The 104,270-nt window shown below is 67.6% G+C and carries 93 protein-coding genes, 1 tRNA gene, 1 rRNA gene, 3 pseudogenes and 1 riboswitch; of the genes and pseudogenes, 54 read left to right on the top strand and 44 right to left on the bottom strand.

The features are described from left to right. Window positions 1–168: 168 nt before the first annotated feature. The 18 genes from rrf (at window position 169) to BPODLACK_RS19130 (ending at window position 18,753) form a co-directional block, all read left to right on the top strand. A 5S ribosomal RNA gene (gene rrf, locus BPODLACK_RS19215) occupies window positions 169–285 on the top strand. A gap of 129 nt (window positions 286–414) precedes the next feature. After that, the gene (locus tag BPODLACK_RS19210) at window positions 415–2,676 is read left to right on the top strand and encodes an HAD-IIA family hydrolase (RefSeq protein ID WP_191834937.1); all 2,262 of its coding nucleotides are present in this window, start codon (window positions 415–417) and stop codon (window positions 2,674–2,676) included. Between the two features lie 11 nt (window positions 2,677–2,687). Beyond that, window positions 2,688–3,020: a hypothetical protein gene (locus BPODLACK_RS19205; protein WP_024498690.1), complete on the top strand. Its 333-nt coding sequence runs from the start codon at window positions 2,688–2,690 to the stop codon at window positions 3,018–3,020. Window positions 3,021–3,045: 25 nt separating this feature from the next. Beyond that, window positions 3,046–3,906 carry a TlyA family RNA methyltransferase gene (locus tag BPODLACK_RS19200; protein ID WP_024498691.1) on the top strand — a complete coding sequence of 287 codons (861 nt, stop codon included), beginning with the start codon at window positions 3,046–3,048 and terminating at the stop codon, window positions 3,904–3,906. 79 nt (window positions 3,907–3,985) lie between these two features. Continuing rightward, window positions 3,986–5,005 (top strand): NAD kinase, encoded by a 1,020-nt coding sequence (locus tag BPODLACK_RS19195; RefSeq protein WP_159405986.1) that lies wholly within the window; start codon window positions 3,986–3,988, stop codon window positions 5,003–5,005. 2 nt (window positions 5,006–5,007) lie between these two features. Continuing rightward, window positions 5,008–6,762, top strand: a complete 1,755-nt coding sequence (gene recN, locus BPODLACK_RS19190; protein ID WP_159405985.1) for a DNA repair protein RecN — start codon at window positions 5,008–5,010, stop codon at window positions 6,760–6,762. A gap of 101 nt (window positions 6,763–6,863) precedes the next feature. After that, on the top strand, window positions 6,864–8,051 hold the full coding sequence (gene steA / locus BPODLACK_RS19185; RefSeq protein ID WP_159405984.1) for a putative cytokinetic ring protein SteA: 1,188 nt from the start codon (window positions 6,864–6,866) through the stop codon (window positions 8,049–8,051). 3 nt (window positions 8,052–8,054) lie between these two features. Further along, on the top strand, window positions 8,055–8,990 hold the full coding sequence (locus tag BPODLACK_RS19180) for a copper transporter (RefSeq protein ID WP_024498695.1): 936 nt from the start codon (window positions 8,055–8,057) through the stop codon (window positions 8,988–8,990). 151 nt (window positions 8,991–9,141) lie between these two features. Beyond that, window positions 9,142–10,926 (top strand): CTP synthase, encoded by a 1,785-nt coding sequence (locus tag BPODLACK_RS19175; protein WP_159405983.1) that lies wholly within the window; start codon window positions 9,142–9,144, stop codon window positions 10,924–10,926. Window positions 10,927–10,931: 5 nt separating this feature from the next. After that, the gene (locus tag BPODLACK_RS19170; protein ID WP_159405982.1) at window positions 10,932–11,555 is read left to right on the top strand and encodes an NUDIX domain-containing protein; all 624 of its coding nucleotides are present in this window, start codon (window positions 10,932–10,934) and stop codon (window positions 11,553–11,555) included. 22 nt (window positions 11,556–11,577) lie between these two features. Beyond that, a complete protein-coding gene (xerD, locus tag BPODLACK_RS19165; RefSeq protein ID WP_006435437.1) occupies window positions 11,578–12,495 on the top strand; it encodes a site-specific tyrosine recombinase XerD in 918 nt (305 codons plus the stop codon). A 170-nt stretch (window positions 12,496–12,665) separates the two neighbouring features. Further along, entirely contained in the window at window positions 12,666–13,607 is a 942-nt protein-coding gene (locus BPODLACK_RS19160; protein WP_024498698.1) for a ParA family protein, read from the top strand. Continuing rightward, window positions 13,604–14,506: a segregation and condensation protein A gene (locus BPODLACK_RS19155; RefSeq protein ID WP_159405981.1), complete on the top strand. Its 903-nt coding sequence runs from the start codon at window positions 13,604–13,606 to the stop codon at window positions 14,504–14,506. The genes BPODLACK_RS19160 and BPODLACK_RS19155 overlap by 4 nt, the downstream gene beginning before the upstream one ends. Continuing rightward, window positions 14,503–15,294, top strand: a complete 792-nt coding sequence (gene scpB / locus BPODLACK_RS19150; protein ID WP_191834938.1) for an SMC-Scp complex subunit ScpB — start codon at window positions 14,503–14,505, stop codon at window positions 15,292–15,294. Before BPODLACK_RS19155 ends, scpB begins: the two co-directional genes overlap by 4 nt. Window positions 15,295–15,331: 37 nt before the next feature. Further along, on the top strand, window positions 15,332–16,267 hold the full coding sequence (locus tag BPODLACK_RS19145) for a pseudouridine synthase (protein WP_006435441.1): 936 nt from the start codon (window positions 15,332–15,334) through the stop codon (window positions 16,265–16,267). Then, window positions 16,264–16,959 carry a (d)CMP kinase gene (gene cmk / locus BPODLACK_RS19140; RefSeq protein WP_159405980.1) on the top strand — a complete coding sequence of 232 codons (696 nt, stop codon included), beginning with the start codon at window positions 16,264–16,266 and terminating at the stop codon, window positions 16,957–16,959. Before BPODLACK_RS19145 ends, cmk begins: the two co-directional genes overlap by 4 nt. Beyond that, entirely contained in the window at window positions 16,956–18,395 is a 1,440-nt protein-coding gene (gene der / locus BPODLACK_RS19135; protein ID WP_024498702.1) for a ribosome biogenesis GTPase Der, read from the top strand. Before cmk ends, der begins: the two co-directional genes overlap by 4 nt. A 284-nt stretch (window positions 18,396–18,679) precedes the next feature. Next, a tRNA-Pro gene (locus BPODLACK_RS19130) sits at window positions 18,680–18,753 on the top strand. Between the two features lie 149 nt (window positions 18,754–18,902). On the opposite strand, the gene BPODLACK_RS19125 is transcribed toward BPODLACK_RS19130, so the two are convergent. The 7 genes from BPODLACK_RS19125 to BPODLACK_RS19095 all read right to left on the bottom strand — a co-directional run bounded on the left by BPODLACK_RS19125 (window position 18,903) and on the right by BPODLACK_RS19095 (window position 25,686). Beyond that, window positions 18,903–19,850, bottom strand: coding sequence for a diiron oxygenase (locus tag BPODLACK_RS19125; protein WP_159405979.1), 948 nt, complete (start codon window positions 19,848–19,850; stop codon window positions 18,903–18,905). Then, window positions 19,847–20,728 (bottom strand): prephenate dehydrogenase/arogenate dehydrogenase family protein, encoded by an 882-nt coding sequence (locus BPODLACK_RS19120; protein WP_159405978.1) that lies wholly within the window; start codon window positions 20,726–20,728, stop codon window positions 19,847–19,849. The genes BPODLACK_RS19125 and BPODLACK_RS19120 overlap by 4 nt, the downstream gene beginning before the upstream one ends. Then, window positions 20,725–22,845 (bottom strand): aminodeoxychorismate synthase component I, encoded by a 2,121-nt coding sequence (gene pabB, locus BPODLACK_RS19115; protein ID WP_159405977.1) that lies wholly within the window; start codon window positions 22,843–22,845, stop codon window positions 20,725–20,727. Before pabB ends, BPODLACK_RS19120 begins: the two co-directional genes overlap by 4 nt. Before the next feature lies 1 nt (window position 22,846). Beyond that, the gene (locus tag BPODLACK_RS19110) at window positions 22,847–23,275 is read right to left on the bottom strand and encodes a chorismate mutase family protein (RefSeq protein WP_024498706.1); all 429 of its coding nucleotides are present in this window, start codon (window positions 23,273–23,275) and stop codon (window positions 22,847–22,849) included. 312 nt (window positions 23,276–23,587) lie between these two features. Beyond that, window positions 23,588–24,676 (bottom strand): ATP-binding protein, encoded by a 1,089-nt coding sequence (locus BPODLACK_RS19105; protein WP_024498707.1) that lies wholly within the window; start codon window positions 24,674–24,676, stop codon window positions 23,588–23,590. Window positions 24,677–24,808: 132 nt separating this feature from the next. Continuing rightward, a complete protein-coding gene (locus BPODLACK_RS19100) occupies window positions 24,809–25,111 on the bottom strand; it encodes a hypothetical protein (RefSeq protein ID WP_024498708.1) in 303 nt (100 codons plus the stop codon). Next, on the bottom strand, window positions 25,108–25,686 hold the full coding sequence (locus BPODLACK_RS19095; protein WP_159405988.1) for a recombinase family protein: 579 nt from the start codon (window positions 25,684–25,686) through the stop codon (window positions 25,108–25,110). Before BPODLACK_RS19095 ends, BPODLACK_RS19100 begins: the two co-directional genes overlap by 4 nt. A gap of 370 nt (window positions 25,687–26,056) precedes the next feature. On the opposite strand from BPODLACK_RS19095, the gene BPODLACK_RS19090 reads away from it, so the two are divergent. Continuing rightward, window positions 26,057–27,475 (top strand): LLM class flavin-dependent oxidoreductase, encoded by a 1,419-nt coding sequence (locus BPODLACK_RS19090; protein ID WP_268895973.1) that lies wholly within the window; start codon window positions 26,057–26,059, stop codon window positions 27,473–27,475. A gap of 308 nt (window positions 27,476–27,783) precedes the next feature. On the opposite strand, the gene BPODLACK_RS19085 is transcribed toward BPODLACK_RS19090, so the two are convergent. Both BPODLACK_RS19085 and BPODLACK_RS19080 read right to left on the bottom strand, forming a co-directional pair. Beyond that, window positions 27,784–28,983, bottom strand: a complete 1,200-nt coding sequence (locus tag BPODLACK_RS19085) for an acyl-CoA dehydrogenase (protein ID WP_159405976.1) — start codon at window positions 28,981–28,983, stop codon at window positions 27,784–27,786. Then, complete coding sequence (locus tag BPODLACK_RS19080; protein ID WP_159405975.1) at window positions 28,980–30,362, bottom strand: LLM class flavin-dependent oxidoreductase; 1,383 nt, start codon at window positions 30,360–30,362, stop codon at window positions 28,980–28,982. Before BPODLACK_RS19080 ends, BPODLACK_RS19085 begins: the two co-directional genes overlap by 4 nt. 213 nt (window positions 30,363–30,575) lie before the next feature. Here BPODLACK_RS19080 and BPODLACK_RS19075 point away from each other — a divergent pair, with 213 nt between their 5' ends. The 6 genes from BPODLACK_RS19075 to BPODLACK_RS19050 all read left to right on the top strand — a co-directional run bounded on the left by BPODLACK_RS19075 (window position 30,576) and on the right by BPODLACK_RS19050 (window position 37,624). Further along, on the top strand, window positions 30,576–32,243 hold the full coding sequence (locus tag BPODLACK_RS19075) for an ABC transporter substrate-binding protein (RefSeq protein ID WP_159405974.1): 1,668 nt from the start codon (window positions 30,576–30,578) through the stop codon (window positions 32,241–32,243). Beyond that, entirely contained in the window at window positions 32,240–33,262 is a 1,023-nt protein-coding gene (locus BPODLACK_RS19070; protein ID WP_159405973.1) for an ABC transporter permease, read from the top strand. Before BPODLACK_RS19075 ends, BPODLACK_RS19070 begins: the two co-directional genes overlap by 4 nt. Then, on the top strand, window positions 33,259–34,143 hold the full coding sequence (locus BPODLACK_RS19065) for an ABC transporter permease (protein WP_024497436.1): 885 nt from the start codon (window positions 33,259–33,261) through the stop codon (window positions 34,141–34,143). Before BPODLACK_RS19070 ends, BPODLACK_RS19065 begins: the two co-directional genes overlap by 4 nt. Further along, window positions 34,140–35,858 carry a dipeptide ABC transporter ATP-binding protein gene (locus BPODLACK_RS19060; protein ID WP_159405972.1) on the top strand — a complete coding sequence of 573 codons (1,719 nt, stop codon included), beginning with the start codon at window positions 34,140–34,142 and terminating at the stop codon, window positions 35,856–35,858. Before BPODLACK_RS19065 ends, BPODLACK_RS19060 begins: the two co-directional genes overlap by 4 nt. A 254-nt stretch (window positions 35,859–36,112) precedes the next feature. Further along, complete coding sequence (locus BPODLACK_RS19055; protein ID WP_159405971.1) at window positions 36,113–36,487, top strand: hypothetical protein; 375 nt, start codon at window positions 36,113–36,115, stop codon at window positions 36,485–36,487. Between the two features lie 714 nt (window positions 36,488–37,201). Further along, window positions 37,202–37,624, top strand: a complete 423-nt coding sequence (locus tag BPODLACK_RS19050; protein ID WP_024497439.1) for a nitroreductase family deazaflavin-dependent oxidoreductase — start codon at window positions 37,202–37,204, stop codon at window positions 37,622–37,624. Window positions 37,625–37,740: 116 nt separating this feature from the next. Here BPODLACK_RS19050 and BPODLACK_RS19045 read toward each other — a convergent pair whose 3' ends face one another. The 4 genes and pseudogenes from BPODLACK_RS19045 to BPODLACK_RS19030 form a co-directional block, all read right to left on the bottom strand. Further along, on the bottom strand, window positions 37,741–38,814 hold the full coding sequence (locus BPODLACK_RS19045) for a cation diffusion facilitator family transporter (protein WP_024497440.1): 1,074 nt from the start codon (window positions 38,812–38,814) through the stop codon (window positions 37,741–37,743). A gap of 3 nt (window positions 38,815–38,817) precedes the next feature. Then, entirely contained in the window at window positions 38,818–39,216 is a 399-nt protein-coding gene (locus tag BPODLACK_RS19040) for an ArsR/SmtB family transcription factor (RefSeq protein WP_024497441.1), read from the bottom strand. Between the two features lie 25 nt (window positions 39,217–39,241). Continuing rightward, on the bottom strand, window positions 39,242–40,294 hold the full coding sequence (locus BPODLACK_RS19035; RefSeq protein WP_024497442.1) for a fused (3R)-hydroxyacyl-ACP dehydratase subunits HadA/HadB: 1,053 nt from the start codon (window positions 40,292–40,294) through the stop codon (window positions 39,242–39,244). A gap of 81 nt (window positions 40,295–40,375) precedes the next feature. Next, window positions 40,376–41,453 (bottom strand): annotated as a pseudogene (locus BPODLACK_RS19030) (oxygenase MpaB family protein). 139 nt (window positions 41,454–41,592) lie between these two features. On the opposite strand from BPODLACK_RS19030, the gene BPODLACK_RS19025 reads away from it, so the two are divergent. After that, entirely contained in the window at window positions 41,593–42,234 is a 642-nt protein-coding gene (locus BPODLACK_RS19025; protein ID WP_159405969.1) for an MBL fold metallo-hydrolase, read from the top strand. 5 nt (window positions 42,235–42,239) lie between these two features. Here the strand turns inward: BPODLACK_RS19025 and poxB are convergent, their stop codons facing one another. Then, window positions 42,240–43,976: a ubiquinone-dependent pyruvate dehydrogenase gene (poxB, locus tag BPODLACK_RS19020; protein WP_159405968.1), complete on the bottom strand. Its 1,737-nt coding sequence runs from the start codon at window positions 43,974–43,976 to the stop codon at window positions 42,240–42,242. A 196-nt stretch (window positions 43,977–44,172) separates the two neighbouring features. On the opposite strand from poxB, the pseudogene BPODLACK_RS23625 reads away from it, so the two are divergent. Both BPODLACK_RS23625 and BPODLACK_RS19010 read left to right on the top strand, forming a co-directional pair. Beyond that, window positions 44,173–44,482, top strand: a pseudogene (locus BPODLACK_RS23625) (LLM class flavin-dependent oxidoreductase); the annotation flags it as partial. Between the two features lie 116 nt (window positions 44,483–44,598). Next, complete coding sequence (locus tag BPODLACK_RS19010; RefSeq protein ID WP_024497447.1) at window positions 44,599–45,018, top strand: DUF7715 family protein; 420 nt, start codon at window positions 44,599–44,601, stop codon at window positions 45,016–45,018. A gap of 84 nt (window positions 45,019–45,102) precedes the next feature. On the opposite strand, the gene BPODLACK_RS19005 is transcribed toward BPODLACK_RS19010, so the two are convergent. Beyond that, complete coding sequence (locus BPODLACK_RS19005) at window positions 45,103–45,957, bottom strand: SDR family NAD(P)-dependent oxidoreductase (protein ID WP_159405967.1); 855 nt, start codon at window positions 45,955–45,957, stop codon at window positions 45,103–45,105. A 167-nt stretch (window positions 45,958–46,124) separates the two neighbouring features. Between BPODLACK_RS19005 and BPODLACK_RS19000 the strand changes: the two genes are divergently transcribed. Continuing rightward, complete coding sequence (locus BPODLACK_RS19000) at window positions 46,125–47,006, top strand: helix-turn-helix domain-containing protein (RefSeq protein WP_159405966.1); 882 nt, start codon at window positions 46,125–46,127, stop codon at window positions 47,004–47,006. Here the strand turns inward: BPODLACK_RS19000 and BPODLACK_RS18995 are convergent. Further along, window positions 46,964–47,587 (bottom strand): maleylpyruvate isomerase family mycothiol-dependent enzyme, encoded by a 624-nt coding sequence (locus tag BPODLACK_RS18995; protein ID WP_024497450.1) that lies wholly within the window; start codon window positions 47,585–47,587, stop codon window positions 46,964–46,966. The two genes, BPODLACK_RS19000 and BPODLACK_RS18995, sit on opposite strands and share 43 nt — an antisense overlap. Before the next feature lie 72 nt (window positions 47,588–47,659). Here BPODLACK_RS18995 and BPODLACK_RS18990 point away from each other — a divergent pair, with 72 nt between their 5' ends. Then, window positions 47,660–48,097, top strand: a complete 438-nt coding sequence (locus BPODLACK_RS18990; RefSeq protein ID WP_159405965.1) for a MarR family winged helix-turn-helix transcriptional regulator — start codon at window positions 47,660–47,662, stop codon at window positions 48,095–48,097. On the opposite strand, the gene BPODLACK_RS18985 is transcribed toward BPODLACK_RS18990, so the two are convergent. From BPODLACK_RS18985 to BPODLACK_RS18935, 11 genes are all read right to left on the bottom strand, one after another. Further along, on the bottom strand, window positions 48,088–48,714 hold the full coding sequence (locus BPODLACK_RS18985) for a GyrI-like domain-containing protein (RefSeq protein WP_024497452.1): 627 nt from the start codon (window positions 48,712–48,714) through the stop codon (window positions 48,088–48,090). The two genes, BPODLACK_RS18990 and BPODLACK_RS18985, sit on opposite strands and share 10 nt — an antisense overlap. A gap of 22 nt (window positions 48,715–48,736) precedes the next feature. Continuing rightward, window positions 48,737–49,540, bottom strand: a complete 804-nt coding sequence (locus BPODLACK_RS18980) for an ABC transporter permease (protein ID WP_159405964.1) — start codon at window positions 49,538–49,540, stop codon at window positions 48,737–48,739. Further along, window positions 49,537–50,523 carry a daunorubicin resistance protein DrrA family ABC transporter ATP-binding protein gene (locus BPODLACK_RS18975; protein ID WP_024497454.1) on the bottom strand — a complete coding sequence of 329 codons (987 nt, stop codon included), beginning with the start codon at window positions 50,521–50,523 and terminating at the stop codon, window positions 49,537–49,539. The genes BPODLACK_RS18980 and BPODLACK_RS18975 overlap by 4 nt, the downstream gene beginning before the upstream one ends. Next, entirely contained in the window at window positions 50,520–51,032 is a 513-nt protein-coding gene (locus BPODLACK_RS18970; RefSeq protein ID WP_024497455.1) for a GbsR/MarR family transcriptional regulator, read from the bottom strand. Before BPODLACK_RS18970 ends, BPODLACK_RS18975 begins: the two co-directional genes overlap by 4 nt. 429 nt (window positions 51,033–51,461) lie before the next feature. Beyond that, window positions 51,462–51,947 carry a PPOX class F420-dependent oxidoreductase gene (locus tag BPODLACK_RS18965; protein ID WP_024497456.1) on the bottom strand — a complete coding sequence of 162 codons (486 nt, stop codon included), beginning with the start codon at window positions 51,945–51,947 and terminating at the stop codon, window positions 51,462–51,464. A 22-nt stretch (window positions 51,948–51,969) separates the two neighbouring features. Beyond that, window positions 51,970–53,145, bottom strand: coding sequence for a serine hydrolase domain-containing protein (locus tag BPODLACK_RS18960; RefSeq protein ID WP_024497457.1), 1,176 nt, complete (start codon window positions 53,143–53,145; stop codon window positions 51,970–51,972). Between the two features lie 81 nt (window positions 53,146–53,226). Further along, window positions 53,227–54,531 carry a polysaccharide pyruvyl transferase family protein gene (locus BPODLACK_RS18955; protein ID WP_024497458.1) on the bottom strand — a complete coding sequence of 435 codons (1,305 nt, stop codon included), beginning with the start codon at window positions 54,529–54,531 and terminating at the stop codon, window positions 53,227–53,229. Between the two features lie 63 nt (window positions 54,532–54,594). After that, window positions 54,595–56,226, bottom strand: a complete 1,632-nt coding sequence (locus BPODLACK_RS18950; RefSeq protein WP_024497459.1) for an FAD-dependent monooxygenase — start codon at window positions 56,224–56,226, stop codon at window positions 54,595–54,597. A gap of 151 nt (window positions 56,227–56,377) precedes the next feature. After that, a complete protein-coding gene (locus BPODLACK_RS18945) occupies window positions 56,378–56,773 on the bottom strand; it encodes a hypothetical protein (protein WP_024497460.1) in 396 nt (131 codons plus the stop codon). Window positions 56,774–56,834: 61 nt separating this feature from the next. Further along, on the bottom strand, window positions 56,835–58,262 hold the full coding sequence (locus tag BPODLACK_RS18940) for an FAD-binding oxidoreductase (protein WP_024497461.1): 1,428 nt from the start codon (window positions 58,260–58,262) through the stop codon (window positions 56,835–56,837). 123 nt (window positions 58,263–58,385) lie between these two features. Then, window positions 58,386–61,607, bottom strand: coding sequence for a BTAD domain-containing putative transcriptional regulator (locus tag BPODLACK_RS18935; RefSeq protein WP_159405963.1), 3,222 nt, complete (start codon window positions 61,605–61,607; stop codon window positions 58,386–58,388). A 76-nt stretch (window positions 61,608–61,683) separates the two neighbouring features. On the opposite strand from BPODLACK_RS18935, the gene BPODLACK_RS18930 reads away from it, so the two are divergent. Beyond that, the gene (locus tag BPODLACK_RS18930) at window positions 61,684–62,247 is read left to right on the top strand and encodes a mismatch-specific DNA-glycosylase (protein ID WP_024497463.1); all 564 of its coding nucleotides are present in this window, start codon (window positions 61,684–61,686) and stop codon (window positions 62,245–62,247) included. 63 nt (window positions 62,248–62,310) lie between these two features. On the opposite strand, the gene BPODLACK_RS18925 is transcribed toward BPODLACK_RS18930, so the two are convergent. The 4 genes from BPODLACK_RS18925 to BPODLACK_RS18910 are packed head-to-tail and all read right to left on the bottom strand — an operon-like array spanning window position 62,311 to window position 64,851. Then, window positions 62,311–62,607, bottom strand: a complete 297-nt coding sequence (locus tag BPODLACK_RS18925; protein WP_024497464.1) for a DUF503 domain-containing protein — start codon at window positions 62,605–62,607, stop codon at window positions 62,311–62,313. Window positions 62,608–62,617: 10 nt separating this feature from the next. Further along, on the bottom strand, window positions 62,618–63,448 hold the full coding sequence (gene ppk2, locus BPODLACK_RS18920; protein ID WP_024497465.1) for a polyphosphate kinase 2: 831 nt from the start codon (window positions 63,446–63,448) through the stop codon (window positions 62,618–62,620). Window positions 63,449–63,475: 27 nt separating this feature from the next. Continuing rightward, complete coding sequence (locus tag BPODLACK_RS18915; protein WP_024497466.1) at window positions 63,476–64,459, bottom strand: malate dehydrogenase; 984 nt, start codon at window positions 64,457–64,459, stop codon at window positions 63,476–63,478. Then, window positions 64,456–64,851, bottom strand: coding sequence for an META domain-containing protein (locus BPODLACK_RS18910; RefSeq protein ID WP_024497467.1), 396 nt, complete (start codon window positions 64,849–64,851; stop codon window positions 64,456–64,458). Before BPODLACK_RS18910 ends, BPODLACK_RS18915 begins: the two co-directional genes overlap by 4 nt. A 149-nt stretch (window positions 64,852–65,000) precedes the next feature. Here BPODLACK_RS18910 and BPODLACK_RS18905 point away from each other — a divergent pair, with 149 nt between their 5' ends. Further along, a complete protein-coding gene (locus tag BPODLACK_RS18905) occupies window positions 65,001–66,236 on the top strand; it encodes a hypothetical protein (RefSeq protein WP_024497468.1) in 1,236 nt (411 codons plus the stop codon). Between the two features lie 3 nt (window positions 66,237–66,239). On the opposite strand, the gene BPODLACK_RS18900 is transcribed toward BPODLACK_RS18905, so the two are convergent. Further along, window positions 66,240–67,778 (bottom strand): hypothetical protein, encoded by a 1,539-nt coding sequence (locus tag BPODLACK_RS18900; protein WP_024497469.1) that lies wholly within the window; start codon window positions 67,776–67,778, stop codon window positions 66,240–66,242. A gap of 181 nt (window positions 67,779–67,959) precedes the next feature. On the opposite strand from BPODLACK_RS18900, the gene secA2 reads away from it, so the two are divergent. The 8 genes from secA2 (at window position 67,960) to gcvP (ending at window position 77,681) form a co-directional block, all read left to right on the top strand. After that, the gene (gene secA2, locus BPODLACK_RS18895) at window positions 67,960–70,299 is read left to right on the top strand and encodes an accessory Sec system translocase SecA2 (protein ID WP_159405962.1); all 2,340 of its coding nucleotides are present in this window, start codon (window positions 67,960–67,962) and stop codon (window positions 70,297–70,299) included. Continuing rightward, complete coding sequence (locus BPODLACK_RS18890; protein ID WP_024497471.1) at window positions 70,296–70,925, top strand: CDP-alcohol phosphatidyltransferase family protein; 630 nt, start codon at window positions 70,296–70,298, stop codon at window positions 70,923–70,925. The genes secA2 and BPODLACK_RS18890 overlap by 4 nt, the downstream gene beginning before the upstream one ends. A 20-nt stretch (window positions 70,926–70,945) precedes the next feature. Next, window positions 70,946–71,350 carry a glycine cleavage system protein GcvH gene (gene gcvH, locus BPODLACK_RS18885; protein WP_024497472.1) on the top strand — a complete coding sequence of 135 codons (405 nt, stop codon included), beginning with the start codon at window positions 70,946–70,948 and terminating at the stop codon, window positions 71,348–71,350. 349 nt (window positions 71,351–71,699) lie between these two features. Further along, window positions 71,700–72,152: a glycogen accumulation regulator GarA gene (gene garA / locus BPODLACK_RS18880; protein ID WP_005199386.1), complete on the top strand. Its 453-nt coding sequence runs from the start codon at window positions 71,700–71,702 to the stop codon at window positions 72,150–72,152. A 42-nt stretch (window positions 72,153–72,194) separates the two neighbouring features. Then, a complete protein-coding gene (gene ftsR / locus BPODLACK_RS18875) occupies window positions 72,195–72,881 on the top strand; it encodes a transcriptional regulator FtsR (RefSeq protein ID WP_024497474.1) in 687 nt (228 codons plus the stop codon). Between the two features lie 157 nt (window positions 72,882–73,038). Next, window positions 73,039–73,551, top strand: coding sequence for a bifunctional nuclease family protein (locus BPODLACK_RS18870; RefSeq protein ID WP_159405961.1), 513 nt, complete (start codon window positions 73,039–73,041; stop codon window positions 73,549–73,551). 253 nt (window positions 73,552–73,804) lie between these two features. Next, window positions 73,805–74,446 carry a MerR family transcriptional regulator gene (locus tag BPODLACK_RS18865; RefSeq protein ID WP_006435497.1) on the top strand — a complete coding sequence of 214 codons (642 nt, stop codon included), beginning with the start codon at window positions 73,805–73,807 and terminating at the stop codon, window positions 74,444–74,446. 99 nt (window positions 74,447–74,545) lie between these two features. After that, a riboswitch (glycine riboswitch) is annotated at window positions 74,546–74,641 on the top strand. Between the two features lie 169 nt (window positions 74,642–74,810). Further along, window positions 74,811–77,681, top strand: a complete 2,871-nt coding sequence (gcvP, locus tag BPODLACK_RS18860) for an aminomethyl-transferring glycine dehydrogenase (protein WP_159405960.1) — start codon at window positions 74,811–74,813, stop codon at window positions 77,679–77,681. A gap of 198 nt (window positions 77,682–77,879) precedes the next feature. On the opposite strand, the gene BPODLACK_RS18855 is transcribed toward gcvP, so the two are convergent. The 9 genes from BPODLACK_RS18855 to BPODLACK_RS18815 all read right to left on the bottom strand — a co-directional run bounded on the left by BPODLACK_RS18855 (window position 77,880) and on the right by BPODLACK_RS18815 (window position 89,320). After that, entirely contained in the window at window positions 77,880–79,112 is a 1,233-nt protein-coding gene (locus BPODLACK_RS18855) for a hypothetical protein (protein ID WP_159405959.1), read from the bottom strand. Between the two features lie 133 nt (window positions 79,113–79,245). Next, window positions 79,246–81,438, bottom strand: a complete 2,193-nt coding sequence (locus tag BPODLACK_RS18850) for a malate synthase G (protein ID WP_159405958.1) — start codon at window positions 81,436–81,438, stop codon at window positions 79,246–79,248. Window positions 81,439–81,512: 74 nt separating this feature from the next. After that, complete coding sequence (locus BPODLACK_RS18845; RefSeq protein WP_159405957.1) at window positions 81,513–82,421, bottom strand: 3-methyladenine DNA glycosylase; 909 nt, start codon at window positions 82,419–82,421, stop codon at window positions 81,513–81,515. Then, window positions 82,418–83,491: a hemolysin family protein gene (locus BPODLACK_RS18840; RefSeq protein WP_159405956.1), complete on the bottom strand. Its 1,074-nt coding sequence runs from the start codon at window positions 83,489–83,491 to the stop codon at window positions 82,418–82,420. The genes BPODLACK_RS18845 and BPODLACK_RS18840 overlap by 4 nt, the downstream gene beginning before the upstream one ends. Further along, the gene (locus BPODLACK_RS18835; RefSeq protein ID WP_159405955.1) at window positions 83,484–84,905 is read right to left on the bottom strand and encodes a hemolysin family protein; all 1,422 of its coding nucleotides are present in this window, start codon (window positions 84,903–84,905) and stop codon (window positions 83,484–83,486) included. The genes BPODLACK_RS18840 and BPODLACK_RS18835 overlap by 8 nt, the downstream gene beginning before the upstream one ends. Before the next feature lies 1 nt (window position 84,906). Beyond that, entirely contained in the window at window positions 84,907–86,340 is a 1,434-nt protein-coding gene (locus BPODLACK_RS18830) for a GuaB1 family IMP dehydrogenase-related protein (RefSeq protein ID WP_024497482.1), read from the bottom strand. 16 nt (window positions 86,341–86,356) lie between these two features. Beyond that, a complete protein-coding gene (gndA, locus tag BPODLACK_RS18825; RefSeq protein ID WP_024497483.1) occupies window positions 86,357–87,814 on the bottom strand; it encodes an NADP-dependent phosphogluconate dehydrogenase in 1,458 nt (485 codons plus the stop codon). Between the two features lie 109 nt (window positions 87,815–87,923). Continuing rightward, a complete protein-coding gene (locus BPODLACK_RS18820; RefSeq protein WP_159405954.1) occupies window positions 87,924–88,874 on the bottom strand; it encodes a M56 family metallopeptidase in 951 nt (316 codons plus the stop codon). Window positions 88,875–88,921: 47 nt separating this feature from the next. After that, window positions 88,922–89,320: a BlaI/MecI/CopY family transcriptional regulator gene (locus tag BPODLACK_RS18815; RefSeq protein WP_024497485.1), complete on the bottom strand. Its 399-nt coding sequence runs from the start codon at window positions 89,318–89,320 to the stop codon at window positions 88,922–88,924. Between the two features lie 319 nt (window positions 89,321–89,639). Here BPODLACK_RS18815 and BPODLACK_RS18810 point away from each other — a divergent pair, with 319 nt between their 5' ends. The 6 genes from BPODLACK_RS18810 (at window position 89,640) to ureG (ending at window position 94,109) form a co-directional block, all read left to right on the top strand. Continuing rightward, complete coding sequence (locus BPODLACK_RS18810; RefSeq protein WP_006435508.1) at window positions 89,640–90,062, top strand: PaaI family thioesterase; 423 nt, start codon at window positions 89,640–89,642, stop codon at window positions 90,060–90,062. 173 nt (window positions 90,063–90,235) lie between these two features. Next, window positions 90,236–90,538 carry an urease subunit gamma gene (locus BPODLACK_RS18805; protein ID WP_006435509.1) on the top strand — a complete coding sequence of 101 codons (303 nt, stop codon included), beginning with the start codon at window positions 90,236–90,238 and terminating at the stop codon, window positions 90,536–90,538. A gap of 44 nt (window positions 90,539–90,582) precedes the next feature. After that, window positions 90,583–90,975 carry an urease subunit beta gene (locus tag BPODLACK_RS18800; RefSeq protein ID WP_024497487.1) on the top strand — a complete coding sequence of 131 codons (393 nt, stop codon included), beginning with the start codon at window positions 90,583–90,585 and terminating at the stop codon, window positions 90,973–90,975. 1 nt (window position 90,976) lies between these two features. Further along, window positions 90,977–92,695: an urease subunit alpha gene (locus BPODLACK_RS18795; RefSeq protein ID WP_159405953.1), complete on the top strand. Its 1,719-nt coding sequence runs from the start codon at window positions 90,977–90,979 to the stop codon at window positions 92,693–92,695. Next, on the top strand, window positions 92,695–93,369 hold the full coding sequence (locus BPODLACK_RS18790; protein ID WP_159405952.1) for an urease accessory protein UreF: 675 nt from the start codon (window positions 92,695–92,697) through the stop codon (window positions 93,367–93,369). Before BPODLACK_RS18795 ends, BPODLACK_RS18790 begins: the two co-directional genes overlap by 1 nt. A 53-nt stretch (window positions 93,370–93,422) precedes the next feature. Next, window positions 93,423–94,109, top strand: coding sequence for an urease accessory protein UreG (ureG, locus tag BPODLACK_RS18785; RefSeq protein ID WP_006435513.1), 687 nt, complete (start codon window positions 93,423–93,425; stop codon window positions 94,107–94,109). Here the strand turns inward: ureG and BPODLACK_RS18780 are convergent. Beyond that, window positions 94,106–95,125 (bottom strand): IS481 family transposase, encoded by a 1,020-nt coding sequence (locus tag BPODLACK_RS18780; protein WP_159405951.1) that lies wholly within the window; start codon window positions 95,123–95,125, stop codon window positions 94,106–94,108. The genes ureG and BPODLACK_RS18780 overlap by 4 nt on opposite strands. A gap of 321 nt (window positions 95,126–95,446) precedes the next feature. Between BPODLACK_RS18780 and BPODLACK_RS18775 the strand changes: the two genes are divergently transcribed. The 8 genes from BPODLACK_RS18775 to BPODLACK_RS18740 all read left to right on the top strand — a co-directional run bounded on the left by BPODLACK_RS18775 (window position 95,447) and on the right by BPODLACK_RS18740 (window position 102,679). Further along, window positions 95,447–96,475: a DMT family transporter gene (locus tag BPODLACK_RS18775; protein ID WP_096274776.1), complete on the top strand. Its 1,029-nt coding sequence runs from the start codon at window positions 95,447–95,449 to the stop codon at window positions 96,473–96,475. A 31-nt stretch (window positions 96,476–96,506) separates the two neighbouring features. Further along, the gene (locus BPODLACK_RS18770; protein WP_096274775.1) at window positions 96,507–97,103 is read left to right on the top strand and encodes a TetR/AcrR family transcriptional regulator; all 597 of its coding nucleotides are present in this window, start codon (window positions 96,507–96,509) and stop codon (window positions 97,101–97,103) included. A gap of 455 nt (window positions 97,104–97,558) precedes the next feature. Further along, complete coding sequence (locus BPODLACK_RS18765) at window positions 97,559–98,176, top strand: flavin reductase family protein (RefSeq protein WP_159405950.1); 618 nt, start codon at window positions 97,559–97,561, stop codon at window positions 98,174–98,176. Between the two features lie 201 nt (window positions 98,177–98,377). Then, on the top strand, window positions 98,378–99,259 hold the full coding sequence (locus tag BPODLACK_RS18760; RefSeq protein WP_159405949.1) for an LLM class flavin-dependent oxidoreductase: 882 nt from the start codon (window positions 98,378–98,380) through the stop codon (window positions 99,257–99,259). Window positions 99,260–99,341: 82 nt separating this feature from the next. Further along, on the top strand, window positions 99,342–99,680 hold the full coding sequence (locus tag BPODLACK_RS18755; RefSeq protein WP_096274772.1) for a cupin domain-containing protein: 339 nt from the start codon (window positions 99,342–99,344) through the stop codon (window positions 99,678–99,680). Between the two features lie 128 nt (window positions 99,681–99,808). Continuing rightward, window positions 99,809–100,597 carry an SDR family NAD(P)-dependent oxidoreductase gene (locus tag BPODLACK_RS18750; protein ID WP_159405948.1) on the top strand — a complete coding sequence of 263 codons (789 nt, stop codon included), beginning with the start codon at window positions 99,809–99,811 and terminating at the stop codon, window positions 100,595–100,597. Between the two features lie 48 nt (window positions 100,598–100,645). Then, complete coding sequence (locus BPODLACK_RS18745; RefSeq protein WP_096274770.1) at window positions 100,646–101,926, top strand: ethanolamine utilization protein EutH; 1,281 nt, start codon at window positions 100,646–100,648, stop codon at window positions 101,924–101,926. 108 nt (window positions 101,927–102,034) lie between these two features. After that, window positions 102,035–102,679, top strand: a complete 645-nt coding sequence (locus BPODLACK_RS18740; protein WP_159405947.1) for a 3,4-dihydroxy-2-butanone-4-phosphate synthase — start codon at window positions 102,035–102,037, stop codon at window positions 102,677–102,679. 54 nt (window positions 102,680–102,733) lie between these two features. On the opposite strand, the pseudogene BPODLACK_RS18735 reads toward BPODLACK_RS18740, so the two are convergent. Both BPODLACK_RS18735 and BPODLACK_RS18730 read right to left on the bottom strand, forming a co-directional pair. After that, window positions 102,734–103,231 (bottom strand): annotated as a pseudogene (locus BPODLACK_RS18735) (PucR family transcriptional regulator); the annotation flags it as partial. Window positions 103,232–103,240: 9 nt separating this feature from the next. Further along, window positions 103,241–104,270, bottom strand: a 1,030-nt coding sequence (locus BPODLACK_RS18730; protein ID WP_159405946.1) for an IS30 family transposase, incomplete at its 5' end; no start/stop codon positions are given.

Raw genomic sequence — 104,270 nt, 5'->3', positions numbered from 1 at the left:
TACGCACAGCAATGTGTTCAGGTGACTGGTACTAATCGGCCGAGGACTTACCAACAACACCCACACACCACAAAACATTCTGTTTTGGTGTGTTCGCATCCACTATGCATCTTCTGAGACAACACACGAACAAACAAACACCAGCGGTTTGTGGTTGTTTCACAATGTTACGGCGGCCATAGCGGAGGGGAAACGCCCGGCCCCATTCCGAACCCGGAAGCTAAGCCCTCCAGCGCCAATGGTACTGCACCTTAATCAGTGTGGGAGAGTAGGACACCGCCGAACACAACTTCAGAAGGGCCCCGTATTCGATGAATTCATTCGTCGAATACGGGGCTTTTCTCGTTCGCCCACGTCGTCTGGACGAGGGCGGCGATGCTTCCCATCAAGGTTCAAGGGCATAGATTGGCAGCTATGAATGATCGTGATCGTCCGCGTCGTGACGGACGCGGTGAGCGTGATACGCGAGATCAGCGGGAGTCGCGGGGCCAGGGCGGTCCGCGTGGTCAGCGGGGAGCCCGCGGTCAGAGCGATTCGGGTCGAGGAGATTCGAGTCGGGGACGTCGTCCGGATCGTCCGGGCCGTGAGCGCGGCGACGGTGGTCGCCGGCAGCCGGGTCCTCCGCTGCCCGACGACGTCGCTGCGTCAGACCTTGATCCTGAAGTCCGTCGCGACCTCCTGACACTCGACAAGGCCAACGCCGAGATCGTCGCCAAACACCTGGTGATGGTCTCGCGTCTGCTCCTCGAAGAGCCCGCGCTCGCGCTCGAACACGCTCGTGCCGCGCGCGGCCGCGCGTCGAGGGTCGGCGTCGTTCGGGAAACCGCCGGTATCGCGGCCTACAACGCCGGCGAGTGGCAGGAGTCCGCAACCGAGCTGCGTGCTGCGCGTCGTATCACCGGTAACAATGCGTTGTTGCCTCTCATCGCCGACTGTGAGCGTGGTCTGGGCCGTCCGGAGCGTGCAGTCGAGATCGCCCGTGGCGACGAGGGCCGTGCGCTGCGCGGCGAGGAAGCCACCGAAATGCGCATCGTCGAAGCCGGCGCACGAATCGACCTGGGTGAACCCGAGAAAGCCGTCGTCACGCTTCAGGCCGAGAACCTCAAGCCGGGTCAGGTGGGAACCGGACCTGCGCGGCTGTTCTACGCGTACGCGTCCGCGCTGTACGCATCGGGCCGCCGTGACGAATCGATCACCTGGTTCATGAACGCGGCCGCAGCCGACGTCGAGGACGTGACCGACGCCGAGTTCCGTCTGACCGAACTCGCGAACGACGACGCACCGGTCGGCGATGACGAGCAGGCCGTCGACGGGGTGGACGTCCTCGCCGACAGCGCAGTCTCTGAGGCACCGGCGGCCGAGTCGTCGAGTGCTGAACCCGTGAGCGTCGAACCGGCCGCTGCTGAACCGGCCGCTGCTGAACCGGCCGCTGCTGAACCGGCCGCTGCTGAACCGGCCGCTGGTGAGTCCCCCGAGTTGCCCGCGGCAAAGGTAGCTGCCGAACCGGTCGTCGCACCGGAGCCGGTTGTCGTACCGGAGCCCGCCGGCGATCAGGAGGCCGACGACACCGAGACGATCGAAGGCGTGCAGGGGACCGCAGACCTGTCCAAGACGTCGAGTTTCGTCGACGACGACGTATCGGAGCTGATCGGGCTTTCGGACTCGGTCTCGCAGACCCTCGCCGATCGTTACGATGCACTCCTGCTCGATCTGGACGGCACTGTCTTTGCGGGCAACAAGGCGCTGCCGAATGCGGTCGACACCCTCGACCGGCTCGACATCCCCTGCTTCTTCGTGACGAACAACGCGAGTCGACGGCCCGCCGAGGTCGCTGCGCATCTCCGTGACCTCGGCTTCGACGCCACCGACGATCTCGTCGTCACCAGTGCGCAGTCGGGAGCGCGATTGCTGTCCGAGCATCTGGCACCGGGATCGCGGGCGCTGGTGATCGGGACCGATGGACTCGCGCAGGAGGTTCGCGAAGTCGGTATCGGCGTGACACGGAGCGCCGACGACCGTCCCGCGGCCGTGATCCAGGGGCATTCGACCGACACCGGCTGGGCGCAGCTGTCCGAGGCCGCTCTGGCCATCCGAGCCGGTGCGCTGTGGGTGGCCACCAACGTCGACGCCACGCTCCCGTCCGAGCGCGGTCTGCTCGTGGGCAACGGCTCGATGGTCGCAGCACTGCGCAGCGCGACCGGCAAGGAGCCGCTCGTCGCCGGCAAGCCTGCCGCCCCGCTGATGGCGGACGCGATCACGCGGGCCGGGGCCAACGCTCCGCTCGTCGTCGGCGATCGTCTCGACACCGACATCGAGGGTGCACACGCCGTCGGCATCGAGAGCGCACTGGTCCTCACTGGCGTCAGCACGGTCACCGACCTGCTGGCCGCGCCGCCAGAGCAGCGACCCACCTATGTCATCGACGACCTCGCGGGCATGTTCGACGACGTCGACGCGGTGCGCGTGGCCGACCAGCCGGGCTGGACCGTGAGCGTGGAGGCCTCGACGGTGAGCGTCTCCGGCTCGGGCGACGAGACAGGTGTCGTCCCGGCGCTCGCCGCTGCCACCTGGGCCGCGGTCGACGCCGGTACCGCGGATCCCGAGGAGTTACGGATCCGGGCCGAGGGCACGGCGCGGGAGAAGCTGGCGTCGCTGGGTGTCACCCTCGTCGGCTAGCGTGGTTGACGATGACTTATCCGAGTGACGAGAGCAGTCGTTCGGACCTGAGCAGCGGTCCGACACCGAACAGCATGGCGCCCCGACCCGGTCCGGGCGCCATGCCACGTCGCCAGTACGACCCGATGGCAGCCCTGACCGACGACCTATCGTCGGGACCGGACGCCGATCTCGACCTGCCGGACGTCGAGGCCACGGTCTCTGAGCTTCTCGCCGAGGTCGACGAGCTGCGTGAGTCCGTCGGGGACACTTTTTCGCTGGCCGCACTCGAGCGCCAGGCGAACCTCCTCGAGCAGGCACACGATGCGCTGACCGCAGCGCTCGATGCGGTGGACCGACGATGAGTCGATCCCGGACGCGGCACTGACGATGGCGACCCGAGCACGACTCGACGCAGAACTCGTCCGGCGTGGCTTGGCCCGGTCCCGGGAGCAGGCGCGCGAACTCGTCGACGCCGGCGTCGTGAAGGTCAACGGAACGGTGGCGGCCAAGGCCGCGACCGGCGTCACCCGTGATACCCCGATCGTCGTCGTCGAGGCACCGAAAGACGACTGGGCGTCGCGCGGCGCCCACAAGCTCCTCGGCGCGCTCGAGGCGTTCGAACCCCAGGGTCTGACCCTCGCCGGCCGTCGGTGTCTCGATGCGGGCGCGTCGACCGGTGGCTTCACCGATGTGCTTCTGCGTCGCGAGGTCCGGGAGGTCGTCGCCGTGGATGTCGGCTACGGACAACTGATCTGGCGTCTGCAGAACGACGATCGGGTTCACGTCTACGACCGCACCAACGTCCGGCACCTCGAGCCCGAGCAGATCGGTGGTCAGGTCGACGTCGTGGTCGCCGACCTGTCCTTCATCTCGCTGGGACTCGTCCTACCCGCATTCGCCCGTTGCGCGGTTCCGGGAGCCGACCTGCTGCCGATGGTCAAACCCCAGTTCGAGGTGGGCAAGGACCGTGTCGGCGCCGGCGGAGTCGTGCGCGATCCCGAGTTGCGTGCCGAGGCGGTGCTGGGAGTGGCGACCGAGGCCGCTGCCCTCGGGCTCGAGACTCGTGGAGTCGTGGCCAGCCCACTGCCCGGCCCGTCGGGCAACGTCGAGTACTTCCTCTGGCTGCGTAACGAACCCGAAGGCCGGACGGGCGAGGAGTCGGGGGAGAGCGATAGGGTCGACCGGGCGGGATCGTCCGACGAGCTCCGCTCCATGATCGAGCGTGCGGTCGCGGAGGGACCGCGCTGAGCGCGGACCGACCGGCGCCCGTTCGGCTCGTCCCTGCTCGACCACACGTCCGACCACACTTCTCCGGGAGGGAACATCAGTGACCGACGAGTCGGTAGCCGAGTCCGCCGGTGCCCGCGAGTTCTTGGTGGTCGCCCACACCGGACGCGAGAACGTCATCGAGACGATCGAGGCGATCGCGCGCCACTGTGCCGCGGCCGGCGTCGCGCTGCGTGTCGTCGACCATGACACGCTCGATCGGGACGCTCCGGACCACGACGTGCTGTACCGCAACCGGGAGGGCGAAGCCTCGCGACCCGGCAACATCCCGGTGGATCCGGAGTACCTCCGTTCCCTGGGTGCGGTCGTCGAGGTCACCACGGCCGAGTCCGCGTCGGCCGAGGGTTGCGAGCTCGTCATCGTCCTAGGCGGTGACGGAACCTTCCTGCGCGCCGCCGAGCTGGCCTGCCCGGCCGGAGTGCCCGTCCTGGGCATCAATCTCGGGCACATCGGCTTCCTCGCCGAATCCGAGGCGCACAAGATCGACGAGGTGATGGCGCAGCTCATCGCCCGCGACTACCGCATCGAACCGCGGATGACCCTGGAGATCGACATCGTCGACCCGGCCGATCCCGACCCACCGACGGCCAGCAGCTGGGCCCTCAACGAGGTGGCGATCCTCAACACCAGCAAGAACGGCGTACTCGAACTCGTCACCGAGGTCGACGGTCGCCCGGTGTCCGCGTTCGGCGCCGACGGCGTGCTGGTCGCGACCCCGACCGGGTCGACGGCCTACGCGTTCTCGGCGGGCGGTCCGGTCATGTGGCCGGACCTCGAGGCCATCCTCGTCGTCCCGAACAATGCGCACGCGCTGTTCGCGCGGCCCATGGTGACCAGCCCGAGGTCGCGGATCGCCGTCGAGGTGGACAAGAACGGACGTTCGGCGGTCGCGCTGTGCGACGGCCGTCGAGCACTCGACGTGCCGGCCGGTGCTCGCGTCGAGGTCGTACGCAGCGAACGTCCGGTGAACTGGATCCGAATCGATTCCGATCCGTTCGCCGACCGGCTCGTGACCAAGTTCGCCCTCCCGGTCACGGGATGGCGAGGGAGGCAGGCATAGGGGTGCTCGAAGAACTGTCGATCACCGGACTCGGTGTCATCGAGGAGGCGCAGGCACGTTTCCACCCGGGCTTCACAGTGCTCACCGGTGAGACGGGCGCGGGCAAGACGATGATCGTCACCAGCCTGCACCTGCTGTCCGGGGCGCGCGCCGATGCGACGCGCGTCCGAACCGGTAGCGCCAAGGCCATCGTCGAGGGTCGGTTCCGGCTGGCGAACGCCGAGGGTGTGCAGAAGGATCCGGTGGTCGCCGACATCCTCGACTCCACCGGCGCCGAACTCGACGACGACGACACCGTGATCGCGGTCCGGTCGGTGAGCGCCGACGGTCGGTCGCGGGCACATCTGGGTGGCCGATCGGTGCCGGTCGGGGTGATGGGGCAACTCACCACCGCGGTTCTGGCCATCCACGGCCAGAACGATCAGCTCCGTCTCCTGCGACCGGAGCATCAACGGGCCGCGCTCGACACCTTCGGCGGCTCGAAGGCGACGGCTGCGCTGGAGGCGTACCGGAAGGCCCGGACCGCCTGGGTCGACATCCTCGACGAACTCGACGCCCGTCGCGCGAACTACCGTGAGCTCGCGCAGGAAGCCGACCGACTTCGTTTCGGCATCGATGAGATCGCCGCGGTCGACCCGATCCCGGGTGAGGACGAGGAACTCACCGCGACGATCCGGCGTCTGTCGGACCTCGAATCCATCCGCGGCGCCGCCGACCAGGCACACGACATCGTCGCCGGCGATTCGGGAGCATCGGTGATCGAGGGGTTGGGCACGGTGCGCACCCTTCTGGAGGGTGCCGCCGACGACACCCTGCGCGGACTGGTCCCGCGGGTCTCCGAAGCGCTCACCGTGATCACCGACGTCGGCGCCGAACTGACGGCGTTCACGTCGAGCCTTCCCGCCGATGCCGAAGAGCTCGACAAACTCCTGGCGCGTCAGGCCGAACTCAAGACACTCGTGCGCAAATACGCGCCCGACGTCGACGGCGTCATCGACTGGCGGCGTAAGGCCGAGGCCCGACTCGCCGAGATCGAGGACCCGCGGTCGTCGATCGAGGAACTCGAGACCGCCGCCGCGGCGGCGCTGGAAACGGTCGAGGCGGCTGCGACCAAGCTGCACGACCTGCGCGTCAAGGCGGCGTCGTCGATGGCCGGCAAGGTGTCCAAGGAGCTGAAGGGTCTCGCCATGGGCGACTCGACGCTTGCGGTCTCCGTCGGTCCCGAACCGGCCTCGCCGGAGGATCGGCTCGCGATCACGCTCGGCGGCAGCCGGGCTCATGCGGGGGCCGACGGCGCCGACAAGGTCGAATTCGCGCTCGTGGCGCACCCCGGAGCCACGCCACTGCCGATCGCGAAGTCTGCATCCGGCGGCGAACTGTCGCGCGTGATGCTCGCGCTCGAGGTGGTGCTCGCGGCGCCGACCTCCGGTTCGGTCATGGTGTTCGACGAGGTCGACGCCGGTGTCGGCGGGCGCGCCGCCGTGGAGATCGGCAAGCGACTGTCCCGTCTGGCCCGGGCCCACCAGGTCATCGTCGTCACCCACCTGCCCCAGGTCGCGGCCTTCGCCGACAACCACCTGGTCATCGGCAAGTCCAAGAAGGGTGCGCGGGTCACCAGCAGTGTGCGGACCCTCGACCGCGACGAGCGCGTCGCCGAACTGGCACGCATGCTCGCCGGGCTGGGGGAGTCCGACACCGGACGTGCGCACGCCGAGGAATTGCTGGCCACCGCGGAAGCGGAACGGGCGGCTCACTGACCTCGCACGGGCTGGGACCCCTGTTGCTTGTGTGACAAAAGTTTCTCGTGTTACGGCGCGCCTCCCGGGCTCCGTCGTGTCTTCGGTCAATCATTGCGGTCATGAAGATGCCTGCACTGCTCGCGCGTAACACCGAAGAACTGCCTGGCGTGACCGGTATCGCCAGGATCGACAAGAACACCAAACGGCTGCTCAACCGGGTCGGTCCGGGTGACATCGCCATCCTCGACGAGGTCGACCTGGACCGCGTCACCGCCGACGCCCTTGTCGAGGCCAACGTCGTCGCGGTGGTGAACGTCTCCCGCTCGATCACCGGCCGCTACCCGAACCTCGGTCCCGAGGTTCTCGTCGCGTCGGGCATCGTCCTTCTCGACGATGTGGGCCCGGAGATCTTCAAGCGCGTCAAGGACGGAGCCAAGGTGCGCGTCCACGACGACCGGCTCTTCGTCGGGGAACGTCGCCTGGCGCTGGGCACCGAACTCGACGAGCGCGACATCGCCGACATCATGATCGGCGCCAAGGCGGGCCTTGTCGATCACCTGGAAGCCTTCTCCGGCAACACGATCGAATTCATCCGCAGCGAATCCCCGCTGCTGATCGACGGCGTGGGTGTGCCGGAGATCGACGTGGACCTTGCCGGCCGGCATGTGGTCATCGTCGGAGAGGGCGCCGACCGCGCCGCGGATCTGCGTGCGCTCAAGCCGTTCATCAAGGAGTACCAGCCGGTGATGGTCGGTGTGGGCACCGGCGCGGACACCCTGACGAAAGCCGGCTACAAGCCCGCGATCATCGTCGGCGACCCCGAGCACATCAAGACCCCGACGCTGAAATCCGGTGCGCAACTGGTGCTGCCGGCCGACACCGACGGACATGCCGCGGGCCTCGAGCGCATCCAGGACCTCGGTATCGGTGCCACCACCTTCCCCGCGGCGGGCTCCGCGGAAGACCTCGCCCTGCTGCTGACCGACTACCACGGCGCCGACCTGATCGTCACCGTCGGGTACCCGGGCTCCCTCGACGACTTCTTCGATCGTTCGCGTCGTGAGAGCAACCCGTCGATGTTCCTGACCCGGCTGAAGGTGGGGCAGAAGCTCGTCGACGCGAAAGCGGTTGCGACGCTGTACCGCAGTCGTGTGTCCGGTGCAGCGATCGCGTGTGTCGTCCTGGCCGCACTGGTCGCGGTGATCGCGGCCCTCCTGCTGTCCAACACCGGCACCGACGTCACCGATTGGATTGTCACGCAGTGGAATGCGCTGCTCGACTGGGCACGAGAGGTCTGGAATCGATAGGCGATGATCTCGCTACGACAGCATGCGATCTCACTGGTCGCGATCTTCCTGGCATTGGCGCTCGGACTCTTCCTCGGTTCGGGGTTCGTCGGGGATCGGGTGAACTCGATGACCGGGACCAGTAGGGACCGGATCGGTGATCTCGAAGACCAGCGCGACGACCTGAACGCGAAGCTCAACGCGTCCAACAGTTTCGATCTGGCGATCGGGCCCCGGCTCATCGCCAACACCCTGCGCGGCCAGTCGGTTCTGGTGGTCACCGCGCCGAACGCGGCCGAGGCCGACGTCGACGCCGTGAAGGAGAACATCTCCGGCGCCGGCGCGCGCTTCGCCGGTCAGATCGCGCTGACCGAGTCGCTCCTCGGCGACCAGAACGCCGAACAGCTGCGCACCATCGTCGACCAGACGATCCCGCCGGGTGCGATGTTGCGAGCCGAGCTGACCGACTCGGGCAGCCGGGCCGGTGACCTGCTCGGAACCCTGGTGCTCTCCGGCAAATCCACCCGCCCGGCATCGTCCGCCGACCGTCGGACCGGTCTCGCGACCCTGCGCGACGGCGGGTTCATCGATTACGTCAACAACGCGGTGACACCGGCCGATCTGATGGTCGTGGTGACCGGTGACGAGTTCGGCCCCGACTCGGGAGCACAGGGTGCGCTCGTGGCCCGCCTTGCCGCAGCGGCGTCCGTACGTGGCGTGGGAGGGGTGCTCGTGGGTCGGACCGGATCGGCCAACGGAAGCTCGCCGATCGCCGTGGTCCGTGCCGACCCGTCACTGGCCAACGCGGTCTCCACGGTCGACAACGTCGACCAGCCGACCGGTCTCATCACGACGGTCCTGGCGCTCGCCGCCGAGGGCAAGGGTGCGACCGGGGCCTACGGCACCGGGGCCGGCGCCACCGCGGTCACCGTCGGGGCCGACGGCAAGCCGGCCGCCTGACCCCGCCGTCGAGCTGATTTCGGGTTCGGAGTGAGTACCGCCACGCCACGCGCCGGTGTGGCGGTACGGCATGGCGGCCCAGTGGTGTTACCCTGGAGTCCCGTAGGTAATCAGGGCATCGGCCCCGATTCGGCCGACGGGAGACACGCTTTTGCGACCTTTGCGACACGTTCACGACACCAAGCACATCTTTGTCACTGGTGGCGTCGCCTCTTCACTGGGTAAGGGCCTCACGGCCTCGAGCCTGGGTCAACTTCTCACCTCTCGGGGCCTGCGGGTCACGATGCAGAAGCTCGATCCCTATCTGAATGTCGATCCCGGCACGATGAATCCTTTCCAACACGGAGAGGTCTTCGTGACCGAGGACGGCGCGGAGACCGACCTCGACGTCGGACACTACGAGCGCTTCCTGGACCGCAACCTCTCGCAGTCGGCGAATGTGACCACGGGACAGGTGTATTCGACGGTCATCGCCAAGGAGCGGCGCGGCGAGTACCTCGGTGAGACCGTGCAGGTGATCCCGCACATCACCGACGAACTCAAGTCGCGGGTGCTGGCCATGGGCGAGCCCGACGCCGACGGCGAGGTGCCCGACGTCGTCATCACCGAGATCGGCGGCACGGTCGGCGACATCGAGTCGCTGCCGTTCATCGAGGCCGCCCGCCAGGTGCGCCATGACGTCGGCCGCGACAACGTCTTCTTCCTGCACGTGTCGCTGGTGCCCTACCTCGCGCCGTCGGGGGAGCTCAAGACCAAGCCGACCCAGCACTCGGTCGCCGCTTTGCGCAACGTCGGTATTCAGCCCGACGCGTTGATCCTGCGCTGCGACCGCGACGTGCCCGAGGGACTCAAGAAGAAGATCGCGCTGATGTGCGACGTCGAACTCGACGGCGTGATCTCGACCCCCGACGCGCCGTCGATCTACGACATCCCCAAGGTGCTGCACAACGAGCATCTCGACGCGTACGTGGTCCGCAAGCTGGGGCTGCCCTTCCGTGATGTCGACTGGACGGTCTGGGGCGAACTGCTCCAGCGCGTCCACGAGCCGCGCGAAACCGTGCGGGTGGCGCTGGTCGGCAAGTACGTCGACCTGCCCGACGCCTACCTGTCGGTCACCGAGGCCATCCGTGCCGGCGGTTTCGCCTGGAAGGCGCGCACCGAGATCAAGTGGGTGCCGTCGGATGACTGCCAGACCCCGGCGGGTGCGCAGGCCGCGCTCGGGGACGTCGACGCGATCCTGATCCCCGGCGGCTTCGGCATCCGCGGCATCGAGGGCAAGGTCGGCGCCATCTCGTACGCGCGGCGCCGCGGCATCCCGCTCCTCGGCCTCTGCCTGGGGCTCCAGTGTGTGGTCATCGAGGCCGCCCGTTCGGTGGGGCTCGACGAGGCCAGTTCGACCGAATTCGATCCCGACACCCCGCATCCGGTGATCTCGACGATGGCCGACCAGGCGGACGCGGTGGCCGGCGAGGCGGACCTGGGCGGCACGATGCGCCTCGGTGCCTACGACGCGGTCCTGAAGGCGGGTTCGGTCGTCGCGGAGTCGTACGGTACCCGCGAGGTGTCCGAGCGTCACCGTCACCGTTTCGAGGTCAACAACGCCTACCGCGACAAGATCGCCGATTCGGGTCTGGTCTTCTCGGGGACCTCGCCCGACGGGCACCTCGTCGAATTCGTCGAATACCCCAAGTCGGTGCATCCGTTCTTCGTCGCCACCCAGGCGCACCCGGAGCTCAAGAGCCGTCCGACGCGTCCGCACCCGCTGTTCCGCTCGTTCATCGAGGCCGCTCTGAAATACAAGGCAGCCGAACGCCTTCCGGTGGATCTCGGTGACGAGTACGAGTCGAACGACGCCCCGGCCGGCACCGTCGCGGCGGTCAACGACGTCACCGTCGAACCGGTCGCCGGGATCGACGAGATCGGCGTCGAGGGCTGACCGGGTTGGGCGGCCACGAGTTCGACGTCAACGGCACCCGCACCGTCTACGACGGTGCGATCATCACGTTGCGCGTCGACGACGTGGCCATGCCCGGCGGGCGAGTCGCCGAGCGGGAGGTCGTCGAACACTTCGGTGCGGTCGCGATCCTCGCGCGTGACGAGGACCGCCGGATCGCCATGGTGCGCCAGTACCGGCATCCGATCGGCCGCCGCCTCCTCGAGTTGCCGGCCGGCCTTCTCGACCAGGACGGTGAGGCGCCGCTGGCTGCGGCGCAGCGCGAGCTGGCCGAGGAGGCCGACCTGGCCGCCGACACCTGGCACGTCCTCGTCGATCTGGCGCTCTCACCGGGTTTCACCGACGAGGCACTTCGCCTCTACCTGGCCGAGGACCTACATCGCCTCGACGAGGCGGAGCGCGTCGACGAGGAAGCCGACATGGAGGTCGAGTGGGTGTCGCTCGACGACGCCGTCGCGATGGTGCTGGCCGGCGAGATCGTGAACGCCACCAGCGTCGCGGGCATCCTGGCCGCCTCGGCGGCGGAACGGTCGGGGATCGGGCTGCGCGGGACAGATGCCCCGTGGCCCGACGAGCCGACCGCGCTTCGGGACCGCCGGCGTCGCTCGTGAACACGTCAGTCGTGAGTCGCCCGTGACGATCGCCGCCGCCATCTCGCGCTTCCTCGATCACCTCACCGTCGAACGAGGTGCGGCGGCCAACACCGTGTCGTCCTACCGTCGTGATCTCGAGCGGTACCGGCGATATCTCGAATCGCGCGACATCGCGTCGATCGACGCGGTGACCGAGGAGGACGTGCGCGAATTCCTCGTCGACCTGCGTCGCGGGGATCCGGACGCCGGGTTCCCGCCCCTCGCGGACAGCTCGATCGCGCGAACAGTGGTGGCGACCAGGCGCTTTCACAAGTTCGCGGTCGACGAGGGGATGGTTGCGACGGACGTTGCGCAGGCGGTCCGTCCGCCGAGGCCGGCGCGCCGTCTCCCGAAGTCGCTGCCCGTCGACGAGGTGCTGGCCATCCTCGAGGCCGCCGGTGCCGAAGACCATCCCCGCGCCCTGCGCGATCGCGCCCTGCTGGAATTCCTCTACAGCTGCGGCGCCCGCATCTCCGAGGCCACCTCGCTCGACATCGACGACCTCGACCTCGACACCCGGGCGGTACGCCTACGGGGCAAGGGCGGCAAGGAGCGGCTCGTCCCGCTGGGCGGACCGGCGATCGATGCCATCGACGCCTATCTCGTCCGCGGCCGTCCCGCGCTGGTATCGCGGGCGACGCCGGCGCTGTTCCTCAATGCCCGGGGCGGGCGACTCTCGCGTCAGTCGGCGTGGCAGGTACTGGTCACCGCCGCCGAACGCGCCGGGTTGGACAAGGCCGTCTCCCCGCACACCCTGCGGCACAGCTTCGCGACCCATCTCCTCGACGGCGGCGCCGACGTCCGCGTCGTCCAGGAGCTGCTCGGACACGCCTCGGTGACCACCACGCAGGTGTACACACTCGTGACGGTGAACACGATGCGCGAGGTGTATGCCGTCGCACATCCGCGTGCCCGCTGACCGCGCGCCGACAGCGGGTCGACGCCCGCGATGTCCTAGGCTGATACGAGTCGTCGTCCACGGACCGGCATTTCCGCCCGGCCGGCCGACGCGCATCGGGTACCGAAGAGTGAAGGGAGCGGCGGGCACGTGACCACTCCGAGCACACTGCGGTCTGGCACCCGACTCGAGTGTTCGGGGACGCGATCGTGACCTCCGCGGGTGATCAGTACAGCATCCAGGTGTCGCCGGGACATGACGCCGACGAGGTCGACCACCACGGCACCGGCGAGATCGGCCCCACCGGACGGCCCTATCGAGAAGTCCCCGAGCCGAGACCACTCGACCGTCACGGTCCGGCCACCGTCATCGCCGTGTGCAACCAGAAGGGCGGGGTCGGCAAGACCACCTCGACCATCAACCTCGGGGCCGCGCTCGCCGAGTACGGCCGCCGCGTGTTGCTCGTCGACCTCGACCCGCAGGGCGCGTTGTCCGCGGGACTGGGTGTGCCGCACCACGAACTCGAGCAGACGGTCTACAACCTCCTCGTCCCGCCGCAGGTGGCCACCGACGAGGTGCTGATGCGCACACGCGTCGACGGACTCGACCTGCTGCCGAGCAACATCGACCTGTCGGCCGCGGAGATCCAGCTCGTCACGGAGGTGGGACGCGAACAGTCCCTGGCCCGTGCGCTGCACCCGGTTCTCGACCGCTACGACGTGGTGCTGATCGACTGCCAGCCCTCGCTCGGCCTGCTCACCGTGAACGCCCTCGCCTGCGCGGACACCGTGCTGATCCCGATGGAGTGCGAATACTTCTCGCTGCGTGGCCTGGCGCTGCTCACCGACACGATCAACAAGGTGCGCGACCGTCTCAACCCGCGCCTGGACCTCGGTGGCATCCTCGTCACCATGTTCGACGCCCGCACGCTGCATTCCCGCGAGGTGATGGCGCGTGTGGTCGAGGTGTTCGGCGACGCCGTCTACGACACCGTGATCTCCCGGACCGTCCGTTTCCCGGAGACGAGCGTCGCCGGTGAACCGATCACCTCGTGGGCACCGCGGTCGGCCGGCGCGAAGGCCTACCGGGCGCTGGCGCGTGAGGTGATCGCGCGCAACGTGAAGGGCGCATGACCGTCGACACCGACCACGCCGTGACCGAGTCCGACGGGTCCGAGGTCGAAGCGCCGGTCGAGGCGTCGGAGCCGGTCGGGGACACCCCTGATGGGAGTGACGAGGCCGCCGAATCCGGTTTCCGGGTCAAGCTCCGCAATTTCGAGGGACCCTTCGACCTGCTGCTGAACCTGATCTCGCAGCATCGGCTCGATGTCACCGAGGTCGCGCTGCACGAGGTGACCGACGACTTCATCGCCTATACCCGCGAACTCGGTCCGGAGGTCGGGCTCGACCAGACCACCGAGTTCCTCGTCGTGGCGGCCACGCTGCTCGATCTCAAGGCGGCCCGGCTGTTGCCGTCCGGCGAGGTCGACGACCCCGAGGACCTGGCCCTGCTCGAAGCCCGCGACCTGCTGTTCGCGCGGCTGCTCCAGTACCGGGCGTACAAGCAGGTGGCACAGTTGTTCGGCGAACTGGAAGCCGCCGCGCTGCAACGTTATCCGCGCGCCGTCTCGCTGGAGCAACGGTTCGAGGACCTGTTGCCGGAGGTCACGCTCGGCGTCGACGCCGCCGGTTTCGTGCAGGTGGCCGCGGCGGCGATGACCCCGCGGCCCGTGCCGACGGTCGGACTCGACCATCTCCACGACGTGCAGTCGGTGTCGGTGCCGGGTCAGGCCCGGCGGATGGCGGCACTGCTCAGTGCGTCGACCGGCGAATGGCTCACGTTCCGCGCTCTCACCGCCGACTGCGGGAGCGGACTCGAGATCGTCGGCAGCTTCCTCGGATTGCTGGAGCTCTACCGCGATCAGGCCATCACCTTCGAACAACCCGAGGCTCTCGGCGATCTCGCGGTGATGTGGACCGGCGAACGCGAGATCGACGACCTGCGCATCGACAAGGCAGAGGATTACGGATGACCGACGGACCGATCGAGGACGCCGACGACGTGAATGACGAGGCTCTCGCCGAATCGGCAACCGACGCCCCGGCGTCGGCGGAGAGTGCGACGGACCACGGCCCCGCCGACCCCGAGCAGACGGCGCTGACGGGGGAGGACGAGGTCGAGGTCCTCGACGACGCGACCCTGCGGGCGGCACTCGAGGCCGTGCTGCTCGTCGTCGACACCCCGGTGACCACCGAGGAGTTGGCCAACGCCGTCGACCAGGACCGGACACGCGTGCGCGAGATGCTCAACGCGATGGCCGCCGAGCTCACCGCGGCGCGCAGCGGCATCGACCTGCGTTTCGCGGGCGACGGCTGGCGGTTGTACACCCGGGCGGACTTCGCACCGTACGTGGAGAGGTTGCTGCTCGACGGGGCGCGGTCGAAGCTGACGCGCGCCGCGTTGGAGACACTGGCCGTGATCGCCTACCGGCAGCCGGTGACCCGCGCACGGGTCAGCGCGATCCGTGGTGTGAACGTCGACGGCGTGATCCGCACCCTCGTCGCGCGCGGCCTGATCAACGAGGTCGGCCAGGACCCGCAGACCAACGCCACGACCTACGCGACCACCGAGTTGTTCCTCGAGCGTCTCGGTCTCGCCTCGCTGTCCGAACTGCCCGATCTGGCGCCGCTGCTGCCCGACGTCGACCTCATCGACGACCTCGACGACGAGCTGCTGTCGGATCCCCGATTCGCCAAACTGTCCCCTCAGCCGTCAGACTCGAAGGTACTGGTCACCGACGGTGACCTGAATGATGACTAGAACCGCATAGATCCACCCACACACAGGATTGAGAACAATGGCTTCCGCTGGCCGAGATGGCTCACCGGGAAAACGCCGCAAGGGCGCCCCCGCACAGCAACCGCGAACCAAGAAGACGCACCGCAAGGGGTCGTCGAAACCGAACGCCGATGTCGGGAAGATCCGGCTCAACAACGCCCGGCCCGCACGCCATCAGGTGGCGCCGGAGCAGGTGAGCGGCACGGGCCCGGCCTTCGTCGAGGACGGTGTGCGGCTCCAGAAGGTACTCGCCCAGGCCGGCGTCGCCTCGCGCCGCGGCGCCGAGGAGATGATCGCCGCCGGACGTGTGAAGGTCGACGGCGTCGTCGTCACCGAGCAGGGCCTGCGCATCAACCCCGACACCGCGATCATCCATGTCGACGATGCACGCGTGATCATGGACGAGACGCGTCAGTACCTCGCGTTCAACAAGCCCAAGGGCTGGCAGTCGACCATGGCCGACGACCAGGGTCGTCCGTGCGTCGGTGACGTGGTCGCCGAACGCGTGATGGCCGGACAGCGTCTCTTCCACGTCGGCCGCCTCGACGCCGACACCGAAGGTCTGCTGCTGCTCACCAACGACGGCGAGCTGGCCCACCGGCTGATGCACCCGTCGTTCGAGGTGCCCAAGACCTACCTCGCGACCCTGAAGGGTGAGGTGCCCCGCGGGGTCGCTCGTCAACTCCGTGAGGGGATCGAACTCGAGGACGGTCCGGTCAAGGTCGACAGGTTCACCGTCATCGAGGTCCACGAGGGACAGTCGCTGGTGCGGATCACCCTGCACGAGGGCCGGAACCGCATCGTGCGCCGCATGATGGACGAGGTCGGCTTCCCGGTCACGAAACTCGTTCGCACGCATGTGGGTACCGTCGCGCTCGGAGAGCAACGGCCGGGCAGCCTGCGTGTCCTCGGCAACGACGAGGTCGGCGCGCTGTACAAGGCGGTCGGGCTGTGACCGCTGGCACCACGCGCGTCGTCGCCATCGACGGGCCGGCCGGTACGGGCAAGTCGTCGGTGTCGAAGCTGCTCGCCGAGAAGGTCGGTGCCAGCTACCTCGACACCGGTGCGATGTACCGCGCGGTGACCCTGGCGGTCCTCGATGCCGGTGTGGCACTTGATGATCCGGCCGGTATCGCCCGGGTCGCGGACGCGGTCGACATCGAGTTGATCCCCACCGGAGACGGGTCGTCGACGGTGTTGCTCGACGGTCGCGACGTGTCCGGGCCGATCCGGACCGACCATGTGACCAGCGCGGTCTCGGCGGTGTCCGCCGTTCCCGAGGTGCGAACCAAACTCGTTGCGCTGCAGCGGCAGAACGCGCAGGACCGCTTCGTGGTGGTCGAGGGACGCGACATCGGGACCGTGGTGTTCCCGGCCGCCGACGTCAAGATCTTCCTGACCGCGACGCCGGAGGCACGCGCTGACCGGCGGCACAAGCAGAACCTGGCCGCGGGTCGCGACAGCGACTACGCAGCCGTTCTCGACAGCGTGAACCGCCGCGATCATCTCGATTCGACGCGCGCGGTGTCGCCGTTGCGTGCCGCCGACGATGCCGTCGTCGTCGACACCAGCGACAAGACCCTGATGGAGGTGCTCGACGAACTGAGCGGCCTCGTGGAGACCCGGATCGGAGCATCAGAACGGTGAGCGACAACTTCGAGACCGATGTGGCGGCGTTGCCGGGTGACGGCACGTGGGCGGACGAATCCGATTGGCAGCTGGCCGATATCGAGGGTGCCGACGGTGCCGCCGAGTTCGAGCACATGCCGGTGCTGGCGATCGTCGGGCGACCCAACGTGGGCAAGTCCACTCTCGTCAACCGCATCCTCGGCCGTCGCGAGGCCGTGGTCGAGGACATCCCGGGCGTCACGCGTGACCGTGTGTCCTACTCGGCGAGCTGGTCGGGACGTAGCTTCACGGTCGTCGACACGGGCGGCTGGGAACCCGACGCCAAGGGTCTGCAGCAGGCAGTCGCGGCCCAGGCCGAGCTCGCGATGCGGACCGCCGACGCCATCGTCGTGGTCGTCGACGCGACCGTGGGCGCCACCGCCACCGACGAGGCCGTGGCGCGTGTCCTGCGACGGTCGAAGACCCCGGTGATCCTGTGCGCCAACAAGGTCGACAGCGAGCGCATGGAGGCAGACACGGCCGCCCTGTGGTCGCTGGGACTCGGCGAGCCGCACCCGGTGTCGGCGGCGCACGGTCGTGGCGCCGGTGACCTGCTCGACGTCATCCTGGAGAAGCTGCCCGCGACCCCGCGCGAGGCGCCGGTGCTGGGCGGCCCGCGTCGTGTGGCACTCGTCGGCAAGCCGAACGTGGGCAAGAGCTCGCTGTTGAACAAGCTGGCCGGCACCGAGCGTTCCGTCGTCGACAACGTGGCCGGGACCACCGTCGACCCCGTCGACGAGATCGTCGAAGTCGGCGGCAAGACCTGGCATTTCGTCGACACCGCCGGCCTGCGGCGCAAGGTGCGCACCGCGAGTGGTCACGAGTACTACGCGTCGTTGCGGACGCGGTCGGCACTCGACGCCGCCGAGGTGGCGATCCTGCTGATCGACGCGTCGGAGCCGATCACCGAGCAGGACCTTCGCGTGCTGTCGCTCATCATCGAGAGCGGTCGTGCGCTGGTCATCGCGTTCAACAAGTGGGACCTGGTCGACGAGGATCGTCGTTACCAGCTCGACAAGGAGATCGATCGCGAGCTCGCCCGCGTGCCGTGGGCTCGCCGGGTGAACATCTCGGCGTCGACCGGTCGTGCGGTCCAGAAGCTGGTACCCGCGATGGAGAGCGCGCTCGACTCGTGGGACAAGCGCATCTCGACCGGACCGCTGAACAGCTGGCTCAAGGACGTCATCGCGGCCAACCCGCCGCCGCTGCGCGGCGGGCGACAGCCGCGCGTGATGTTCGCGACCCAGGCGTCGGTACGACCGCCGACCTTCGTGCTCTTCACCACCGGCTTCCTCGAGGCCGGCTACCGCCGCTTCCTGGAGCGTCGCCTGCGCGAGGAGTTCAACTTCGACGGCTCGCCGGTGCGCATCAACGTGCGTGTGCGCGACAAGCGGGAGCAGCGTCGCAAACGCTGACCGCAGACCCACCCTTTTTCGGCAGAATCACCCCCGCGTCGGTTGGCGTTTCTGCCGAAAACTGGTGGGTTTGACTGGGTCTGGCGACCATCACCGGCGGTTGGATCTGGTTCAAGATGCGGTCCGCGGTCTAGGTCGCGGTAGCAGATGTCGTCGATCGTTGCGCCCGGCGCCACGTTTCGCGACATCTGACGACCGGCCGGGAACCCCGCCTGACCAGGCGATTGGTTCCGAACGGCAGTCGTCGGCTAGGCTTTATCTCGCTCCGCTTGAGCAGGGAGCAACGGGCTGTGGCGCAGTTTGGTAGCGCACTTGACTGGGGGTCAAGTGGTCGCAGGTTCAAATCCTGTCAGCCCGACAGAGCAGGCCCCGTCCGCAGTGCGGACGGGGCCTGCGTCTTGTCACGGACTCTTGTCGACGCGATCGAAATACTCGACGATCCTTCCTGCGCGAACAGGCCGTCCGCTGAGGAAGTTCGGGGTCGGCGGGGTACACGCAGAATCGTGGTCAGCACCGGTCGAGCTCACCGAACCGGGCGAGCAGCCGGTCGATCGCGGTGCAGTCCTGCAGGAATCGGCGGCGATCGGGGTCCTCGGCGACCTCGCGCAGCATCGCATCGCCGGCCGAGACCTGTTCGACGGCGAGGATCGCCGACCACGTCGTCCCATCGGTGGCCGTGAACGCGTCGACGCCATCACGCAGGGCCCGCGCCAGGATGTTCCGGTCGTGTCGGTCGAGCCGGTCGTGGACCATGGCGATCATCTCGGACGCAACCGAGGCGTGTGCGCGCTCGTCTCGGCGGTGCAACGCGATGGTGGCTTGGTGCACCGGTTGGATCGTCCGGTCGTCGGCGATCAGGGTCAGGTAGTCCGCGATGGAGGTCTCCGCGACCGTCGCGTACGCGAGGGTCGTCAAGGCCGCGGCACGCGCCGATTCCGCCCGCGAGAGCGCCTCCCGATGCCGCCGCACGGTCGACGTCTCCGGCAAGGCTGCGTCCGGCAGCGCCCAGCCGCGTCGACGCCGGGTCAGCGCGGACGCGTTCAGGTGCATCAGCGTGTGGTACTCCTCGTCGACCATCGACTGCACCACCGCCGCCCGGCCCGCATCGGAGAAGCCGGTGCCGAACGCGTCCCGGAAAAGCAGCCCGAAACCAGGTGTCACCACGTCCTGTTCGATGTCGACGACATTCTTGTTGTAGGCGATCCACGCCCACGCCAGGATGCGGGACCGGACACCCTCGTCGAGCCGCTCCCAGACCGGATGCCCGGCGAAGGGGAGCAGCACCTCTGGGTAGTCGACGCAGGTGTCGTCGTAGAGGTCGTCCATCGTGGGCGAGTCGAGTTCGGGTTCGTTGCGCCGCACCGTCGCCCGCCGCGGCCAGCTGCGGACCAGCCCGCGGATGACCGCAGTCTCCACCGGATCGGAGGCGTCGTGCTCGGGCACGTGGCCGCTCACGACGGCAGTCCTTCGAACATCCGCGCACACACTCGCGCGTACCCGTCCGCGCGGTTGCCCAGCGGGACACCGGCCCGCGCGAGGAGCGCCGTGAAGTCGTCGGCGTCGCCCTCGGACGCTGCCGACAGCCGGGATACGGCCCGCCCCAATGCCTCCCGCGCGGCGGGCGCACACGGGTTGGACTCCTGCACGTCTCGATACACCTCCGGTGTCCCGCCGGTGATCCGCGCCAGCAACGCCGACATCGTCGTGAACGGCGGGGTGGCCAGCGCCGCCGCCTCGTCGGCGTCGACTCCGAGGTCGGCGAGCGCGCATCCGAACGACAGGATCGTCGCATGGGTGAGGGCCTGCACCGCCGCGCACAACCGGTCATGCCGGTCCGCGGTCGTGACCTCCGCTCGCGCGCCCCATCGTGCGAGGTCCTCGAGCAGACGGTCTGCGCCCGCGCCGCCCCGATGGATGACCACCGCGACCGTGCGCCCGGGCAGGCCGAGGGACGGCGCGAACATGGGATTGATCCCGACGATCGACCCGCCCCGGTCGCGATCGGCGGCGTCGAGACGGGCTACGGCCGCAGAGAACCTCGTCTTCACCGACAGTGTCTCCACCAGCAGTGCTGTCGGACTCAGCAGTGGACTCACGTCCGCGACCGCGGCGAGCGCGACATCCTCCGGGACCGCGAGGACCACGACGTCCGCCTCGCGCAATCGCTTCGTCGCCTCTGGGCCGGGGGATCGGATGTCATCGCCCGAGCAGGCATCGAGCACGTGCACGGTGTTCCCGTCACCGCGCCACCGGTCGGCGAGCATCGTCCCGACCGCGCCGGCGCCGCCGGCGACGACCACCGACCGTGCACCTGGGACGGGTGGTCCGGTCACGGGTCACTCTCTTCGGCGACAGACAGGCAGCGTCGCATCGTCAGCGCCTTGACCATCGTCTCCTCGAACTCCTCGTCCGGATCCGACAGCGCGACGATCGCGCCGCCCACCCCGAACGTCACCTCGGAATCGGTCGCGACCATGGTGCGGATCACGATGGACAGGTCGGCGGTTCCGGTCAGCGAGAAGTAGCCGATCGCGCCCGAATACACCCCTCTCGGACCGGCTTCGAGTTTGTCGATGATCTCCATCGTGCGGATCTTCGGAGCACCGGTCATCGATCCGCCGGGGAATGCCGCCCGCACACAGTCGACCGCTGACATCCCCTCGCGCAGCGTCCCGCGCACCGTCGACACCATCTGGTGCACGGGCGCGTACGTTTCGATATCGAACAGTGAGGGCACGTGTACCGATCCCGGCACGCATACCCGCGACAGGTCGTTGCGGACGAGGTCGACGATCATCAGGTTCTCCGACCGGTCCTTCTCGCTGGCTCGCAGGTCGCACCGAAACCCCTGGTCCTCGACGGGGTCCGCCGACCTCGGCCGGGTGCCCTTGATCGGTTTCGACTCCACCGTCCGGTCCGCACCCACCTTCAGGAATCGTTCCGGGGACGCGCTGAGCACCGACAGTCCCGAGAACTGGAGCAACGCGTTGTAGGGCATCGGGCTGATCTCGCGCAGACACGAGTACCCGGACACGGGATCGAGGCTGCGGTGCACGGTCGCCGTGTTCGTCAGGCACACCTCGTAGGTCTCCCCGGAGCGGATCTCCGCCAGGCATTGTTCGACGAGCCTCAAGTACGTCGGATGGTTGTGCCGGAATACGATCGGCACCTCTTCCGACGCCGGGACCAGTGGGGGAGCCGTTACTGGTGGCTCGGGAAGCGTGTCCTGCATCGCATCAATGGTCGACGCCGTCTCGTGTAACCACCGCGCGGTATCGGGGTCTGCGGTGTCGGGATCCGGGCCGTCCACCGATTCGAGTGCCAGCGCGTACGCACATCCCCGCTCGTGGTCGATCACCACGGCCCGGTCCGCGAACACGAGCGCCGCATCGGCCTGCTCGGACGCGTGTGCCAGCTGCCCGCCGGTGTCCGCCTTGAGTTCGTAGCCGAGATAGCCGACGTAGCCGAGACAGAACCCGAATGGTGGATCCGAGCGCGGCGCCACCGACCGCTCCCGTAGTTGCGCGCCGAGATAGTCGAAGAAGGTGCTGCGGATCTTCTCCACCGTCCCGTCCGAATGTTCTACTCGCACGGTCATTTCCGGGACGCGGTAGGTCACGTATTCGGCGCGCGGACCCGAGCAGTCACCCATCACGGAGAACCGGCCGTCCGCTTCGTCGGCCGCCGACCCGTCCAGCCAGTAGCTGTTCGGTCCACCGGCGAACAACCGCTCGTACACCGCCCCGGGGTCCACGACCCGGTCCACCTTCACCGATCGGATCCGGTAGCGGTCTCTCGGCTTCGTCGCCGGCGCTTCGGTCTCCGCTGCCGTCGGGGGAATCCTTGCCGCCCGGGTCGGCCGGGGCGCCCGCACCGGCGTCGCTGCCGCGAAGTTCGCCAGGAGTTCCCGGCCGTACTCGGAGCAGATCGATTCCGGGTGAAACTGCACCCCCCACAACGGCAGTTCCCGATGACGTACCGCCATCAGGACACCGTCGTCCGACCACGCCTGGACCTCCAACACGTCGGGGACCTCCACGACCGCCAAGGAGTGGTACCTCACCGCCCGGAACGGGGACGGCAGTCCCGCGAACAGGCCTCTGCCGTCGTGGTGCACAGCGCTGATCCGTCCGTGTCGAGGTTCGGGCGCCGGTACCACCGGGCCGCCGAACACGTGACACAGTCCCTGGTGGCCCAGACACACGCCGAGCACGGGAAGCCCGCTGTCGGTCAGGGCCCGCGCGCTGATCCCGAAGTCGCGCGCGCAGTCCGGCCGGCCCGGGCCGGGGGAGACCACCACGTTGTCGAACGCCGTCAGGTCCACCGACGACCACGGCACGTCGTTGGCGACGACCGTCGGCTCCCGGCCGTTGACCTCCGTCAACACCGCGTACAGGTTGTACGTGAACGAGTCGTAGTTGTCGATGAGTAGTGTCCGCACGGCGGCCACCTCAGTCCGTGCTCGGGCCGCCGATGTCCGCGGCAATCCGTTCGGTGAGGGCACGATCCGGTCCTGCGTTCTCGGCCGGGACGCTGTTGGTCCGCAGTTCCTCGGTCACCACGATCAGGTCCTCCACCCGGCAGGTCTCCGAGATGAGCAGGTCGTAGAGGTCGTGCAGGAATTGCGGGGAGAGGTCGTGATCGAGGGCGTACCGGTGGGCATGCTCGTGCACCGCTCCGACACGGCGCGGCTGCATCACCGGAATGGTGTATCGCTGCTTGAGGTGCGCGATGCGGGTGCACACCTCTATCCGGGCGCGCACGTCCTCGAGCAGTCGGTCGTCGATACCGTCCAACTCCGCACGGAGGTCCGCGAGCTCGCGTTCGCCGACGTCGCTCGCACCCAGCATCTGTCCCTTGTCGCCCATCGATTCGTTCACGGCACGACCACCTTGCACTGTCCGAAGGGAAGTGCGGCCCGCCAACTTGAACCGCCGAGATGCTGCGACGCCGACCTCGACTGGTCCTGCGCCCGGTTCGTGCTCGCGAACCGCGTCCCCCGACTCGGTCCATAGTCGCACCGACCGCGTGCACTGTGAGGGAGTTGGCGTCACCGCCCGGTCACGATTCACCAACGACCGCGACATCACTGTCGTCCGATCAGATGGGGGGTGGTTCGATCGCGTCGGTCTGGCCGTGCCCGCGCGGCGCACGAACTCGTGTCGGGCCAGTGGGACGGCCGGACAGGGCGTTCAAGCGGGCAGCGGCACCCCGACGTCGGCGCCGCCCTCTTCGGTGATCCGAGCTCCCATCCGGGTGAAGGTGGGGGTGGTGATGAACCCGCCCGCGAAGAGGGCTTCGCCCTGGCGGAATTCGGGTGACTCCGCCAGCATGTGTTCGCCGACGAACCCGAACGTGTCGGCGAGTTCGGCCAGATCGCGCGGGGCGTTCATCCGCATCAGGCACAGGTTGTCGCACTGGGACAGCACGTTGGGGTGGATCTTCGTCGGCCGTTGCGTGGACAGGAGAAGCCAGAGACCGAACTTGCGGCCTTCGGCTGCGATCTGCACGACGCGATCGATCAGGGCCTGCTCCACGGCGCTGGTGGCGACGGGCGGGCAGATGTTGTGGGCCTCGTCGATGACGATCAGGACGGGTCGACGCTCTTCGCGGCGAGCCCACAGGTGTTCGAGCACGCTGAGGGCGGCGACCTTGGGTTCCGCCGGGTGGGCGAACCCGCCCAGGTCGAGCACGGTTGCCTGGGGGCGCTCGTCGACGATGTCGGTGGCCGCGACCTCGCCCCGCGCCCACAGGTCCCAGTCGAGGACCTGGAGATTCTCGATCCGCTTGGCCAGCCGCTGGTGGCCGGGGTCGGCGGAGGCGCGCAGCGCTGTGATGTAGGTGCTCTGGTCCGGCGTGCCGGTGAGAGTGGCGTCGGCGTGGAGCAGGACGTTGTACTCGTCGGCGTCGGCGATCGGATCCAGCTGCAGGACCGCGGCCTTCGCGGCGAGCGGCAGGTCGGTGAACCGCGTCCGCAGCTGGGGGAGGTCGCGCCGCGTCGAATGCAGCACCCGGATGTCGGATGCGGCGATGGTCGCGGCGGCTTCGGGGTCGGAGCTGTCCCTCGTCTCCGGCAACCGGGTGAAGTCGGCATTCGGGTCGAGGATGAGCAGCGGGAGTCGGGTGCTCAGGAGCAACTGCTCCAGCACCACACCGAGCGCGTAGGTCTTGCCCGAACCGCTCTGGCCGCACCAGAAGGTGTGACGGTTGAACTTCAGGGCGGAGAGAACGACTTCGGATGTCGCGTCGTCGCGATGGCTTCCCACTGTCAGCTGGACCACGCCTGAACAATACGGCGTCGGAGGCCTCGGCACCGACTCGCAGGGTCGCGTGGCGCGGTGTCGGGGAATCGCCACCTGCCCCGAGCGCTACTTGTAGCCAGCGCTGCGATGTTCAGGTGGCGATCCCGGCCTTCACTTGCGGGCGTGCCGCAGGTACCCGTACAGGGCGGCACGATAGCCGCGGGTGTAGCTGGGTTCCTCGTCGTCGGGGTCGGGCGGGCAGTCGAGGGTCGACGATGCGAGCTGACGTGCCCACGGTGCCGGCAGTGCGCAGAGCGCGGCTTCCGCGTCGTCGAACCCCTTCTGGAAGAGATCGGGATCGAGATGCTCGTCGAGGTCGGCGTCGTAGATCGGAAACGACGTGGGAAGCCGGGTGACGATGCCGTATTCGGTGACGATGTCGAGGTCGGGGAGCTCGTGCTCGTGATCTGTCAACGGACCGTGCGCCTTTCGGCGAGAGTACGGTAGAGCGTTGCACGGCTGACCCCCAGCGCCTGGGCGATCCTCGGCACGGATTCGCCTGCGGCACGCATCTGTTCGGCACGCAGCACCTGCTCGTCGTCGAGGACACGGGGGCGTCCGACCGTCGATGCAGGCTGCCGGTGTGTCGTCGTGGTCCGCGGCCTCGACGAGCCGAGCCCGGGGGAGGGGTCGTCGAGTTCGGCCAGGGACGCCAGGACTCCGACGACCATCGCGCCGGCGGGATCGTCGGTGTCGATGCCCTCGCGCAACGAGCGGAGGCCGATACTGCGTTTCGCGAGTTCACGCGTGATGGCCATGACCTCGCGGATATTGCGTCCGAGACGGTCGATGCCCACGACCACGGTGGTGTCACCAGCCCGCGCGTAGTCCAGCAGTGCGTTCATGCCCGGCCGACGGTCCGCGGACCGAACCCGGTCGGCGGCGTCGGAGTAGATCCGTCCTGGATCCACCCCTGCTTCCGTCAATGCGTCGATCTGTGGACCGAGAGCGTGGGCTCCCGGGGTCTCGCGCGCGTATCCGAGAGCCATCCCCGGTGCGCCACCTCTCACTTCTTCCGTCACGAGGAGGACTCTATCTCAAAAGTCTCGATACAGTTTCTGAGACGCGCCGAGATTCGAGACTCGATTCGCAAGTCTCGCAACTGGGGGAGTTTCCGAGAAGTAAGTGTCGCAAAATAGGGTCTCGTAAGTTTCGAGACGGCACCCGGTTTTGATCTGCGTGTGCAGTGCTCCGGGAGCCGGGAGGGAACCTGACGTCATTGGCCGCTGAGTCGCAGGGGGAGTGCGCGCCGACTGTCGGGTTTCGATCACACTGCGCGTAAGCGTGCCCCGGCAAACCGGACGCACCTAGGGTGCAGCAGTCGTAGTCGCGTCCCTCGTCGTGAAAGAAGCAGCACTCGTGTCCCAAGAACCTGTCCGCCCACTCCACTTCGCGGCGTTCGTCATGAACACCACGAGCCACATCGTCCAGGGCACGTGGCGTCGCCCGTCGTCGAGGTCGGCCGACTTCAACGACCTCGACCACTGGGTTAATCTCGCGAAGACTCTCGAGCGTGGAAAGTTCGACGCCATCTTCTTCGCCGACGTCGTCGGGCTCTACGCCCCGTACCGCGGTGACGAGCGGAAGTACTTCGAAGCCGGTCTGCAGGTCCCGAGCAACGACCCGAGCGTGCTCGCCAGCGCGATCGCCTACGCGACAGAGCATCTCGGCATCGCATTCACCGCGAGCATCCTGCAGGAGCATCCGTTCAACTTCGCCCGCCGGATCTCGACACTCGACCACGCGACGAAGGGTCGTATCGCGTGGAACATCGTGACGAACTACCTGCCCAATGCCAGCCGCAACTTCGGTCTCGAAGGACTCACCGCCCACGACGCGCGTTACGCGTGGGCCGACGAGTACGTCGACGTCACCTACAAGCTGTGGGAGGGCAGCTGGGACGACGACGCGCTGCTGCAGGACCGTGAGCGCGGCGTCCACGCCGATTACGACAAGGTCCACCGCATCAACCACATCGGTGAGCGGTACCAGGTCGAGGGGCCACACCTGGTGTCGCCGAGCCCCCAGCGCACGCCGTTCCTCTTCCAGGCGGGTGCCTCAGAGGCCGGCCGCAACTTCGCGGCGCAGAACGCCGAAGCAGTGTTCCTCGGAACGCCGAACCGTGAAGCCGCACTCCGGGACACCTCCGACATCCGCCGGCGTGCGGTCGCGCTCGGGCGTCGAGCCGACGACCTGAAGTTCTTCCAGGGGCTGTACGTCGTGCCGACCTCGACCGAGGCCGAAGCGGCACGCGTCGCCGCGGAACTCGACGAGTGGATCGACCACGACGGACACCTCGCGCACATGTCGGGGTCCATCGGCATCGACTTCGGTCACGACGACCTCGACACCCCGGTCGGTGAGATCAAGACGGAAGGCGTGCAGTCGGTCGTCGGTTGGATCAACGACCTGGTGACCGACCGCCCCGCCACACTGCGCGACGTCGCCCACCACACCGCGACCAACCTGCGCATCGTCGGCACGCCCGAGAAGATCGCCGACGAGCTCACCGCGTGGCAGGCGAGCGGTGTCGACGGCGTCAACTTGATGAACTACGAGATCCCGACCTCCTACGAGGATTTCGTCGATCATGTGATCCCGACGCTGCGCGAGCGGGGCCTCATCCAGAGTGAGTACTCCGACGGCACCCTGCGACAGAAGATCTTCGGGGAGGGGGACCGGCTGCCGGATCGCCACCATGCGACCCGGTACCGCGGCGCGTTCGGCGCGGGGGCCGGCAAAGCCGGCGACGAGGCGTTCGCTGGTGCGGTGAACTGACGCTCGCTCCTGCTCCCTGAGTAGCGAGCTTGTGCGCGTGAGGCTCTGCTCCCTGAGTAGCGAGCTTGCGAGCGTGAGGCTCTGCTCCCTGAGTAGCGAGCTTGTGCGCGTGAGGCTCTGCTCCCTGAGTAGCGAGCTTGCGAGCGTATCGAAGGGCTTGGCGAGGAAATGTCGCCAGGCCCTTCGAGGCTCGTCGCCAGCGCTCCTCACACCTCAGGGAGCGGGGGCGGTCGCCAGCGCTCCTCGCACCTCAGGGAGCGGGACGGGGGTGCTGCCGTGCCTCAGCCTCCCGGGAGCGAGGGTTGTGCTCAGAAGTACCCGTTCGCGGGCAGGGGAGTGTCGTTGACCAGGAGGTCGCCCAGGGCGATGGCCTTGTACGACGTCGGGTTGTGCAGGGTGACGGTGCGGATGTTGCGCCAGTGCCGGTCCAGGTTCGTGGTCCGGCTCGCCGATGACGCGCCGCCGACGTCGAACAGGTCCGCGGCGGCGCGGAGACCGACGCGGTCCACGTGAACCTTCACCCGCGCGGCCGCCACCGAGGCCTTGATGAACAGGTCGGGATCGATCTCGCCGCTGCGTGCCGGCGCGAACGCCTCCTCGATCGTCTGTGCGGCGTCGAGGACGGCGGCCCTCGCCACGTGGGCGGCCGCGTCGATCTCGCCGACGGTCCCGAGGAGCACGGGATCGTGGCGCGGCGAATCCACGGGGGCGTGATCGAACGTTCGCGTCCGCGATCGCAGCAGCGTGGTCGCATCATCGCCGACCGACAACAGGATTCCGGTGATCAGTGCCTGTAGGTAGAGCTGAAGAAAAGGGCCGTCGTTCGCCAGCGGAGCGGCTGACGCCGGGTCCGTGAAGGCCAGGACGTCGTCGGCGGACACCGGGACGCGGTCCAGGGTGGTCGTGCCTGTACCCGTGCGGTTCTGACCGATCCCGTCCCAGTCGTCGACGACGGTCACGCCGTCACGGTCGACGGGCAGGACGATCCGCGCGATCTTGCCGTCGAATTCACCGCCTCGTACGGTCGCGGTGACCGAGACGTAGTCCGAGAACGCGGTGCCGGTGCTGTAGAACTTGGCCCCGGTCAGCAGCCACCCGCCGTCGACCGCCTCCAGCTCGGTCTGGAACGACAGCGAACCCGCGCTTCCGGTGCGTTCGCTGGTCGCGTTGCCGAAGACCTTTCCCGCGGCGATCTCCGCGACCCAGCGGTCGCGCACGGGCCCGTCGGGGAACCGGCGGATCTGCTCGACGAACCAGTAGTGCGCACGCAGGATGTGGGCGACGATCGGATCGGCGCGTGCCAGATCGATGAGGAACCCGAACAGCTCGGGAGTGCCGGCCCCGGGACCGGACCCGTCGTCGAGAGTCAAAGCGGTATAGCCGGTTTCACTGAGCAACCGCACCTGGGCGTGAGGATCGATGCCGGTGAGCTCACGCACCGCGGCATCGGCCCCGATCTCGGACAGGATCGCCGATCGGTCCGCGACGACACGGCTCAGCACGCTCACGCCGACACCTCGACCTTTTCGGCGAACGCACCGCGATAGGCCGCCGCGGGATGGGACTCGGGCAGGCGATCGCGGCCGGTGAGCTTGCGTCGCGTCGTGCCCGGCGCGTAGTCGTGCTGGGCGAGTCCGCGTTCCCGCAGCACCGGCAGGACGTGCTCGGCGAACTCGACGTAGCTTCCCGGGATCGTCGCGTTGATGACGTTGATGCCACCGACGCCCGCATCTCGCCATTCGGCCAGGCGGTCCGCGATCTGTTCGGGGGTGCCGACGACCCGTCCACTGCGGCTGCGCAGTTCGGCCAGGTCGCGGACGGTCGGCTCACGGTCGGGCACGGCCTCGCGCAGCCACAGCAGGGTGCTCTGCGTGCCCTCGGTGTGGATCTCGCCGATCGGGGTGTCGAGATCGTAGAAGCCGAGATCGAGCCCGAGACCACCCGCCGAGTGGGCGATGATCGTGCTCGGATCGATGTACTCGTCGAGTTCGGCGGCCTTCCGGCGTGCCTCCTCCTCGGTGCTGCCGATGACGAAGGAGAGCCCCTGGAAGAACTGGATGTCCTGAGGGTCCCGGCCGGCCTCGACCGCCAGACGACGGGTGTCGTCGACGAGGCCCTTGGCGGCCTGCGGAGTGGGCGACACGATGAACTGTGCCTCGGCATTGCGGGCGGCGAAGCGGCGGCCCGTCGGTGACGAACCCGCCTGGAACAACACCGGTGTGCGCTGCGGCGAGGGTGCCACGAGGTGCGGTCCCTCGACGCGGTAGCGGTCACCGACGTGATGGATCTTGTGCACCTTGTCGAAGTCTGCGTGGACGCCGCTGTCCTTGTCCTGGATCAGCGCGCCGTCATCCCAGCTGCCCTCCCAGAGCTTGTAGACGACGTCGACGTACTCCTCTGCCCACGCGTACCGGTCGTCGTGGGCGGTGATCCCGTCGTATCCGAAGTTGCGCCAGGCATTCTGGGACAGGCTCGTGACGATGTTCCACGCGATGCGGCCATCGGACGCGTGATCGAGCGTCGAGATCTTGCGGGCGAAGTCGAAGGGGTGTTCCTGCAGGATCGAGCTGGTGATGGCGATGCCCAGGTTCTCGGTGTGTGACGCCAACGCGGACGCGAGAACGATCGGGTCGTTGCTGGGGATCTGCAATCCGGTGTCCACGAACTTCTTCCAGTCGCCCTGGTAATCGTCGTAGAGTCCGACGACGTCGGCGAAGAAGACGAAGTCGAATCGCGCCTCCTCCAACGTCTTTGCGAGGTCGATCCAGTGCTGCAGCGAGTTGAAGTCCGTTTGCCGCGCACCGGGGGCACGCCACGCCCCATGCAGGATGTGGGAGGTCGTGTTCATCACAAAGGCGGCGAAACGCAAGGGTTTTGGCTCTGACACCCGAACGACGGTACGTTCGCGCGCCGTCTCGTGTGTCGTTGTGCTCAGGGTGACTGCAAAGCCTGACGCAGACGCCTTCGGTCGTTACCGTACGACGACGACCGCGGGTCAGAGTTCTGATTCAGCTGTGCCGAGACTTCCGTGCCGGCCCGCCGCCCCTTCCGCTTTCGATCACTGTCGAATCCTGACTCTCGATAACGAGGAGTACCTGCCGTGTTCAGATCTGTCCGTTCCAGACGGACTCGAGCCCTACTGGCGGTGAGTCTGTCGGCCGCCGCTCTGCTGTCGGCGTGCGGTGAGCGCCCGGCGACCGGAGACGGCACGTCGACGGGCATTCCCGCCGCGGCCGGCGACTACGTCGACGGCGGCGTCATCGAATACGGGCACGAGCAGGAACCGCCGTGCATCCACGGCGGCTGGGTCCAGAACGCCTACCTGGCGCGGCAATACCTCGACAACCTGGTCTCGCTAGACGACAACGGGACTCCCGTGCCGTGGCTGGCGACGAACTGGGAGATCTCACCCGACCGCACGACCTACACCTTCCGGCTGAAGCCCGACGTGAAGTTCAGCGACGGAACCGATCTCGACGCGGCTGCGGTGAAGACCAACTTCGACAAGTACCTCGATCCGGACGCACCCAACGGGACGGTGATGGCCTACATCGGCCAGTACTACGCCGGGGGAGAGGTCATCGACCGCAACACCTACGCGCTGCATCTCAAGCAGCCGTACAGTCCGCTCCTGACCGTTCTCACCCAGGGCTACTTCGGAATCCAGTCGCCCACCGCGCTCGCGCGTGGGAAGAAGGCGAACTGCTCGCAGCCGGTCGGATCGGGACCGTTCATCATCGAACGCTGGGATCGCAACCGCAGCATCACCTTCGTGCGCAACCCGAACTACAACTCGGCGCCGGCCAATGCGAGACATCAGGGACCGGCCTACGTCGACAAGGTGATCTGGAAGTTCCTCAAGGACCCGGTACTCCGGTACGGCTCCTTGACCAGTGGTTCGTCCGACGTCATCTACAACGTCCCGGCCATCAACTGGGCCGACGCGACAACGCGATTCCAGACCAAGCAGTACGTGACCCCGGGTCGCCCCAACGCGATCACGCTCAACGTCGCCCACGCACCGTTCGACGACGTCCGGGTGCGCCAGGCGTTCGCGTACTCCGCGGACCGCGAGAAGGCGGTGGAGACTGCGTTTCTCGGCGTGGTGCCGTTCAATTCGAACGGCGCCCTCAGTCAGAGCACTCCCGACTACGATCCGTCCGCCGGCGCGTATGACCGCGACCCGGACAAGGCGAACGCCCTGCTCGATGAGGCGGGGTGGACTTCGCGTGACGACGACGGCGTCCGCACCAAGGACGGTCGGCGGCTGACCGCGCGGCTCGTGTACGCGGCCGATGCCATCGTCGGACCCGAGGGCGCGGCGATCCTGCAGAACATCGCGTACCAGGCCCGCGACGTCGGCTTCGACATCGAACTCGTCCCGGCGACGCAGAGCGAGTACTTCGGCGGCAACTACGCCAAGCCGGACACCTACGACGCCTACGTCGGCTACTGGACGAGTCCGACTCCCGGCCTGCTCTACATCAACTGGCGCCAGCGGCTCGAGGACTCACCCAACCCGCACAACACGGCCTACTACAACGATCCGACTCTCCAGGGACTGATCGAGAAGGCCAACAGCTCGGCAGACCCCGCGGAACAGCGCGAGTTCTACAGTCAGGCCCAGAAGCTGATCGGTGACCAGGCGCTGTCGATCGGGCTGTACACACAAACGACCTCGATCGCAGCGAACCCGAAGCTGCACGACGTGTGGGTCGAGAAATCCCAGGGTGAACCGGTGTTCGCGGATGCGAGGTTTGTGCGATGACCATTCAGACCGACAAGACGACGATCGTCGACGCGGGCTCGGCGGGCCGGCCGGTCGCGCGTCGACGACGCAGGGGCTCGGCGGTGTGGTTGCGGTGGCTCGGCAAGCTCGGCTCGGCCGTGTTCGTGCTGTGGGCGGCCGCGACGATCACGTTCCTCCTGCAGGTGCTTGCACCCGGTGACCGCGCGACGCTGCTGCTGAACCTGTCGTCGGGCGAGAGCCGGGAACGCACGGCCGACGAGGTGGGCCCGGTGAACGATCAGTTCGGTTTCACCGATCCGATCTGGCAGCAGTATCTGCATTACCTGCAGGGTCTGCTGCACGGTGACCTCGGTACGTCGTACCAGCTGAGCGAGCCGGTCACCGAGGTGATCGCCGCCCAGCTCGGTCCCACCCTGGTCCTGACCATCAGTGCGCTGATCGTCGCCTGGCTCCTGGTGCTGGTGACCACGACGCTGACGGCCGGCCGCCGTGGGCCGGGCGGCGCGCTCGGCGCCCTGCTCGAGACCGTGAGCGCCGGACTCCCGCAGTACTGGCTGGGCTCGATCCTGCTGGTGGTCTTCGCGATCAACCTCGCCTGGTTCCCGGTCGAGAGCGGCGATTCGCTGCGCGGACTGGTTCTCCCGGTGCTCACACTGGCGATTCCCCTCGCCGGATTCCTCGGCAGCATCGCCCGCGACGAGTTCGCACGCGCACTCGACCAGCCCTTCGTCCTCACGGCCCGGAGCCGGGGTCTCGGCGATCTGTCGGTTCGTGCCCGACATGTGTTGCGCCACTCGGTCATTCCCGCCGTGACCGTCTCGGGTTGGGCCATGGGTGCCCTGCTCTCGGGTGCGGTCATCGCCGAAACGGTGTTCGCGAGAGCGGGCATCGGCCAGACCCTCGTCGCAGCCGCCAGTTCGAGAGACGTCCCACTGGTCAGCGGCATCGTCGTGCTCGTCGCCGCGATCTACACGGTCGCCAACCTGCTCGTGGACTTCCTGTACACCGTCATCGACCCCCGGATCGAGGTCCCGTGACCACCACCCAGAAACCGTCCATCAAGACGTCCCGCAGCACGGTCACCGCGCTACCGGAGACGTCACGGCGGCCGTGGTCGTTGCCGCCCACCGTCATCGCCGCGCTCGGGGTGCTGGTCCTGCTGGCCCTTGCGGCGGTGGTACCTGGGCTGATCGCGCCGTACGACCCGCTCGCGATCAACCTCGACGAGACGCTGTCGCCGCCGACCTGGGCGCATCCGTTCGGTACCGACCTGTCGGGTCGAGATCTTCTGACTCGCATCATCTTCGGCACTCGGCAGTCCCTCGCCATCGGCCTCGGCGCGGTGGCCGTGGCCCTGTTGCTGGCCGTGGCGCTGGGAATCACGGCCGGGCTCTCGGGCCGGATCGCGCAGGCCCTGGCGAATCGTTGGATCGACGTTCTGTTCGCCTTTCCGACGATCCTCCTCGGACTCCTGCTGACGTCGGTGTTCGGCCCCGGGCCGTACACACTGATATTCGCGATCGGGATCGGCATCGCCCCGGGCTATGCCCGGATCATCCGCGGACAGGTCCTGACGGTCCGCAATGCCGCCTACATCGAGGCGGCGACCGCGCTGGGACACTCGCGGACGCGAATCCTGGTGCAGCACATCGCTCCCAATGCTCTTCGTCCGATGATCGTGACCGCCACACTTGGCATCGGCCAGGCGATCATCTGGGCGTCGGGGCTGGCCTACCTCGGTCTCGGTGTCGCGCCGCCGTCGCCCGAATGGGGGGCACTGCTCGACGCCGGACGCACCTACATCACGGTGGCGTGGTGGCTGGAGATCTTCCCCGGCCTCGTCATCGTGATCACCGCACTGGCATTCACCACCGTGGGACGCCACCTCGGCGCCCGACTGGAAGGAACAACCCGATGACCGTGGTCGCGAGCTCCATCGAGGAACGGGCGGATGGCGCCGACACCGACGGCACGCGGGCGCCGCTCGCCGAGATCCGGGACCTGCATGTGTCCTTCGGTGATCGGGAAGTCGTCAAGGGCGTCTCGTTCACGGTCGACGCGGGCGAATGCCTCGCCATCGTCGGCGAGTCCGGGTCGGGAAAGTCGGTGACCGCGCGCACACTCATCGGGCTCACGGGCGAGGGTGCCCGGATCAGCGCCGCGACCATCGCATTCGACGGACGGTCGATGCTCGGATACAAGGACCGGGATTGGCATCGTCTGCGTGGTCGTGAGATCGGCTTCGTCCTCCAGGATGCCCTGGTGTCGCTGGACCAGCTGCGTACCGTCGGGAGCGAGATAGGGGAAGCGCTGACCGCGCACTCGGATTCCCGTGGCGGAGGCGTCTTTCGGAGCCGATCGCCCCTCCGACGTGCGGATCGCGAGGAGAAGATCGTCGAACTGCTGACACTGGTCGGCGTCCCCGAACCCCGCGTCCGGGCTGCGCAGCGTCCGCATGAGCTCTCCGGCGGTCTACGCCAGCGCGCGCTGATCGCATCGGCCCTCGCCCAGGATCCGAAGCTGCTCATCGCGGACGAGCCGACCACCGCTCTCGACGCCACCGTCCAGGCTCAGATCCTCGACGTCCTTGGCGAGGCCAAGGCACGCGGCAACGGCGTCATCCTGATCTCCCACGACCTGGCCGTCGTCGCCCGCCTGGCCGACCGTGTCGCGGTGATGCGGCACGGGGAGATCGTCGAATACGGCTCCACCGACCAGGTGCTGCGCAACCCCACGCACGAATACACCGAAAGCCTGCTCGCATCGGTGCCGTCGCGCACCTCCAAGGGCACGCTCCTGACGAGCGGCGAAACCCTTCCGGAGCCCACGGCGGCATCCGGGACCCACGCGACTCCCGCGCTGCGCGTCCGTGATCTTCGAAAGTCGTTCGAGGGCAAGCACAACACGGCGCGACCGGCGGTACGCGGTGTGAGTTTCGACGTCCTCCCAGGAAAGACGCTGGGAATCGTCGGCGAATCCGGATCGGGCAAGACGACGACGGCTCGGATGGTCCTCGGACTCACCGACCCCGACGCGGGGACCGTCGAGCTGAACGGACGGCCGTGGAGCGCGTTGACCGATGTCGAACGTCGGGTGAACCGGCACCAGATCTCCGTCATCTACCAGGATCCCCTCAGCTCGTTCGATCCCCGGTGGAACGTCGAACGTATCCTGCGCGACAGCCTGCGCTCCCGCGGCCTACGCGGCAAGGCGCTCGACGAAGGTATCTCCGAACTGCTCGACAGCGTCGGACTCTCGGATGCCTTCCGATGGCGTCACCCACTGCACCTGTCCGGTGGACAGCGTCAACGAGTGGCCATCGCCCGGGCGCTGGCACCCGAACCGTCGGTGATCGTGTGCGACGAGCCGGTGTCGGCCCTGGACGTGTCGATCCAGGCCCGTATCCTCGACCTGCTCGCGATGCTTCAGGTGGAAACCGGTGTCTCACTGGTCTTCATCTCGCACGACCTCGGCGTCATCCACCACGTCGCCGACGACATCCTGGTGATGCGCGGCGGCGAGGTCGTCGAGTACGGCGACGCCGACCGCGTCTTCGGAAACCCGGAGCACCCCTACACGCGTGAACTGCTCGCCGCGGTGCCCACCGTCGACGGCGGTGAGCTCATCGCCTGAACGCCTCGGCACGCTCCCATCGCGTCGAGGCCGTGCCGTTCAGAACCGCGCCGGCGGGACAGCCGCCGAGAGCCGGAACGCGCATGGTGCTGGTGGTGCGCGTGGTACCAACCGTCACTATCGGGCCAACTGAGTCGCGAGGCCGGTGTCGTTAATGTCCGGTTTTCTCTGTTCCGGTATATCTCTGGCAGTGCTTCGGTCGGGAAGCCGAAGAATCCCTCGTGCGCATTTCCTGTACAGAGAAACGCTGTCTCATGACTGCTCGGAGACGGAGCAAACGCCGCAAGAAGATCGCCACCGGTTCGGCGTCGGTGGTGGCGGGCATCCAGATCGTTTCGCAGGGAGTCCTCGGCGGGACCGTGCTCAACCACCCAGACGCGCAGGGTGACGGGGCGTCGTTCGCATTCCTTCCAGGCTCTGTCGCCGGAACCTCGTCTCCGAGCGCCGGTGACGTCGCCTTCGCCCTCGCCGTCCTGGGGTTGGGCGTCGCGACGGCGTCTGCCGACGACACCGGGTCGGTCACCTGCTTCGGTGCCCTTGCGATAGCGGCCTCGTCCTCGGCTGGTGCGTGCACAAACGTTCTGGGCGCATTCGACTTTCGTTACGACCGGCTGAAGAAGGAGATCTAGTTCGGCCTGACGAATCCCGGGACGCTCCTCACCGGCGACCGGTCGCTGGAGGACATCCTCGACGACGTGGTGCTCGGGGGAGGCAGCGCGAAAGCGTTGACGAAGGACTTCGTTCGGGTCACCCTCGGTCAGTCGGCCGGAACCCACCGGATCGCGGTCACCTCGAGCTATGGGTTCGCACCCGTCATCGTCGGCGGCAGCGATTCGAATGTCGCCGACCCGGTGTATGGGCCGGGAGCGATCACACTGGACTGGCTGGGAAGCACGATCGTTCTCTTCCCCGTCGTGACCGGTTCCGGCGGTGGTTCGGGGAACGATCAGGGCAATACGACGAAGCCGGGTCCCGACCCGGGAATCTTCGAGGACACCCAGCCCCTCGATCCCGGCCCCGCCCCAGAGGCGAGCACGGCGGATCGCCCTCGGGTCCCGGCGGAGAACAGTCCGACGACACGACTCCCGGTGCTGACCCGATCGGGGATGTGCCGGCAGTGTCGGACTCCTCGACCACGGAGAAGGAGCCGGTGCCGGATTCCGGTGGTTCGGACCTGAAGGCGGTCGTGGACGACGGATCGTCCACCGGTGAGACTAAGGTGACTGCCGACGGGTCGCGACCGGCGTCCGGAGCGGGAGCAGCACCGGAGACGGTCGCCGAAGACGGCGGCGATCGGCGGACGACGGCGGAATAGGTACGGGTGTCGGAGTGTTCTTGCGGCCATGAGTGTCAACGCAGAATTGAGTCCTGAAGGCTGGGTCCGCGAGCAGACCGAGAAGATCCTGGAGCAGGGCACCACCGAGGGTGTGCTGGTCCAGGATCGTCCGATCGTGCTGTTCACCACCACCGGCGCGAAGTCCGGCAAGAAGCGCTACGTGCCGCTCATGCGCGTGGAAGAGGACGGCAAGTACGCGATGGTCGCCTCCAAAGGCGGTGCACCGGAGCATCCGGCCTGGTACTTCAACGTCAAGGCCAATCCGCAGGTCACCGTGCAGGACGGTTCCGAGATCAAGGAACTGACCGCGCGTGAGATCAGCGGCGACGAGCGCGCTCACTGGTGGGAGCTCGCCGTCGCGGCTTTCCCTCCCTACGGTGAGTACCAGACCAAGACCGACCGAGAGATCCCGGTCTTCATCCTGGAGTGATTCATCTGCAGCCCGCAGGCATCAGAGCCCTCGACTTCGGTCGGGGGCTCTGATGTTGTGGCCACCGAGTGGCGCCCGATGTCCTCCAGCGGGTCATCTGCGGCCGTGCTTCGTCATCAAGGGCGGGTGTTGACCGTGTGTTCCTGCTGCCCGTGGGGATGATCCCCGTGTGCGGGATAAGCGTGGATCAGCGCACTGGCGAGCTTCGGAACGGCATGGGTCAGTTCGTGTTCGGCGTCGTGCGCGATGGTGTGCGCCTCGGTGAGCAGTAGGTTCGGATCGACGTCCAGTTCGGCGTCGGCATGGAGTCGATGTCCGATCCAGCGCATTCGGATACTACGGACGGCCAGCACCCCCGGACGTTCGGCGAGGGTCTTCTCGGCGGTCTCGACGAGGTCGGGATCCACGCCGTCGAGCAGACGGCGGAAGACGTCGCGCACCGCGGTGCGCAGAACCGCGAGGATGGCGACGGTGATCAGCAGCCCGACGATCGGATCGGCGAGCGGAATCCCGACAGCCACGCCGCCCGCGGAGAGCAGCACGGCGAGGGACGTGAAACCGTCTGTGCGCGCGTGGAGTCCGTCGGCGACGAGGGCGGCCGAACCGATGCGTCTGCCGACTCGAATGCGGTACAGCGCCACCCACTCGTTGCCGATGAAGCCGACGAGACCGGCAAGCGCCACCCAACCGACGTGTTCGATGGGTCGGGGATCGAGGAGCCGTCCCACGGCCTCGTATCCGGCGATGAACGCCGACAGGGCGATCATCGCGACGACGAACAGTCCGGCCAGGTCCTCGACGCGTCCGAACCCGTAGGTGTAGCGCCGAGTGGCCGACCGGGTGCCCAGGGCGAAAGCGATCCAGAGCGGTACCGCGGTGAGGGCGTCGGAGAAGTTGTGAATCGTGTCGGCAGCCAGCGCGATCGAGCCCGAGGCAGCGACGATCCCGGCCTGTGCGACAGCGGTGACGCCGAGGACCAGCAGGCTGATCTTCACTGCGCGGATGCCTGCCTTCGAGGACTCCAGTGCGGAGTCGACGCTGTCGGCCGCGTCGTGGGAATGCGGCGCGAAGATCTCGGCGACGATTCCCCGGAAGCCGTGCCGGTGCGCATGGTCGTGGTGATGCGGATGGCGGTGCGCGTGATCGTCAGGGTGGTCGTGCCGATGGGGGGCGCGAGGCAGATGCGTCATCTCTCACGCCTCCCGGGCCGGTCCCGGATCGACGGCGCGAAGTGCGGGATCGCCGCGATGGTGTGGGGGTACACCCGGGCCGGCGTGTTCGGCGTTGAACACCGCATCGGTGACGAGACGCTGGACGTGCTCGTTCTCGAGACTGTAGAAGATCGTGGTCCCGGCGCGGCGGGTGCGGACGAGCCGCGCCATCCGGAGCTTGGCGAGATGTTGCGACACGGAGGGCCCGGGCTTGCCGACCGCGTCCGCGAGTTCACTGACCGACATCTCGGTGCCGGACAGTGCCCACAGCAGTTGGATGCGGGTCGGGTCGGCAAGCATCCGGAAGACCTCGACCACCAGCCGCGCCTGATCCTCCGCGATGGGAGAGCGCGCGACCGGTGAATGCTTATCTGCATTCATATGCAGATAGTAGCGCTCTGATCGGTCAGGCGAAACGGATGTTCATGGTCGCGAGACCGAACACCTTCCGGCCACCCGATTTCGCGACGATGATGACGACACCGGACCTGGTCTCGGGGTCCAGCGACTTGATGCGTCCGCTGAATTCGATCTCGCCGCCGTCGGACGCCGAGACGGGAACGGTCTGGGAGAGCCGCACCGAGTAGCGGGTGACCGCGCCGGGATCGCCGGACCACGAGGCGACGAAGGCCGCGCCGAGACCCATCGTGAGCATCCCGTGTGCGATGACGTCGGGCAGCCCCGCGAGCTTGGCGACCGCCTCGTCCCAGTGGATGGGGTTGGCGTCGCCGGCGACACCTCCGTAGTTGACCAGGTCGCCGCGGGAGATGCGGACGGTGTGCATCGGCAGTTCGTCGCCCACCGAGAGCTCGTCGAAGGAGCGCGCGCCGGACGGACGGCTCGCGCCGTCGGCGACGCGGATCTCACCCTCGGGCCGGACGGTCTTCTCGTACAGGTGGTGGGTGTCCTCGTGGCTGAAGATGTTGACGTCGTGCATCATCACCTTGCGCACCGCGGGGCCGAGAGTCGGATCGACCTCGTCGGCGGTGACCCCGACAACCGTGGTGTGCATCGTGTGCACCTTCTCGCCGGCGGCGTCGGTCATGGTGTTGGTCACGGTGATCAGCTCACGGCCGGCGACCTTGCGCACGCTCGACAGTTCGACGTCGGTGACGAGCTCGTCCCCGGCCACGATCGGCCGGTGCTGCTCGAAGACCTGCTCGGTCTGCACGTAGGTGTCGTAGCCGACGATCACGGACTCAAACAGCTCCCGGTTCGCGGCCATCGCCGGGATGGAGGTGAACGTCAGCGGTGCGACGAGTCCCGAGTATCCAAGGGCAGCAGCGGCTTCCGGCTCCCAGTGGGCAGGGTGGTAGTCCTGGACCGCGCGGGCGTATTCGCGGACCTTCTCGCGTCCCACCTCGTAGGAGCCGTCGAGGACGTAGTAGTGGCCGACGCGCGTCTCGAGGTCGGGCGCCTCACCGGCTGCCGTCGGTTCCGTGATCGGGGGTTGGGTCATTTCGACAACGCTAATCGCGCGGGTTCCGCAGGCAAAACCGTGGCATCCTCCGGTCCCGCGCTCTACGACACGGCCTGGACGTCAGCGTCGCAGCCCCTTGCCGTGGGCGAACTCCGCCGGGCGCCCCGAGGACTGCCAGCGGTGCCAATTCTCCCGGTGGCGACACATCACCTTCTCGTGCAGTCGGCGGAACGTCGGGGAGACCCGGCGCAGTGTCTCGATGAGCGTCACGGCGGGCAGTCGCAACAGGATCAGCGCGAGACCCGGGACCGGATTGGGCATGTCGTAGCGAGTCGGCGATGGTCTCGGGGAACCACTGGGTGCGCACGCCGAGCAGATGCCCGAGGTAGCGCTGATAGTGCAACAGCACCCGGATCTCGCGAGGCGTGGTCTGGACGCCGGTCAGCCACAGTGCCGACGCGGGCACGACGCTGCCGCCGAGCAGGGTCAGCAGCTGATACGACTGACTGATCGGCTCGCCCCATCGCTCCACGTCCCATTCGGGGTGCTTGGCGACGGTGCGTCGAACCCACACATGCATCACTCGGACCCGCATCGCCGTCGCCCGTCCGGCCGACCCCGGGGTCAGCAGCGCGCCGGGCTGGGAGACGTCGATCCAGAACCGGGACGTCTCCAGGAATCGGCGTAGCGCGTTGTCGCCGGCGTATCCGCCGGCCAGTGACAGCGGCTTGGCAACCGCGGCTTCCGTGTACATCTCGAGCGTGATCCCGCCGGCGACACTGAACAGGCCGGTGCCCCAGCGACGCCAGATCTCCTCGCCCTCCGCGATGAGCTCCGGGTCGACCCAGTCGGGAACCGTCTCGAATTCCTCGAACAGTTCGACCAGCGCCGGCGGGGGGTTCTCGATGCTGTCGAGCCCGTCGGTGAGTGCTTTGTCCAGCAGCGCCCGGGCGGCCTCCGGGCCGAGCGTGCCGTAGACCTCGTCGACGAACCGCTCGGCCACCGGGTCGGTGCGAAACATGTCCTCGGCGAAGGTGCGCAGCTGCTCGGGCTCGGGGTAGAGGTCCTTACCCGTCGCCCTCCGGACAAGGGCGCGTGCGCGCTGCAGTCGGCGGTTGGACGTCGCGGCGTCGTAGGTGACGGCGCTCGGGAAGGCGGGATCGTCGTCGGTCGAGCGACCCGACAGCACTGCGGACACGGGAACCCCCAAGTATTGAGACGAATTCCCTCATGTGTATCACCCGTCGGGTGGAAGGTGCACGCCGCCTCCTTGACCTCGAGTGCACTTGAAGTTGCACCGTGGGTGGAAGTGACCGCCCTCACCGAGGAGAACCCCGATGCGACAGGTGCTACCCGACCTCTGGGAGACCGCCACCGACAATCCATTCCCCGGCCTCACCACGCATGCCTACCTGTGGACGTCGGACCGCAACGCGTTGTTCTACTCGGTGGCGTCCGACGCCGAGTTCGCCGACTTGGAAAAGCTGGGTGGCGTCGATGACCAGTACCTGTCCCATCACGATGAGGCCGGACCGATGCTCGGCCGCATCGAGGACCGGTTCGGGGCGACGCTGCACGCTCCCGCCCCCGAGGTCGGCCGGATCGGCCGGTATGCGCGCGTGGACATAGCGCTCGCCGAAAGGTACGTCGACGACAACGGTGTCGAGGTGATCCCGACACCCGGGCACACACCCGGCAGCACGTGCTACCTCGTGCCGGGTGACGACGGCCTCCGGTACCTGTTCACCGGGGACACCCTGTACCTGAGCGAATCCGGCGAATGGACGGCCGGATATCTGCCGAGTTTCAGCAACGCACACACTCTTGCGGAGAGCCTGCGTCTGCTGGCGACACTGACCGTCGATGTGGTGATCTCGAGTGCGTACGCCGGGGATTCAGCGGTGAATCACATTGTCGCCCAGGAATGGCCGGATCACATCGATCAGGCTCTCACCGGACTCTCGGCCGCGCAGCGTTAGGGCGGTCAGTCGAACAGCCGCCGGAAGACGTTGGTCTCCGCCAGATCGACCAGTTCGTCCCCACGACCGGACAGCACGGTACGCAGGGCGTAGAGGGTGAAGCCCTTGGCCTGGGCGGCGGTGATGGTCGGTGGGATCGACAGTTCCTGACGGGCCGTCGTCACGTCGAGCAGCGCCGGGCCATCGTGGGCGAGGAAGTCGTCGACGGCGCCGGCGAGGTCGTCGGCCTGCTCGACCTTGCGTCCGCGGATGCCGACGGATTCGGCGAGCTTCGCGAAGTCGGGGTTCTCCAGATCGGTGCCGTAGTTGACGAATCCGGCTGCCTTCATCTCCACCTCGACGAAGTTCAGCGACGAGTTGTTGAAGACGACGATCTTCACCGGCAGCTCGTTCTGGGTGATGGTGAGCAACTCCCCGAGCAGCATCGCCAGCCCGCCGTCGCCGGCCAGGGCGATGATCTGTCGCCGAGGGAATGCCGTCTGCGCGCCGATCGCCTGCGAGACCGCATTCGCCATCGACCCGTGGGTGAACGAGCCGATCAGTCGGCGGGACCCGTTCATGGTCAGGTACCGCGCGGCCCACACGACGGGCGAACCGACGTCGGGGATGAAGACGGCATCCGCGCTTGCCTTTTCGCTGATGAGTCGGGTGAGGTACTGCGGGTGGATCGGGGACCGGTTGCGGTCGTTGTCGGCCAGGTCGTCCAGGCGTCGACGCGCCTTTGTGTAGTGGGCGAGTGAGGTCGTCAGGTGTTCGGGATCGCGGTCGGCCGAGATCAGCGGGAGCAGTGCGCGCACCGTGTCGCCGACATCGCCGACCAGCGGCACGTCGACCGGACAGCGTCGACCGATCTGTTCGCCACGGATGTCGACCTGGATGATGGTCGCCTTGGACGGATAGAACTGCGGATACGGGAAGTCGGTCCCCAGCATGAGAAGGGTGTCGCACTTCTCGATCGCGCGATACCCCGACGAAAAGCCCAGCAGGCCGGTCATGCCCACGTCGTAGGGGTTGTCGTATTCGATGAACTCCTTGCCGCGCAACGCATGCACGATCGGTGCCTGCAACGCGTGGGCGAGTCCGACGACCTCGTCGTGAGAGCCCTGGACACCGGCACCCGCGAGGATCGTGACCCGCCGAGCGGCGTTCAGAGTGTCTGCGGTGCGGGTCAACTCCGCGTCGGTGGGACGGACCACCCGTGGTACCTGCCGGATCGGGGCGCCCGCACGACGTTTGGGGCACGGTTTGAGGAACAGCTCGCCGGGGATCACCAGAACGGCCACGTCGCGTCGTTCGACCGCCGTGCGCAATGCGACGTCGAGCAGCCGGGGCATCTGCTCGGGGGTGCTGACCATCTCGCAGAAGGCGCTGCACTCGCGGAAGAGCTGTTCGGGATGGGTTTCCTGGAAGTAGCCGCTGCCGATCTCGGGTCCGGGGATGTGGGCCGCGATCGCGAGGACCGGCACGCGGCTGCGGTGAGCGTCGAAGAGCCCGTTGATCAGGTGGAGATTGCCGGGGCCGCAACTGCCCACGCACACCGCGAGTTCGCCGGTGAGTGCGGCTTCGGCGGAGGCTGCGAACGCAGCCGCTTCCTCGTGCCGGACGTGTTGCCAGGTGATGGCCTCGGTGGTGCGCAGGGCGTCGGTGAGACCGTTGAGTGAATCACCCGGAAGCCCGTGCACACGCTGCACTCCGGCACGGTCGAGCTCTTCGACAATCCTCTCGGCGACTGTTGTCGGCATGGTGATCCGTTCGGTCGAGTCGGTGTGCACCCGACTATAGACGCGACTCGAACGGCACCGACCTCGTCGAACTTTCGCGCACCATGATTCTCGGTGACCGGTGGTATCGCCGGTGACACAATCTGTCCATGCCGCAGCGTGGTGAACCACTGCAGAATCTCGGCTTCCTGACTATCGGACGATTCGACGAGAACGGGGTCTGGAGAATCCGCTGCGGTTGGCCGAAGATCTCGCCACCGTCGACCTACTCAGTGACGGACGAATCAATTCCGGAGTCTCCGTGGGTGTTCCGATGCGGTACGACGACTTCACGAGGTCGCTGTACCCGGAAACCCATGACGTCGAGAACTTCTCCAAGATCGGGTCGTCGGCTCCTGGACAACCTGCGCGGCGAACCCGTCAGCGGCTTCGAGGGCACCGTCGGCATCGAGCAGTACTCCCGTCGCGTGCAACCTCATTCACCGGGCCTAGGGCCCGGACCTGTGGATGTCTGGCCGGGCTGTGGATGGCGTCGTCGGCCACGGCGCTGATTGTCGGGGCCGTTCGTCACCGTGGGTCGCACCACGCCGGGCGGCGTGGGCCTCGCGTTCTGCGAGGTGGTTTCGACACATCGGAGTCGCTCATGAAAGTCCTGACCGCCACCGCATCCGGTGCCACCCGGCACGATGACTTCTGCCACGCCGTCGAAGGCGAGATCGTGCTGCCGTCGTGGGTGGTGTGCGATTCCCGGACCTGCGGATGCGACCGCGCGTTCGGCGGACTCAACTCCCACCGGGCCACCACGACGATCATGGTCCGCGATCTGGAACTGACCGTCGAGGACCTCACGACAGCCACCTTTGGATATCTCGAGTCCGCGGGATGGGCGGAACTGCTGAGGGCCGACGCAGACGCCGGCGATTCGACCGATCCGGTCGCGGCATACGCCTTGGAGCTCCTGGTGCCGACGCTGGTGCTGGCTGCGCAGCTCGATCCCGGGACCATCATCCGGGTCGCCTACAACCGCCGAGCCGACGCGTGGGAGTACGCCCTGGCGAGCTGATCGTCCGGACTTCTCGCCGGCCGAGTCTGCTTCGGTGATGCGACTTCGATCGAGGTCGCATCACCGATGCGGAGTCGCATGGACTCAGTCCTGGTGATCGGAGGTCACCGCGAGCTCCTTCGCGGCGTCGAACTCGGTACGCAGCGCCTCCAGTCGGGCGTCGGCGAACTCGAGGGAGTCCGATCCCAACAACTGATGAAGTGGCGCGCTGCCCTCGACGGCGACGGTGATGATCGCCGACGCGGCGCGGCCCGGAGCGCCGAGCTGGGTGCCGGGCATCGCCTGGTGCGCCTGGGTCATCTCGCGGATGGCGGGGTAGGCGTCGACCGTGGACTCCGGCAGGCCCAGCGACGTGGGGCGCAGGAAGTCGGTCCGCATGTAGCCGGGTTCGATCAGGTTGACGGCGATGTCGAAGTCCGAGACCTCGGCGGCCAGCGACTCGGTCAGCCCCTCCAGCGCGAACTTGCCGGCGCAGTACAGGCCCCAACCGGGGAACGTCGTCAGGCCCAGGATCGACGACACGTTGATGATGTGGCCGCGGCGGCGTGCCCGCATCTGCGGGAGCGCGGCACGTAGTACGTTCCAGACCCCGAAGATCTGGACGTCGAACATCTCGCGGGCCTCGGCGTCGGTCACTTCCTCGACCGCGGCGAGGAAGCCGTAGCCCGCGTTGTTCACGACCACGTCGATGCCGCCGAAGCGTTCCTCGGTGGCCGCGACCGCGGCCTTGACGTCGGCCTCGTCCGCGAGCGAGACCTCCAGCGGGAGAAGACGGCTCGTGTCGACATCGGCCAGGGCCCCGGTCAGCCGACCGGCGGAGCGGGTGGTGGCCGCGACGTTGTCGCCGCGCTGCAGCAGCTGGGTGACCAGCTCCAGGCCGAGGCCGCGCGAGGCGCCGGTGACGAACCAGGTTGCCGGACGATCGGTGGGGTAGCTCATGATTGTCTCCTGTGGGGTCGCGGTCCGTCAGTCGAACCGGTGACACCAGAATCCCGCGCCGAAAGGCACTGTGGGAAGGCATAACTGACCATTCCGGACCCAGGATCGGCCAACCTAGGACTGCAAGACCCAGGCACGGCCCACCTCGGACGCGCATGATGGTGGTCATGACCGATCTGAATCGAGAACTCGCGGACTTCCTCCGCCGTGCTCGTGCCGGGCGCGACCCTCAGGAGGCCGGACTCCCCGACGACGGGCGGGTCCGGCGCGTCAAGGGTTTGCGGCGCGAAGAGGTGGCCCTGCTGGCCGGGGTGTCCACCGACTACTACACGAGGCTGGAACAGGGGCGGCGCATCGTGCCGTCGACGCAGGTCAGCGACGCGATCTCGCAGGCGCTCGGGCTCGACGACGTGGGCCGCACCCATCTGCACGACCTCGTCTCGTCGACGCGGGCGCCGCGGGCGGCGGCCCGATCCCGGTCGGCGGCGCAGCGCGTCCGCCCCGCACTTCGCCGGCTCCTCGATTCGCTCGACGCACATCCCGCGCTGGTCCTCGGCCGCCGGACCGAGGTGTTGGCGGCCAACCGGATGGCGTGCGCGTTGTTCGCCGACTTCGAACGCATGCCCGGACGTGAACGGAACTATGCACGCTGGATACTGCTCTCCGACGACGCGCGCTACCTGTTCGTCGACTGGGAGTTGCAGGCCCGCAACGCCGTCGAGAGTCTTCGCCTCGAAGCCGGACGGTCACCGGAGGATCGCGACGTCGTCGAACTGGTCGGGGAGTTGTCGGTGTCGAGCCCGGAGTTCCGGCAGTGGTGGTCGGAGCATCAGGTCCATCAGCGCACCTTCGGTTCCAAGCGGTTGGTGCACCCGGTCGTCGGCGAACTCACCGTCGACTACGAGACCTTCGTGTTGCCCGGCGACAGCGACCAGGCGCTGTATCTCTACACGACGGAGCCGGAATCGCCGTCCCGTCAGGCGATCTCGATCCTTGCGAGCTGGAGTCAGCCGGCGCGGGAACCGGAGTCCGAACCGTCCGAGGGATGAAGGGAACTCGCCGGGACCCGCCCGCTGAAGCACATCAGCACCTCACGGATCGGCGCTTCGACGACCCGCCCCGACCCGGCCACGAAGTCGACGTCGGTGGCCACAAAACGTAGACCCCGATTGTGGCGACGGGCGAAGAAGGGAAATGTCATGTCCCAGATCTCCTGTGCCGCGGCTGCTGCGGCGTCGACCGGCATCGGACGATCGATCCCGAGCGGAACGGTGATGTCCTGGCCGTGCAGCAGGGAGTCGATGAGGGGTGCTCGCTCGTTGGTCCCGAACGGATGGCGACGTGACCCGACCATCGCACGCAGTTTCTGCGCCGCTTCGGGTGGGGTCGTCCGGTCGCGGATCGCCATGTTGCGGATCATCGTGTTGAAGCGGAAGCCGTATCGGATGGCTTCGGGGATCACCTGACGCGCGTCGGCGTGCGATTGCGTGAGGTGCACCGCGACGTCGCGCACGGTCCAGCCTGCGCACAGGGACGGCGTGCCGAGCTGCTCGTCGGAGAGGGATTCGATCAGTGCGGCCAGGTCGATTCGCTGTTCGTCGACGTGGTTCCAGAGAGTGTCACTGTCCATGACGTGCTCCCGTTACGAATTGGTCAGGATGCCTGACCATATTAGTCAGGGTTCCGTACTAAAGTCAATGGCATGACCGACGAACGGCCGGCCCTCGGCGTCCTGATGTTCGTGGCCCACCGGTCCATCGAACGGCGGGTGATGGCGCGTCTCGCCGACGCCGGGGCCGACGACATCACCCTCGCGCAGAGTCGGGTGGTGCAGAGGCTCGCACCCGAGCCGATGCGCCTGACAGATCTTGCCGAACAGGCGGGCGTCACCAAGCAGACCGCCGGTGGCATCGTCGATCAGCTCGAGGCCGCGGGGTACCTGATGCGGGTGCCGGATCCGTCGGATCGTCGGGCACGGCTGGTGACCCTCAGCGACCGCGGCGTCGAGTTGTGTGAGATCGCCGCGCGGGAGGTCGACGCCATCGAGCTGGAGTGGCGAGATCAGCTGGGCGCCGACGACTATGCGGCGCTGGAGAGATCGCTGATCCGCCTGCGGGAGATCACCGATCCCTACCGGTGAGTCCTCTCGACCGGCTGGCGCAGGATCGTACGGAGCTTCGCCGGTGCCACCTTGCGGAAGTCGCTGAAGTAGATCTCATGGTGGTGCCCACTCATGCGTAGGTCATTGGCGGGGATGAACTCCTCGTGCATGCGATTCAGGACGGGTGCCTCGTCGTCGAAGGAACCGAGGTGCAGGGTCTGTACGCAGAGTCCCTCGTCGAGGGTCGCGGTGCGAAGGTCGTCGAGCCGGGGCGGTGGCTTCTTCGTGCCGACCGTCTCGATCACCGAGGCGATCATGTCGTCGGTCAGCCACGACGGAACCATGATCATGAGTGTCCAGCTCCACCTGGTTTTGTCGCGCGCCCCGGTGAACAACTCCATGTCGTCGGCCCACCATCGGCCTTCAAGGGGCGGCACCACATAGTCGCGACCGAGTCCGCGGCTGCTGGCGAACTTGAGCTTGTAGGCGACCGGATACAGGGTCTCGATCGCAGCGGCGAAGTCGGGGGAGTCGTTGGGGTCGCCCTGGCCGTCGATCATCAGGTATCGCATGGAGGGGACTTCGAGGATGCGGAACTCGCCGCGTCTGGCCTGATAGGAGTCGAGTGTCTTCTTGAAGTCGACCTTGTCGCTCACAGGGTTCCGCTCCGGTTGTCGGCTAGGAGGTGATGGCTCGCCGTTCATAGGTGCGCAGGGCGAGTCCGTAGGATACCGCGCCGATGCCCAGGCTCCAGGCAATTGCCGCGATCACGCTGCCGGTGGGAACCGTTGCGGCGGTGAGAGCTCCACGGAGGACCTCGATGACCGGGGTGAACGGCTGGTACTCGGCGAATTGCTTGACCCCGACGGGCAAGGAGTCGGCGGGAACGAAACCGGTGCTGAGAAACGGCATGATCGTCAGGAACATCGGCGAGTTGCTGGCGGTCTCCACGGTGTCCGCGGCGAGGCCCAGGTAGATCGCCAGCCAGATCAGGGCGACCGAGAACATGACCGTGATACCCAGTGCGCCAAGCCATCCGAGGGGGTCCACGGTGGGGCGGAAGCCGAGGGCGATCGCCACCGCGAGGACGATCGCGATGCTGAACAAGGCTTGGATGAGGCTGGCGAGGACATGCCCGACGAGCACGGAGGATCGTCCGATGTCCATGGTGCGGAACCGGTTGATGATCCCCGATGTCATGTCCATCGCGACCACGATCGCCGATCCCTGCACCGCGGACGCGATCGTCACGAGGATGATGCCGGGAATGACGTAGTCGAGGTACGCGGCGCGGCCGGTGGCTCCGGTGGATGTGGTCATCCCGGCGCCGAGCTGGCCGCCGAAGACGAAGACGAACAGCAGCAGGAACACGACCGGCAGGCCGACCAGCATGATGGTCAACGACGGGTACTTGACGAGCCGTCGGAGATTGCGGCGCAGCATGACCCGCGAGTCGGTCACGGTGTAGGTCAACGCGGTCATGACGCGGCTCCCGAGGTGTTGCTGTCGTTCTCGACGGCGTCCGCCGGTGCCGACCCGGTGAGGGCGAAGAACACGTCGTCGAGGGTTGCGGTGTGGACGTGGACGTCGGCCACCTCGACGTCGGCGGCGTCGAGGAGGTTGAGCGTCGTGCGGATGGTGGAAACGGTGTCGTCGGTGGCGATGTCGAGCCGACGGGACTCGACGATCGGCCGGGCGGAGGGGAGCAGCCGCCCGGCGGAGTCGAAGGCGTCGTCGTCGGCGAACGTGAGGCGCACCTCGGAATCGTGCACCCGTTTCTTCAGTTCCGCCGCGGTGCCCTCGGCGACGATGTGACCGTGGTCGAGCACCGCGATGCGGTCGGCGAGCTGGTCGGCCTCCTCGAGGTACTGGGTGGTGAGGAAGATCGTGACCCCGCCGGCGGCGAGGCCGGTGATGATGTCCCACAGCACCCGTCGGCTGCGCGGGTCGAGTCCGGTCGTCGGCTCGTCGAGGAAGATGACGCGCGGTGTGGAGACGAGCGTCATCGCCAGGTCGAGGCGGCGACGCATACCGCCGGAATAGGTCGACACCGCACGGTCCGCAGCGCCCACGAGATCGAACTGTTCGAGCAGATCGTCCGCACGACGTCGACCAGCGGCGCGTCCGAGGTGGCGGAGATCGGCCATCAGGGTCAGATTCTCGCGGCCGCTGAACAGGTCGTCGATGGCGACATACTGGCCGGTGACGCCGATCATCGAGCGCACCGCGCGGGCCGCTGCCACGGTGTCGTGGCCGTCGATGGTCACGGTGCCGGAATCGGCCGGGAACAGCGTCGAGGCGATGCTCACCGTGGTCGTCTTGCCCGAACCGTTGGGGCCGAGCAGCGCGGTCACCGACCCGGCCGGGACGGTCAGGTCGATACCATCCAGAACCTTTTGCTCGCCATAGCTTTTCGTGAGTCCGCGGATGCAGATCTCGGCGCCCGCGGTGCGGCTGAGGGTCATGCGCTCGGCCCTTCTGACGGAGAAGCGGGGATCTCGCCGGCCGCGATCAACACCTCGCGTTCCTTTTGCCACTCGGCGTACAACGCCGGGATCCGATTGGTGAGGAACTCGGTGAACGCCGCGATCTCGCTGAGGACCGCGCGACGCTCCGGAGGTGCGTCGCGAAGGACGTCGAGTCCCTCTCGTGCGAGTGCCCCCAGTTCTTCGTATTCGGCATTGTCCATCCCGAGGCCACGTGCCGAGGTGATGTCGATCGAGATGCGGTCCATCCGTTCCCCGGCGGTGCGCGTCCGCATCACCTGGCCCACGGATTCCAGCGTGGCGATGGCGTTGGCGATCGCCGAGCGGCTCGCGAGCAGGGCGTCGCTCAGCTCGGCGATCGTCGGGGCAGGCGAATCGCACACCGCCAGATAACCGAGGACGCGTCCGACCATCGGCGGGTAGCTGTAACGACGCGCGCAGAATCGCGCCATGTGATCGGCGAACGTCAGTTGCGCGTCGAGTGCCATACGTCACAGTGTGCGCGCATGACTGAGATGACACAAATCTGTGTCATCTGATCGCCCTTTTCTGAGGAATCGGTCTGTCGGACTTCATTTCGACGTAGCGACTTCGATCGAGGTCGCAACGTCGAAACGAGGTCTGGAAGTGGAAGTGCCAATTTTCGCGTAACCCGTTGCCGCACAACCCCTGGTCACCCCGTCTGTGGATGGACATCTGTTCTTGTCGGTGATCGGGTCTACATTGGGGTTACCGACGCCCCGAGTGATCACCGGGGACGACGCCCCCTCCACCAACCGGCTTGCCAACAAGCACGCACGCCGGCGGGCAGAACGTGCCCGCAACAAGATGCAGAGCCTCACCGACCAGGCAGACCCGCCGCCGTTCTGACGGGTCACGTGTCCTGCGTCGTCGCGCGTGAGTCGTCGAACTCGAGCTCAGCTGTCCTGCGCGTCCAGCTTCGCCGCGACGTCGGCGGGGAAGCCGCCAGAGGCGATCGGGCCCCATCGTGTCGGGGTGATGCGGATCAGCGACTTGCCCTGCATGCGCATCGCGGCACGGTACTCGTCCCAGTCCGGATGTTCGCCAGAGATGCTGCGGAAGTAGTCGACGAGGGCGTCCTCGGCCTCGGGCATGTCCAGGACCTCCGCGTCTCCGTCGACCTGGACCCAGGCGCCGTTGAACTCGTCGGACAGCACGACGACGCTCGCCACCGGGGTGGAGCGGAGGTTCGTCGCCTTCGCGCGACCCGGATAGGTCGAGATCACGATGCGGCCGTCGGCATCGACGCCGCCGGTCACCGGCGACAGCTGCGGGCTGCCGTTCGATCGGACGGTGCTCAGGATCATCTTGTGACGGGGCCGGATGAAGTCCAGCAGTCCGGCACGGTCGACGGCATCGGCTTTCGCAACGGTTCTGGCCATGCCGACGACCTTACGCCGACGTCTACGTCGGCAGTGCGGCGATCAACCCGGCGAGGATCGCCGACACCGGTGGTTCCTGCTTGCCGTCGACGGTGATGTCGTCGTCACTGTTCACCAGGATGATGATGGTCGTGTCGGAATCGTAGTTGTGGAACAGCGACGAGTTGAAGCCCGGGAAATCGCCGTCGTGGCCCCACCAGCCGTCCCGGTCGCCGATACCGATGCCATACCCGGCGGTGGCGGTGTTCGGCGGCGGAGACGTGAGGATCGAGTCGCGACGCAACTGCTGGGTGGACGGGTTGAGCACCGCCCGACCGGTGAAGAGGGCATCGCCCCAGCGCTGCAGATCGTCGAGGGTCGAGATCACCGCGCCCGCGGTGAAGGCGAAGGACGGATTCCAGTCGGTGGAGTCGACGGTCTTTCCGGCCGGCTGACCCTGGCTGGTCACGCCGTCGACGTGGGGATCGGGAATGTCGACGGATCCGCCCGGCCAGGACGAGTCGTCCATGCCCAGCGGGCCGAAGATCCGTTCGTCGAAGACGTCGCGGATCGGTTGCCGCAGGACCCTCTCGATGAGGAGCCCCAGCAGCACGTAGTTGGTGTTCGAGTACTGCCAGCCGTCCCCGGGCGCGAAGGCCGGTGGCAACGTCTTCGAGGCGTCGACGAGTTCGGTTGGCGCCCAGTCATATCCGGGATCGGAGAAGAATCTCTGCGTGAAGGTGTCGGACAGGGTGTACGACGGGATGCCACTGGTCATGTCTGCGACCTGACGAACGGTGGCGTTCCCGTTCGGGGCGTCGGGGATGTACTTGCTGATCGGATCATCGAGCGAGACCCGCGCGTCCTGGACGAGTTGCAGCAGGATCGTCGCGGTCATCGTCTTGGTGAGCGAACCGATACGGGTGTGATCGGACGCGGTGATCGGCCGATCCCGTCCCTTGACAGCCGTGCCGGCCGTTCCCGTCCAGATACCCGACGGTGAGATGACGCGAGCGATGACGCCGGGGAAGCCGCCGGCGGACTGGAGGTCGTCGAGCACCTTCTGGAACGCGGCGCTGCTCTCGGCCGACACAGATGAGGGGGTGCCCGACCCGTCGGAAGCCGTCTGGGACGGCGAGCAGGCGGCGAGGCCGAGCACCGCTATCACGCCGAACACCAGGACTCGTAGGACAGCGGGGCGCACGGGCCGACGGATCATCCCGTGATGATCGCTCGCCGACGACTGGAACAGCCAGTCCATCTCGGTATCTGGCGCAGAATTCGCGCTGTCCGGTTTACCTCAGACCCGATGCGCGAAGAGAGCCGCCACCGGATAGATGTCGAGTGCGGTGGCGACCTTGGCCTCGATGGCCCGTTGCCGCTGCATCGTCCCGAAACCGCCGGCGGTGGGCCGGTCGGGGATCGTGTCTCCCGAATCGACGACACTCCAGGACGATCCGGCCTCGACGAGGGAACGGTGCTTGATCGAGTAGTAGACCCGCATCGGCACGACCGCGACGCCCGGGTCCCCGGCGGCAGCCGCCATCAGGTGGGGGTGGAATCGCGTGCTGATCCAGGTGTTGCCCTGCCCTGCGGGCAGCCCCTCGAGCCAGACGTCACGAAAACTGAGGATGCGTGCGCCGTCGAGTCGGGACCCGAGACGGAACGGGACCTCGTAGTCGTGTCCCGGGATTCCCTCGACGACGGTGACCCCCGTTCCCGGTACCTCCCAGGCGTCGAGGGTGTCGTGCACGAACCCGGCGAGCGCCTCCGCGCCGGTTCCGTGTGAGCCGGTGAACTTCTCGGTGAGGTCCGATTGCAGGCACAGCACCACACCGTGACCGTGACCCGGTGCGTCGGCGGCCGTCTCGTCGCGGTAGATCGCCGGTTGCGGACGGTTGAGTGCGAGCCAGGCGTCGTCCCCGGAGTTCCGCACGCCCACGACCCCATCGAGCGCCTGCGCCGACGGCGTGTCACGCACATCGACGATGTCGAAGGTGCCCAGCGCCGTGGCCAGGGCGGTCCACGCAGGTTCGGCGACGGTGGGCACCAGTCCCTGCCCGGTGGCCACGGCCCTCGCTCCCGATCTGCCCGATACCGCGGCGGCCCCCACGAACAGCGAAACATGATGCGGCCACACGGTGTTCACGTATCCGCCGCCGAGCAGGTGGATGGTGGTCGCCGTGTGGAGGAGGTCGATACCGGCGCTCAGCCGCGGTGCCAGGCCGGAGTCGAGGACAGCCCGGCCGACCCACGCCCACGGGGCGTCGGGTTCGATGCCGGCGGCGTGGTTCGTGAGTTGCCAGAGCGTGTCGACGACGCGCAGGTTCGGGTGCGCGTCGCCCATCAAGGCGGTCGCCGGCCCGGGGTTGTGGCAGTCCAGGATCACCGTCGCGTGGGGACGGATGCGCGTGAGGTGGCGCAGCCAGGTGCGCGCGATGAGTTCGTCGCCGTAGTTGGGGTATCCGGTCGGTGCGATCAGGTAGATGACCTCGCCGGAGCCCAGGGCGCGTCCGACGTAGGACTCAGCGGCTCGGCGTCGTGTCGATGCCCCCACGCGGCTCGCCAGCCCGCGAAGTCGCGGCACCTGCCCCCATTCCCTCATGGTGAGAGATTACGGCGGCGGGGCGGCGGCGCGACTCGGCGCTTCGCGAGAGGCGATCCCGGTTCACGCGAATGTGGCGCGGAGGTACGCGAGGACCGCGGCGGTGTCGTCGAGCGGGCCGCGGTAACCGAGATAGCCATCCGGGCGGATGACGAAGGCCGTCGAACCGTCCGGCCGATATCCGGCGGCGAAGAGGCCTTCGGTGTCGCGGAGCAAGGGCAGGTCGGTGCTGCCGACCTGCGCGGTCGGTGCCGCCACCACGTGTACGGTCATGTGCCCGCGTGCCGCCGCGGTGATCTCCGCGGCCAGGCCTTCGAGCACGGCGACGTCCTCGGCACCCGAGGTCGCGTCGGCGTACAACACGAGCGAGTGGTCGACGCCGCCCAGCAAGGAGAACAGCCGGAGCGGGTGATTCACCGATTCGCGACCGAGTCCTGCGGCGTCCGGAGCCCGTTCCCCTGCCCGCGGTGCCGACGGCGTGCTGGGGACCGTCGAACCCGCGGTGATCGGGCTGTCGGCGTAGGAGATCAGCAACTGGGCTTCGCGGCGCGTCACGAAGTCGACGTCGGTGGAATCGGTGCCGATGCCCTCCCGAGCGTCGCGGACGGTACGGCCGACGACCTCCTCACCGACCGGTCGTCGTTCCAGGTCATAGCTGTCGAGCAGGCCGGGTGCCGCGACGCCATCGACGGCCAGCGCCAGCTTCCACGCGAGGTTGTGGGCGTCCTGCACACCGGTGTTCATTCCCTGAGCGCCGGTGGGCGGATGGATGTGCGCGGCATCGCCGGCCACGAACACCCTTCCGCGACCGTAGGAATCGACGATCCGATGGCTGATGCGGAACACCGACGACCAGCGCATGTCCGACACGGTGGCGGGTTCGGGCGACAACCGGTCGACGACGGCCTGGATGTGGGACAGCTCGGGCGTGCGGGTGCCCTCGAAACCATGCGCGACACCGTCCCCGCCGGAGGTCTCGCCGATCGCGAGTTCGTCGGGCACGAGCATCGACATGCGATACCGTCCGCGGCCCGGTAGCGGGATGCACACCAGCAGGTCGTCGGTTGTGCCGTCGTCGGCCTGATGCATCGCGCGGATCGCGTAACCACGGGGCATCGACCAGTCCACGGCCACGTCGCCCAGCATGTACTGCTCGGCAAATGCACCGCCCTCGAAGCTCAGACCGAGACCCTTGCGAACCGTGCTGTGCGCGCCGTCGGCGCCGATCAGATATGACGCGCGGACCTGGGTCTCGCCACCGTCCGCCTCGGCCAGCGTGACGGTGACGCCGTCGACGTCCTGCTCGAACGCCGACACCCGCACGCCGCGTTCGATCTCGGCATCGAGGTCGGTGAGCCGGTCTCGCAGGACGCGCTCGGTGGCATATTGCGGCAGCAGGTGGAAGCGAAAGGGAACATCGTCCGGCGTGGACAGGTCGATCCGTGACACCTCAGAACCATTGACGAACACCAACTGCCCGCGCATCTCCATACCCGCGTCCAGGATCGGCTCGAGCACCCCGATGCCCTCGAACACCTCGAGGGTCCGTGGCTGAATCCCAACGGCCTTCGCGTAGTGGGGAGGGTCGAGAAGGGGGTCGACGATCCGGACCCGGACCCCTCGCCGGCGGAGTTCGATGGCAGCGGTCAGACCGATCGGGCCCGCGCCCGCGACCAGTACGTCTACGTCATTCACACCGAACCCCTTTCGTCGGTCGGCGAGTGCCGACACTCGCAGGCATTATTCGCCGTGCGGCCGAACTCGGGCGTGGGACTGGGAAAACGCGGCACACCTTCGATTCTCGGCACTGCATTGTCGGATGTCCGGCACCGCGGGCCGACCGGGATCAGCGCGGGATCGACGACGGTCCGAGGGTCTCGGCCCCCAGCGCGGTGACCCGCGCGCGGAGTTCGCGGTCGGCGGTGACGACCACTCGACGACGGTCGGGGTGCCGGCCCACGACGTCGACGATCATGTCGTCGCCGACCGCCGGCGCCTCCACCACCGTGACCCCGGGGACCGATGCGATCCCCCGAGCCCTGCCCTCGACGACGAGCATGATCGCGAGCGGACCGGTCAACGCCTCGATACCCGGGGCAGCGAGTTCAGCGAGACGATCCCGCAACCGCTCCGCCGCACCCCGACGGTCTCGCCACCATCCGTCCGGCACCGATCCGACGACATTCGCACCGTCCACGACGAGCAGCGGGATGTCGAGGTGCGACGGCGTCGGGTCGGTCATGACCCCATCAGTCCACGGATCGGCGTGGTTGCGCAACCCCCGTCGGCCGACTGCCCGGGTGTCAGACGATGTCGCCGTGGCAGAACCTGTCGTGCGGGTCGAGCGTCGCCTTGATCTCCAGGAGCCGACGACGGTGCTCGACGCTGTAGGACTCCGCGGCGCGGCCGGCGCGTTCGGCTCCCGACGTGAAGTTCAGGTACGTCGCACCCGTGACATAGGGCGCGAGCTCGGTGCGGGTGACGCGCAGCGTCGATTCGACGGCCAGCGCCACATGGGGATCGGGGACGATCGAGATGAGTTCGAGGAGGAACCGTCCGGAGCGTGCCCGATCGTTCGCCGCCCGGGCGGCTCCGCGCGCGATTGCGCCGCCGGCGTGGCGGATCTCGGCGGAGACGATGAGCGGTGCCGAACCCGGTGCCGGCCGGCTGCGTCCGGCGATGACGTCGATCGCCTCGTCCTGCAGGTCGTCGAACCATTCGGTGGTGACCATGACCGGCATCGGTTCGGTGGGGTCCATGCTGATCGCGTCCGCTGCCGCGAACGGCATCTCGTCCCACAGGTCGACGAGGGGTGTCCGCCAGTCCCGCCACTCGTCGACGATCGCGCGGCCGGCGGCGGTGTCACCGGACCAGCAGCCACGCAACACCGCAAAACTGCCGCCGCGCAACGGTTCCGGAACGTCGTCGGTGGGGGGGAGATTCAGGATGGTGACCGCCGAGGTCAGTTCCTCGCGCTGGGCCGGTGCCCAGTCCCGGAACCGGCGCATGATCTCCTCGGCCTCGGCGACCGGGTAGAACAGGTTGCCCGCGTACACGGTCGCGACGTCGGCGAGGGCGATCTCCATCGAGGTGACGACGCCGAGGCTGCCGGCTCCACCGCCCTTCAGCGCCCAGAAGATGTGCGGGAAACTCGCGTCGCTGACGCGGATCGGGGTGCCGTCGGGGGTCACGAGATCGAAGGCGCGCACTGCGTCCGACCCCAGACCGAAGCGGCGTCCGAGCCAGCCGAAACCGCCGCCGAGGGTGTAGCCGACCGCGCCGACGATGCTCGCCGAACCCATCAGGGGTGCGAGTCCGTACGGGACCGCGGCGTCGAGGACCATCTTCCAGGTGGCGCCGGCGGCGACCCGGGCGGTCCGCGCGATGGGGTCGACGGCCACCGACGTGAGGCGGGACGTGTTGATGAGGAGACCGCCGTCGGCCGGTACGCCGGTCCCGTGACCGGTTGCCTGGACCGTGACCCGCAGATCTTCCTCGGCGGCGAACCGCACGGCTTCGACCACGTCGAAGTGGTTGGCCGGGATCGCGATCACCGATGGTCGGTGGATGACGAGCCGGTTGAAGCCGGCGCGGGCCTCGCGGAAACCCGCATCTCCGGGGCCGAGTACCTCGCCGGCGATCCGGTGGCGCAACTGTGCGAGCACCGAGGTGCGGGTGCGGACGATCAACCGTTCGGGTCGGCCGGTCGGTGAGGTGGGTGTCGGGGTCATTCGGTGAGTCCTCGGGTGTGGCCGGCTCGGCCGGCGCGGGCGTTCTCTGGTCTCCGGTCGGCCCGGATTCGCAGACCAGATTTCCCGACGGGGCTTGGAGGCGACTTGAGGCGGACTTGGGCCTCACGCCGACGAGGACACGCCCCACTCTGCGGCGAGCGCGTCGATCCGCCCGACCAGGGCTTGTGCCTCTTGGACCATCGCGACGTCCCGAGCGCGTCCGAGCGTCGCGCCGAACACCGATGCCGGCCGCCCGTTGGCGTACTCGTAGCGGGCGCGGACGAGAAGACGGTGCGCGTCCCCGTAGCGCTCGCCGGTCCGCTCGGCGAAGTCGTCTGCCTGGTCCAGGAGGGCGGCCGCGTCGGTCAGCTTGCCCGCGGTGACCAGTACCTCGGCGTGCAATCCGAGCCAGAATCCCTCACCGGTGCGCGGAGGGTCCGCACTGCCGGGTTCGCCGGTTGCGGGTCCGCCGGTGTCCAGCTGATCGATTCGGACCAGGGCGTCGTCGAGATCACCGGTCATCGCGCGCGCCCACCAGTACATGCGTTCGCCGCCGCGACGCAGATATGCGAGCGGACCCGGACCCTCGGAGTCGATGATCTGTCCGGCGTCGAGCGCCCACTCCGCGTCACCGATCATCGCCGCCGCGCCGACCGCGAAGATCGCCGTACCCAACCGCGATCTGGGATCCGGGCGGGCATCGGACATGGTCGCGAACAGGCCGCGGCCGGTATCACCGCCGACGTGGATCGTCGCCGCCCAGATCCGGAAGCCGCGTGCCATCGTCAGTTGGTCGTCGCGGAGCCCGTCGACGTCATCGAGGGGACCGTAGGTGTCCAGGATGCGATGAGCCGCACCGAAATTGCCGCGCGTGAACTCGTCGATCCCGGCCACCTGCATGCCGAGGTGAACGACCACGGCGTCGTCCGACCGTTCGGCACGCGCACGTAGGTCGTTCGCGAGCCGGTGCCCCGTGCGTACGTCGGCGACCTGGATGTGCGCGGCGCAACGTGCGTAGTCGAGGGCGGCCAGCAGTCGCCGGTCGTCGAGTGCGGTCGCCAGTGTGCGGGCGCGTTCCTGGAGGTCGGGGTCGGCGGCGAAGTACCCGTGAGTGGAGACCTCACCCGCGAGCTGGGTGGCGATCGCCCGCAGTTCGGCCTGCTGATCCCCGGTGGCCCGCGCCAGCGTCGACGCATCGCCGAAATGGCGTTTCGCGCCGTCGAAATCGTAGGTGCGCAGAGCGATGTCGCCCGCCGTCAGAAGGGCGCTGGTCGTGCGCTCACGGTCGGCGAGGGGACCTGCCGACCACAGGTGGCGAGCGACCCGGGTGACCGCGTGCGGTGACGAATTGCCGGCCAGGGCGTCGGCGATGGCCAGGTGGATGCGTCGGGCGCGCATCGAGGGGATCGCGTCGGCGATCGCCTCACGGATGATGTCGTGGCTGAAACTGAATCCGAACGGATCGTCGGGTCCGAGATCGATGACCCCGGCGGCGGAGGCGGCTTCGAGGGTGTCGAGCGCGTGGTCGACCGGCCGTCCGGCTGCGGTCGCGAGCAACACCAGATCCACCCGGGTGCCGATGAGCGCCGCGATGTCGAGGAGTTCGGTTGTCTCCGTGGACAGTCCGAGCAGCCTTTGACGCACCACGTCGCGCACGCCGGACGGCACGGCGTTACCCGCGATCGACCCCTGGGCGGCGAGGATGCGGGCCAGTTCGCGGACGAAGAAAGCGTTACCGCCGGTGCGCCGCTCGATCGAGCTCACCGTAGCGACCTCCGGCCACTGCTGGGTCTCGCGGCGGATCAGCTCGGAGATGTCGTCTCCGCGGAGTGGACCGACCTGGATACGGCGGTGTTCGGGCAGCCGGGCCAACGTCGCCAGTGTCGAGGCGACGACCGGCCGGTGGGTCGGCGACCGCAGGGAGGCGAAGAACGTGACGCCCGGGGTCCTTCGAGAAGTCATGTGCGCGAAGAGTTCCAGTGAGGCACCGTCTGCCCACTGGAGGTCGTCGAGGACGATGATCAGCTTCGAGGTCTCGGCGACGCCGTCGAGGAGATCGGCGGCCTGATCGTAGAACTGGAAACGTGCTGCGGCGTCGGGCATCTGGCGCGGTGGCGGGATGACGTTGACGCCCTCGGTGACCATACGGCCGAGTGAGCTGTCCAGGAGCCGCTCACGGTCGGCCGGATCGAGCTGGGGGAGGACCGTGCCGAGGATCTGGACCCACGGCCACATCGACGGTGCCGCGGGATCGTCCACGCACCGACCCCACAGCACCCGCAGGTCGGCGGCACCGGCCGCACGACGGCCGGCTTCGTCGATCAGGGCCGTCTTGCCCGCTCCGGGTTCGCCTTCCACCACGACGACCCCACCGTGTCCGGTCATCGAGGCGAGTACGGCGCGGTGCAGCGCGGCCAGTTCGTCGGTGCGCCCGACGAGCGATGGCGCATCGTCCGCGGGGTCGAGGGGATCGGCTTCGGGCGTCCGATTCTCCGCGTCGTCGCTCGCCGGATGCTCGACGACGCCGCTGCCGGCTCGCTCGCTCATGGTGATCGCCGCGCGCGGTGCGGTCGGCGCGTCGAGATGTGGGGCGTGGTCGAGGATGTCGCGTTCCAGTTCGCGGAGTCTCGGTCCGGGGTCGACGCCGATCTCGTCGGCGAGGATGCGGCGCGCATTGGCGATCGCCCCGAGGGCATCGGACTGCCGCCCGAGTCGGTACAGCGCGGTGGCGAGCAGGACCCAGAGGCCTTCGTCGAGCGGCGATCGTTCGACGGCGCTGTCGAGTTCGGTGACCAGGAGCCGATGGTCCCCGGCAGCCATCCGCGCCTCGAAAGACATCTCCCGCGCCGCGCCGAGCATGCGGTCGAGATGATCGGCGGCCTCGTCGCGGAACGCCAGCCCCTCGAATTCCGGGAGAAGGGGACGGTAGGAGTCGAGGACCTCCTGCAGGATCGGGGCCGCGGCGGCGGTGTCGCCGTGCTGCATCAGGGTCCGCGCCGAGGTCAGGTCGGTGGTCAGACGCCGCAGGTCGACCTGTTCAGGCTCCGTCGGGAGGCTGTAGCCGGTGCCGTGGGTGAGCAGCACGGTCGAGGGACTGCGCGGTTTGCGGTCGGGTTCGAGGGCCTTGCGGAGCCCCGAGATGTAAGACTGCAGGGACACTTCGGCACGGTCGGGCGGCGAGTCGCCCCAGATTCCCTCGATCAGCCGATCTGCACGCAGCGGCGCGCCCTCCGCCAGCACGAGCTGCGCGAGTGTGGCACGTTGCTTGCGGGTGCCGAGTTCGACGGGATCGGAACCGATCTGAGCACCGAGCCCGCCCAAGACCGTGTACGAGAGTCCGAGCATCAGCGTGAGTGTAATGGTCTGGACACCTCTGGCGCGGGGTTGTCGGTCTCGAAGGCCGGCCGTTTAGCCTCGGGGGATGGGATTCACCAGGGCCGAACTCCTCGAATACCGGGACCGCACCGTCGAGGACCTGGTCGGTGACGGTTGCCGGTTACTGTTCGTCGGCATCAACCCGGGACTGTGGACCGCCGCCACCGGAGCTCACTTCGCGCGGCCCGGAAATCGCTTCTACCCGGCACTGGCACGCGCCGGGATCGTCGACCGGGTGATCGACGCGTCGCGCGGCATGTCCGAGGCCGACGCCGAACTGCTGACCAGACGGGGGATCGGCATCACCAACGTCGTTGCCCGGGCCACCGCAACCGCCGCAGAACTCACGGTCGACGAGTTGCGGGACGGTGGTCGTCGGCTTCGGGCGCGCGTGCGGGAGATCGGGCCCCGGGTGGTGGCGGTCGCCGGGATCACCGCCTATCGCAGTGCCTTCGGGCGGCGAGACGCGGTGACCGGCCGCCAGGAAGAGACCTGGGACGGGGCGCAGCTCTGGGTGGTTCCGAACCCCAGCGGACTCAATGCGCACGAGACCGTCGACTCGCTGGCCGCTGCGTACCGGGAGGCGGCGGTCGCGGCCGGCGTGGTGTGAGCAGAGCACCCTGGAAAAGGGAGCGCTTTCCGGCTGTGGCTTCCGCCGGGATGTAGTTCGGTCTCAGAGGTCTTCGGAATTGAGAATCCGGCGGCGCATCGACAAGAGTTCGACCTCGGGATGGTTGGCGGCGGATCTCTCGACCGCGTCGAGCACATCGACGACGTGCGTCCGGTCGGCCGCCACCACGCTCGTGCCGATCATCGCGCGCCGATGCATGTCGAGGTGCCCGACCTCGGCCACCGAGACCGCGAACCGTCGGCGTAGTTCGGCGACGATCGGCCGGACGATGGAACGCTTCTGCTTCAGCGAGTGCACATCACCGAGGCGATAGTCGAACTCGGCGAACCCGATCCACATCAGAACCCGATCAATGGTCGGTGCGGATCAGCGTCGCCACGTGGTCGGGCACGTACTTGGACAGGGAACGCGGCGGCCGGTGGTAGTTGCCCGTCTCGACCGGCTTCTTCGGCAACGTCACCTGCGGACGGGGCACCTCGCCGTAGTCGATGCTGTCGAGCAGATGCGCGATCATGTTGAGCCGCGCGTGCTTCTTCACGTCGGATTCGACGACATACCAGGGGCTCAGCGCAGTGTCGGTGTGCACCATCATCTCGTCCTTGGCGCGCGAGTAGTCTTCCCAGCGGTAGACCGACTCGAGATCCATCGGACTCAACTTCCATTGCCGCACGGGATCTTTCATGCGCTGGCGGAACCGCTTGAGCTGTTCGTCGTCGGAGACGGAGAACCAGTACTTGCGCAGGATGATGCCGTCGTCGATCAGCATCTGCTCGAAGATCGGCGTCTGCCGCAGGAACCGTGTGTGTTCCTCGGGCGTGCAGAAACCCATGACCTTCTCGACTCCGGCACGGTTGTACCAGGACCGGTCGAACAGCACGATCTCGCCGGGCGCCGGCAGATGCGCGACATAACGCTGGTAGTACCACTGCCCGCGTTCGCGGTCGGTGGGTGCCGGAAGCGCAGCGACCCGCGCGATGCGAGGACTCAGATACTGGCTGATCCGCTTGATGGTGCCGCCCTTGCCCGCGGCGTCGCGTCCCTCGAAGACCACCACCACGCGAGTGCCGGTCTCACGCACCCATTCCTGGAGTTTGACCAACTCGGTCTGCAGCCGGAACAACTCCGCCTCGTAGACCTCGTCGGCGATCTTCTCAGGTTTCCGCGTGTCCTTCTTGGCCATGGGAAGAGAGTACGGGCTGCTGACCGGTCAAGGGGTCAGAGCGGCATCGCGTTCGGCTTCGAGTTCGACGATCGACGCGTCGATCCGGGCGCGCGAGAACTCGTTGATGTCGAGCCCTTCGACGATCTCCCACTCGCCGGCGACCGATCGCACCGGGAACGAGCAGACGATGCCCTCGGGCACGCCGTACACGCCGGGCGATGGCAGTGCGGTGGACGTCCAGTCGTCGGCAGGGGTCCCCAATACCCAGTCGTGGACGTGGTCGATCGTCGCGTTGGCCGCCGACGCCGCCGACGACGATCCGCGTGCCTCGAGAATCGCGGTGCCGCGGCGGGCCACGGTCGGGATGAACTCGTCGACGAGCCACTCGCGGTCGGCGGCGAGATCGGCGCCGCTTCGCCTGCCGACACGAGCGTGGAAGATGTCGGGGTACTGCGTCGCCGAGTGGTTGCCCCAGATGGTGACCCGGCTGATCTCGCCGACCTCGACCCCGGCCCGGTGGGAGAGTTGGGCGATCGCGCGGTTGTGGTCGAGACGGGTGAGCGCGGTGAATCGCTGCGGCGGCACCTCGGGTGCGTGTGCCGAGGCGACCGCGGCGTTGGTGTTGGCGGGATTGCCCACCACGATCACCCGGATGTCGTCGGCGGCAACCTCGTTGATGGCCGCGCCCTGCACGGCGAAGATGTCGGAGTTCGCCGCGAGCAGATCAGCGCGTTCCATGCCCTTGGACCGTGGACGAGCACCGATGAGCAGCGCGAAACCAGCGCCGTCGAACGCCTTTCGCGGATCGTCGAAGACGTCGACCGACTTCAGCAGACCGAAGGCGCCGTCGTCGAGTTCCATCGCGGTGCCCACGGCGGCGGGAACCGCCTGGGGTAACTCGAGGAGCCGGAGGGCGATGGGCTGGTCGTGACCAAGCATCGCGCCGGCGGCGATGCGGAACACGCTGGCATATCCGATGCTCCCGGCCGCACCGGTCACCGTGACGACCGCCGGTGTGGAGGTGCTCACGAGTACTTTTCCATCAGCAGGACCTGGGTGCCCTCTGCGGTGAGCACGAGCGCGTGGCCCACCGAATACCAGGTGAGGGGTTCCTTCGTGAACGTGTTGATCCAGTCGTCGGCGCCCGAGCGGGGACCGGGGCACGCCATCATCGTCGAGGCGAGCGAGGCGAGGCGCAGGACCGAACCGTCGACCGTCATCTCGCCGACGTGCCGGTTGCATCCGGCGAACAGTGAGATGCGGTTGGCGGCGGGGAAGGTCACCTGCAGCGGCCCTCCGCCCGGGATCTGGGGGCCGGTGACCGCTGTGGACGAGTACGACTTGCCGACAAATGGTGGAGTTGCCGGCGCGGCGACACCCGGGCCGGCGCTGAATGCGCCGATACCTGACACGAACAACACCGCGCTGACCACCGCGACAATGCGTAAGCTGATGCGATGGTCGCGGGCTGGGTGGAGTACGCGTGCCGTCTGACGGCGATACCCGGAGCTCACGATCCTTACGGTAGCCGACCGGATGGGGGATGCGATATGGCCTTCGGGGGTGAGATGTGGTTCCGGTAACGTGCCGGACCGAGTATCTGACGGCCCGCCATCACCGTTCCGCGAGCGCCGCGTGGATCGTGATGATGGTCGCGCTGGTCGGGCTCGTAGGGCTCAACATCGCCGGCGTCGACGGTCTGGTCATCTCGGCAGTGGTCGCCGGACTGCTGGCCTTGTCTCTGTTCGCCGCGGCGTACGGCCGACTGGGCAAGCGGGGGGCGGTGCTGCTGACCGTCGACGACGACACCGTGTACTTCGGCGACGAGGACCGCACGCTGGTGTCCTACCCGCTGACCGCACTACGATCCTTCGCGATCGGTGGTCCGGCGGACGACACCTCGCCGATGGCCGGACAGCGGGCCCAGCACCTCACCGTCTTCGGGCAGAAATACCTCGAACTGACCTTCGCGCGTGAGCAGCCGCGCGTCGGCACGGGGGTGGACGAAGATCTCGACTCCGACTTCTGGAGGGTCGCGATCATCGAGGGCGATCCGGCGGCCGCTGTCGTCATCGATCGACTGAAACAGTATGCGCCACAATGTGTTTCGACCCAGAAGGGTTCGACGCAGAAGAGTTCGACGCAGAAGAGTTCGACGCGACCGAGAGCTGCCGCCGAGCAGCGGGAGAAGGTGTCGGTGGCGTCGGTGTCGCCTGACCACGACGCCTCGTCCGACGACCACTCACCCGTCGATCTGCGCCGCCCCCGTATCGCCGACGCCGGATCGGATGAGGCCGCGCAGCGGTTGTGGGAGGAGGCGACCCGGCGCCACGACGAGATCCTCGGCGTCTACGGCAGCTACGAACTCGACCCGGCGCTGCTGCTGAGGTATCCGGCCGTCACGGATGTGACCGTCGAACAGACCCAGACCTTCCATCTCGCGCTCGACGAGGCCACCGCGCTGCGCACCGACGCCTACCCGGGCAACCGCGGTCGCGCCGACGCCTACCAGCAATCCGTCGCCGCGCTCCGGCGGGCGTGGATCGCGTGCGAGAAGCACGGACGACGCATCGGGGCCGGTTATCTCGAACCCGCCGACCGGGATGCCCTCGACACCGCCCTCAAGCTGTACAAACACGCCGAGGCCAGCAGCACGCCCGCCGAGCAGGCGACCTATTACGGTCGCGTCCGCGACATCGTCACCACGATGTCCGATCGCGGGGTCCTTCATCCGCCGGAGGCTGCGGTCGCCGAATTGCATGCCGTCACGCGGCGCGCACTGGAGGCAGGTACGCCGCAGGTGTGAGCGTCAGTAGTGCGCGGCTTTGATGAGTTCTCCGTCGAGTGTGTACATGCCCTTCGATGCTTCGACCCGGGCCATCTCGATGCGGACCACGTGACCCGGGGCGTCGTCGAGCAGAGGCTCGGACACATCCATGGCGACGGCCCCGCGATCGTATTCGGGAACCGAGCCGCGCTTCATCGCGTCGTCGCGAACGCGGTCGAACAGCTGCGGTGAGATCCCGTCGAAGTCGAAGCCGTCGGGCCGGTGGCGCCCCACCCTGTCCGTGACCTCCGGGAACTTCCCGGGCGCGATCACCACCTGTCCGCTGCGGGTCGGGGTCGTGTACCGGATCAGGACACCGCCGCTGTTCTGGATGCTGCTGGCGCTGATGATCGGGGTGTTGTCGGCGATGCCGCGGATCACGAACTCGTCGAGGACAGGTGCGTCCGGCGCGATGCCGGCGAGCGACAGTGCGTCGCGGGCGATCGTGAAGGCGGTGTCGAAATCCGCAGGGTCGAAGAACTCCGCGACGGTTCCGTCGGTGTGGGCCTCGATCTCGACGTCGCGGACGAAGGCGTCTCCGGGGTCGAAGGTGCCGGTGATGACCACCGGCTCGTTCGGCGCGGGTCGTTGGATCTGCACCCGGTCGAGTTCTGTCTCGGCCACCGCGGGGGAGACCTCCGCCGACATCGAGTGGGTGATGTCACCGAGCGAGCCGGGATTGATGGTCGCGGCGTCGAAGGTCTTGTCCGCCCGGTCCATGTTGGGCACCGCCGACGCGTTGGAACCGCCGTCCCAGACGTTGATGCTCGTCGCGCGGCCGTTCGTGGGATCGAACACGATCGCCTGGTCGGAGGACGAGTCGAGGTTGTAGTTCAGGCGCAACACGTTTCGGGTGGCATCGGGCCCCAGCCGGTCGACGATCTCGTCCAGGAGCCGCTGGTGGCGCTCGGCGAGTGCGGCCTCGTTCTCGTCCGCATCTCCGTCCACGGCCGAACCGAACGACGGGAACGAGGGGCCGGAGATCTTCCAGCTCCCGGCGACGCCGAACAGCAGGGCGAGAGCGACCAGCAGTGTCACCGCGGGGTAGATGACCGCCCACCGGCCGGGATGGTCGTCGAACTCCGGGGTGTCGGTCTGGTCGCGGGGCGGCAGTTGATCGGGTGCGAGTGTCGTGAACGGGCTCGATACCAGCGCCTGGAAGTGGCCCTTGCCCATGGAGGTGATCCACCGCGCCTCGTAGGAGGTGTCATTCGGCGGGCTGACGGTGGCGGTGACCATCGTGGGCTGCAGGTCGTCGGCGCCGAGACTGCTGCGGGTCAGTGCCTCGACCTCGATCTGCGGGGCGTCCCGGGTGACACCGCGCCGGAACTCCGTCAGTTCGGACACCCGCGACGCGCGCGGACCGATCGCGATACCCAGGAAGACCAGCGGAACGCCGATGGACAGAGCGACCCACCAGGCGTTGAACGCGCCGAGACCGACGCCGGTCGCCAGCACCAGCCCGGCCAGAACGGCCCGGACCAGACGCAGGCGTGTCCTGTTCGGGAAGGTCACGCTCATCGGCCGTCCTAGGGTCGGGGAAGCAGAGGGCGAAATGCGGGCGGGGCAGAACAGGTGGACCGATCATAATGTCGGCGACCCCGCTCTACCAGGGGCCGCGTACCGTTGTTGCTGACCTGACGGGGCCGAGTGGCGCGACGGGTCGTGTAGTGGCCGGGAAACGATCAGGAGAAGTGTTTCGGTGGGAAAGCTGACCAACAGCATGTGGCGACTTCTGGGTGCCCAGTCGACTCGCAATCAGTCGAAGTCGCTGAGTGTGATCAAGGAGGCCGAAGCCCACACCGATTGGGCAGCCGAACTCGACGACGACGCCTTCGTCGGCGAGGCCGAGAAGCTCGACCTCGGGGCGAAGGCCGGCGACCGGGCCAAGTTCCTGGCGCTCGTCCGCGAGGCCGCGGATCGCTCGATCGGACTGCGCCCCTTCGATGTTCAGCTGCAGGGCGCGCTGCGTCTCCTCGAAGGCGACATCGTCGAGATGGCCACCGGTGAGGGCAAGACACTCGCCGGCGCCATCGCGGCGATCGGGCATGTGCTCGAAGGCCATCAGGTCCATGTCATCTCCGTCAACGACTACCTCGCCACCCGCGACGCGGAGTGGATGAAGCCGCTCTTCGCCGTCTTCGGCATTGCGGTGCATGCCATTTCGGAGAGCTCCAGCCGCGAGGAGCGTCGACGCGCCTACGCCGGCGACGTCACCTACGGCTCGGTCAACGAGATCGGATTCGACGTCCTCCGCGACCAGCTGGCCCTGTCCGAGGCCGACCTCGTCTCGCCCAAGCCGGACGTGGCGATCATCGACGAGGCCGACTCGGTGCTCGTCGACGAGGCGCTCGTGCCGCTCGTGCTGGCCGGATCGACCGAGACCGAGGTTCCCGACCAGGCCATCCACGACGTGGTGTCGCGGATGAAGAAGAAGCACTACGAGGTCGACGCCGAGGGCCGCAACGTGACGCTCACCGACGAGGGGGCGGCCTTCGTCGAGGAGGAGCTCGGCGGGATCGACCTCTACAGCGAGGAACACGTCGGGTCCACGCTCGTGCACGTCAGCATCGCGATGCACGCGCACTATCTGCTCGAGCGCGACATCCACTACATCGTCCGCGACGGCGGCGTCCACCTGATCAACGCCTCGCGTGGTCGGGTGGCGCAGCTGCAGCGCTGGCCGGACGGCGTCCAGGCGGCCGTCGAACTCAAGGAGGGTCTCGCCCAGACCGACTCGGGCGAGGTCATCGACACCATCACCGTGCAGGCGCTCATCGGTCGCTACCCCAAGGTGTGCGGTATGACCGGTACCGCACTCGCGGCCGGCGAACAGTTCCGGCAGTTCTACGACCTGCGGGTGTCGCAGATCCCGCCGAACACCGAGAACATCCGTACCGATCTGCCCGACCGGGTCTACGACACCAAGGCCAACAAGGTCGAGGCGATCGTGGCCTACGTCAAGGAGATCCACGAGACCGGACAGCCGGTCCTCATCGGCACCCACGACGTCGCCGAGTCCGAGGAACTCGCCTACTTCCTCGAGAAGGCCGGCGTGTCGTCGGTGGTCCTCAATGCCAAGAACGACGCGCAGGAGGCGAAGATCATCGCCGAGGCCGGCGCGCGTGATGCCGTGACGGTGTCCACTCAGATGGCCGGCCGCGGTACCGACATCCGGCTGGGCGGCTCGGCCGACGACTCCGCGGCCCGCGACGCGGTCGTCGAACTCGGCGGTCTGTGCGTGGTCGGTACCGGACGACACGACACCGAGCGGCTCGACAGTCAGCTGCGGGGTCGCGCGGGCCGTCAGGGCGACCCGGGTACGTCGGTCTTCTTCTCCAGCCTCGAGGATCCGGTCGTCACCAAGAACCTCGCGTTCAAGCGCGATCCGGTGTCGCCCAACGACGACGGTTCGATGGGCAGCAAGGGCATCGACCTCATCGAGCAGGCGCAGCGGATCGCCGAGGGCGTCCGCCTGGAATTGCACGCCAACACCTGGCGATACAACAAGCTCGTCAATCAGCAACGCGACATCATCGTCGGCCGACGCATGAAGATCCTGACCTCCGACACCGCGCTCGAGGAATTGTCCGAACTCGAACCGGAGCGGTACGCCGAACTGACGGGGGAGAAGTCCCCGGCGGAGACCGACGACGAGGTCGCCGTCGAGTCGGTGCCGCGTGACGTGCTCGGCCAGGCGGCGCGGGAGATCGTGCTCTACCACCTCGACCGTGCGTGGGCGGACCATCTCGCCTTCGTCTCCGATGTCCGGGCGAGCATCCACCTGCGGTCGCTAGGCAAGGAGAGCCCGCTCGACGAGTTCCACCGGATGATCCTCGCCGAGTTCGCCGACCTGCCCGCGCAAGCGCTGGAGAAGGCGCGGGAGACGTTCCGCGAGGCGAAGATCACCGCCGACGGCGTCGATCTCGGATCGTCGGATCTGCACCGTTCGACGACGACATGGACGTACATGGTCCACGACAACCTCTTCTCCTCGGGCGGGGCGAAGACGCTGCAGGGCATCATCGGGATCTTCCGGTGACCGAGCCGGAGGCGGCCCCCGCGCCGGCTCCGGACCGGATCGTGACCGTGCCGAACGCGCTCAGCGTGCTCCGGCTCGTCCTCATCCCGGTCTTCGTGTGGTTGCTGCTCGTCGAGAAGTCCGACGGGTGGGCATTCGCGGTCCTGATGTTCTCGGGATTCTCGGACTGGGCCGACGGGAAGCTGGCTCGACTGCTCGATCAGTCGTCGCGGATCGGGGCCCTGCTGGACCCGGCGGCCGACCGGCTCTACATCGTCATCATCCCGCTGGCGTTCGGCGTGCGTGAGTTCCTGCCGTGGTGGCTCATCGGTGTCATCGTCGGCCGGGATGTGCTGTTGTTCGCCACGGCGCCGTTGCTGCGTACTCGCGGTGTGCTGGCACTGCCGGTGCTCTACATCGGCAAGGCCGCGACCTTCGCGCTGATGAGTGCGTTCCCGTGGCTGCTTGCCGGACAGCTCGATTCGGTCGTCGGCGACATCGCGTACCCGGTCGGGTGGGCGTTCATGATCTGGGGCGTGGGGCTCTACCTGTGGTCCTTCGTCCTGTACTGGTATCAGACGATCCTGGTGATGCGACACATGCCGTCGCGCCGTCAGGCCGACACCTCGTCAGACAGTAGAGTCTGACGGGAACGAGAGGGGCTCATGTGACCGACAGCAAAGTGCCAGAGGACCTGCGCTACACCGCAGAGCACGAGTGGATCGAGAAGACCGGGCCGACGACCGTGCGCGTGGGCATCACGGACTTCGCGCAGGATGCGCTCGGTGACGTGGTGTTCGTGCAGTTGCCCGACACCGGGGCGGAGGTCACCGTCGGCGAGTCCTTCGCCGAGGTGGAATCGACCAAGAGTGTCTCCGACATCTTCGGGCCGCTGACCGGTACCGTCAGCGCGGTCAACGACGCACTGGACGCCTCGCCCGAACTGGTCAATTCGGACCCGTACGGCGAGGGCTGGCTGGTGGAGATCGAGGCCGCCGACGAGGCGACCCTCGAGGAGCAACTGGGAGATGGTCTCGACGCCGCGGGCTACCGCGCCGTCATCGAAGGGTAGGACATCCCGCCGATACCACCCGGTGGCTCTGATCGACCTGGCTGATCGCCCCGGTGACGATATGATCGACCGTGCCGGAGTCGACTCGCTCGCCGGTGCGATCGACATGACCGGTACGGTTACGGCAGTGGGAATGAGGCGTGACGTGAGCGGACTTCGCGATCATGCACCGAGATCTACCCGTCCGCACACGTCATGTAGATTCAACCGGCCATCGTGGCGAGAGCCGATTCCGAACCGACGCGAGACCGCGATCGGGACCGGAGACGTGGACGGCCGGACAGTGCGGTTGGCCGAACAGTGCGGTGTGCACTGACAGTGCGATTGCACTGACGACGACGAAGGAGAAGTGGTGAGCGAAAACGACAGGGACTTCGAGGCGCCGGTGGAGACCACCTCGGTGTTCCGGGAAGAGTTCATCAATGAACTCGATGCCGGGACCAGCACCTCGAGTGAGCCGGCCGAGACGGGAGTCGAGCGACTCGCTCCCGGGACCGCGCTGCTTGTCGTGAAGCGGGGGCCCAACGCGGGATCGCGGTTCCTCCTCGACCAGCCGACGACCTCAGCGGGTCGGCATCCCGACAGCGACATCTTCCTCGACGATGTGACGGTCAGCCGTCGTCACGCCGAATTCCGACTCGGCGACAACGAGTTTCAGGTGGTCGACGTGGGCAGCCTCAACGGCACCTACGTCAACCGGGAACCCGTCGACACCGCATCGCTGAGCAACGGCGACGAAGTCCAGATCGGCAAATTCCGTCTGGTCTTCCTGAGCGGTCCGCGCGACGAAGCAGACGCCTGAGAAGTCGTGACGGCGTCCACGGCCCCTCGCGGCGAGGGATCGATGTCGATCGGCACGGTCCTCGCCCAGTTGCGTGATGACTTTCCCGACATCACGATTTCCAAGATCCGGTTCCTGGAATCGGAGGGTCTGGTGACCCCGGAGCGGGCGCCGTCCGGCTATCGGCGATTCAGCGAAGCCGACTGTGAACGGTTGCGCTTCGTGCTGACCGCCCAGCGGGACCGGTATCTCCCGCTGAAGGTCATCAAGGAACAACTCGATGCGATCGACAACGGGAACGGCGGCTTCGGTTCCGGCGGGACCGTGGCGTTGTCCACGGCTCGCGGCACCGTGGCCCCCGCAACCGATTTCGGTGCGCGTGCCGGTCGGGTGTCCCGGGAGTCGCTGATCGAACGGACCGGCGTCGACTCGGCGTTCGTGACCGAACTGCAGCGAAACGGGCTGCTGATCCCGGGCCCGGCCGGGTTCTTCGACGAGGATGCCGTGCGCCTCGTCGAAGCGGCCGCGGCACTGGCCAGCTATGGCCTCGAGACACGCCATCTTCGTGCCTTCAAGGTGTCCGCGGACCGGGAAGCCGGCCTGGTCGCCCAGATCGCCAACCCCATCGCCAAGGGCAAGGGGACCGGTGCCCGGGACCGTGCCGAAGAACTCGTTCGCGAGATCGCGGCGCTGTCGGTGACCCTGCACACGCAGTTGGTCAAGGCCGCCGTCCGCGACGTGCTCGACTGAACACTTTCTCGACCAGCGCACTCCGGCCTCCTCGGTGTCCGCATCGGGCCGAAGTGATCGTGCCGCCCAGCAGCGAGTCGGCCGCCGTGTGTCGCCTGAGCGGTGTAGCGTCGAGGTCATCAATCGATCGCCCTACGAGGCGTCTGGGAGGTGCGAGATGAGCGAGATGCGTGTGGTGGGCATCAGGGTCGAGCCCCCGCAGAGTCAGCCCGTGCTCCTGCTCCGCGAGATCGACGGCGAGCGGTACCTGCCGATCTGGATCGGACAGAGTGAGGCTGCGTCAATTGCCCTGCGTCAGAAGGGAATCGAGCCGCCGCGCCCGCTGACCCATGATCTGATCGTCAATCTCATCAGGGAGTTCGGCCAGACGCTCCTCGAGGTGCGCATCGTCGACATGCAGGAGGGCACCTTCTACGCCGAGATGATCTTCTCGGGCGATCTCCGCGTGTCCGCGCGGCCGTCGGATTCCATCGCCGTCGCGATGCGTGCCGAGGTGCCGATCATCGCCGACGAGGAGGTCCTCGCCGAGGCCGGCCTGCTGATCCCGGAGGAAGAACCCGAGGACGCCACCGCCGAGCCGGTCGACGAGACCAAAGAGGACGAGGTCGAGAAGTTCAAGGAGTTCCTCGACAACGTCTCGCCCGACGACTTCAAGGCCAGCGGCGCCTGAGCTGTCCGTGGTCACGGAACGGCAACCGATAGGTCACCGTTTGTCTCAATCTCAACTTGAGGTTGAGCCTCATGGCGCGTCGCGTTGATCCGGTGTCCCCCGCGGCATAGCGTCAATCCCGACATCGCGCACCATTCAGGGGCCGATGAAGATGTGATCGGCTGACCCGAGCAGGGCCTGGACCGCGTACTGTAGACGTGGATGTCAGGCATGTGATGCGGCATCCGGTCCGAGCTCTGCAAGGGAGACAGAAGTGGGCGATCGTCCGGTCGACAGTGAAGTGACGTCGAGCGACCCGTCACCCGACCACGCTGTGACCGATCGTCCCGCGGGTCCCACCCAGGGCAGTCTCGAGGAGATCGCACCCGGGCTCTTCCCCGACGACACCGTTCCCGACGAACTGGTCGGCTACCGCGTGCCGAGTGCCTGCCAGATCGCCGGCATCACCTACCGCCAGCTCGACTACTGGGCCCGTACCTCGCTGGTCGTCCCGTCGATCCGCGGCGCCGCGGGCTCGGGTAGCCAGCGCCTGTACTCGTTCAAGGACATCCTCGTCCTCAAGATCGTGAAGCGACTCCTCGACACCGGCATCTCGCTGCAGAACATCCGTGTCGCCGTCGACCACCTCCGGAAGCGCGGGGTCGAGGACCTGGCCAAGATCACCCTGTTCTCCGACGGCACCACCGTCTACGAGTGCACGTCGGCCGAAGAGGTCGTCGACCTCCTACAGGGTGGACAGGGCGTCTTCGGCATCGCGGTCAGCGGCGCGATGCGCGAACTCACCGGCACCATCGCCGACTTCCCGGGGGAGCGGGCCGACGGGGGTATCAGCGAGACGGCACCCGAGGACGAACTCGCCGCTCGCCGCAAGAATCGCACCCGCCGTACCGGCTAGCATCCGCACTCTGCCCGCACCCCGCCACGTGATCCTCACGACTCTCGCGATGTCGTCTGGACCAACGGGACGTGGAACTGCGTAGACTGGTGCGCGCGTCGCTACGCCACGGGAGAGCGTCACCGAACACAGGTGACCGCCGAAGGAGCAATACCTCTCCGTCAAACTCTCAGGCACCCGGACCGTGGTGGTGACGGCGTCTCTGGAAAGTGACGATTCGTCGTCCGCCCACGGTGAAAGGTCGTCACGCAACCGCGTGACACCGAATCTCTCAGGCGTCGTCCGGCCCCGGCCGGTGACATGACAGAGGGGGAGGGCGAGCCTGCCGGCACCGAGCCGGCGCCTGCGAGAGGTTGCCCTCACCATGCCCTCAGCCGACACGTCGTCAGCGCCAGTCACCTTCGTGGACCGCCATGTCGGTCCCGACCCCGACGAGACGCAGCGCATGCTCTCGGTGATCGGTGTGTCGTCGCTCGATGAACTCGCCCATCGCGTCATCCCCGCGGTCATCGCGGATGAACTCGACTCGAACGTGCTGGGGGCTCTGCCCAGCCCGCAGAGTGAGAGTGAGGTCCTGGTTGAGCTCAGCGGTCTCGCCGCCCAGAACACCGTGGCCCGTTCGATGATCGGTCTCGGCTACTACGGCACCCACACGCCCGGCGTCATCCTCCGCAACGTCCTGGAGAACCCGGCCTGGTACACGGCGTACACGCCCTACCAGCCGGAGATCAGTCAGGGACGCCTCGAGGCCCTGCTGAACTTCCAGACCATGGTCGCCGATCTCACCGGGATGGAGGTGGCGAACGCGTCGATGCTCGACGAGGCCACCGCGGCGGCCGAGGCCATGACACTGCTGCGCCGCGCCGGCAAGTCGAAGTCGTCGCGCATCGTCGTCGACGCCGATCTCTTCCCGCAGACCCGCGCGGTGATCGAGACCCGCGCGGAGCCGCTCGGCATCGAGGTCGTCGAGGCATCGCTGCATCCGGAGCTGCCGAACCAGGGGCTTCCCGAAGGCGACTTCTTCGGTGTGATCCTGCAGGTTCCAGGTGCTTCGGGTCGGATCGTCGACGCCGCGCCGATCATCGCCGCCGCACACGAGCGCGGTGCACTGGTGGCGGTCGGCGGCGACCTGCTCGCGCTGACGCTGATCACGCCGCCGGGGGACCAGGGAGCCGACGCCTGCTTCGGCACCACCCAGCGTTTCGGCGTTCCCATGGGCTTCGGTGGTCCGCACGCCGGTTACCTGGCGGTCGGTTCGAAGCACGCCCGCCAGCTGCCGGGCCGTCTGGTCGGCATCTCCAAGGACGCCGACGGCAACCTCGCCTATCGCCTCGCCCTGCAGACCCGTGAACAGCACATCCGGCGGGAGAAGGCCACCAGCAACATCTGCACCGCGCAGGTCCTGCTGGCCGTGATGGCGGCCATGTACGCGTCGTACCACGGGCCGGACGGGCTCCGGGCCATTGCGCGCCGCACCCACGACGCCGCGGTTCGTCTGGCGAATTCGCTTGCGGCGGGCGGCTTCTCGGTCACGCACGCCTCGTTCTTCGATACCATCGAGGTCCGCGCCACGGGGCAGGCCGACGTGATCGTCGCCCGGGCTCGTCGTGAGGGCATCGACGTGCGCCGCGTCGACGCCGACACCGTCTCGATCGCCTGCGACGAGACCACCACGGAGGCCGACCTCGAGGGTGTGTTGCGTGCCTTCGACGCCGCCGGTGTGCAGCCCCTCGATTTCGCGCAGCCGATCGAGAACCGCACCAGCGAGTACCTCACCCATCCCGCATTCAACCGGTACCGCACCGAGACCGCGATGCTGCGCTATCTGCGCGCTCTGTCCGACAAGGACATCGCGCTCGACCGCAGCATGATCCCGCTCGGTTCCTGCACGATGAAGCTCAACGCGACCACCGAGATGGAACCCATCACGTGGCCCGGGTTCGCCGGACTCCACCCGTTCGCGCCGGTCGAGGACACCGTGGGCATCCGCGAGCTGATCTCCACGCTCGAGGGCTGGCTCGTCGCCGTCACCGGCTACGACCGGGTGAGTCTGCAGCCGAACGCGGGTTCGCAGGGCGAGTTCGCCGGACTGCTCGCGATCCGCGGCTACCACCGGAGCCGGGGGGATCTCGACCGTGACGTCTGCCTGATCCCGTCGAGCGCCCACGGCACCAACGCCGCGTCGGCGGTCATGGCGGGCATGCGCGTCGTGGTGGTCGGCTGCCGGCAGAACGGCGACGTCGATCTCGAGGATCTGCGCGCGAAGATCGCCGCGAACGAGGGCCGGATCGCCGCCATCATGATCACCTACCCGTCCACGCACGGCGTGTTCGAACACGACATCCGCGAGGTCTGCGGCGCGGTCCACGACGCCGGCGGACAGGTCTACGTCGACGGCGCCAACCTCAACGCACTGGTGGGCGTGGCACGTCCGGGTCACTTCGGCGGCGATGTCAGCCACCTGAACCTGCACAAGACCTTCTGCATTCCGCACGGTGGCGGCGGACCGGGCGTGGGTCCGGTGGCGGTGCGCGAGCATCTCGCTCCGTTCCTGCCCGGACACCCGCTCGCCGACGAACTTCCGGGCACGGCGACCATCGCCGCGGCACCGTACGGTTCGGCGACGATCCTGCCGATCACCTACGCCTACATCGCCATGATGGGTGCGGCCGGTCTGCGCCGGGCGACACTGACGGCCATCACCGCCGCCAACTACGTCGCCAAGCGACTCCGGGACCACTTCCCGGTGCTTTACACCGGTGAGGGCGGTTTCGTCGCCCACGAGTGCATCCTGGACCTGCGCACGATCACCAAGGAGACCGGCGTCACCGTCGACGACGTGGCAAAGCGCTTGGCCGACTACGGTTTCCACGCTCCGACAATGAGCTTCCCAGTGGCCGGAACCCTGATGGTCGAGCCGACCGAAAGCGAGAACCTCGACGAGATCGACGCCTTCTGCGACGCCATGATCGCCATCCGGGAAGAGATCGACCGGGTGGGCAGCGGCGAGTGGCCGGTCGACGACAACCCGTTGCGCGGTGCGCCGCACACCGCCGAGGCGCTGGTGGGCGAGTGGGACCATCCGTACTCGCGGGAGGTCGCGGTCTACCCGCAGGGACTGCCGTCGGCGGGCGCCCGCGCGAAGGTCTGGCCCTCGGTGCGTCGCATCGACGGCGTCTACGGCGATCGGAACCTGGTGTGCAGCTGTCCCCCGATCGAGGCCTACAGCAGCTGATCGCTCCGGTCGACGAGTCGGTGGGTGGCGCGGCGACGAGCGCGATCCCTGCTCGTTGAGTAGGTGAGGAGCGCAGCGACGAGCGCGATCCCTGCTCGTTGACTAGGTGCGGAGCGCAGCGACGAGCGCGATCCCTGCTCGTTGAGTAGGTGAGGAGCGCAGCGACGAGCCGTATCGAAACGACTCGAGCCATCCGGTCTATCCGCCGGCGGTTCCCGAAGGCGCCGGCGAGACCGCAGAACTCGCCGGCAGACTCGTGGGTCCGTAGACCACGCGGTTGATCGCGACGATCGCGCCGTTCTCCGGTGTGGGCATCGGATCAGGGGTACGCGGGAAGGTGACCGTCGCGGTGGCTGCCGGCATCGGGGCGTCGCCGCGGAATCCGAGTTCGGTGAGCAGCTTCAGCTGCTCGGGCTGCGACGCGTAGGCGATGAACTCCGCCACCGCATCAGCCGCCACGTCACTCACCTCCGGCCCGGAGAGACGGATGATCGGGTAGTCCGCGATCGGCGTCGGTCCGCCCGGTATCACCTCGGCCAGACGCGCCGGATCGTCGGACTTGGTCATCTGGAAAAGTCGCTGTTCGGTGATCGGGACGACGTGGATCTCGCTCTTGGCCGGGTCGGCGGCGTTGGCGATCGCGGTCGCCGCGCCCTGCGGGGTGCCGTCGGGGGAGAGCGGTGCGCCGTTGAGCATCGCCTTCACACTCGACGTCACACGCGGTGATTCCGCGTCGGCCGTGGTCAGGGGGCCGGTCGTGCGCGTCACGCGGGTGGCGACGGCCTGCGCCGCGAGCGCGCTCGCGTCGGATTGGGCGCCGACCGGCATGGCCATGCGCAGTGCCCCCCAGCCCTGCAGGCCGAACTCGGTGAGCGAGGCGTCGCGTCGTTGCAGGGTCGGGATCTGGGACCAGTCGAGCTGGTCGCCGGCGGCCCGGGCGAATTCCGGCGAGACCGCGAGGACCACCGGGGTCGAGACGAGCGATCGGTTGCTGCCCTCGATCAGATCGGGTTGGGCCGAGGCCAGGTCTGCCGACCACACCGAGGACTGCGGTACCCACGCGGCCGGGTACGCGCCCATCGATTCGGCTTCCCAGGTACCGGTGAGGCCGTCGAGGGTGATCTTCGCGTCACCGGGACGGACTGCGACGGTGATGCAATGGTCGCGGACCACGGGCTTGGTGTCGGCGAAGGCGGTCGCGATCGCGGCGAGACCGGGCGCGATGTCGGGATCGGCGACGATCGGAACCGACGCGGCACCCTCGACACACTGGGCGGCCGCGTCGTCGGCCTGTCGGTTGATGCGGTCGCCGAGGTCCTGCCAGGCCACCACGATGGCGGCGACGAGCAGGATCGAGAGCAGTGCGAATACGACACCTCGGCTGACGCCACGGTTGCGGATGCTCTCCCCGCGGTTCCGATGATGTGCCAACGCCGATGCCCTCCCTGCCGTGTGCGCCGGGATCGGGTTTTCCCCGGTCGATGTCCAGCGCAGGGTACGACGATACGCCGTGCCGGTCCACCGGGGACCGGCACGGTCGTATCAGTGCGTCGTGACCGCGGTGTCAGCCGGCCGCGTTGGCGGCCTTGTACTCGCGACGGCGGCGGTGCAGGATCGGCTCGGTGTAGCCGCTGGGCTGCGTCGTGCCCTCGAGGATCAGCTCCTTGGCCGCCTGGAAGGCGATGTTGGAGTCGAAGTCGGGAGCCATCGGACGGTAGGCGCTGTCGCCGGCGTTCTGGCGGTCGACGACGGGAGCCATCCGCTCGAGCGAGGCGACGATGTCGGCCTCGCTGACGATGCCGTGGCGCAGCCAGTTCGCCAGCAGCTGGCTGGAGATACGCAGCGTGGCGCGGTCCTCCATCAGGGCGACATCGTGGATGTCGGGCACCTTCGAGCAGCCGACACCGTGATCGATCCAGCGGACCACATAGCCCAGGATCGACTGGCAGTTGTTGTCGAGCTCCTGCTGCTTCTCCTCGTCGGACCAGTCGGTCTTCGCCGCCAGCGGCACCGTGAGGATGTCGTCGACCGTGGCCGGATCGCGCTTGGCGATCTCGTCCTGACGCTCGAAGACGTCGACCTGGTGGTAGTGCAGCGCGTGCAGGGTTGCAGCGGTCGGCGAGGGCACCCACGCGGTGGTGGCACCGGCCTTGGGGTGACCGATCTTCTGCTCGAGCATGTCGGCCATCAGGTCCGGCATGGCCCACATGCCCTTACCGATCTGTGCCTTGTGCTGGAGTCCCGCGTGCAAGCCGGTGTCGACGTTGAAGTCCTCATACGCCGCGATCCACTTCTGCTGCTTCATCTCGGCCTTGCGGACCATCGCACCGGCCTCCATGGAGGTGTGGATCTCGTCGCCGGTGCGGTCGAGGAAGCCGGTGTTGATGAAGACGACGCGCTCGGAGGCGGCCTTGATACACGCCTTCAGGTTCACCGTCGTACGGCGTTCCTCGTCCATGATGCCGACTTTGAGGGTGTTCTCGGGCAGGCCGAGGACCTTCTCGACGCGGCCGAACAGCTCGACGGTGAACGCGACCTCGTCGGGGCCGTGCATCTTCGGCTTCACGATGTAGACCGAGCCGGTCCGCGAGTTCTGGAGGCCCTCACTGCTCATGCCGTGGATACCGATCAGCGAGGTGACCAGGCCGTCGAGGATGCCCTCGGGGACCTCGTTGCCCTCGGCGTCGAGGATCGCGTCGTTGGTCATCAGGTGACCGACGTTGCGGACGAACAGCAGCGAGCGGCCGTGGAGGTCGAAGGTGGTGCCGTCGGGGGCCGTGTACTCGCGGTTGCCGTTGAGCACGCGGGTGAAGGTCTTGCCCCCCTTGGTGACCTCTTCGGCGAGATCGCCCTTGTTCAGGCCCAGCCAGTTTCGGTAACCGGTGACCTTGTCCTCGGCGTCGACCGCGGCGACCGAGTCCTCGAAGTCCATGATCGTGGTGATCGCCGACTCGACGACGACATCCTTGATGCCGGCCGGATCGGTGGAACCGATCGGCGACGCCGGATCGATCTCGATGTCGAGGTGAAGGCCGTTGTTGCGCAGCAGGATCGAGGACGGCGAACCGGCGTCTCCGCGGTAGCCGACGAAGGCGGCCGGATCGGCCAGCGTCGAGGTGGCGCCCCCGTCGAGGGTCACCTGAAGGGCGCCGTCCTGAACGGCGAACGATCGCACGTCGGTGTAGCTGCACTGTTCGAGCGGAACGGCCTTGTCCAGGAAGTCCTTCGCGTAGGCGATGACCTTGTCGCCACGGACCTTGTTGTACGACGACCCCTTCTCGGCGCCGTCGGTCTCCGGGATCGCGTCGGTGCCGTACAGGGCGTCGTAGAGCGAACCCCAGCGGGCGTTCGACGCGTTGAGCGCGAAGCGCGCGTTGAGAACCGGGACCACGAGCTGCGGCCCGGCGGTCTCGGCGATCTCGCGGTCGACGTTGCCGGTGGTGATCTGGAAGTCCGCGGGCACCTCGGCGAGATAGCCGATCTCGGTGAGGAACGACTTGTAGGCGTCGAAGTCGGCGGTGCCGGGCTTCAGATCCGCGTCCTTGTGGTCACGGTGCCACCCGTCGATCTTGGTCTGGAGATCGTCGCGGACGGCGAGCAGCTCGCGGTTGCGCGGGGCGAGGTCGGCGATCACCGATGCGGCACCCGACCAGAAGGCGTCGGTCTCTACACCGGTGCCGGGCAGCGCCTCGTTGTTGATGAAGTCGTACAGGACGGAAGCGACCTGCAACCCGTTGACGGTGATCCGGTCCGACATGATTGCCTTTCTCGAGCGAATGAAGACACATCTATGCTACTCGCCGGTAACGCCGAACCGTACAGGCGTCCTGTTTAGGCGTGGCGCGCGATCCCGGCCAGGTGCGTACACCGTCGTAACACCTCCGCGCGGAGTTGTGTTCCGGCATCGGCGATGGCCGATTGCTCGCGGACGTACTCTGCTCGTCCGGCCGGTGTCTCGATCGGGACCGGCTCGTAGCCGAGGTCACGCAGATCGTAGGGGCTGGCCCGCATGTCGAGGTCCCGAGCGCGTAAGGCCAACTCGAAGCAGTCGACCGTCAGGCCGGCGGGCAGCAGTGGCGCCAGAGTGAAGCAGTGGCGATAGAGATCCATGGTGGCGTGCAAGCAGCCCGGCTGTTCGTGGTCGATCTGCGACGCGCGGCTCAGCTGGTTCTCGTTGCGCGGCCGGGCCGGCTCGGTGAAGAAGCGGAAGGCGTCGAAGTGTGTGCAGCGCAACGGCATCTGCTCGACGACGCGGTCGGTGCCCGCCCGGCCCAGCCGAAGTGGGACGTCGTGCCGGGCCTCGTCGGTGCGGTAGACCATCGCCCACTCGTGAAGTCCGAAGCATCCGAACCGAGCCGGGCGCGCGGCAGTGGCGCCGAGGAGGTCCACGGTGGCCCGTAAGGCGTCTCGACGGCGCCGGACATAGTCGAGACCCACGTGCACGCCGGACTCGGTGCGTTCGTAGCCGCGCAACGGCAGGAACTCGTCGGCGTCCTGGAGGACGACACCGAAGCCCGGATGCCAGCGCAGAACATGCGAGGGACGCGCTGAGTAGTAGGTGAACAGGAAGTCGATGACCGGGTGTTTGACGCCCTTGCGACGGGCGTCCAGATAGGGACCGATGAGCGCGTCGACACGGCGGCGGTGGTCGTCGCGTCGCGCGCGCCATTCCTGCCCGGTCAGTCGCTCCTTCTCGTTCGACCCGTCCTGCTGGTCCGGGTGCACGGTCACGGCGGTCATACGCGGTGGGTCTCGTCCCGGACGTTGCCGACGAACTCCTCGACGAGGTCGGCGAGCGGGACGATGCCGATGGTCCGGCCGTTGTCATCGACGACGGCGCCCAGATGCGAACTCGTGCGGCGCAGCACGGTCGTCGCCTCGTCGAGGGGCGTGGTCGAGGCGATGACCGGCAGCGGCCGGATCTTGTCGACACCGATGATGGTGTCTGGGCCGATGTGCTCGTCGAGAATCTCTTCGAGGACGTCTTTCAGGTGCAGATAGCCGGTGAAGGTGCCGTCCGGTCCGCGGACCGGGAAGCGGGAGAAGCCGGTCTCGCTGACGGCCTTCTCGACGGCGCCGAGCGTGGGCCCGATGCCGCCGGTCGCCGACACCTGAACCTTGACGCTGCGCATCTTGTCGAGGGGGATCATCACCTCGGTGACGGTACGGCCGATGGACTGCAGGGCCCGGGTCAGGCGCTCGTGTTCCTCGGCGTCGATGAGTCCCTCCTGCTTGGACTCGCCGAGCATCTGCGCCAGCTCGCCCAACGACACCGTGGACTCGAGTTCGTCCTTGGGCTCGACGCGCATCAGCCGCAGCGAGATGTTGGCGGTCCAGTTGTAGAAGGAGATCAACGGACGCACCAGACGGATGAACATCAGATGCACCGGGACCAGCAGCATGGCCGCCGATTCGGGTCCGGCGAGTGCGATGTTCTTCGGCACCATCTCGCCGAGCAGGATGTGCAGCACGACCACCAGGGACAGGGCGATGGCGAAGGAGATCGGGTGCAGCAGGGCGTGCGGCACGTGGGCGAGTTCCAGTGGCTTCTCGACGAGGTGGGCGACCGCCGGTTCGCCGACGCGGCCGAGCAGGATCGAGCAGATCGTGATGCCCAGCTGCGCCCCGGCCAGCATCAGCGACAGGTGTTCACCGGCTCGGATGACGGTCCGTGCACGACTCTTTCCGCTCTCGGCCAACGCCTCGAGGCGGTCGCGGCGCGCCGAGATCAGCGAGAACTCGGCACCGACGAAGAAGGCGTTGCCCGCCAGCAGCGCGAAGGCCAGCACGACCGCCCAGAGGTCACCCATCGGCGTCCTCCGGATGTCGTGGCTCGTCTCCGAGGGGCTCGCCGGACGGGGCCGGACGCAGTGCGACGACGTCGACTCGACGGCCGTCCATCTGGGCGACGGTGGCCCGCCAGGTGATGTCGTCGCGCGCCTCGGGCATCTCGGGTGAGCCGTCGCCGTCGCCGACGGGGGAGCGGCGCGGCAGGTCGACGAGGTCGTCGACAGTGGGAATGCGTCCGAGGCAGTACATGATCAGGCCGCCGAGGGTGTCATAGGGTCCGTCGGGAGCGTGGTAGCCGGTCGCGTCGTAGAGTTCGTCGATCCGCAGCAGCCCGGCACACAGGTAGCCGTTGCCGTCGATCGGGACGACATCCGCGCGTTCGTAGTCGTGCTCGTCGGTGACGTCGCCGAGGATCTCTTCGATGAGGTCCTCGGTGGTGACGATCCCGGCGGTACCGCCGTATTCGTCGATGACGACGCACAGTTCCATACCGTCGGCGCGGATGCGTTCCATCAGGGCGTCCCCGTCGAGGCTGGCGGGTACCCGCGGGACGCTGCGCGCGATCGACGTGACCCGGGTCGTGGCCTGGCGTTCGGGCGGGACGGTGAAGGCCTGCTTGATGTGGACCACGCCGACGAGATCGTCGAGATCTCCGTCGACGACGACCGGGAAGCGCGAGTGACCGGTACGCGACGAGGCCATCACGAGGTCGCGCACGGTGTCGTCGCGGTCGAGGGTGTCGATGGTGACGCGGGGGGTCATCAGGTCTTCGGCGGTGAGCTCGCCGAAACGCAGAGATCGGTCCACGAGCGTCGCGGTCTGCTCGTCGAGCGCGCCGCGCCGCGCTGAGTTGCGGACCAGGGACACCAGCTCCTGCGGTGAGCGGGCCGAGGCGAGTTCGTCGGTGGGTTCGACGCCGAGTCGGCGGACGACCCAGTTGGCGGTGCCGTTGAGTCCGTTGATCGCCCAGCGGAAGACAGCGGAGAAGGCGGTCATCGGACCGGACGTGGCGCGGGCGACGGCCAGCGACTTCGCGATCGCGAGGTTCTTCGGGATCAGCTCGCCCAGGACCATCGACAACGATGTGGCGATGACGAGCGCGAGGATGAGCGAGGTCGCCGAGGCGACCGACTCGCTCACCCCGGCCGCGGCCAGCGGTGGCTTGAAGATGCGGGCGAGGACGGGTTCGGCGATGTAGCCGGTGATCAGCGTGGTGATCGTGATGCCGAGCTGGGCGCCCGACAACTGAAACGACAGCGTCGAATGCGCGCGCTGCACGAGGCGGGAGCGACGGTCTCCGCGTTTGGCGACATCGGCGGAGATGGTGGATCGTTCGAGGGCGGTCAGGGAGAACTCGGCCGCGACGAACAGCGCGGTGCCCAGGGTCAGGGCGATGAACCCGACCAGGCTCGCGACGAGCAGCAGGACCCCCACGTCACCACCCGCCCGGCAGGGGACGCCCTTCGGCGAAGCCGGCGGGCGACTGGATCCCGAGGACGACCTTGTCGTGCAGCTCCCGCAGGTTTCGGGCCCCGGTGTACGTGGCGGTGCTGCGGATCCCGGAACAGATGTGGTCGATGAGGTCCTCGACGCCCGGGCGATCGGGATCGAGTCGAATACGCGATGTCGAGATGCCCTCCTCGAAGAGACTCCTGCGGGCGCGGTCGTACGGACTGTCGCCGGAGGTCCGGGCGGCCACGGCGCGTTTCGACGCCATGCCGAAACTCACCTTGTACGGACCGAGTTCGTCCTCGTGGAGGTCACCGGGCGATTCGTGCGTGCCCGCGAACCACGAGCCGACCATCACGTTCGACGCACCGGCCGCCAGCGCGAGGGCGACGTCCCGCGGATGACGGACACCGCCGTCGGCCCACACCGACGCTCCGTGACTCGCTGCGACACCGGCGCATTCGGCGACGGCGGAGAACTGCGGACGGCCCACACCGGTCATCATCCGGGTGGTGCACATCGCGCCCGGACCGACACCGACCTTGACGATCGACGCGCCCGCGGCGAGGAGGTCGAGGGTGCCCTCCGCCGAGACCACGTTGCCCGCTGCGATCGGGACCCCGAGTCCCGCGTCGGCCACCGACTTCAGTGCGCTGAGCATCTTCTCCTGATGGCCGTGAGCGGTGTCGATGACCAGGAGGTCGGCGCCGGCGGCGGCGAGCGCGCGGGCCTTGCCGGCCACGTCGCCGTTGATCCCGACGGCGGCGGCGATCCGCAGCGCGCCGGTGTCGTCGACGTTCGGCTCGTAGATCGCGTGGCGCAGAGCACCCACGCGGTTCAGGACCCCGGCCAGTCTGCCGTCCGCATCCACGAGCACTGCCACGCCGAGGTGGAGGTCGCCGAGCGCGTCGAACACCTCGCGGGGCGGGGTGTCGACGGGCAGGGTGACGATGTCGGGGTCGAGTACGTCGCGTACCCGGGTGAAACGGTCGACGTCGCGGCACCGTCTCTCGGTCACGACGCCGACCGGATGTCCGTCGTCGACCACGACCGCCACCCCGTGGGATCGCTTCGGGATCAACGCGATCGCATCGGTCACCGAGTCCGACCGGGTGAGCGTGACCGGGGTGTCGGCCACGAGGTGCCGTGATTTCACGAAGGCGATCGAAGCCGCGGCGGCCTCGATGGGGAGGTCCTGAGGGAGGACCACGAGTCCGCCGCGGCGCGCGACCGTCTCGGCCATGCGCTTGCCCGCGACCGCGGTCATGTTCGCCACGACGAGTGGGATGGTGGTCCCACTCCCGTCCGAGGTCGACAGATCGACATCGAATCGCGAACTGACCTCCGACCTGCTGGGGACGATGAAGACATCGTCGTAGGTCAGGTCGTGGGTCGGTCGATGGCCTTCGATGAATCGCACCGGTTCTCGCAGGCTCCTATTCGGTCACTTCCGAGCGGTCGCCGCTCCACAGCGTGTGGAAGGTGCCTTCCTTGTCCACGCGCTGGTAGGTGTGCGCACCGAAGAAGTCGCGCAGACCCTGGGTGAGAGCGGCCGGCAGGCGCTCGGCGCGCAGGCCGTCGTAGTAGGACAGTGACGATGCGAAGGCCGGCACCGGGATGCCGAGCAGCGTCGCGGTCGAGACGACGCGTCGCCAGCTGTCGATGCCCACCTCGACCGCCTCGCGGAAGTAGGGGGCCAGCAGCAGGCTGGGCAGGTCCGGATCCTCGTGGTAGGCCTCGCGGATGCGGTTGAGGAACTGCGCCCGGATGATGCAGCCGCCGCGCCAGATGGTCGCCAGCGAACCGCGGTCGACGTTCCAGCCGTATTCGGCGCTGCCTGCGGCGATCTGATCGAAGCCCTGTGCGTAGGCGACGACCTTCGAGGCGTAGAGGGCGGTCTTGATGTCGTTGATGAACTGCGCCTTGTCGGTGGGCGAGGCACCGAGGTTGCCCGACGACAGGCCGCGGGCCGCGACACGCTGATCGGTGGCGCTCGACAGTGCGCGGGCGAACACGGCCTCGGCGATGCCGGTGGTCGGGATCCCCAGGTCCAGTGCGGACTTCACGGTCCAGCGGCCGGTGCCCTTCTGGCCGGCGGCGTCGACGATCACGTCGACGAGGGGCTTGCCGGTCTCGGCGTCGACCTGGCTGAGCACCTCGGCGGTGATCTCGATCAGGTAGCTCTCGAGTTCGGTGCCGTTCCACTCACGGAAGACGTCGGCGATCTCGGAGACTGGCATGTCGAGGGCTTTGCGCATCAGGTCGTAGGCCTCACCGATGAGCTGCATGTCGGCGTACTCGATGCCGTTGTGGACCATCTTGACGAAGTGGCCGCTGCCGTCGGGGCCGATGTGGGTGCAGCACGGTTCGCCGTCGACCTGGGCGGCGATCGACTCGAGCAACGGGCCGAGCGATTCGTAGGACTCGGCGGGACCGCCGGGCATGATCGACGGGCCGTTGAGCGCGCCCTCCTCGCCGCCGGAGATGCCGGCGCCGACGAAGTTCAGTCCCCGGGCCGACATCGCGGCCTCGCGGCGGATGGTGTCGGTGTAGAGCGCGTTTCCGCCGTCGATGATGATGTCGCCCGGCTCCATCGCATCGGCGAGCTCGTTGATGACCGCGTCGGTGGCGTCGCCCGCCTTGACCATGATCAGGACGCGGCGCGGACGCTCGAGTGCGGCGACGAATTCGGCGACCGTCTCGGTGCGGATGAATTCGCCGTCGCTGCCGTGGTTCTCGAGCAGTGCATCGGTCTTGGCGACGCTGCGGTTGTGCAGCGCGACCGTGTACCCGTGACGGGCGAAGTTACGCGCGATGTTCGAACCCATGACGGCCAGACCGGTGACGCCGATCTGAGCTTTCCCGGACGGTGACGATCCCTCGACGTTGTTCATGCCCGACAGCCTATTGCCTCACGATCCGATCCGGCGATCTGCCTCACCTTTGGTGTATGCCCGGACGATGTTCACAGCAGTCGTCCAGAGCGCGGAGAGCGGACCGCTCTCACAACGCCGACATCAGGCGATTGAGTTCGGTGAGCCACGGGATCGCGACCGCGAGGGTCGGCAGGACCAGGATGCCGGCAGCGGTGACGTAGGCGCCGACCGCGATCCAGCGGGCGGGGCGGTCGTCGCGCAGACGGTGGACACGGGTGAGCGTGGTGGGTCCGCCGACGGCCATCGCGCCGCGAGGAGCGACCGCGTCGGCGCAGGCGACGAGTGCGCGTCCGAGGGTCGTCGGCGCGGTGGCGCGAACGGCCTGATCGTCGGCGAGCGCTTCGACGAGCAGTTCGGCGGCGCCGAGGGCGGAACTGGACCGGACGAACCGCGGGAAGGCCTCGTGCAGGGCGATGAACGCCTCGAGGACGAGGTCGTGGCGTGCGCGCAGGTGAGCCCGCTCGTGGGCGATGACGGCGATGAGCTCGTCGCGGGTCAGGCGATGGACGACGCCTTCGCTGACGACGACGCGTTGCCTCAGGCCGGGGAGGCAGTAGGCGAGCGGCTGCTCGACGTCGATCATCCGGACGTCGCGGGCGTAGAGCGGATCATCGGCGTCGGTCCGGTCGCAGCGATCGAGGATGTCGATCAGCTGGCGGTGGGCTTTGCGGCGGGCGCGGGTGCGCAGCCCGACGCGAATGGTCGTGTAGAAGAGGCGGGCGCCGACCAGCAGGGTGAGGACGAAGACACCTACGCAGGTCAGCCACAGGGGGAGGCCGAGGCGTTCCATCTCGTGCAGCGGATGTGTCGTCGGTGTGCCGTCGGCGCCGATCACCAGGAGGTTGGCCGCGATCGCCAGGCCACAGCTGAACGCCGACAACACGGCGGCGAGAGCGATGGCCTGCCACAGCGTCATCGCCGGGCGCGGGGCTCTGATCGGCCATCGTGCCCGGGACAGTGCCTCGGGTACAGGGCCGGCGAGCACCAAGCTGACGATGCCGAAGAGCAGGGCGGTCATCCGGTGGGCTTCCTCAAAGGGTGGGCTGTTGGGGGTGTGCCGCGAATCTAACCGGTCTCGCCGGTTCCTCGTGCGGCTTCGAGTTCATCGAGGGCCTCGCGGAGTGCGGCGGCCTCATCTGCGCCGACCCGGCCGACGAAGGACACGAGCGCGGCGTGCCGTGACCCCGGTGCGTCGGCCTCGCTGAGCGCGTCGACCATCAGGTTCGCGACCAGGTCCTCACGGGGGTGCGTCGGAACGTACTTGTGCGCGCGGTCGTCGCGGATCTGGGTCACGAGGTTCTTCTTCGCCAGCCGCTGCAGCACGGTCATCACCGTCGTGTAGGCGAGTGACCGATCCCGCGACAGTTCGGCATGTACCTGCCGCACGGTCTTCGGTTCGGATCCGGCCCACAACGTGTCCATCACCGCGCGCTCGAGGTCGCCTAGCCCAGTCATCTTTCGCATTTTACTGCTGTGCCTCCCGTTGTGTGTCTCTCGGCTCGCGTCTTCACCCGATCGACGCGTCCGCGCCGGCGATCGCGCCTCTCACGTGGCTTTTCACCACAGCCCTTGACACGTTGGTAAGGCTAGCCTACATTAAGTGACGTCGGACCGCGCGAGAGTCCTGAGGGCTGCAGAGACCCCCGGTCGACGCCACGGAAGGTCCCGCATCTCGACGAGGTGCGGGGCCTTCCGGTTTCTCTGAGGAGAGAACGCCGGCCCCGGCATCCGTGTTCCCGGGGCGGTATCGCCAACGGCGCGGAGCCGTGTCAGTGTTGACGCCATGACTGCGAACAGTGCGGACGAGATCCTCCAGAGCTCCTTCGGCAAGGGACTCGACGGCGTGCTCGGACTCGAGGTCGTCGAGGCCGGGCCGGACCGGATCGTCGCGACGATGGAGATCACCGAGAGTCACCATCAGCCGTTCGGGATCGTCCACGGCGGTGTCTACTGCGCGATCGGCGAGAGCGTCGCGAGCATGAGCGGGTTCTTCTGGCTGCAGGAGACGGGTATCGGGGGCACGGCGGTCGGGGTCAACAACAACACCGACTTCCTGCGGTCGGTGAGCTCGGGAACGGTCACCGCGACCTCGACGCCGATCCACCGCGGCCGGCGCCAGCAGCTGTGGGCTGTCGACATGGTCGACCAGGACGGCACGTTGCTCGCCAGGACGCAGGTGCGACTCCAGAACATCGAGGCCCGCTGACAGGTTTGCTGACCACGTCCCGGTGACGGCGGTCTCACCGCCGGAGGGCTGACCCGCGGCGTTCCGGGCGGCGGATCGGCGTCGGCGAGCCGTGGCCACGCCGACGTGGCAGGATGTCTCCACTGCCATCGACCACGACCTCCCGGGTCGGCGATCTGCGAGGAGCGATCTCGGTGCGACTGTCGCCGCATGAACAAGAACGGCTGTTGATCTCGTATGCGGCCGAACTCGCGCGACGACGGCAGGCCCGCGGACTCAGGCTCAACCATCCCGAAGCGGTTGCGCTCATCACCGACCACGTCCTCGAGGGTGCCCGCGACGGTCGATCGGTGGCCGAGCTCATGACCTCCGGTCGTGAGGTGCTCGGACGCGACGACGTGATGGACGGCGTGCCCGAGATGCTGCACGACGTCCAGGTCGAGGCGACGTTCCCCGACGGCACCAAGCTGGTGACCGTCCACGACCCGATCGTCTGACCGCTGCTCCGCCAACCGATCCGAGCTGCTGAAGAGAGACCGAGATGTCGGGTACGCCACCCACCGCAACACGCTCCTCACTCGTCCCGGGTGAGGTGATCCCCGCCGAGGGCACGATCGAGCTGAACGCCGGCGCCGACACCGTCGAGTTGACTGTGGTCAACACCGGCGACCGCCCGGTCCAGGTCGGGAGCCATGTGCACTTCCCGCAGTCCAATCCCGCGCTCGACTTCGACCGAGCGCTCGCGCACGGACGACGCCTCGATATCCCTGCCGGTACCGCAGTGCGGTTCGAACCGGGTATCGAGATGACCGTCGGCCTCGTCCCGCTCGGGGGAACCCGTGAGGTGTACGGGATCTCGCTGGATCCGCCGGGCGAATGCGGACCGGTGGGTGCTCCCGCTCCCATGACGGATCGCGCCGACGGGAGCAAGTGACATGGCAACACTCGGCCGCGATCGCTACGCGCAGCTCTTCGGTCCGACGACCGGCGACCTGATCCGCCTCGCCGACACCGATCTGCTCATCGAGGTCACCGATGACCTCTCGGGCGGCCCCGGGCGCGCCGGTGAGGAAGCAGTCTTCGGTGGTGGCAAGGTGATCCGCGAATCGATGGGCCAGAGCCGTGCGACCCGCGCCGACGGTTCACCCGACACGATCATCACCGGCGTCGTGGTCCTCGATCACTGGGGAATCATCAAGGCGGACCTGGGAATTCGCGACGGACGCATCGTCGCGCTGGGTAAAGCGGGAAACCCCGACACGATGGACGGCGTCCACCCCGGCCTCGTCATCGGACCCTCGACGGAGATCATCGCCGGCAACGGCAAGATCGTCACCGCAGGTGCCATCGACTGCCACGTGCACTTCATCTGCCCGCAGATCATGGACGAAGCACTCGGCAACGGCATCACGACGATGATCGGCGGGGGGACGGGCCCGGCCGAGGGGAGCAAGGCCACCACCGTCACCCCGGGTGCCTGGCATCTCGCGTCGATCCTCGCCGCTACGGACCACTGGCCGATGAACATCGCGCTGCTCGGCAAGGGCAACACGGTCAGCGCGGCCGCGATGCACGAACAGATCCGGGCGGGCGCTTCGGGTTTCAAACTGCACGAGGACTGGGGGAGCACACCGGCCGCGATCGACGCGTGTCTGCGGGTGGCCGAGGAGACCGGGGTGCAGGTCGCCCTGCACTCCGACACGCTCAACGAAGCGGGCTTCGTGGAGAGCACGCTCGGCGCGATCGCCGGCCGCAGCATCCACGCGTATCACACCGAGGGCGCCGGCGGTGGCCATGCGCCGGACATCATCACGGTCGCGGCATATGCGAATGTGCTTCCGTCGTCGACCAATCCGACGCGGCCGCACACCGTGAACACCCTCGACGAGCACCTCGACATGCTGATGGTGTGTCATCACCTCAACCCCACGGTGCCGGAGGATCTGGCGTTCGCGGAGAGCCGGATCCGGCCGTCCACCATCGCCGCCGAGGATCTGCTGCACGACCTGGGCGCGATCTCGATGATCGGTTCGGACTCGCAGGCGATGGGCCGTGTCGGCGAGGTGGTCTTGCGCACCTGGCAGACCGCCCACGTCATGAAACGCAAGCGCGGTGCGCTGCCCGGAGACGGTCGCGCCGACAACAACCGGGCCCGGCGGTACATCGCCAAGTACACGATCTGCCCGGCCGTCGCGCACGGCTTCGACGACGAGATCGGGTCGGTGGAGGTCGGCAAGCTCGCCGACCTCGTGCTCTGGGACCCCGCGTTTTTCGGCGTCCGGCCCGATCTGGTGATCAAGGGCGGTGCGATCGCGTGGGCGGCGATGGGTGACGCGAACGCGTCGATTCCCACGCCGCAACCGGTCCTGCCGCGTCCGATGTTCGGTGCCGCACCGAAACTGGCGGCCGCCACGTCGGTGAATTTCGTCGCCCCCGGCGCGGACCCCGACCTCGCCGAGCGGATCGGTGTCGATCGCCGACTGGTCCCGGTCAAGAACACCCGCGGGGTCGGCAAGGCCGACATGGTCAACAACGACGCGTGCCCGACGATCGAGGTCGATCCCGACACGTTCACGGTGAAGGTCGACGGCGAGGTGTGGGATGCCGAGCCGGTGTCCGAACTGCCGATGGCACAGCGGTACTTCCTGTTCTGATGTCCGACCGTTCGGAATCGTCCCCGTCCTCGCCCGCACACGCGCCGCTGGCGATGATGCTGGCGCTCGCCGACTCCCGGCTTCCCGTCGGCGGGCACGTGCACTCCGGTGGCGTCGAACAGGCGATCGCCGACGGATTCATCCGCACGGCAACGGATCTGGCGTACTTCCTGTATCGCAGGGTCACCACGAGCGGTCTCGTGGCGGCGTCGGTCGCCGCTGCGGTCGCCGATGGGGCACTGGAAGTCGGTGCGGCGCAACGTGAGGTGAATGCACGCACCCCGTCGGCCGCAGCCCGCAAGGCGTCGCTCGCGCAGGGCCGGGGAATGGTCCGGCTTGCGCGCCGCATGTTTCCCGACCACGACTGGACGGTGCACCGGCCGGCCACACATCTGCCGGTCATCAGCGGATCGATCGGCGCCGCGTCGTCCCTGTCCGGATTCCACACCGCACTGATTCTCGTCTACACGACGATGAGCGGCTCGGCGACCGCCGGCCAGCGCCTGCTCGCCCTCGATCCGGCGGATGTCTCGATCATGATCGCCGACCTCGGTGCCGAATGCGAACGAGTCGCGGCCGAGGCCGCCGTGGGGCTTGCGGACCTGTCCGACCCGGTCCTCGACATCTTCGCCGAACGCCATGAGCGACAATCGATGCCGCTCTTCATGTCCTGAAAATCCGGGTCTACCGGAAATCGTCCTGAAGCCCCGACCGAGAGGAGTCGACGATGCCCCCGCATCTCATCGACGGGCAGCCCCACAGCCACGACCACGACCGTCCCCGCCGGAAGCGTGAACCCGGTGAGGCGCTGCGCATCGGCGTCGGCGGCCCCGTCGGATCCGGGAAGACCGCACTGGTCGCCGCGCTCTGCCGCCAGCTGCGCGACGAGCTGTCGGTCGCGGTGCTGACCAACGACATCTACACGACCGAGGACGCGGACTTTCTGCGCCGCAACGCGGTCCTGCCCGACGAGCGGATAACCGCGGTCCAGACGGGGGGGTGCCCGCACACCGCGATCCGCGACGACATCACCGCCAATCTCGACGCCATCGACGACCTCGTCGAGGCGAATCCGCCGCTCGATCTGATCCTGGTCGAGTCCGGTGGCGACAATCTCACGGCGACGTTCTCGACGGGCCTCATCGACGTCCAGATCTTCGTGATCGACGTGGCCGGTGGCGACAAGGTGCCCCGCAAGGGCGGTCCGGGCGTCACGTTCTCGGATCTGCTGGTGATCAACAAAACCGATCTGGCCGAGCGCGTGAACGCCGACCTCGACGTCATGCGGCGCGATGCGGACAAGGTACGCGAGGGACGTCCGACGGCGATGATCTCACTGACCGACGATCCGGCGGCCACCGACGTGCTGGCCTGGGTCCGCGAGCAGCTCGCGGCACCCGTGACGACCGGCTAGCTGTACTGACCTGCCAGGTTGGGTACGCGGCTGACGGGTGAGTTGCCTCGCAGTGCGGTGTGGCCGCGTTCGTGATTGTAGATGCGCAGGAACTCGGGGAAGGCCGCGACGCGTTCGGTTTCGCTGAGGTAGGGGCGGGCGTAGGCCCATTCCTCCTGCAGGGTGCGGTTGAAGCGTTCGACCTTGCCGTTGGTTTGCGGCCGGTACGGGCGGGTCCACTTGTGCGTGATCTCGTTGTCGGCCAACAACTTCCGGAACATTCGGGACCGATAACATGACCCGTTGTCGGTCATCACCCGCGCGGTGGTGACACCGATAGAGGCGAAGTGCGCCAAGGCACGGGTCATGAACGCGGTCGCGGTTTCCTTCTTCTCATCACCGAGGATCTCTGAGTAGGCGTAGCGGGAATGGTCGTCGACGGCGTGGTGGAGGAACGCGTATCCCAGGTTGGGGCGGCCGTGGACTTTGCGGGGTCGTGCGGGCTCGCGGTGGGCGCTGGAGTTGCGGCCGCCTCGGGCGCGGCCGTGGATGCGGTGTCCGCCACCGTCGGGGATTCTGCCGAGTTTCTTGATGTCGACGTGGATCAAGTCTCCGGGCGCTTGGCGTTCGTACTGACGAATCTCGCGTCTGCGGGCACGTACGGGCGCCCCTGTTGCTGGGTCGGTCCACGACAACCGCACACACTGGTACCGGGTGAGGATGCGGTGGACTGTGGACACGTTCAACCCCAGGTGGAACCCGATCCGAGCTGGTCCCCAACGGCGCGACACGCGTAACCCCACCACCCGGCGTTCCCGGCGACGGGTGGTGCGATGCGGGCATGAGCGGGGCCGGCTTGAGCGGTCAACCATCCCTGCGGGCCCGTGGTCGCGGTAGCGGTCGGCCCACCGTTTGGCCGTGGTCACCGAGACATTGAAACGGTCCGCGGCACGCCGCAGCGGCCACCCATCCTCGACAACACACCGAGCCAGACGCAGCCGGCCAGTCGGGGACAACGGTGAATTACGGTGAGACATGAAGACCTCCGGGTTGAGGAGCGGTTCTTAGACAGCTCCACACCTCACTCGGAGGTCTTCCCTATGTCACGCCGACTCGCCGAACCCCGTACCTAACGTCCCGGGTCAGTACAGCTAACCCCGCTCCGCCGGCTGGGCCGCCCTCACCGGCTGAGCGGTCCCCGCTGGCTGGGCCGCCCCCGCGGGCTGAGTCGTCCTCGCGGGCTGAGTCGTCCTCGCTGGCTGAGCGGTCCTCGCTGGCTGAGCCGTCCTCGCTGGCTGAGCTTGTCGAAGCCCATGAAATCGCTTGTCCTTCAAGGCGCGATACGCGACGCTGGGACCGTGCCCCTGCTCCCGCCACGCATCCGCGTCGTCTCTCTGCCTGCGCTCGCTGCGGTGGTCACCGTGGTGTTGTGGGCGTCGGCATTCATCGGCATTCGTGCGCTGGGGGATTCGTTCTCGCCGGGGTCGATGGCGTTCGTGCGGTTGCTCGCGGCGGTCGTCCCGCTGACGGCCATCATGCTGGTGGTGCGGTTGCGGAGACGGGGCATTGTCGTCGACGACCGTCCGGTCCCCGCGTGGTTTCCACGCGGACGGGCACTGGGTCTCGTGATCGCCTACGGTGTCGCCTGGTTCGCGGGTTACACCGTGCTGCTGAACTGGGCCGAGCAGCATCTGGATGCCGGCACTGCGTCCCTGCTGGTGAACCTCGCCCCGATCCTCGTCGCGCTGGCGGCGGGAGCCTTTCTGGGAGAGGGATTTCCGCGACACCTGGTGATCGGTATGGCGATCGCCTTCGCCGGGGTCGTGCTCATCGCGGTCGGTGGTTCGGCCACCGCCGACGCACACGCCGATTGGTTCGGCATCCTGTTGGGCCTCGGTGCCGCGGTCCTCTACGCGACCGGAGTGCTCATCCAGAAGTCCGCGCTCCGCACGGTCGGCGCGCTGACCGCGACCTGGCTCGGTGCGCTCGCCGGTCTCGTCGCGACGCTCCCGTTCGCGCCGGCCGCGATCGCCGAACTCGCCGACGCGGACGCGTCGGCGGTCGCCGCGGTGATCTATCTCGGCATCGGTCCCACCGCGATCGCCTTCTCGACCTGGGCCTACGCGCTTGCGCGCACGGATGCGGGCGCGATGGCGGCGACGACGCTCGTGGTTCCCGCGATCGTCATCGTGATGTCCTGGGCGATTCTCGACGAACTCCCGACGGGTATCGGCATCATCGGCGGCGTGCTGTGCATCGGCGGGGTGGCGATCGCCCGTCGGCTGCTGCCGCGCACCCGCCGAGGCGGTGGTGTCGAGAGTGTCGCGCCGGCCGGCGTCATCGATGCGCAGGGTGCCACTGCGGTGCGCGACTCCGGAGTGCGATAATCGCAGTTCCGTCGATGTCGGGGAAGGGCTCATGAAAGCGAAGAATGCGCGGTCCGAGGCGACCCGTGCCGCTCTCATGGAAGCAGCTCTGCAGGTGATCACCGAGAGCGGCGTCAAGAGCGTGACCCACCGAAAGGTGTGCAGCGCAGCAAACCTCGCGCTGGGCACCGTGAACTATCACTACGCCGATCTCGATGAACTGCTCCTCGACGCGTTCGCCTACTACGTGGACCGCATCTCCGAGAAGTACGAGAGCGGATTCACGTTCGTCCGGAACGACGAAGATCTCGCCGACGCAGTCGTCGACATGACGCGAAAGCTTTCGGAGGACACCCAATCCGTCGTGCTCATGTGGGAGATGTACGCGCAGGGTGTCCGCGAGAAGGCCTACCGGCAGCTCATCCGGAAGTGGTCCAAGCGTGCCAAATCGGGTGTCGAGACGTACTGCTCGGCGCGAGTGGCCACCATCCTCGAAGCGGTCTGGGACGGATCGGCGGTCCAGCGCAACGTCGGTGACGCGTCCTGGTCGGACGCAGAGCTCCGCGAGGTCGTGCTCGCGATCATCCGCACCGACGAGTCGCGCGAATACCCGCAGGTGAAGACCCGTTCCGCGGGTGCGAAAGCCTGATCCCGATCGACGACGCCCCCGTAGCCATCCACCGAAAATGCACCCCGGGGATGAGCCCTCTGTAAGTCCGGCACGGACGATATGTCGCCGGCGTCCTGCTGGAGGGCGGATTACGGGGGCGGTTTTCGGGGGCGGATTTCAGCTCGGCGTGGTCGGGCTGACACGCCCTGCTCGCCGAGCTGAACGCCGGGGTCTCAAGTGTCTTACCAGGTGCATGTCCGCTCTCTGCTCACCTCCAGGTCCAACAAACGTTCAGTTGTGTCTCAATTTCGACGGTATGTGCGGGTCGGGAACTGGCTAGAATCCCGCCCCGGTTAACACCCGTGTAACCAATGAGTTCGCTTGTTACGGCGCGGAAAGCTTGAGAACTACCCGTTGGCAGCGAGGATGCTCGCCTTTGGGTTTACGTCCAACAAAGTTTCAACAAAGGTTCAGAACTCCGGAAGGGGTGGTTCATGCCAACCCAAGCGTTCGACCACGACGCGTTCAAGAAGGCCGTCGGCCAGTTCCCCAGCGGCCTCACGATCGTCACCGGTGTCGACGACGGCCGGCCGCACGGCATGACGCTCCAGTCGTTCATGTCGCTCTCGCTCGAGCCGGCGCTGATCGCCATCGCTCCTGCCCGGACCTCGACGACCTGGCCGGTGATCGCCGAAACCGGATCGTTCGCGGTCAACATCCTGTCGGAGCAGCACTCGGAGCTGGCCCGCAAGTTCGCCTCGAGCGGCGGGGACCGATTCGAATCCCTCGACTACACAACGACTTACACCGGCAATCCGATCCTCGGTGAGACGGTGACCTGGTTCGACTGCCGGATCGCGGACATTCTCGACGGCGGCGACCACGTGATCGTGCTCGGTGAGGTCCTCGAACTCGGGCAGGCGGAGGAGTCCACGCCGCGCGAGCCGATCATCTTCCATCGCAGCGGATTCCGCCGGCTCGCCGAGCCGACGCCCCCTTCCTTCCCCAGGCCCCAGCCACCAGAACTCACCCGACGGCGCATCGCGCCGGCCGGCCATCCCGCCCTACCCACCCGGCGCCCGCCGGTCCATCGAGAAAGAGGAGATCAATGAGATTCGGAACCTTCAGCGCGCCCTACTCGCACGACTACGCCCACGGCAAGCGCACCGCCAAAGAGGTCATCGACTGGGACCTCCAGCTCGTGAAATGGGCCGAGGAATACGGTTGGGACGAGGCCTTTTTCGCCGAGCACTACACCCTCGGCGGTGAGCCGTCGCCCGCCCCCGACGCCATGATCGCCGCCGCGTCCCAGGGTGACCGAGCGGCTCACCCTGGGCGCGGCCGCACACCTGCTGCCGTACCACAACCCGGTCGCGCTGGCGCACCGGATGATGTGGCTCGACCACATGACCGGAGGCCGGTACATCGCCGGAATCGCCCCGGGCGCATACGCTTCGGATGCGCAGCTGTTCGGCACCGGTGGCGGTGCCAACAACTCGAAGATGATGGTGGAGGCACTCGACATCCTCGAGGCGATCTTCAAGCGCGAAGGCGCCTTCAAGATCGAGGGTGAGTACTTCTCGGTCGACATGCCCGCCTACGACGAGGAGATCGCCGGCCCGCACCTCAAGCCGGCTCAGGCTCAGATCCCGATCATGATCACCGGCATGTCGGAGAACTCCTCGACCATCAAGTTCGCCGGTTCCCGCGGTGCCTACCTGCTGAGCCAGCAGGTGCACGAGAAGACCTGGATCAACCGCTGGGAGACCTACTCCACCGCGGCGAAGGAAGCGGGATACAACCCGTCGAAGGCCGACTGGCGCGTCTGCCGCGACATCTTCGTCGCCGACACCGACGAGGAAGCTCTCGACCTGGTCCGCAACGGCGCGATGGGCACCCTGTGGGGCAAGTACAACATCCCGACCTTCAAGGGGCTGGGGCTCGGTCCGCTGCTGACCGGCGGCCTGATCGACGAAGACGACCTGGACCTGGACTGGATGATCGAGAACTTCTTCATCATCGGTTCGCCGGACACCGTCGCCGCCCGCATCGAGGAGCTGTACAACGCCGTCGGTGGTTTCGGCACCCTGGTCAGCTTCGTCCACGAGTACACCGACAACCCGGAACCCTACCGACGCAGCTTCGAGCTCCTCGGCGCGAAGGTCGCCCCGCAGCTCGCCCACCTCAACGGCTGAGGCCCGCCGCTTCACCGACATCTGGATCGGCCCGCCGGACAACGGCCTCCGGCGGGCCGACTCATCCCGAAAGGACCATGCCTTGGGCACCATCGTCGACTCCCGTCACCTCCGCATCGCCGAGGCCGACCTCGTCGATCGGGAGCGTACCGACCCGGAGACCGGCATCATCAGCTCGCGCGTGCTGTGGACCGACGGCGGACAGTCGCACTGCATCTGGCAGATGACGCCGGGTGTGCTGCGCAACGTGGCGGGCCCCGAGTCGGTGGCTCTGGTGGCCGGTCGCGCACGGGTGACCGTCCATCCCTCCGAGGAGGTCTTCGAGATCGCCGCGGGTGACACCTTCGTCATCGACGCCGATGAGACCGCGACCTGGGAGGTCCTCGAAACCGTCCGCAAGTTCTACGTCGTCAATCGATAGCCCGGGTCACAGCGGTCCGACCCACAGGTTACGCCTCACTTCGGGGGACAAGAGAGTCCCCCTCCACAGACGGTGCTGCCGCACGCACCGCACCCATAGGATTCACGAGCACTGAAAGGTATTTCATCATGAGCAGCACCGCACCTGTCGCCAACCGCCTGGAGGGCCGCATCGCCCTGGTCACCGGCGGTGCCGGCGGTCAGGGACTCGAGCACACCCGCCGCCTCGCGCAGGAGGGTGCGATCGTCCACTTCGCCGACATCAATGCCGAGGTCGGCGCGGAGGCCGAGCGCACCCTGAAAGCCGAGGGCCTGCAGGTCGTCTTCCATCAGCTCGACGTCAGCCGCATCGAGCAGTGGCAGACGCTGGCGGCCGAGCTGGAGGCCACCGTCGGACACCTCGACATCCTGGTCAACAACGCCGGCATCCTCGCCGACATCCACCCGGCCGAGCTCTCCACCGAGGCCGCGTGGGAGAAGACGACCAACGTCAACCAGAAGTCCATCTTCCTGTCGTTCCACACGATGATCCCGCTGCTCAAGAAGAGCAAGCACGCCTCGGTGATCAACACCTCGAGCATCTTCGGCCTGGTCGGTGCGGACGGTTACCTGTCCTACGTCGCGTCCAAGGGCGCGGTGACACTCATGACCAAGTCGGCCGCCTTCAGCTACGGCAGGTTCGGCATCCGCGTGAACAGCATCCATCCGGGTTACATCGACACCCAGATGCTGCGTGACGAGTTCGCCCAGCTGGGCGAGGGCGCCGAAGAGGCCACCCTGACCACCATCCCGATGGGTCGCCTGAACGCCACCGCGGAGGAGATCTCCCCCGCGGTGGCGTTCCTGGCCTCCGATGATGCCTCGTACATCAGCGGTGCCGAACTGCTCATCGACGGCGGTCTGCTCGCGGGTCGCTGAGGCGCCGAGGACAAGGGGCCAGGCAGATGAGCGTGCAACTGAAATCACTTGAAGGGAGGTCGGCCTGATGGAACTGTTCGGCCAGATCATCGTCTACATCATGATGGCGTTCCTGCTCCTCGGGGCCGGTGCGTACATCTTCAAGCCGGGGTCGCCGCTGGCGAGGAATTCCGTGAGGGCCTCGCATCGATCGGTTCGATCTTCATCCCGGTCGGCGGCATGATGTCGATCATCCCGTTCCTCGCGGACGGGATCGACAAGTGGATCGCACCGGTGTACCGGTGGATGCACTCCGACGCCGCGGTTGCGGTGAGTTCGTTCATCCCCGCCGATCAGGGCGCCTACCAGCTGTCGCACGAGGTCGCCGGAAGTCACAACGCGTGGATCCTGGCCTTCGCGGTCGCGATGACCGCGGGAGCGACGATCGCCTTCAGCGTTCCGGTCGGCTTGGCGATGCTGCCGAAGAAGGACCACAAGTACATGGCGCTGGGGGTGATGACGGGCCTGCTCGGCATCCCGTTCGCCGCCTTCTTCATGACGCTGATCCTGTCGCAGACGGGTGTGCTGCTCCGCGAGGACGTGTCGACGGATTCGGAGGCCAGCAAGCCGTTCGACCTGCCGGTCGGCGACATCCTCCTGAACCTCATCCCGTTGGTTCTGCTGATGGTCGTTCTGGCCATGCTGCTGAAGTTCTTCCCCCGTCAGTCAATCTCGGGATTCATGGCCTTCGGGCAGCTGATCCGCGGCGTCACCGCGGCCGCACTCGCGCTGGGGATCGTCGAATACTTCACGGGTGTCTTCTCGTGGCTGTTCGGTTCATGGGGACTGGCGCCGTTCATCGCCGACGAGGAGGACCAGTTCCGAGCCCTCGAGGTCGCCGGCTATGTCGGTGTCATGCTGGCCGGTGCGTTCCCGATGGTCTACGCCATCAGGACCTGGCTCGAGAAGCCGTTGGCTGCTCTGGGCAATCGCGTCGGGGTCTCCGAGGCGGGCATGACCGGCTTCTTCGCCGGCGCGGCGAACGTCCTCGCCCTGTTCCGCGTGGTCCCGCTGATGCCGGCGCGCGACAAGGTGCTGACGATCTCGTTCGCGGTGTGCGCCGGCTTCGCGATCGGCGACTACGTCGCCTTCACCGCGAACTTCCAGCCGAACATGATCGGCGCGATGCTCGTGGGCAAGCTCCTCGGTGGTGTGGTCGCGATCGGCCTCGCACTGTGGCTCGCTGTCCCGCAGGCCGAGCGATTGGCCGCGGAAGACGAGGCCGCCGGAGTCCGGCACGCAGCGGATTCCGTCGATCCCGACGCGGGCGAATTCGCCGAGCGCGTCTGAGCAAGTCCTGCCTCAGGGCAGGTGTTCCACCAGAACCCGGCCGCCGATCGATCGTGATGGGTCCGATCGGTCGGCGGCCGCTCCACTCTTCCTCCGAGAGGATTCACGATGACCGTGTTGCTGGAACGTGCCACCCCTGCGCAGGATTCGTCGCACATCGCGCACGAGGTGTTCGACGACGTGCGTGGCGGACGTCCCGTCGTCGTGTCCGACGTCGAATCCGGGCGGGTGGTACTCGCACTCGCCGCCGAACCCGCGACCACCGAGGAGATGGCCTTCGTCATCCGGTTCGGCTCGGGTCTCGTGACGGTGTCGCTGCCCGCCGATCGATGCCGGGTCCTCGGGCTGCCGCCGATGCTGCCCGCCGGTGACGTGACCCCGGGTGCACCAACCGATTTCGCGGTCTCGGTGGATGCGGTTGCCGGTGTCGGAACCGGCATCTCGGCCGCCGACCGCGCCCGCACCCTCCGGGCCCTGGCCGACGACCGGCTCGGCCACGCGGACTTCACCCGGCCCGGCCACGTCCTGGTCGTCGGTGTCGCCGCCGACGCCGCGGCGTCGTACGGCCGTGCACGCGAACTGGGTGAAGTCGCCTGCCGCACAGGGCTTTCCGGTGTCGTTGCCTTCACCGACCTGGTGTCGGTGCGCGACGAGACGCAGATGGCCGACGCCGGTGAGGCGTTCGAATTCGCCGACGAACACGGTCTGCGCGTCGTCACTGTCCAGCAGATCCGGGGCACAGCCGCTTCCTGAGGTGCGAAAAGCGGTGGTCGGCCTGCTGCGATGAGCGCGGGCCCCGATCCTGCGTCAGCGGCCGCGTTCGGCTTCCGGCCGGCTGTCGAGGATGAGCAGTGCCGCATGCAGCGACGTCCGGGATTCGGCGTCGTCGAGTTCGACGCCGAGAATGCGTTCGATCCGTGCGAGACGGGCGTAGACCGTCGGTCGGGTGAGGTTCATCGCCTTGGCGAGTTCGGCCTTGTTGCCGCCCAACCCGATGAAGCGTCGCAGCGTCTCGAGCAGGTTGTCGTCGTGACGCGCGTGGTGTTCGAGTAGGCCGCGCAGTTCGGTCTCGGCGAACGCCTGGACGCGGGCGTCGGACCGGATGACGGCGATCAGGCCACGCAGCCGGACGTCGGTCGTCCGATGGAACACCTTGTCGCTCTTGGGTAGTGACAGCGCCGCTTCGGCCACGTGGGCCGACTCCGCGAGACCGCGCGCGGCGTCGACGAGCCGCGTCGAGTCCGGTGCGACACCGATCGTCACGCGGACGACGCCGTCGACCCGCAGGAGTGAGGTGTGGATCGCTGGGCGCGTTCAATCGGTCGATGCAACACCGGGTTGTTGTACCGAGTGTAGTTGTTCGCCAAAGACTTCGGCGGGGGTCTTCCAGTTGAGGACTTTTCTAGGACGGCTGTTGAGGGTGTAGGCGATAGCCTCGAGGTCCTCAGCTGACCACCGCGACAGATCAGTTCCCTTAGGAAAATATTGACGCAGAACACCATTGGTGTTCTCGTTCGACGGTCGCTGCCACGGTGAGTGCGGATCGGCGAAGAACACCTGCGTTCCGGTGTCCATCGCGAACTGGGCGTGAGCAGACAGTTCCTTGCCGCGATCCCACGTCAACGTTTTGCGCAACTGCTGCGGCAGCACGGCCATCGACGCTGTCAGTCCTGCATTCATCGCGATGGCACCGTAGCCACCGAGTGCGGGCCCGTTCTTCACAGGCGGCTGCTCACCCCCGCCCTTCTGGCGTGGCAGATGCACCAGAAGTGTTGCACGACTACGACGTTCAACGATAGTGCCGATCGCCGATCTCCCAGTTCCGATAATCAGATCACCCTCCCAGTGCCCGGGGACGGCACGGTCCTCGGCCTCGGCAGGGCGCTGACTGAACACGACGTCGGAGGTGACGTGACCCTGCGGCTTGTTGCGCGAGCGGGCCCGCGGCTCCCTCAGTGCACGTCCGGTGCGCAGGCACGCCACCAGCTCACGGTTGAGCGCGCCGCGGCCCTCGATGAACAGGGACTGGTAGATCGCCTCGTGACTGATACGCATGGATTCATCATCGGGGAAGTCGACCTTCAAACGCTGGGAGATCTGCTCTGGACTCCACGCCAGCGACCACCGCCGGTCGGCACGGTGCGGTTTGTTAAGCCCCTTCCACGGTGGTGGCGTGGGGCCCGCAGCGATCGTGCCATCGGGACGGCGGACAACGCCGGCCAGGCGGTGCTGTACGTACTCCCGCAACTCGACGTGGGCCACGAGCGTCGCTGTTTTTGGGCGCTTGGCGGCCTGCTGGGCTTTCCACTGCGCCACCAACGCCCGATACTCGAGCTTCCCGCTC

The sequence above is a fragment of the Gordonia sp. YY1 genome (assembly GCF_009872315.1).
Taxonomy (GTDB): domain Bacteria; phylum Actinomycetota; class Actinomycetes; order Mycobacteriales; family Mycobacteriaceae; genus Gordonia; species Gordonia amicalis.
The sequence above is the reverse complement of the archived record's forward strand: the minus strand, read 5'-3'. Positions and strand labels throughout refer to the sequence as shown.

Coding starts and splice junctions, on each gene's coding strand:
- BPODLACK_RS19210 (WP_191834937.1), top strand. CDS start 415: ATGAATGATCGTGATCGTCCGCGTCGTGACGGACGCGGTGAGCGTGAT.
- BPODLACK_RS19205 (WP_024498690.1), top strand. CDS start 2,688: ATGACTTATCCGAGTGACGAGAGCAGTCGTTCGGACCTGAGCAGCGGT.
- BPODLACK_RS19200 (WP_024498691.1), top strand. CDS start 3,046: ATGGCGACCCGAGCACGACTCGACGCAGAACTCGTCCGGCGTGGCTTG.
- steA (WP_159405984.1), top strand. CDS start 6,864: ATGAAGATGCCTGCACTGCTCGCGCGTAACACCGAAGAACTGCCTGGC.
- BPODLACK_RS19180 (WP_024498695.1), top strand. CDS start 8,055: ATGATCTCGCTACGACAGCATGCGATCTCACTGGTCGCGATCTTCCTG.
- BPODLACK_RS19155 (WP_159405981.1), top strand. CDS start 13,604: ATGACCGTCGACACCGACCACGCCGTGACCGAGTCCGACGGGTCCGAG.
- scpB (WP_191834938.1), top strand. CDS start 14,503: ATGACCGACGGACCGATCGAGGACGCCGACGACGTGAATGACGAGGCT.
- BPODLACK_RS19145 (WP_006435441.1), top strand. CDS start 15,332: ATGGCTTCCGCTGGCCGAGATGGCTCACCGGGAAAACGCCGCAAGGGC.
- BPODLACK_RS19095 (WP_159405988.1), bottom strand. CDS start 25,686: ATGGCTCTCGGATACGCGCGCGAGACCCCGGGAGCCCACGCTCTCGGT.
- BPODLACK_RS19070 (WP_159405973.1), top strand. CDS start 32,240: ATGACCATTCAGACCGACAAGACGACGATCGTCGACGCGGGCTCGGCG.
- BPODLACK_RS19060 (WP_159405972.1), top strand. CDS start 34,140: ATGACCGTGGTCGCGAGCTCCATCGAGGAACGGGCGGATGGCGCCGAC.
- BPODLACK_RS19055 (WP_159405971.1), top strand. CDS start 36,113: ATGACTGCTCGGAGACGGAGCAAACGCCGCAAGAAGATCGCCACCGGT.
- BPODLACK_RS19050 (WP_024497439.1), top strand. CDS start 37,202: ATGAGTGTCAACGCAGAATTGAGTCCTGAAGGCTGGGTCCGCGAGCAG.
- BPODLACK_RS19045 (WP_024497440.1), bottom strand. CDS start 38,814: ATGACGCATCTGCCTCGCGCCCCCCATCGGCACGACCACCCTGACGAT.
- BPODLACK_RS19040 (WP_024497441.1), bottom strand. CDS start 39,216: ATGAATGCAGATAAGCATTCACCGGTCGCGCGCTCTCCCATCGCGGAG.
- BPODLACK_RS19035 (WP_024497442.1), bottom strand. CDS start 40,294: ATGACCCAACCCCCGATCACGGAACCGACGGCAGCCGGTGAGGCGCCC.
- BPODLACK_RS19025 (WP_159405969.1), top strand. CDS start 41,593: ATGCGACAGGTGCTACCCGACCTCTGGGAGACCGCCACCGACAATCCA.
- poxB (WP_159405968.1), bottom strand. CDS start 43,976: ATGCCGACAACAGTCGCCGAGAGGATTGTCGAAGAGCTCGACCGTGCC.
- BPODLACK_RS19010 (WP_024497447.1), top strand. CDS start 44,599: ATGAAAGTCCTGACCGCCACCGCATCCGGTGCCACCCGGCACGATGAC.
- BPODLACK_RS19005 (WP_159405967.1), bottom strand. CDS start 45,957: ATGAGCTACCCCACCGATCGTCCGGCAACCTGGTTCGTCACCGGCGCC.
- BPODLACK_RS19000 (WP_159405966.1), top strand. CDS start 46,125: ATGACCGATCTGAATCGAGAACTCGCGGACTTCCTCCGCCGTGCTCGT.
- BPODLACK_RS18995 (WP_024497450.1), bottom strand. CDS start 47,587: ATGGACAGTGACACTCTCTGGAACCACGTCGACGAACAGCGAATCGAC.
- BPODLACK_RS18990 (WP_159405965.1), top strand. CDS start 47,660: ATGACCGACGAACGGCCGGCCCTCGGCGTCCTGATGTTCGTGGCCCAC.
- BPODLACK_RS18980 (WP_159405964.1), bottom strand. CDS start 49,540: ATGACCGCGTTGACCTACACCGTGACCGACTCGCGGGTCATGCTGCGC.
- BPODLACK_RS18975 (WP_024497454.1), bottom strand. CDS start 50,523: ATGACCCTCAGCCGCACCGCGGGCGCCGAGATCTGCATCCGCGGACTC.
- BPODLACK_RS18970 (WP_024497455.1), bottom strand. CDS start 51,032: ATGGCACTCGACGCGCAACTGACGTTCGCCGATCACATGGCGCGATTC.
- BPODLACK_RS18965 (WP_024497456.1), bottom strand. CDS start 51,947: ATGGCCAGAACCGTTGCGAAAGCCGATGCCGTCGACCGTGCCGGACTG.
- BPODLACK_RS18960 (WP_024497457.1), bottom strand. CDS start 53,145: ATGATCCGTCGGCCCGTGCGCCCCGCTGTCCTACGAGTCCTGGTGTTC.
- BPODLACK_RS18955 (WP_024497458.1), bottom strand. CDS start 54,531: ATGAGGGAATGGGGGCAGGTGCCGCGACTTCGCGGGCTGGCGAGCCGC.
- BPODLACK_RS18945 (WP_024497460.1), bottom strand. CDS start 56,773: ATGACCGACCCGACGCCGTCGCACCTCGACATCCCGCTGCTCGTCGTG.
- BPODLACK_RS18940 (WP_024497461.1), bottom strand. CDS start 58,262: ATGACCCCGACACCCACCTCACCGACCGGCCGACCCGAACGGTTGATC.
- BPODLACK_RS18935 (WP_159405963.1), bottom strand. CDS start 61,607: ATGCTCGGACTCTCGTACACGGTCTTGGGCGGGCTCGGTGCTCAGATC.
- BPODLACK_RS18930 (WP_024497463.1), top strand. CDS start 61,684: ATGGGATTCACCAGGGCCGAACTCCTCGAATACCGGGACCGCACCGTC.
- BPODLACK_RS18925 (WP_024497464.1), bottom strand. CDS start 62,607: ATGTGGATCGGGTTCGCCGAGTTCGACTATCGCCTCGGTGATGTGCAC.
- ppk2 (WP_024497465.1), bottom strand. CDS start 63,448: ATGGCCAAGAAGGACACGCGGAAACCTGAGAAGATCGCCGACGAGGTC.
- BPODLACK_RS18900 (WP_024497469.1), bottom strand. CDS start 67,778: ATGAGCGTGACCTTCCCGAACAGGACACGCCTGCGTCTGGTCCGGGCC.
- ftsR (WP_024497474.1), top strand. CDS start 72,195: ATGTCGATCGGCACGGTCCTCGCCCAGTTGCGTGATGACTTTCCCGAC.
- BPODLACK_RS18870 (WP_159405961.1), top strand. CDS start 73,039: ATGAGCGAGATGCGTGTGGTGGGCATCAGGGTCGAGCCCCCGCAGAGT.
- gcvP (WP_159405960.1), top strand. CDS start 74,811: ATGCCCTCAGCCGACACGTCGTCAGCGCCAGTCACCTTCGTGGACCGC.
- BPODLACK_RS18850 (WP_159405958.1), bottom strand. CDS start 81,438: ATGTCGGACCGGATCACCGTCAACGGGTTGCAGGTCGCTTCCGTCCTG.
- BPODLACK_RS18845 (WP_159405957.1), bottom strand. CDS start 82,421: ATGACCGCCGTGACCGTGCACCCGGACCAGCAGGACGGGTCGAACGAG.
- BPODLACK_RS18840 (WP_159405956.1), bottom strand. CDS start 83,491: ATGGGTGACCTCTGGGCGGTCGTGCTGGCCTTCGCGCTGCTGGCGGGC.
- gndA (WP_024497483.1), bottom strand. CDS start 87,814: ATGAACAACGTCGAGGGATCGTCACCGTCCGGGAAAGCTCAGATCGGC.
- BPODLACK_RS18820 (WP_159405954.1), bottom strand. CDS start 88,874: ATGACCGCCCTGCTCTTCGGCATCGTCAGCTTGGTGCTCGCCGGCCCT.
- BPODLACK_RS18815 (WP_024497485.1), bottom strand. CDS start 89,320: ATGCGAAAGATGACTGGGCTAGGCGACCTCGAGCGCGCGGTGATGGAC.
- BPODLACK_RS18810 (WP_006435508.1), top strand. CDS start 89,640: ATGACTGCGAACAGTGCGGACGAGATCCTCCAGAGCTCCTTCGGCAAG.
- BPODLACK_RS18800 (WP_024497487.1), top strand. CDS start 90,583: ATGTCGGGTACGCCACCCACCGCAACACGCTCCTCACTCGTCCCGGGT.
- BPODLACK_RS18795 (WP_159405953.1), top strand. CDS start 90,977: ATGGCAACACTCGGCCGCGATCGCTACGCGCAGCTCTTCGGTCCGACG.
- BPODLACK_RS18790 (WP_159405952.1), top strand. CDS start 92,695: ATGTCCGACCGTTCGGAATCGTCCCCGTCCTCGCCCGCACACGCGCCG.
- ureG (WP_006435513.1), top strand. CDS start 93,423: ATGCCCCCGCATCTCATCGACGGGCAGCCCCACAGCCACGACCACGAC.
- BPODLACK_RS18780 (WP_159405951.1), bottom strand. CDS start 95,125: ATGTCTCACCGTAATTCACCGTTGTCCCCGACTGGCCGGCTGCGTCTG.
- BPODLACK_RS18770 (WP_096274775.1), top strand. CDS start 96,507: ATGAAAGCGAAGAATGCGCGGTCCGAGGCGACCCGTGCCGCTCTCATG.
- BPODLACK_RS18765 (WP_159405950.1), top strand. CDS start 97,559: ATGCCAACCCAAGCGTTCGACCACGACGCGTTCAAGAAGGCCGTCGGC.
- BPODLACK_RS18750 (WP_159405948.1), top strand. CDS start 99,809: ATGAGCAGCACCGCACCTGTCGCCAACCGCCTGGAGGGCCGCATCGCC.
- BPODLACK_RS18740 (WP_159405947.1), top strand. CDS start 102,035: ATGACCGTGTTGCTGGAACGTGCCACCCCTGCGCAGGATTCGTCGCAC.